Source organism: Sphingopyxis sp. MWB1, from assembly GCF_000763945.1.
In the GTDB taxonomy this organism is placed as follows: Bacteria; Pseudomonadota; Alphaproteobacteria; order Sphingomonadales; family Sphingomonadaceae; genus Sphingopyxis.
Genome location: NZ_JQFJ01000005.1, coordinates 1 through 112050, shown reverse-complemented (window position 1 = coordinate 112050; position 112050 = coordinate 1). Strand labels below are relative to the sequence as shown.

Genomic DNA, 112050 nt, shown 5'->3' with positions numbered 1-112050 from the left:
AGAAGCTTTTGTTGAACAGCGCGGTCATGGGCGTGCCCTGTCCTGCAGTCCCGACGCGCGGGCTTTCCCATTCTTGCCGGACAATAGCTGTTTCGATCCGCCCACCCCCATTTATGGCCGTGCGCCCGATGCCAAGCCGATGGCGGCGCGATGAGCGCAGCGATTGAGTTGACAGAGGCGCGTGTCGCCGACCTCAATGACGTGATGCAAGTCATGGATGCCGCTTTTGACCCGCTTTACGGTGAGGCATGGAGCGCGGCCCAGCTGTTGACTTTATTTGCCTTGCCATCGGCGCATATTATGCTGGCTCGTGAGGGGGGACAGCCTTGCGGATTTTACGCGGCCCGCATTGCTGGCCCAGAAAGCGAATTACTATTGTTGGCGGTCGACCCGTGCTTTCGGCGGCGCGGGATAGGCCAGCTCTTGCTGGATGATTGGCAGCAGTGGGCGAGCGCACGCGGGGCAGACGAATATTTCCTTGAAATGCGCGCGGATAATGAAGCCATATATCTTTATAAGCAGGCAGGTTTTTCTGAAGCAGGACGGCGTCCGTCCTATTATCGCGGCAAAGATGCTGTGTTGCGCGACGCCATTACCATGCGGCGTTGACCCATTTTGAATTAAGATTGATAAAACAAGCGTTGCGAAATTGCTACCAAAATGGCATCGACCAGCGCGGGGGCTATCTCCCACAACGATAATCAAACCAAAGCCGGTCTCAAAATAAAGGATAGGTCGTATGTCGGAACAGGCCGATAGCAATGAAATGCTGGTCACGCTGACGGCGGACATTGTCGCCGCCCATGTCAGCAACAATAGTGTCGCGATCTCTGATCTCGCGCTCGTCATCAATAATGTTCATTCAGCGCTCGCGGCGCTTGGAAGTGAACCCGTAGAAGAAGAAAAGCCCGTACCAGCGGTTTCCATCCGCGCCTCGGTCAAACCCGACCATATTATCTGTCTCGAAGATGGCAAGAAGCTTAAGATGCTGCGTCGCCACTTGATGACGCATTATGGTATGACGCCCGATGACTATCGCGCCAAATGGGGACTTCCGGCCGACTATCCGATGGTCGCGCCCAATTATGCCGAAAAGCGCCGCGAACTGGCCAAGCAGATCGGTTTGGGCACAAAGGGCCGCGGGGGCGGCCGCAAGCGCAAGGGCGCCTAAGGTTTTTCAGCCTTGAAAAGATCGGGGGCGGCACGGGGGTGCCGCCCTTGTTCTATGCGTCCCCCCATCCTATAGAATGAGACAAGATTACGACACGACTGCACAGGCAGGAAAGGCCCCCATGTCCGGTACCATCGATCTTGAAGCTCTGTGCCAGGAAAAGGGGCTTCGCATCACCGAACAGCGGCGCGTCATCGCGCGTGTCATTTCGGAATCGCAGGACCATCCCGATGTCGAAACGCTGTATGAGCGCGCCTCGGCCATCGATAGCGGCATTTCGATCGCGACCGTTTATCGCACCGTGCGCCTGTTCGAAGAAGCGGGCATTTTGGACCGCCATGATTTCGGCGATGGCCGTTCACGCTATGAAGCGGCGCCCGAGGCGCATCATGATCATCTGATCGATGTCGAAACCGGCAAGGTGATCGAATTTGTCGATCCCGAACTGGAGGCGCTGCAAAAAGTGATTGCCGAACGGCTCGGCTATCGCCTCGTCGATCATCGCATGGAGCTTTATGGTGTCGCCATCGGCCGCGACAAGGGCTGAGGCTGCGCGCATAAGCTGGCGGCTGGTCGTCCGCCTGTTGCTGATGGCGCTGACGCTTCTCTTTCTGATCGTTCCCCACCTGTTGTACCGCGCCGTCGGGCGGCCATCGCCCATGGTGATGGCCTTTTTGAACGCGGCGGGATGGCTGGCGGGGCTGCGTATCCGCACCACGGGCACGCGGCTGCGGCGCGACGTCCTGTTCGTTTCCAACCATGTGAGCTGGCTCGACATATTGGCGCTGGGCGGCGCGGCGCGATCGGCCTTTGTGTCGAAGGCGGAAGTCGCCGATACGCCGTTGCTGGGATGGCTCGCCGACCAGAATCGCACCGTCTATGTCCAGCGCGAGGATCGCCGCGCCATCCATGACCAGACGAAGAGCCTGCGCGATGCGCTGGCCGACGGGCGTCCCGTCACGCTGTTTCCCGAAGGGACAACGGGGGCGGGGCAGGGGCTTCTGCCCTTTCGGCCCGCGCTGCTTCAGGCGGTAATCCCGACGCCGCCGGGGCTTCGGGTGCAGCCCGTTTTCCTCGATTATGGGCCGGAAAGTGCGGATGTTGCCTGGCTTAACCCGGAATCGGGGCTCGACAATTTCAAGCGGCTGCTCGCGCGAAGCCGCCCGATCGAGCTGGTTATCCATTATCTTGAGCCGCTGCCCGATGCGGCTGAGCGGGATCGCAAGGCGCTGGGGCAGGCCGCCCGCGCCGCCATCGCGCATCGGATGAGCGAAACCGCGCGCCCTTCCGCCGACGCCCCGCATCGCCTATAGCGCGCCGATGACTTCCGACTCCTCCAAGACTGACGCCCAAAAAGGTCCCAAAACCTTCCACGTCAAATCCTTCGGCTGCCAGATGAATGTCTATGACGGCGAACGAATGGCCGAGATGCTGGGATCGCAAGGCTATGTCCCCGCCGCCGACGGGGGCGAGGCCGATCTGGTCGTGCTCAACACCTGTCACATCCGCGAAAAGGCCGCCGAGAAAGTCTATTCGGACATTGGCCGACTGAAGCGCGCCGACGGCAGCCGCCCGACCATCGCCGTTGCAGGCTGTGTCGCGCAGGCCGAGGGCGCCGAAATTGCGCGCCGTGCGCCGAGTGTCGATGTGGTTGTCGGCCCGCAGGCCTATCACCGCCTGCCCGACCTTATCGCGCGCGCGGAATGCGGCGAAAAGGCGGTCGACCTCGACATGCCGCTTGAAAGCAAATTCGGCGCGCTGCCCAAGCGCGCGGGCGGACAACGCCCGACCGCTTTTCTGACCGTGCAGGAAGGGTGCGACAAATTCTGCACCTATTGCGTGGTTCCCTATACGCGCGGGGCCGAAATCAGCCGGCCTTTTGCTGACCTGATCGCTGAGGCGCGCGCGCTGGTCGAGGGCGGGGTGCGCGAGATCACCTTGCTCGGCCAGAATGTGAATGCATGGGACGGCGAGGATGACAAGGGGCGCGCCATCGGGCTCGATGGGTTGATCCGCGCGCTTGCGAAAGAGGATGGGTTGGAGCGCATTCGCTATACCACCAGCCACCCCAATGACATGATGACCGACGGGCTGATCGGCGCGCATGGCGAGGTCGAAAAGCTGATGCCCTTCCTTCACCTGCCGGTGCAGGCAGGCAGCGACCGCATCCTCGCCGCGATGAACCGCAGCCACAGCGTCGACAGCTATCTGAAGATTATCGAGCGCGTCCGCGCCGCGCGCCCCGACATCGCGATTTCGGGCGACTTCATCGTCGGCTTCCCCGGCGAAAGCGATGCGGATTTCGACGCGACGCTCGATATCGTCCGCGCGACCGAATATGCGATGGCGTACAGCTTCAAATATTCGCGCCGCCCCGGCACGCCGGCCGCGACGATGGACGACCAGGTCGAAGAGGCGGTGATGAACGAGCGGCTCCAGCGGCTGCAGGCGCTGCTGAACCAGCAGCAGCAGGCGTTCAACGAAGCCACCGTCGGGCGCACGACGCAGCTGCTGCTCGAACGCAAGGGCAAGCTGGAGGGGCAACTCATCGGCAAATCGCCGTGGCTCCAGTCGGTGCATGTCATCGCGCCTGGGCTCGCCATCGGCGACATGATCGACGTTCGCATCACCTCGGCGGGGCCGAACAGCCTTGGCGCCGAGCCGTTGATGGAAGCCGTCGCTTGATGCCGCTTTGGAAAGGCTGTGCTCCTGGTAAGGCTGGAGCCCATTTCCATCCGTCGCATTCTATAGCCACAGGTGATGGACTCCCGCCTTTGCGGGAGTACACAGCATATAATATCAGCTAGGAGCCCTGCCCACGTGCCCAAACGTTCGATGACCGCCGCTGCCCCCGCCGAACCCGGCGACCGCGTCCATCTGTCGGCCGAATTTGAACGAACACAATTGCTGGGAATATTGTTCGGCGAATTTGACCGCAATCTGGTGGCCATCGAAAATCGCCTTGGCGTCTATATTTCGGCGCGCGGCAACCGCGTCCAGATCGAGGGCGAGGCCGAAGCGGCAGCGCGGGCGCGCGATGTGCTCACCCAGCTTTATACGCGCATCGAGCGCGGTGAAGAGGCCGACGCGGGGCTGGTCGATGCGGTGATCGCCATGACCGCGCAGCCGACGCTCGACGGCATTATTCGCCACGAAAGCAATGAAGCACCGCCGGTGATGATCCGCACGCGCAAGAAAACGATCGTGCCGCGCGCGCCGTCGCAAATTCCCTATATGCAGGCGCTGGCGCGCGACGATGTGATTTTCGCGCTCGGCCCGGCGGGCACGGGCAAAACCTATCTCGCTGTCGCGCAGGCGGTGGCGCAGCTGATCACCGGCAGCGTCCAGCGGCTGATCCTGTCGCGTCCCGCGGTCGAAGCGGGCGAGAAGCTGGGCTTTCTTCCCGGCGACATGAAGGAAAAGGTCGATCCCTATTTGCGCCCGCTTTACGATGCGCTGCATGATTGCCTGCCCGCCGAGCAGGTCGAGCGGCGCATCGCGAGCGGGGAGATCGAGATTGCGCCACTTGCCTTCATGCGCGGGCGTACGCTGGCCGATGCTTTCATCATCCTCGACGAAGCGCAGAATACCACTATTCCCCAGATGAAGATGTTCCTCACCCGCTTTGGGATGAACAGCCGCATGGTCATCTGCGGCGACCCCAAGCAGGTCGACCTGCCGATGCCCGCCACCTCGGGCCTGGCCGATGCGGTCGCGCGGCTGGAAGGGCTCGAAGGCATCAACGTCAGCCGTTTCACCAGCGCCGATGTGGTGCGCCACCCGATCGTCGGGCGCATCGTCGAAGCCTATGAAGGTCCCGGTAGTTGAGCGACGCCGAAGCGCAGGAACAGGATAAGGAGGACAAGGCCGACCGCACCGACCTGGCCGAGGAACGCACCGCCTGGGCCGAAGACCGCACGCTGATGGCCAATGAGCGCACCTTCGCGGGCTGGATGCGGACGGGCATGGCGGCGGTCGGCATTGGCCTTGGCTTTAACGCCCTGTTCGGGCGGCTGGAGCCCGATTGGGTGCCGCGCGCCATTGCGACGCTCTTCATCCTGATGGGGGTGTTTATCTTCTGGGCGGCGCAGCGGCACGGATGCGCGACCCACGCGCGGCTGAGCGCGCATCAGGCCGAACCGCTGAAGGGCATGAAGTTGCGGCTGGTCGCGGTGATGTTTTCGCTGGGCGCGCTCGCACTGGTCGCCGCAATCTGGCTGCTCGACATCAGGGGTGGCTGAACGGGGTTGGGAAGGCCGGCGCCGCAAGATTAACGGAAATCACAGATAAAGATGAGAGAAGGCGCGCGTCGATTCTTGATCGTGAGCCAGCCATGCCTTTCCCTCATCAGATTCAGTCCGCGCTATTGTTCGAAACCCCGGTTGATATTCTCGACGCGGCGCTGCGCAATTTTATTCATATCGAGACGGCGCGAACCGGCGTCGGCTATCATATCATGGAATCGAAGCCAGGCGTCTTTTATCGGCTGGCTGGCCCCGGCGGTTTGATGATCACGCTGGAATATGTGGCGGGACCGGCCAAGCCGGAAATATTCCGGCCCGCCATGAGTTCGGCGGTCACGCGCCTTTATTGCTCCGACATCCCCGAAAGGCTGCTGCGTCACAAAAGCCATATTCTGGTCGGGGTGATGAATGGCGCCCGGCTTTCGTCGCCGGGCATCGATCAGTTTCTGTCCGAAATCGGCTATCAGGACCCCGGCGAGACATCGGCCCAATGGCTGCGGCGGATAGAGATATGCGCGACATTGGCGCGCGTCTTGATGGATGAGGCAGGGGCCAGCGCCGTCCACTGGACGCAAAGCGACCAGCTGCTTTCCGGCGACATGTTTGAAACTTTGGCATCGGGGGCATCGGCCAATGTGCCGGGGCCCCTTCACGTCCACCCCTTTCTCTATGGCGGGGGAGAAAATGCCGCGGGCAAGGCGCTGGCCGGGATACAGACTTATGGCGCGGCGCATTTTGTGGGGCGTGAAATTCGCATTGCCCCGACCGAACTGCCGTGGATGGCGAGTTATGCCGCGATACTGCGTTTCCTGAAGGTTGCGACCATGGCAGGTGGCTATGTCATTCCCGACAATGATATTTTCGGGCCCGACGACCATAGCGAGGCCTATCGGGTGCGCCATATCGAGGCGAGGGAGGAGGACGCGGCGTTTTATGAAATCGAGCCGCTGATGCACCGCGAATATGCTTTTCAGGCGGCGGACTATGTCCCGCGCGAACGGGTATTCGACGATCGCACCCTTCCCGATGAACTGATGCCTTCAAGTCCCGACGAGCGGCAGAAGCTGGCCGAGGAATGGCGGCAGAAACGCGGAATGGCCGAAGGGATCGGGGGGCAGTTCGAGGTTCGTGCGCGCGCACCGCGCAGCGGCCCTGATGCACCGCAGCTTCAGCGATTTGATGTGCGGCGCAGCTTCGGACGCAAGCGATAGAGTGTCGCGCTCCCTCCAAGGAGGCAACATGCGGCGGCGCTGATGCGTTGCTTTCCCATGTTCTATGACAATCTTTTCGGGCTGCTGCGCGTCGTGGTTATCTCGATCACAGCTTATACCGCACTCATCCTGATCCTGCGCGCGGCGGGAAAGCGCGCCTTGTCAAAGCTCAACGCCTTTGATCTGGTCGTGACGGTGGCGCTCGGCTCCACCCTTTCGACCGTGCTGCTGTCGGGCGATATCGCCTTTGCCGAAGGGGCGCTCGCCTTTGCTATGCTCGCGCTGCTGCAATGGCTCGTCGCGAAATTGTCGATCCACTCGGATTTTGTCCAGCAGATCACCCGCGCCAAACCCCGGCTGTTGATGCGCGACGGCGAAATCTGTGCCGACGCCCTGCGCGATGAGCGGGTGACGCGGGCCGAGGTCTATTCGGCGATCCGCGGACAGGGGATTGCGCGGACGGCGGAGGTGGCCGCGGTTGTGCTGGAAACCGATGGCTCGTTGAGCGTGATTGCGCGCCCCGCAGAGGGGCAGGTGGATGTTCTCGATTTTCTGAACTGAGCCCGGAAGCGCTGCCCGCAGATAGGGGGGCCGCTCGCGCTTCTCACTTTTGCGACATTATTAAGAATGATTCCTATTATCAAAAATCTTGACCCCTGATTTCGGTGCCCCTAAGGACACGCTATTGCGAATCAATCGCAATCTCAAAAAGGGGAAGAATATTGACCGGTCGCATTTCGTCCTTCGGCGCCGCTTCGGCCTCGCGGCTTGTCCTCGGTGCGCTGGCGCTTGGCGCGGGGGTCGCGGGGGAACAAAGGGCCTGGGCACAGGATAATGACGGCGCCTATTGGCTTGCGCGCAAAAACCAGATTGTCGTCACCGCCACCCGCACGCCGACGCGGGCCGAGGATCTGCCTGTCACCGTCTCGGTGATCAGCGCCGAACAAATGGCCGATGAGCTGGTGACCGATATTCGCGACCTCGTCCGTTTCGAGCCGGGGGTCAGCGTTCAGCGCCAGCCTGCGCGCTTTGGCGCCGCGCTGGGATCGACGGGCCGCGCGGGCAATGACAGTTTCAACATTCGCGGGATCGGCGGCAATCGCGTGCTGATCCAGGTCGATGGCGTGCGCGTCCCCGACGGCTTTGCCTTTGGCGCGCAGGCGGCGGGGCGGGGCGACTATGTCGATCTGGGCCTCATCAAATCGGTGGAGATTTTGCGCGGGCCATCCTCGGCGCTCTATGGCAGCGACGGGCTGGCGGGCGCGGTGAGCTTTATCACCGCCGATCCGGTCGATTTTCTGAAAGATGGGCGCAATGTCGGCGGGCTTGCCCGCGCCGCCTATGCCAGCGCCGACGAGGAAGTGGGCGGCACCGCCATATTGGCCGGGCAAAGCGGCGACTGGTCGGGGATGGCCGCCTATACGCACCGCGACTGGAAGGAGCTGGGCAATCAGGGGAGGGTTGGCGGCACCGGATCGGCGCGCACCCGGCCCAACCCTCAGGACGGTCATTCAAACGCCGCGCTGGCGCGTCTCGTCTATGATCCGGCCAATGGCCACAAGCTTCGCTTGACGGGCGAATATCTGGATACCGGTCTTTACACCAATGGCCTGACCGGCGTGGGGCCGGGCAGTTTCGGCGCCTCGGTCGACCGGCTCGAAGCCTGGGACAGCGGGGAGCGCAAGCGCGTGTCGCTCGACTGGAGCTGGGAAGGCGAGGGGGTGATCGATTTCGCCCGCGTCGCGCTTTACTGGCAGGATGGCGAGGATCGCCAATATACCGAAGAGGATCGCACGCCCTCCGCCGACCGCACCCGCCTCAACACATTTGAAAATCGCGTGTTCGGCCTGTCCGCCGATGCGCGCGCCGATTTTGCGGCCGGCGCCATCGCCCACCGGCTCGTCTTTGGCGGCGACATCAGCAAGACGCGCCAGCGCGGCCTGCGCGATGGTACCGTCCCGCCCTTTGGCGAAACCTTTCCGACGCGCGCCTTTCCCGAAACCGACTTCACGCGCGGCGGATTGTTCGCGGGCGATGAAATCAGTGCTGCGGGTGGCCGGCTGATCCTCCATCCCGCGCTGCGCTTCGATTTTTACGATCTGTCGCCGCAGGATGATCCGCTGCTGCCCGAATTTTCGGGCGCCAGCCAGGACGGATCGCGCGTGTCTCCCAAATTTGGCGCGCTGCTCAAGATCACCGACAGCGTGCGGATTTTCGCCAATTATGCGACCGGGTTCAAGGCGCCCGAGCCGGGGCAGGTGAACCAGTTTTTCGAAAATCTGGCCTTTGGCTATACTTCGCGTCCCAATCCCGACCTGAAGCCCGAACGCAGTGAAAGCCTTGAAGGGGGGCTGCGCTTTTCGGGCGACCATATCGGCCTTGACCTCACCGCCTTTTCGGCGCGCTACACGGATTTTATCAGCCAGGAAGTGGTGGACGGCAGCTTCACGCCCGCCGACCCTGCCGTCTATCAATTCATCAATCTCGACCGTGCCCGCGTCAAAGGCGCCGAAGCGCGGTTCGAGGGGCGAGCGTCGTCCGGCCTGTATACGACGCTCGCCCTTTCCTATGCCAAGGGCGACGAGATTTTGCCCGACGGGTCGCGCGTGCCGCTTTCGACCGTCGATCCGCTCAAGCTGGTCGTGGGCGTCGGCTATCGCGAGCCGCAAAGCGGGCGCTTCGGCGGGCAGATCATCATGACCCACAGCGCGCGCAAGGAAGCGTCACGCACCGAGGGGCTGTGCACCCCGGCCTGCTATCGCCCCGATGGTTTTACCATATTGGATGCCACCGCCTTTGTCCGGCTGGCCGAAGGGCTGAGCCTGCGCGCCGGTGTCTTCAATATTCTCGATACGAAATACAGCTGGTGGAGCGATGTCCGCGGCCTGTCCGCCGCCTCCACCATCACCGACGCTTTTACCCAGCCGGGCCGCAATGCGAGCGCGTCGCTGAGCTATCGTTTCTGAACCGACAAAGGACTGCCCTTATGGATTATGTGAAAAGCCTTGCCGCCGCGCTGTTCGTCTCCGCCGCGCTGCCCGTTGCCGCCAGCGCGCACCCACCCATTGCCGCCGAACAGGCTGCGGCCAATTTCGAGCAGGACCGCGCCGACATTCTGGCGATGGCGGGCAATTACAAGGTGCGGTTCGATATGCAGGAAACGACGCGCTGGGCAGGCGATTATACGCCGCTCGCCGCCAAGACATCGGGCGGGCATGAAGTGGTGCGGGTGATCGAGGATAGTGGCCGCAAGATTGTGCTGCAGCATCTGCTCGTCATCGAACATGAAGGAAAGACGCACATCATCAAACATTGGCGGCAGGATTGGGAATATGAGCCCGAACGCCTGCTCGTCTATGCCGACACCAATCGCTGGGAGTGGGAGGATGTGCCTGAACGGATGCGCACCGGCCGCTGGTCGCAGACGGTGTGGCAGGTTGACGACAGCCCCCGCTATGGCGGCTGGGGCCAGTTTGAAACGCAAGGCGGCATTCGCCGCTGGCGCTCCAATTGGACCTGGCGCCCGCTCGCCCGCCGCGATGCCGTGCGCAACCCGGTTTACGACCGCTATTATGCGATCAACCGCCACCAGAATGGCCCCGACGGCTGGATTCACTGGCAGGACAATATGAAAATGGCGTCGAAGGACGGAAAGCTCGTCCCCATCGTCCAGGAATATGTCCTCAACAGCTATACGCGCTTTGACGATTATGATGTGAAGGCCGCCGATGATTATTGGGCCGCGACAAAGGATTATTGGGCGGCGGTGCGCGCGGCCTGGGACCGGGTCGCGGCGACCAAGGGCGGCATTGCCATCGAGGAAAAGGCCGAAACCGGCACGGTGATCAGCGGGCGGCTGCTGACCATTGCTGATGAAATTCAGGATGGAAAGATGAGCACCGCCAAGGCGATTGCCGAGGCGACGAAGCTGATCGAGACCCATACGCGCGCGCTTTGATACAGCGCCGCGCGCTTCTCTTCACCTGCGTGAAGCCTGTAACTGGGCGGCCTTTCGAAAAGAGGCCGCCCTTTTCTTCAGGCCGCGGGCGGTGCGTCCTTATCGTCCTGCCACAGCGCGTCGATGCTCCAGATCCCGGCGCCGCGCGCGGCGATGAACAGGAAGATGAAGGCGTAAAGCGCGATGGTCTCCCCGCCATTCGCAATGGGGAAGGGGCTGGCCATGCCGTGCACCGTCCAATAGCCCACCGCCGACATGCCGCTGGCGATAAAGGCGGCAGGGCGGGTGAGCAGGCCGAGTGCAATCATCCCGCCGGCAACCAGTTCAATGGCGCCCGCGCCGACAAGCATGCTGGTGAGCGGATAAGGAAAATCGGCAGGAAAATCGCAGAATTTGTGAATGCCATGTGCCAGGAACAGCAATCCTGCGACGATGCGGAGCAACGCATAGCTTTGCTCCTGATAACGCGCGAAGAAATTCATCATAAGCCCCGTCCTCCCCGGTGAATGAGTAGAGCAAAGCTACTCCATTCCCGCGCCATAACGAAATATTTTGACGCTCATGTCACATCCGCCATCGCTGGCTCGTCATTGTCGCATCCCTTGCAGGAGAATGATGATGACCGAGAAGATGGACCCTTTCGCCGCCGCCCCCGCGCTGATGCAGCAATGGAAAGCGGCAGCCGATGCCGCCGAGCAGGGGCTCGAAAAGAGCCTCGCCGAACTGGTGAAGATCCGCGCGTCGCAAATCAATGGCTGCGCCAATTGCATCAACATGCACAGTATCGACGCGCACGCACATGGCGAAAGCGAACAGCGCCTCTATCTGCTCGCCGCGTGGCGCGAGGCGCCGGTCTTTACCCCGCGCGAGCGCGCGGCGCTCGCCTGGACCGATGCCTTGACCCGGCTGTCGCAAGGCCACACACAGAGCGCGGCAAAGGCCGACCTCGACGCCCATTTCACACCGCAGGAGCAGGTGGCGCTCACCATGTTGATCAATATCATCAACGGCTGGAACCGCCTCGTTGCGGCCTTTGGCCTTTGGTATGACATGCCCGCGGCCAAGGCGGCTTGATGATGGAGCGCGCGCGGGGGGATGGCGTTGATGCGGCGGACAGCTTCGATCCGCTGCGCCCGATGCTGACCCGCCTCGCCTATCGCATGCTGGGTTCGGTCGCCGATGCGGAGGATGTGGTGCAGGAGGCCTTTTTGCGCTGGCTGTCTGCCGACCGCGCGGCGGTCGATGTTCCCGCCGCCTATCTGCGGCGCACCGTCACCCGCCTGTGCCTTGACCAGCTGAAATCGGCGCGGGTGCGGCGCGAGACCTATATCGGTCCGTGGCTGCCCGACCCGATGGTCGAGGACGGGGCGGCGGTGGAGGAGGAAGCCGACGTCACCTTGCCACTGATGCTCGCGCTCGAACGGCTCTCCCCCCTGGAGCGCGCGGCCTTCCTCCTCCACGATGTGTTCGGGGTGGGTTTTGACGAAGTGGCGGCGACGATCGGGCGCGACGCGGCGGCAGCGCGGCAACTTGCGTCGCGCGCCCGCGCGCATGTCCGCGAAGCCCGCCCGCGCTACCGGCTCGAAAAGCAGCGGGGGCTGGATATCGCCCGCGCCTTTTTCGAGGCATCGCGCAGCGGCGATACCGAATTGCTGGGCGCGATGCTCGCCGATGATGTCGGCCTCTGGTCCGATGGTGGCGGCAAGCGTTCGGCGGCCGTGGTGCCCGTGCTGGGCAAGAAGCTGGTGCTGAAGGTGCAGCGCAGCATCGCCGTGCTGCTCCGCAAATATCCCTCGACCCTGCTGCATATGGGGCTGATCAACGGCTTGCCGGGCTTTGTCACCAGAGAGGCCGATGGCGAATTGCAGACCACCGCGCTCGATATAGAGGAAGGGCGGGTGGTCGCTATCTATGTGATGCGTAATCCCGACAAGCTGAAACATTTGCATTAGCGTGGCGCCGGGGCATGGGCCGCCCGCGCAAATAAAGCGGCCCGCCCCCGGTCCATGTCACGCCGGGGACGGGCCGGGGAGCCCGCCAACAGGGCGGAAAAGCCCCCTCGCGAACGGCAAGATCGCGCGCAAGGGGGCTATGGCGTCAGGCGAGATCGAAGCGGTCGGCGTCCATCACCTTGGTCCAGGCGCGGACGAAGGTGTCGACAAAGCGCTGTGCGCCGCTGCTTTCGGCAAAGACTTCGGAAATGGCGCGAAGCTGCGAATTGGCGCCAAAGACCAGGTCGGTGCGCGTGGCATGCCATTTCTTTTCGCCGGTCTTGCGGCAGGTGCCGAGAAATTCCTCATCGCCGCTTTCATCGACCACCTTCCATTCGGTGCCCATGTCGAGCAGGTTGACGAAGAAATCGTTCGACAATGTGCCCGGCCGGTCGGTCAGGACGCCATGATCCTTGTTCCCGGTGACCGCGCCCAGCACCCGCATCCCGCCCAGAAGCGCGGTCATTTCGGGGATGGTGAGGCCCAGCAGGTCGGCCCGGTCCACCAGCATTTCCTCGGTCTTCACCTGTGCCTTGGTCTTGAGGTAATTGCGGAAACCATCGGCAAAGGGTTCCAGCGGCTCAAAGCTTTCGGCGTCGGTATCGGCCTCGCTCGCGTCGCCGCGCCCGGTCGATATGGCGATGCTGACATCATAGCCGCCCGCCTTAGCCGCCTTTTCAATTGCCGCCGCCCCGGCAAGAACGATGGCGTCGGCCATCGACAGGTCCCCGCGCAGCGTATCGAGCTTGCCCAGCACCTTGGCGAGTTCAGCCGGATCATTGACCGCCCAGTCCTTTTGGGGCGCCAGCCGGACGCGCCCGCCATTGGCGCCGCCGCGATGGTCCGAATTGCGATAGGTGGAGGCCGAGGCCCAGGCTGCCTTGACCAGTTCCGCAACGGTGAGGCCGCTGTCGAGCACCTTCGCCTTGTAATCGGCGACCGCGCTGTCCGACGGCTTGCTTCCCGCGGGAACGGGGTCCTGCCAGATCATCACTTCATCGGGCACTTCGGGACCGAGGTAGCGGACCTTGGGTCCCATGTCGCGGTGGGTCAGCTTGAACCAGGCGCGGGCAAAGGCATCGTCGAGCGCCGCCTGATCGTCGCGGAAGCGTTCCGAAATCTTGCGATAATCGGGGTCCATCTTCAGCGCCATGTCGGCGGTGGTCATCATCGTCGGCACTTTTTTCGACGGATCGCGCGCGTCGGGGGCCATATCCTCGGGATCAGGATTGACGGGCTGCCACTGCTGCGCGCCCGCGGGGCTCTTCACCAGCTCATAGTCATATTTGAAGAGCAGGCGGAAATAGTCGCCGCCCCATTGGGTCGGATTGGGGGTCCAGCTTCCTTCCAGCCCCGATGTGGTGATATGGCCATGGCCGATCTCATCCTTGTCGGTCAGCCAGCCGAAACCCATCAGTTCCAGCGCCGACGCTTCGGGGCCGGAGCCGAAATTCTCCGCCGGCTTTGCGCCATGGCATTTGCCAAAGGCGTGGCCGCCCGCAGTCAAGGCGACGGTTTCCTCGTCATTCATCGCCATGCGCGCGAAGGTTTCCTTCATGTCGCGTGCCGATTGCAGCGGGTCGGGGTTGCCGCCCGGCCCTTCGGGATTGACATAGATCAGCCCCATCTGGATCGCGGCGAGCGGATTTTCGAGCGCCTTGCCCTCATCGGGAATGATGCGCGTTTCGACGCCCTGGTCGACCCACAGCTCCTCGGTGCCCCAATAGACGGTTTCGGGCTCATAAACGTCCTTGCGGCCGCCACCGAAACCCAGCACCGGGCCGCCCATCGATTCAATCGCGACATTGCCGGTCAGGATGAACAAATCGGCCCAGCTGATCTTGTCGCCATATTTCTGCTTGATCGGCCATAAAAGGCGCCGCGCCTTGTCGAGATTGCCATTGTCGGGCCATGAGTTCAGCGGCGCGAAACGCTGCTGTCCGCTCGACGAACCACCGCGCCCGTCGCCGGTGCGATAGGTGCCTGCTGCGTGCCATGCCATGCGGATGAAAAAGGGGCCATAATGCCCATAATCGGCAGGCCACCAATCCTGGCTGTCGGTCATCAGCGCCTTGATGTCAGCTTTCAGCGCGGCATAGTCCAGCGACTTGAAAGCCTGGGCATAGTCAAAATCGGCCCCCATCGGGTCGATCGAGCGGCTGCCGCTCTGCAAAACCGAAAGGTCGAGCGTGTCGGGCCACCAGTCGCGATTTTGCCGTCCCCAAAAGGAACGGACCTCGGTCCCTGAAAAGGGGCATTTGCTTTCGACGTTCATTCAGTCTCTCCCTTCGTCCGAAATGCTGGAAAGGATAAAGGAGCGGCGCGCGCTGCCAGAATTGGCGAGGGCAAAGGGCTCCATGAACGTCTGATATTGTCGCACGTCCATCCTTTCGTTGGTAGAGGCAGGTTAGACCCTTCGTTGAAATCGGCATAACCAATTATGCTGAAGTCAGTCATCGACTGGGGCGATTACTAAATGGCTGTCGCAAATGGCACACGCTCCGGCGCTAATGCCTCTCTGCTTAGGAAACATGCCGACCAGCCAAGGGGTTCCTCTTCTATCACGGTCCCCCCTTTCCGTGATGACAAGGAGAAGAGCAATGGCGAATAACCCCGAACAGAATTTCGACCAGAATCGCGAACGCCAGCCCAATGATGCGGCTGAAAATATGCAGCAGGAACAGCGCCAACGCAGCGAGAGCGACCGGGAGCGCGAAGAAGCCGAGCGTGACGAGCAGGACGAAGCGCGTCAGCAAGGCGCGAACGGCGAAGCGCGTGAGGATCGCGACGACCAAAGCTATCAGCGCTGACAAGCGATCTGATAAGGCGGCTTCATTGTCGCCGATAAGGAAGGGCTGCCCGGTTCTGGGTGGCCCTTTTCCTTTGTCTTGTGCTCCGGGCGCCGATCCAGAGCCGCCGAAACGACCCGCTTGCGACAAAGCGCGGCGGCAATGGATTGCGCGCGCGCGCCTCTGCTGGCAAAGGCGCAAGGTGATGACAAAGATGAACGAACTCATGGCGCGGGGAACTGAGCTTCTCGGCAGCGAATATGCCATATTGTGCGGGGCGATGAGCTGGGTTTCGGAGCGAAATCTGGTCAGTGCGATCAGCAATGCGGGCGGTTTCGGGGTGATTGCGTGCGGCGCGATGACACCTGAATTGCTGGATGCGGAGATTGCCGGGACCAAGGCGCTGACCAGCCGTCCTTTTGGCGTCAATCTAATCACCATGCACCCCCAGCTTTTCGATCTGATCGCCATTTGCGCCAAACATGGCGTCGGCCATGTCGTGCTCGCGGGTGGCTTGCCTCCCAAGGGGAGTCTCGAAGCGATCAAGCAATCGGGCGCCAAGGTCATTTGTTTCGCGCCCACGCTGGCGCTCGCCAAAAAACTGGTGCGCTCGGGCGTCGATGCGCTGGTGATCGAGGGCATGGAAGCGGGCGGTCATATCGGCCCCGTTTCGACCAGCGTATTGGCGCAGGAAATATTGCCGGTACTTGCCGGTGACGTCCCTGTTTTCGTAGCGGGCGGCATCGGCCGGGGTGAGGCCATTGCGGGCTATCTCGAAATGGGAGCCTCAGGGGTTCAACTGGGCACTCGTTTTGTTTGTGCGACCGAAAGCATCGCCCATCCCAATTTCAAAAGAGCCTTCATGCGGGCCTCGGCGCGCGAAGCGGTGGCGAGTGTCCAGATCGACCCGCGCCTGCCGGTCATTCCGGTGCGCGCGCTCAAAAATGCGGGCACCGAGGCTTTTACTGCCAAGCAGCGCGAAGTCGCCAATATGCTGGACAGCGGTCAAGTCGATATGGGCGAAGCGCAGCTTGAAATCGAACATTATTGGGCGGGCGCCCTGCGGCGCGCGGTGATCGACGGCGACGTCGAAAATGGCTCGTTAATGGCAGGGCAATCTGTCGGCATGGTAACGCAGGAAGAATCCGCTGCAGAGATCATCGCAACTTTGGTGCAACAGGCCGAAGCGGCGTTGCACGCACGAGGCTGAGGGCGCATGGTAAAGCGCTTGGGGAGAAGATCATGAATTTGTCGCGCAAAATCATCATTGCAGGCCTGCTGGCCACGGTCGCCGCCTGTGCGCCCAAGCCGCCGCCGCCGCCACCCCCGCCGCCGCCGGAGCCCGAGGTGATTCCGCCCCGGCCTCTGCCGCCCGGCAATGCCTCCTTAACGCAAATTCTGCCCGCGCGTGATGTCGAGGGTCGTTTTGTCACGGCCAACAGCAATGTGACGGGTGACCGCGCCTATTGGCAGCTCAAGATTGGCTTGAATGTCGCGGCCATCGGCTGTCGCGGCGTGGAAGAGCCAACGCTGGTCGCGGCCTATAATGATATTATCAAAAATCATGCAAAGACGATCCGCGCGACCGAAAAGGCGGTCATCAGCCAGTTGAGCAAGGAAACCGGCACCAATGGGGTGGCCGCGCGCGACCGTATGTCGACGCAATTGTTCAACTATTTCGCTCAGCCGCCGGCGCAGCGCGCCTTTTGTCCGCGCGCCAATGAGATCGCCCAGCTTGTCTCGACAACCCCGGCAGCGCAGATTGTGGAACAGGCGCCTGCCCTGCTGGCGCGGCTCGACGAGCCTTTCCACGATTTTTATGAAGCCTATGCCAAATATCAGGCCGATGTGGTCGCTTGGGACACCAAATATGGTGCGCTATATGGGCAATATGCGACACCTTCGACTGGCACCGCCCTGCCGGCGGGCATGGGGGCGACGCTGCCGACCGGTGCCGCGGGTCCGGTCGATCCTGCGGGCGCAAGCGCGGCAGCCGAAGGCACGGCTTCACCCAACGAAGGTTAAGGCGGGCGATCGACAGGGGAAGAATTTTGTGGCGGGAATAGCGTTGCTCCCTTGCATCTGTTAGCGGTTGCTGACGATGAGCAGCCCGCCACCTCCTCCCACCACTGCCGCCCAGTCGGCGCGCACCATTTTGACGCGCCTGCACGAGGTTATGGCTTCGCGCACCAATGCGCAGGGAAAGCTCAACCAGGTCGTCGGAATCATCGGCGAATGCCTCAATACCGAGGTCTGTTCCATCTATCTCCTTCGCGAAGGGGCGCTGGAGTTGTTCGCGACGCGCGGCCTCAATCAGGAGGCGGTGCACGTCACCCGGCTGGCGCTCGGCGAGGGGCTGGTCGGGACGATCGCCGACCAGATTGAAACGCTGAACCTCGATGAGGCCGCCGCCCACCCGGACTTTTCCTATCGCCCCGAAACCGGCGAGGACCTGTTCCACAGCTTTGCGGGGGTGCCGATCATCCGGCGCGAACGGGCGGTGGGGGTGCTCTGCGTCCAGCACACCGACCCGCGCCGCTATGACGATATCGAGATAGAAACCCTTCAGACGGTGGCGATGGTTCTCTCCGAACTCATTGCCAATGCCGATCTGGTGGACGATGCGGCGCGGCTCGATGCGGCGGCGGCGGACCAGTCGGCACAGCGGTTGAGCGGGCAGAAGCTGGTCGATGGCATGGGCGCGGGCATCGCTGTTTTTCATCAGCCGCGCATCACCATCGAACATACGGTCGCCGACGATGTCGAAGCCGAACGCCACCGCGTCTATGCCGCCTTTGACAAGATGCGCGAACAGATTGACCGCATGGCGAGCCAGGCCGAATTCGGCGTCGGCGGCGAGCATGAGGAGGTTCTCGAAACCTACAAGATGTTTGCCTATGACGAAGGCTGGTCGCGCCGCATCAACGAGGCGATCGACAGCGGCCTGACGGCAGAGGCAGCGATTGAGCGCGTACAGCAGCGCACCCGCATGCGGATGCGCCAGATTGACGATCCGCTGCTGCGCGACCGGATGCACGATCTGGAGGATTTGTCGAACCGGCTGATCCGCATCGTCTCGGGCCAGATGGGCACGGCGGCGCAAATGGGACTGCGGCAGGATTCGATCCTGATCGCCCGCAACCTCGGCCCCGCCGAACTGCTCGAATATGATCGGCGGCGCCTGAAAGGCGTGGTGCTGGAGGAAGGCTCGCTCACCGCCCATGTCATCATCGTCGCGCGCGCGATGGGCGTGCCGGTGCTGGGACGTGTCCGGTCGGTGCGCACCTCGATCCGCGAGGGCGATTTGCTGCTGCTCGACGCGTCGGCGGGCACGCTGCATGTTCGCCCGGCCCAGGCGGTGCAGGATGCGTTCGAGGCCAAGCATCAGGCCTCGCAAAAACGGCGCGCCAGCCTGGCCAGCTTGCGCGATTTGCCAGCGGTTACCCAGGACGGCATTCAGATCGAATTGATGATCAACGCCGGGCTGCGCGAGGATGTGTCGGCGCTCGACCTCACCGGCGCGCGCGGTATCGGCCTGTTCCGCACCGAATTTCAGTTTCTTGTGTCGGCGACGCTGCCGCAGCGCGAACGGCAGCAGCGGCTCTATCGCGACGTTCTCGACGCGGCGGGTGAGCGCCCCGTTATCTTTCGCACCGTCGATATCGGGGGGGACAAGGCGCTCCCCTATATGAAGGTGGAAAATGCCGAACACGAAGAAAACCCCGCCATGGGCTGGCGCGCGCTGCGTCTCGCTCTGGAACGCGAAGGACTGCTGAAGGTTCAGGCGCGCGCGCTGATGGAAGCGGCGGCGGGCCGCACGCTCAACGTCATGTTCCCCATGGTCTCCGAACCCTGGGAATATGAAGCCGCGCGCGCTCTGTTCGTGCGCCAGCGCGAATGGCTGCAACAGCATAATAAGAAATTGCCCATCGCGGTGCGCTATGGCGCAATGCTGGAGGTGCCGGGGCTGATCGAAACGCTCGACCTGATGCTGCCGCATCTCGACTTCCTTTCGATCGGCACCAATGATCTGACGCAATTTCTGTTTGCCGCCGACCGCGCTCATCCGCGCCTGGCCGAACGCTATGATTGGCTGTCGCCCATCGTGATGCGTTATATCGCGCGGGTGGTGAAGCTGGTGGCGGGCAGCCGGGTTCAGCTTGGCGTCTGCGGCGAAATGGGGGGGCGTCCGCTGGAGGCGATGGCGCTGCTCGGCGTCGGGATCGACCGGTTGTCGATCACCCCCGCCGGGGTCGGTCCGGTCAAGGCGATGATCCGCTCGCTTCACCTTGGCGAGTTGCGCGCGGCCATGCCTTCGATGCTGGCGCATCCGACCAGCGACCCGCGCGGTCAATATCAGGCCTGGGCCGAACGCAAGGGCGTCGATCTGGGCGACTGAAATATCTTACGTCCAAGGTAATTGCTTTTTGCTCGATGTTTCCATTATGTTCTCTTTCTAAGCAGGGAGAATGGTGATGAATGATTCGAGCGAGCGCGCCAGCGGCCAATGCCATTGTGGAAAAATCCGCTATTCCATGCCGGTGACGGTGGAACATCATGCGCTGTGCCATTGCACCGACTGTCGCCGCCATGCCGGCGCGCCGATGGTCGGCTGGGGCCTCGTCAGCCAGGATGTGCTTGAGGTAGAAGGGACGCCGCGCATTTATGAATCCTCCGCCGATGGCCGCCGCCATTTCTGCGGCGATTGCGGCACCGGGCTTTTCTATACCAATGACGTGATCTTCCCCGGCATGATCGACGTTCAAACGGCGACGCTCGACGATCCCGACCTGATCCCGGCAAGGGTACAGATACAGACCGCCGAGCGCATCGGCTGGATGGAAAAGCTGGGCGATATGCCCAGCTTCGAACGCTATCCGGCAGGCTGATTGGCGACGCCCGCATCGGCCTCGACCGCCGCGCGGACGAGGGCGGCGATGTCGAGCCGTTCTTTGCTATCATCATAGCCTTGCCGCACGACGATCAGGCGGCGCGAGGGGATGACGACCATATATTGGCCGCGATTGCCAAAGGCCCCGAACGCATCGGCGGGAATGCCGGGCGAAGCGTTAAGCAGCCAGAAACCGGCGCCATAGCCAAAGGGGCCATCGGGCTGCGGTCCGATGGGCGCCGTCACAAAATCGCGCCATCCGGGGGGCAGCAAGCGTTCACCCCGCCACAGCCCGTCATTCTGATAGAGGAGGCCGAGCCGCGCGAGATCGCGGGCGGTCGTCCATACCTGGCTCGACAGGATATAATCGCCCTGCGCGTCCGCCTCGACAAAGGTGCGCGTCATCCCCAGCCGGTCAAAAAAGGCTGCGGGGTCAAGGCGCTGACCAGCGCGCGCAAGCCCGGCCTTTAACGACAGGGTCGCGAGCAATGTGTCATTATTGGCATAGCGATACTCGCTGCCCGGCGGGTTCAGAAGCGGCCATTGCGTCGTCCATTGCCGCACCGATGCGCCGCCCATGTAAATGGCGTCGGTGCGGTTGCCCGCCGTATCGCTGGTAAGCCCGCTCGCCATACGCAGCAATTGCTCGGTGGTGATCGCGGCGCGCGGGTCGCCCGGCGCCTGCCACTCGGCAATCAGCGCGGGGGCCTTCACATCGAACTGACCGCGATCCACGGCATGGCCGACGAGCGTCGCGGCCATCGACTTGGCGACCGAGAAGGTACGCTGCGCCACATAGGGGCCATGGCCATTATAATAGCGCTCCAGCACGATCTTCCTGTCCTTGACGATCAAGAGCGAGCTGGTGCGTCCGCCAAAAGCTGCGACATCATCGCCAAGCAGGGCAAAGGGGGAATGGGGGCCCACCATGTCCGCGAACGCATCGGCATCGCCCATCGGCCAGCGATGCGTGTTGATCCGCGCGCGCGACACCGGCTTCGCCTCGATCGCCCGCGGATCGACGGCGTCGATGCTCGTCCCGATGGGGAAGGTGACGCAGCCTTCATCGCCGGTCCACTGCGCGATACGCGGCGGCATGTCGGCGCGATAGCGCACCGTCACCCGGTGCTTCGTCGCGTCAACCTCGGCCTTCAGCTCACGCATCGGCGCTTCGATTTCGGGATAGATATGCGTCAGCTCGTCGCGCTCGATGGCCGCGAGCGGCTTGCCCGCGCCATTCCAGAGCGAGGAGCAGGTGAAAGCGGCGCGATAGCCCGCCGCCCAGGCGCGCGCGAGGGCCGGATCAATCTCGGCGGCGGCCAGCGGCGGGGCGGGGGACAGGGCGAAAAGCAAGGCGGCTATGCCGCTGAGCTTTGCCAAACCGTGTGCGGCCTTGCGCCTGTTCGGTTCTTTCATGCGCTGCGCCATCTTCTCATCTCCCCCTGCTGGTTATCGCTCGCGTTCGGCGCGTCGTTCCTGCCGCCGTTCTTCCCACCAGGCGAGCCGTTCGGCGACCCTTTTTTCAAAGCCGCGATCGACCGGGCGGTAAAATTCCCGCGCGTCCATTTCCTCGGGCCAATAATCATCGCCCGAAAATCCGTCGGGCGCATCATGGTCATAGCGATAGCCCGCGCCATAACCCAAATCCTTCATCAGCCCGGTGGGCGCGTTCAATATATGGGCGGGGGGTGACAGCGATCCCGTTTCGCGCGCGGCCTTCCACGCCTCTTTCTGCGCGACATAGATGCCATTGGATTTGGGGGCGGTGGCGCAATAAAGACAGGCCTGCACAATCGCCAATTCGCCTTCGGGCGAGCCGAGAAATTGATAGGCATCCTTGGCGGCGAGGCATTGGACGAGCGCCTGCGGGTCGGCGAGGCCGATATCCTCGCTGGCGATCCGCACCAGACGGCGCACCAGATAAAGCGGGTCTTCCCCCGCCACCAGCATCCGCGCCAGCCAGTAAAGCGTCGCCTGCGGGTCCGATCCGCGCAGCGCCTTATGAAAAGCGGAGATCAGATTATAATGACCGTCGCGATCCTTGTCGTAAACGGGCATGCGCCGGTGGAGAAATTGCGCGAGCGCGGGGGCGTCGAGCGGTTCTTCTATGGCGGCGGCGAACAGTGTCTCGACCTGGTTGAGCAGAAAGCGGCCATCGCCATCGGCGCTGGCGACCAGCGCCTCGCGCGCCGCATCGGTGACGGGCAGGGGGCGGTCGACCTCGGCCTCGGCGCGCGCGACCAAAGTGGACAGCGCCTTCTCGCCCAACCGGTGGAGCACCAGCACCTGTGCGCGGCTGAGCAGCGCGGCGTTGAGCGCGAAGCTGGGATTTTCGGTGGTCGCCCCCACCAGCACCACGGTGCCGCGCTCGACATAGGGCAGAAAGCCATCCTGTTGCGCGCGATTGAAGCGGTGAATCTCGTCGACGAACAAGAGCGTGCGCTTGCCTGCGCTTGCCATTTTCTCCGCCTCGGCAAAGGCTTTCTTGAGGTCGGCGACGCCGGAGAAAACCGCCGACAGGGGCGCAAAGCGCATCCCCACCGCTTCGGCGAGCAGGCGTGCGATAGTGGTCTTTCCGGTGCCCGGCGGACCCCACAGGATCATCGAGGATAATTGCCCCGCCGCGACCATGCGCCCGATGGCGCCTTCATCGCCCGTCAGATGTTCCTGCCCGACCACATCGGCAAGGCGGCGCGGGCGCAGCCGCTCGGCGAGCGGCATGGCGCCATCGCCGGTTTCGGAGGCCGGCGGGACGGGATCGTCAGCGAACAGGTCGCCGGCCATGATCAGCCGCGCCGCTGTTTTTGCCGGATCAACCGCAAATAAGTGTCGGCAACCGCCTGGTTAATCGCATCCCATTGATAGGCGGCGCTTTCCTCGCGCGCCGCCGCGCCATGTTTGTGGCGCAGTGCGGTGTCGCGGCAATAAAGCTCCAGATCATCGGCAAAGGCGGAGATGGAACCCGGCTCGACCAGAAAGCCCGTCTGGCCATGTTTGACGATGCTCGCGCTGCCCGTCGCGCGCGCGGCGACGACCGGCAGGCCGCACGCCATGGCCTCCAGCGTGACATTGCCAAAGGTTTCGGTGACCGACGGGTTGAACAGCATGTCGCAGGAGGCGAGCGCGCGGGCGAGATTTTCGCCGCCCTGAAAGCCGACAAATTTGGCGCGGGGCAGGCGCGATTCGAACCAGTCGCCCGCCGGGCCTTCGCCGATGACGACCACATCATGGGGCACGCCGCGCCGTTCGAGCGCCTCGATGCTGTCGGCGAAAACGTCGAGCCCCTTTTCCATCACCAGCCGCCCCAGAAAGGCGATGACGGGGGTGTCGTCGGCGAGGCCCCAGCTACGCCGCCAGCTTGTGTCGCGCCGGTCGGGACGGAAAATGTCGCGCTCGACCCCGCGCGTCCAGATGCCGATGTCATAATTCATCCGCTGTTCGCGCAGCACCTGCGCAAAGCTTTCCGACGGCGCGATCAGCGCGTCGCAGCGGCGATAAAGACGCCGCAGCCAGGCGACGCACAGCGGCTCAAGGAAAGACAGATTATAATAGCGGAAATAGGTTTCAAAGCGCGTGTGCACCGAACAGGCGACCGGAACATGGCGCCGCCGCGCCCAGGCAGCGGCCTGCCGCGACACGCGGTCGGGGCTGGAAATATGCACAATATTGGGCGCAAAGCGCGCCAGATCCTCGCGTACTCGCGACGATAGCGACAGGGGAATGCGATATTCACTGCGCCCCGGAATGGCGACCGAGGGCACGCTCACCAGATCGCCCGTGGGTTCGAAATCGGGGTCGTCGACGGTGGGCGAATAGACGCGCACCGAAGCGCCCTTGGCCAGCAAATAGCCGACAAGGCGATTCAGCGCCTTGTTCGCGCCATCGACGGTCATATTATAATTGCCGCTGAACAGGGCGATGCGCAGATCGGTGATGTCCATTGAAGCCTCGCTAATCGCTTGGCCCAGCAAAGGCAATCGCGTCAAAAGCCCTCGGGGCGCTCGATCGGCGCTTCAGGATCGACCTCGACCGGCGGATGCAGGCGCAGATGGTGGACCCGCCGCTCATCGGCTTCGGTCACCTCGATGCGCCAGCCGCTTGGATGTTTCAGCCATTCGCCCACCTGCGGCACATGGCCCGCTAGCACGGCGGCGAGGCCGCCCAAGGTTTCGACATCTTCCTCCACCTCGGCCAGCCGCGCGTCGATGGCTTCGCCGATATCGTCGAGTTCGGCGCGTGCATCGGCTTCCCAGCAGCCATTGTCCATCGCGGTGAACAGCGCGGTTGGCTCATCATCATGCTCGTCTTCTACCTCGCCGACGATTTCCTCGACCAGATCCTCGAACGTCACCAGCCCTTCGGTGCCCGAATATTCGTCGATGACGATGGCCAGATGCGTGCGTTTCGCTCGCATTTCAGCGAGCAGGTCGAGCACGCCCATCGATTCGGGAACGTAAAGCGGCTGACGCAACAGGTCGAGAAGCGGCGGGGGCTCGCGCCCCTCGGTTAGCACCGCGAACACATCCTTGACGTGGATCATGCCGATTACTTCGTCCAGCGTCTCGCGATAGACGGGAAAGCGGCTATGGCCGGCCTCGACAAACAGGGCGGCGATTTCGGCAAAGCTGGCGGTTTCCGGCACGGCGATAATCTCGCCGCGCGGCACCGCAACATCATCAACCGTTTGCTCGCCAAAGTGCAGAAGGTTGCGAACCATCTTGCGTTCGATGGGGGACAGGTCGCCGACCAGATTGTTTTTGCGCCGGGGTGTGCTTTCTTCATCCTCGGCTTCGTCGATGACGTCCTCAATCTGCTCGCGCAGCGAGGGTTCGCCATTGGTGCGGAACAGCAGTGTTTTCAGGCTGGCGAAAAGGCCGCTTCTACTACTGTCCTCTTCCGATCGGTTCGAAGACCCTTGGTCGTCGGGCATGATGCTATGGTTTCCTTGATCAATCCAGTCGCTCATATGGATTGGCGATGCCCAGCGATGCAAGTGCTTTCACTTCCAAAGCTTCCATCGCTGCCGCGCTGACTTCGTCCTGATGATCATAACCGACCAGATGCAGCGTGCCATGCACCATCAGATGCACGGCATGATCGACGAGACTTATGCCCTTTTCCTCTGCCTCGCGGGCGCAGGTCTCGCGCGCCAGCACGATATCGCCCAGCAATATCTCGCCATCGTCGCTGTTCGACAGGCTTTCGAGCAGATCATCCTGCACTTGCGGAAAAGACAGGACATTGGTGGGCTTGTCCTTGCCGCGAAAATTGCGGTTGAGCGCCTGCACCTCGGCATCATCGCTCAGCCGCACCGAAACTTCGACCAGCGGCGCAGCATGGGCGAGGTCGGCATAGGGGGTGAGGCCGAGCGCAACCGCCACCGCTTCGTCGGCGAGCGCGGTCCAGTCTTGGTCGGCAGGCCAGGGCTGTGCTTCATGGGCTTCGACGCTTAGCATGGCGCAGCCTTGGCAAAAGCATGAAGCGGCTCAGACAGGCGAAACGGCAGACAAGGCCGGAAAAGCAGAAGAGTCATCGCCGCCAAACTATCGCGGCGACGGACGAGAGAACAGCGAAATTTCACTCGTTCCGCGTCGCCGGGCCGGGGGTTACCGTCACGATCGGCGCGGGGGAGGGGTTGGGCGCGGGCGTTCCGCTTCCCGCGCCTCCCGCCCGCGCGGCCTGACCATCGACCGGCAGGCGCAGGTCGATCTGCGTCCCGCCAATCTCGGCGCGTAGCACCGCCTCGCCATCGCGTATGCCGATGCTGCTGTTGTCGCCGATGGGAATGTCGCTGACGTCCGGCACGTCGAGCGGCTGAACCGGACCGCGCGGATTGGCCGCGGGCTTGGGCGCGCTGGGCCGGGCCCGCCCGGACGCCTCGGTCATGAAATCGCGCCAGATGCGCGCGGGCAGGCCGCCGCCCGAAATGCCTTTCAGCGGGCTGTTATCGTCATTGCCGATCCACACGCCGACGACCAGCCCATTGGCATAGCCTACGAACAGGGCATCGCGATTATCCTGCGTCGTCCCCGTCTTGCCATAATTGGGCACCGACAGGCGCGCCGCGCGCCCCGTACCGCGATTGACGGCGGCGCGCAGCATGCGCTCCATCGCCTGATGCTCGCGGCGCCCAAAGCTGTCGGGGCCGGAAAAGACCCGCTCGAACCAGTTTTTACGCTCGGCTTCAAAGGCGCGCGGTTCGACCGGATAGGCATTGGCGGCGACGGCCGCATAGGCAGCGGTCAGCTCCATCAGCGTCATCGTCGATGTGCCCAGCGCCATACTCGGATCGCCCTTGGGCAGCTTTGATGTTACGCCCAGATCGCGCGCCGCGCGGATCACGGCTTCATCGCCGATATCGCGGAACAGGCGCACGGCGGCGACATTGCTCGACTGGGCAAAGGCATCTTCCATCGAGATCGACGGCGAATAGCGCCCGCCGGCATTTTTGGGGCGATAGCCGCCGACTTCAATCGTGCGATTGTCGATGCGGTCCTCGGGCTTCCACCCTTCGCGCAGCGCCGCGAGATAGACGAACAGCTTGAAGGTCGATCCCGGCTGGCGTTTCGCCTGCGTCGCGCGGTTGAAGGGCGATTTGGCATAATCGCGCCCGCCGATCATCGCCACCACTTCGCCATCGGGGCGCATGGCGACCAGCGCCACCTGCGCCTTGCCCAGCGGTGCGCGTGCGGTGACGCGCCGGGCAATGCCCTGCAACCGGCTGTCGAGCGTGGTGCGGATCGTCTGGCGCGAATAGCCGACATCGCTCAGCTTGCGTGCTTCGGGCAGCGCCCAGTCGGCAAAATAGGTGCCGGTGGGCAGGTCGCTGCGCCGCCGCACATCAATCGCCGGGGTGCGCGTCGCGCGCGCTTCGGCAGCGGTCATCGCGCCGGTCGCCACCATCGCGTTGAGCACCAGCTTCATCCGTTGCTCGGCTAGTTTGGGATTTTTGGTGGGCGCAAGGCGCGATGGCGCCTGCACCAGCCCGGCCAGCATCGCTGCCTGCGCGCGGGTCAGATTTTCGGGTTGGCGATAGAAATAATGCAGCGACGCCGCGCGCAGGCCATAAGTATTATCGCCGAAATAGGCGTTGGATAAATAGCGTTCGAGGATTTCGTCCTTGGTCAGCCACGCCTCGAGCCACAGCGCGATCATTGCCTCGCGCGCCTTGCGCCCCAATGTGCGTTTGGGGCTTAAAAAGGTGAATTTGGCGAGCTGCTGGGTGATGGTGCTGCCGCCCTGGGTCGGCCCGCCCGTCACATTGCTCCACAGCGCCCGCCCGATGCTGCGCGGGTCAATGCCCCAATGGCTGTAAAAGCGCCGATCCTCGATTGCCAGAAACGCCTGTTTGACATGGGGCGGCAGCTTGGCCTCCTCGACCGGCTTTTCGACAATCGCCCCTCGCCGAGCAATGGGGGTACCATCGGCGGCGAGCAGCGTGATCTGTGGCGGTGCGATCGGCTCCAGCGATTTGGACAACGGCGCGGTTACCGCCAGCCAGCCGATCAGCAAGATCAGCAATATTGCCAGCGCCGCAAAGCCGCGCCCGACCCAGCGCATCCGCTTGCGCCAGCGCGATTCGGCCGGTGGAATGGACGCACCGTCCATCCCGGCCTGGGCCAGCGGCACTTCCTCGGCTGGCGGCGGGGGATCGCGGAACAGGGGGTGGTCGGATGCGGTCATGCCTGAGGCCGTATTACACGAGCAATACAGGGCAGGCAAATGCGGCTCCCCCGGGGCGACGCCTGTCGGCTATCGCCCGTTACCGCTATGTCCTGATCCTCAGTCGGCGTCCAGCCCATAGGCAGTGTGGAGCACGCGCACCGCGAGTTCGGTTTCATCCTCGTCGATCAGGACGCTGACCTTGATCTCGCTCGTGGAAATCGCCTGAATATTGATGCCGCGATCGGCCAGCGCGCGGAACATGGTGCTCGCCACCCCGGCATGGCTCTTCATGCCGACGCCTACAACGCTAATCTTCGCGACCTTGTCGTCGCTGATTACGCGGTTGAACCCGATCTTTTCCTTTGCCGCTTCCAGCATGTCGATGGACCGGATCAGGTCGGCGGCGGGAACCGTAAAGGTCACGTCGGTCTCGCCCTTGTCGCGGCCGACATTCTGGATGATCATATCGACATTGATGCCGGCAGCGGCCAGTGGGCCAAAAATATTGGCAACGCCGCCCGGCCGGTCGGGCACACGGGTAACGATGATTTTCGCTTCATTCTTGTCATGAGCGATGCCGGTGATGAGCTGCCGTTCCATCTGATGTTCCTCAATTTCCTCGTCGCTGACGATCATCGTGCCTTTTTTCGGGGCTTCGTCGCCTTCGACAAAGCTGGAAAGCACCTGCACGCGCACGCCTTCCTTCATGGCCAGCCCGACCGAACGGGTCTGAAGTACCTTGGCCCCGACACTCGCCAGTTCGAGCATTTCTTCATAGGTGACATAATCGAGCTTTTGCGCGCGGGCGACGATGCGCGGGTCGGTGGTATAAACGCCATCGACATCGGTATAAATGTCGCAGCGGTCGGCTTTAACGGCTGCCGCAACGGCAACCGCGCTGGTGTCCGACCCGCCCCGGCCCAGCGTCGCGACCCGGCCATCGTCCATCAGCCCCTGAAAGCCGGGGATGACCGCCACCTCGCCCTTGGCCATTGCCGCCGACAGCGCACCCGTATCAATGTCGATGATGCGTGCGCGGGCGTGGGCCTCTTCGGTGCGGATCGGCAATTGCCAGCCGAGCCAACTGCGCGCGGGGACCCCCATCGCCTGCAAGGTCAGCGCGAGCAGCCCCGATGTTACCTGTTCGCCCGATGCGACGACCACATCATATTCGGCCGGGTCATAACGCGGATTGGCCTCGCGGCAGAAACCCACCAGCCGGTCGGTCTCGCCCGCCATGGCCGACACGACCACCGCCACCTCATTGCCGGCGGCGACTTCGCGCGCGACCAGTTTCGCCACGGTGCGAATCCGCTCGGTGCCCGCCATTGACGTGCCCCCGAATTTCATCACGATCCGTGCCATGCGCCCTGCCTCTTCAAACTGGTTTCCGCCGCAACTTTCCTTAGGATTCTGCGGCGATCGGCTGTTAGGGAAGGGCAAGGGGGTTGGCAAGCGCGCTGACGTATGCGGCGCAAATTTCTTGCGCGCCGGGGCCGGGAGTGGCACGGATTATGTTATGAATATCGCGACGATCAATCCGAATGAAGCCGCTCATTTTGGCGCGCTCGCTGCCGACTGGTGGGACCCGAAGGGCTCGTCGGCGATGCTGCATCGGCTGAATCCGGTGCGGCTTTCCTATATTCGCGAACAGATTGACGCCCATTGGCATATCGACGCGCGTGAACGTCATCCACTTGCGGGGAAAAGCGCGCTCGATGTCGGCTGCGGCGCCGGGCTGCTTACCGAGCCCTTGGCGCGTATGGGCGCGGCGGTCACCGGGGTCGATGCGGCGCCCGAAAATATCGGCGCGGCGCGCGCCCATGCCGCGGGGCAGGGGCTCGCCATCGACTATTTCGCAGGCGAATTGGCTGATCTCGATACAGAGGGGGGCGAAAGCGCGACCTTCGACCTCGTCACCTCGATGGAAGTGATCGAACATGTCGCCGATCCCGCGGCTTTTCTGGCGGGCCTCGCGGCGCGCCTCGGGCCGGACGGGCTGATGATCCTCTCGACCCCCAATCGCACGGCGGCGTCCAAAATCCTGCTTGTCGAGGCTGCTGAGCGCTTCGGCGCGGTGCCGCGCGGCACGCATGACTGGGACAAGTTCCTCCGCCCCGAAGAGTTGGAGGCGTTGATGGAGGAGGTCGGTCTGAGGGTCATCGACCGCACCGGCCTTGCGCCTTCGGCCAGCCGGGGTTTCAAACTCGGCGGCAGTCAGGCGCTCAACTATCTGATCGCCGCGCGCCACGGCTGAAGCTGCCAAGTCCCTGTCGCCGCCGCGAAGGCGGGGGATGACGCTTCGGAAAGTTTTACTTTCCGTGGCGCGTCAAAAATCCACATCTTCATAGTAGGAGGGCGGCGCGATCAATTCCATCCGCTCGCCGAGCAGGGGCCGGAAGCTGGGCCGCGACTTCAACCCGGAATACCAGCCCTTGGTCTGCTCATGCCCCGTCCAGTCGATCCCGCCCAGATAATCGGCGACCGAAATATGCGCGGCGGCGGCCAGATCCGCGAGGCTCATCGTCGCGCCCGCCAACCAAGTGCGGTGGTCGATCAGATAGTCGATATAGTCGAGATGCTGGTTCGCCGCGCGCATCGCCTCCCGCAGCGCGCCCGCGTCGGGGGGCTGACGGTGGACAATCCGCTTCTGCATCCGTTCGAACAGCAGCGGCCCGGTGACTTCATAATAAAATTCCTGGTCGAACCATGCGACCAGGCGGCGAATTTCGGCGCGCTGCACCGCCGTGCCGTTGATCATCGCCTTGGCATCGACCGTTTCTTCGAAATATTCGGCGATGGCATTGCTGTCGATCAGCACTTGCCCGCGCGTATCATCCACCATCACCGGCGTGCGGCCGGCGGGATTCAGCGCGATATATTCGTCGCGCCGTTCCCAGGGCGATTCGCGCAGCAGTTCGTAACCCACGCCCTTCTCGCCAAGAAGGAGCCGGATTTTGCGGGAAAAAGGACAGAGGGGGAATTGATAAAGCTGCCACATGGATTGGGCATAGGAGGCCCACCCCGCGCGCGCAACGCCTATAGCGGGGCTGCGCGGCGGAGCAGGGGATTCTTTCGTTACTCTGTTGGCTTAATCGCGCGGCGCGGCGGTCTGCCGGGCCATTTGTGCGATCATGTCGCTCGCCATCTCTTTCAAAATGGGAGCATAGGTCACCAGCGTTGCCGCAGCCTGTCCGGCCACACGGGCGCCTTGGCGCACCTGATCGGCGGTGCGTTCCGCATCATGCGCGTCGCGCCCGGCCATTTCGCCCAGCGTCGCATCGGCGGGCAGATAGGCGGCATCGGAATCGGGGTCGATTTTCGCGACCGCTTCGGCGAGCGGACCGATATTCACCTGCATCAATGCTCCGACCAATGTCCCCATCGCGTCGGCGATGCGGTCTTGCGTCGCGGGGTCGTTCAGCGTCTCTGCGGCGCGTTCAAGGCCGGGTTCGGCGGCCACAGCGGGAAGCGGCGCGGCAAGCGCAACCAGAGGCAGGGCAGCAAGCGTCCAACGGGGCATGAGCATCATCCTTCACTTCGCGACAGGCAAAGCGACTCGCGAGAGCGCGAATCGCACGGGTTCGGCGCGGTGTATTCGCCGAGGGGATAGGCGGCGGACGCTTTCGCTGCGCTGAACAGCCTCCCCCTTATGCCGGGCTTCACACCGCGACTTTGCGGCAACAGCGACCGGAAAATTCACTTTCCGCTACTTTTATAATTGCAAATCACTTGCATTAGCGTCGGCGCACGCATATCGCGCGCTCCACCGCAACAGGAAAGAATCGCCCGAATGAAGCCGCCTCTTCGCGCCCTTTTTACACTCGCACCGCTGGTTCCGTTTGGCGCCGCATGGGCTGCCGCACCCGCCCCCGTCGACATGGCCGCGCCTGCCATCCCGCATGATCTCAGCGTCTGGGGCATGTTCGCTCAGGCGGACTGGGTGGTAAAACTGGTGATGATCGGCCTGCTGATCGCGTCGATCATCACCTGGACCGTGCTGGTCGCCAAACATTTCGAACTGGCGCGCGCGCGCCGCGATGTGGAGGCGACCCGCGCCGCGCTCGAAGGGGCAGCGTCGCTTGATGATGTGGCTGCACCGCTTCGCTCCAGCCCGCTGCTGCGTGAGGCAGAGGCAGAGATTGCCCAGTCTGCCGATGCGCTGGGCGACCCCGAAGGGCTGAAGGAACGGCTCGTTTCGCGACTCGACCGTTATGAAGCGCGCTGGGCGCGCAAGGCGACGCAGGGCGTGACCATCCTCGCCACCATCGGCGCCACGGCACCCTTTGTCGGCCTGTTCGGGACCGTCTGGGGCATTATGAACAGCTTTATCGGCATTGCCGAAAAACAGACGACCAATCTTGCCGTCGTCGCACCGGGGATTGCAGAGGCGCTGCTCGCAACGGCGCTGGGCCTCGTCGCCGCCATTCCCGCCGTCGTCATCTATAATCACTTCGCGCGCCAGATTGCCGCCCACCGCGCTGTAGTGGCCGACAGCGCCGCCGCGCTGCTCCGCCTCGTCTCGCGTGATCTCAGCCGCGGCACGCTCGGCGCGGGAAAGGCGTAAATCATGGCGCTCCGGCTCGCCTCCGACAGCGAAGATCTGGCGGTCGCGCACGAGATTAACGTGACGCCGTTCATTGACGTCATGCTCGTGCTGCTGATCATCTTCATGGTCGCCGCCCCGCTGGCCACCGTTGATGTCAAGGTCGACTTGCCCGTTTCCAACGCCAGGCCGGCGGCCAAGCCCGACAATCCCGTCTATCTCTCGATCCAGGCCGATGGCCGGATTTTGGTGAATGAAGAGGAAGTGCGGCTCGACACGCTGGGCATGGAGGTGGTGCGCGCGACCGGGGAAGACCGCGAGCAGCGCATCTTCCTGCGCGCCGACAAGGTCACCAGCTATGACGAAGTGATGCAGGCGATGAATGCGCTGCGTGCGGCTGGCTATGTCCAGGTCGCGCTGGTCGGCGCGGAATCGGCGACCGGAGCAGAGGCGCCGCGCTGATGGCCATGGTGGCAGCGCCCCGTATCCCCGGCCATTGGCTTATGGGCGGCGCGGCGGCGCTGACAGGGCATGTGCTGGTGGGCGGCCTCATACTGGCGGCTCATTCCGATGCGCCCCCGCCGGTCGAACTGGAACCGGTCGTTCTGGTCGAACTGCCGCCGCTCGCTGCCCCCGCTGTGGCCCCCGCCGCGGCTCCGGCGACGCCCAGCCCCAGCCTGCCCACGCCGACCCCGCAAATGCTTCCCCGCGTCGAAGCGCCGCCGGTTGCGGCCCCCCTCCCGCGCGAAGTCGTCGCTGCCGCGCCGCGACCCGTGCCGATGCGCGCGCCGGTCCCGCTGGCGCCCCCGACGTTCGCTGCGGCTGCTGCCCCCGCGCCTTCCATTGCTGCGCCGCCCGCCCCCGCCGACAGGGTGGGGGATCCGTCCGCGACGCCCGGCAATGATCCCCGGGCGCGTAAGGAAGAAGCCGATTATTTCTCGCTCCTCAGCGGGCATCTTAACCGCAAGAAAACCTATCCGTCAGAGGCGAAGAAGGCGCGCCAGCAAGGCGTCGTCACGGTGCGCTTCACCGTCCACAGCGACGGGGCGATCAGCGGCGCGTCGATCAAGCGCAGCAGCGGCCATGCGCTGCTCGATCAGGCGACGCTCGACCTGCTTCAGCGGGTCGCGCCGCTCCCGCGTTTTCCCAAATCCATGAACAAGGACAGCGTCACCCTCTCGCTGCCCATCGACTACTCCCTCCGCACGAAATGAAACAACGAAAGGATAATTGATGAAGAAGCACGCAACAGGGGTCATTCGTCCGCTCAGCCTGCGGCAGTCGCGCTTTGCCGCCGCTGCCGGCGTCGCGGGCCTCGGCGTCGCGCTCGCGGCCATGCCCGCCCAGGCCCAGCAGGCGAGCGCGAGCGAGGAGGTCACACTCGACACGCTGACGATCGAGGATGCGACGGCGGACGTGAATCCCTATGTCCAGCCGGGCTCCCCCTATAAGGCGCGCATTTCGGGTGACATCCGCCGCGTAAAGCCCCTGTCGGAAACGCCGCAGACGATCCAGGTGATTACCCAAACCCAGATTGCGGAGCAGGGCGCGACCGATCTCAAGGATGTGCTCGACAATGTCCCCGGCGTCACCATCGGCACCGGCGAAAATGGCAATGCCTTTGGCGACCGCTATATCATTCGCGGCCATGAAGCGCGCAGCGACGTGTTCGTCGACGGGCTTCGTGATCCCGGCATGACGACCCGCGAAACATTTGCCGTCGACCAGATCGAAATCACCAAGGGCCCCAGCTCGACCTTTGCGGGGCGCGGATCGACCGGCGGCGCGGTCAACTCGATCACCAAAAAGGCCAGCACCGACTATATGTTCGGCCGCATCGACGCCGGGATCGGCACCGATGATTATTATCGCGTGACGCTCGACGGCAATGTGCCGCTGACGGACACGCTCGCGGTACGCGCCAATCTGCTCTATGGCTATAATGAAGCGCCGAACCGCAATTTCTCGGACCGCAAACGCTATGGCGCCGCGCTTTCCGCCGCCTTCAAGCCCAGCGACGTGATCGAAGTCGTCGTCGATTATTATCATCTGACGGCCAAGGACATGCCCGACCTTGGCGGCTATATGCCGCGCCCGACCGGCACCGGTCCCAATGATGTTGTCGTCCACAAGCCCTGGAACGATGTGCCCAACTATGCCCAGGAAGAAGATTTCCTCGACAGCAAGGTCGATGCCGTCACGGGCCGCATCTACATCACCCCGTTCGAGGGTTTCACGCTGGTCAATTCGACGCGCTATGGCACCACGTCGAACGGCTATGTCCTCACCGGTCTTCGCGGCGGCGCTTATGAACCCGCGACCGACACCTATGGCCCGCTGACGCTCAGCACGCATCAGGGCAATCAGGACGTCAAATATTTCGTCAACCAGTTCAACCTGATTGGCGAATTCACCGCGGGCGCCTTCACGCATAATGTGATCGTCGGCACCGAATATTCGAACCTGAAGGTTGCGAACGGCACCTATAATCTCGCCGCCAAAGGCGCGACCAACTGCGTCGTTGCCGGTCGTGGCGGCCCCGCGCCGGCCTATTGCATCACCGACGCCAACCGCAACCTGCTGTTCGGGCAGGACCAGATCCACAATCTGATCCAGCGCGAGATTACGCGCGGCCCCGTCGACAGCGACTGGAAGGTCGAAACCCTGTCGGTTTATGCGATGGACACCATCGACTTCACCGACTGGCTCTCGGTCCATGGCGGCGTGCGTATGGACGCCTTCAGCTACAGCAATATCATCCTCTCGGGCGGGACGCTGACCCCCTATCGCTACAGCGACACGCTGTGGAACGCCCATGGCGGCGTCGGGGTGAAGCCGATGGAGGAAGTCTATCTCTACTTCAACTATGGCACGGCCAAGGACATCAATGGCGGCGAATCCGACCTCGGGGGCAATTGCGGCTATGGCGGCGTTTGCGTCGGCGACGGCACCGACATTGGCGACGGCAGCCCGGAGGCGACTGAAAGCTATGAGCTGGGGCTGAAGGCCGATCTGTTTGACGACCGTTTCATGTTCACCGCGGCGGCGTTCCAGATCACCAAGGATGACGTGTTTGAATCGGCCGGCAGCGGCTATGAAACCGGCGGCTCGCTCAACACGGGCAAGAACCGCGTGCGCGGGATCGAGCTGGGCCTCGTCGGCAATATCACGCCGAAACTGCTCGCGCAGGCGGCTTTCACGCTGATGGATTCCGAAATCCTCGCCTCCAACGATCCCGCCAAGGTCGGCCGGCGGCTTAGCAATTTCGCCAATACCCAGTTCAGCGGCCAGCTTCGCTATCAGCTGACCGATGCTGTCGCCTTTGGCGGAACCGCGACCTACAAGGGGCAGACGTTCACCGGCCAGCCCGACGATGCGGCCTCCTATGACGACGCGCTTCAGGTCTATGCCTATCGCGTGCCCGATTATTGGACCTTCGATGCCTTCGCCAGCGTCGACATCAACCGCCACATCGGCGCGCGCGTCAATGTCACCAACATCGGCAACAAGGATTATTATGTTGCCGGTTACCGCAGCGGCCATTTCCTCTATAAGGGGGATGAGCGCCGGGCGACCCTGACCTTGACCGGCAAATTCTAAGCCCGATTGATGGCGCGGGGGGAGGGGGGCTTCCTCTCCTCCCGCCCCGTCCCGCAGACACAGGCCCGATGCGATGCTGATCATTTGCGAAGCCGTGCTCGATGAAGCGCAAATCGCCGAGTTTCGCACCGCGCTCGCCGGGGCCGACTGGCGCGATGGCGCGGCAAGCGCGGGCACACGCTCGGTCGCGGTAAAGCAGAATCTGCAGCTTGGCCGCAGCGATCCGGTGGCGCAAAAATTGGGCGCCATCATCCTTGGCCAGCTTGGCCGCCATGCCGAATTTGTCTCGGCATCGCTGGCAGAGAGAATCTGGCCGCCGGTTTTCAATCTCTATCAGGATGGCGGCCATTATGGCACCCATTCGGACGCCGCGCTGATGCGGCTCCCCGAGGCCGATCTGACGATCCGCTCGGACCTTTCCGCCACCCTCTTCCTCAGCGATCCGGACAGCTATGACGGTGGGGAACTGATCATCGAGCAACCCTATGGCGCGCAGGCGGTGAAGCTCGCGGCGGGCGATATGGTCCTCTACCCCTCGGGCAGCCTGCATCAGGTTGCGCCGGTGACACGGGGGCAACGCGTCTGTGCCATCAGCTGGATACAAAGCGCCATAGCCGACGCCTCGGCGCGCGCGCTTCTCTATGATCTCGATCAGTCGATCCGCGCGCTGGCGCCGGGCCGGGCAAAGGATGATCCGGAGATCGACCGACTGATCCACGTCTATCATAATCTGGTGCGGCGCTGGGCGCATCCATGAAGCCGCGGCAGCGCGTCCTCCTCTGGCTGCTGCTCGCTGTGCCTGCGGCCTTCATGCTGCGGGCCTGGTGGTCGGGCGCGGCGCTGGCGATGGAGCTTTATCACCCCAGCGGCGAAATGGCGGTGCGGCTGATGCTGCTCGCGCTTTTGCCGGGGCCGCTCAGCGCCTTTTTCGGCGTCAACCGCTTCTTCCGCGCGTGGCTTTCGATCCGGCGCAATCTTGGCGTCGCAGGCTTTGGCTATGCCTCGCTGCACCTGATTTTCTATATCGCCGACATGGGGGCGCTTGCGCCGATGCTGGATGAACTGGCGCTCCCCGGCATATGGACCGGCTGGCTCGCGCTGCTTCTGCTGCTCGTCCCCGCCGCGATCAGCTCGGACCGAGCGATGCGCGCCCTTGCCCGCCGGTGGAAGCAAATGCAGCGCCTCGTTTACCCCGCCTTTGCGCTAGCGATCATCCATTGGCTGCTGCTCGCTTGGGATTGGGTGCCGGCGCTTCTTTATCTCGCCCCGCTTCTTGCTGCCTGGGGCCTGCGCCTTTATGGGCGCACCACCAAAGGGAGGATGACATGACCCGCCTGATCACACCCCGCCGCCTTGCCTGTGTTGCCGCCGCGTTTGCGCTCGGCCTTTCGGCCCCGGCCCATGCCGACGGCAATGTGAAATGCGAAAGCGGCCCGCCCGCCAAATGGCAAAAGATCGACAAGCTCAAAAAGCAGGTCTGGCTCGAAGGCTGGAGCCTGCTCAAGATGCAGGTCGCGGGCGATTGCTATGAAGTCTATGCCCGCACCGACAATGGACAGGCGATTGAGGCCTTTTTTCACCCCGTGACGCTCAAAAAACTGGTGGTCTATCGCCGCGGGCAGGAAATCTACCGCGCGGACGGTTTCAAGGGCTGACCCATGCGGAATGCGCCCCGGCGACGACCGGGCGCAGCGATGCGACGACCGGCACGGGCGCGCTGGAACCTTGGGCATATCATGGGGTTGGGGTTCGAAAAGGACCAAATCCCATGAAAAATTCCTCTCCCAAAAAGCAGCCGCGCCCTTTGGCCATCCCGCCCTTGCCGCACCCGAGCTGGTCGCATGGCCATGCCCACCGCCGCGCGCCGCGCGCCTTGTCGGCTTCCGACTTCTGGAAACGGCTGGGACTTTAAACCCGGCTTTAGAATTTCCGGTGAAAGCTGAACAACGGCGCATCGCTGTCGCCATAACCCATAATCGCCCCGCGCAATATCTGCGCTGCCATCATCGAAAAGGTGATGCCATTGCCGCCATAACCCATGGCGGCATAGCAATGGGGCAGGCGCGGGATACGCCCGACGGTCGGCGTTCCCACCGGGCTGTTGCCGAAACTTCCCGCCCAGGCATAGGTGGGCGCGGCGTCAATCTGCGGCAACAGCGCCGCCAGCTTTTCCGACAGGCGCGCGGCCTTCTCGTCGATCAGCGCGTCGCGTCGCGCTTCATCGGCAAATTCCTCATCCTCGCCGCCACAGATGATCGTCCCGTGGGGGGTGGTGCGAATATAAAGATAGGGGTCCGACGCTTCCCAGATCAGCGCCGCGCCGGGCCATATCGCGCCGGGCTGCGGGCGCGTCGCAATCGACCAGCTTGAAATGATGCGGTTGCCCTTGCGCGGGATGGATTTCAGCCTCTCATAACCGGTGGCGACAATGACATGCCGCGCGCGGATATCTGGCCTGCCTCCGGTGGCCAGCGTTACACCGTGGGCATCGGGGCGAATATCGATAATGTCGACGGGCGCGAACAGCCGAGCACCGCGCTTTTGGGCGACCTGCAAAAAAGCCGCGGCCATCTGGCGCGGGTCCGCCGTATAATTGCCGTCGCCGAGGAGTGCATGGCGTCCCCTGATACCAAAGCGCGCTTCCACCTCGGCCGGGGGCAATAGCGCGACATCGAAACCTGCGCGGCGGCGCGCATCAGCCTCTTTGGCCAGCCCGCGCGCGTCCAATATCGTCCCGTCCAGATAAAGGGAGGGCCGGGTCGCCCCCTCGACCATATCGGCCAGCCCCAGTCGCTCGGTGCGTTCGCGCAGCGCATCGACGGCCAGCCGCGAGCGTTTCCATATCGCCTCGGCGCGGGCGCGCCCGATGCGCGCGCTCATCAGCGACAGCGGCGTGTCCAGCTCATATTGCAGCATGGCCGTGGAGGCGGCGGTCGATCCCTTCACCGGCCCGCGCCGGTCAACGATGGCAACGTCCAGCCCCGCATCGCTCATCTGCTCGGCGATCAGCGCGCCGGAAATGCCCGCGCCAATCACCAGCAATTCGCACGACAGCGCCTTGTCCAGCGTTTCGATCACCAGCGGAGGACGCCGCCGGTCAAGCCACAGTGAGCGCCCGGTGCGAAGGTCGCGGTGCTCGGTGGCAGAGGGGGTGGCTGTCATCCGCCCCAAACCCCCAGTCGCGGCGGAAGTTGCGCGTCACGCAAAAGATAAAATTGCGACGAACCGCGCAACTCCATCCGATGTCGTCGGTTGATCGGATAGAAATGATAAAGACGAAAGGAGAATGAAGATGAGTATCGAAGGAAAGATGAAAGAAGCTGCAGGCTATATGAAGGAAGAGTCCTATGAACATGGCGATTCCCCTGAAGCAAAGCGCAAGGCGCAGGAAGGCCGCGACTTTCGCAACGAAGGCCGGATCGAAGACGGCAAGCTTCCCAAGACGGGCGAGCCCGGCACGGAAAAATAACAATTGTTGAGGCTTAGCCCTTGGCTATCTGGCGCTGCATATCCGACTTTCTCTTAAAGTCGCGTAGCCGCCAGCGAAAAGGGGTCCGCATATGCGGGCCCCTTTTTTGCGTCGGTTAAACCACCGTCATGGCGAGCCCGGCAAAGCCGGGCGAAGCCATCTCCAGCCCGCGCTCTTACCGGACGCAGCGGCTTGCGGCCTATTCCGCCGCAACCACCTCGGCTTCGGCATCGCTCAGCGGATGCGCGATACGGCTCAGCATTTCCTTGGGGCAGATTTGCCAGAAACGCATCCGCCAGCGGTCCCAGTCGGCCAATATTTCGGCGGACCAGCGGCTGCCCGTCGCCTTGGCATGGTCGGCGACCAGCGTCTTCAGCACGCCTTCCCAATGGGCGCTGTCCAGCCGTTGCCAGACGATCGATTCGGGGTTGGCGTGGCGTTCAAAACTGTCGTCGCTGTCGAGGACGAAAGCCATGCCGCCCGTCATGCCCGCGCCAAAGTTGGACCCCACCGGACCCAATATCACCGCCGTTCCGCCGGTCATATATTCACAGCCATTGGCGCCGCATCCTTCGACGACGACATTGGCGCCCGAATTGCGGACCGCGAAGCGCTCGCCCGCCTGTCCAGCGGCGAGCAGCGTGCCCGCCGTCGCGCCATAGAGGACGGTGTTACCGACGATGCTGTTATGCTGGCTGACCAGCGGGCTCGACACGGTGGGGCGCACGATGATCCGCCCGCCTGACAGGCCCTTGCCGACATAGTCATTGGCGTCGCCGAACACTTCCAGCGTAATGCCCTGGCACAGAAAGGCGCCCAGCGACTGGCCCGCCGTCCCGCGCAGCCGCACCTGCACATGGTCGTCGGCCAGGCTCCGCATCCCGAAGCGCTGGGTCACTTCCGCCGACAGGCGGGTGCCGACCGCACGGTGGGTGTTGCGAACATTATAGGTCAGCTGCATCCGCTCGCCGCGCTCGAACAGCGGCTTGGCATCGACCAAAATCTGTGCGTCCAGGCTGTCGGGCACCGGATTGCGGAAATGAGGTCCTTGCGAACGGCGCTGATCGTCGGGTGCATCGACCTTGGCGAGCAGCGGGTTGAGGTCGAGATCGTCGAGATGCTCGGCCCCGCGGCTGACCTGCCGCAGCAATTCGGTGCGGCCGATCACTTCATCAAGGCTGCGGTATCCCAGCTTGGCGAGAATTTCGCGCACCTCCTCGGCGATGAAGGTCATCAGATTGACGACCTTTTCAGGCGATCCGGTGAATTTGGCGCGCAGCTTCTCATCCTGCGTGCACACGCCCACGGGGCAGGTGTTCGAATGGCATTGGCGCACCATGATGCAGCCCATGGCCACCAGGCTCAGCGTGCCGATGCCGAACTCCTCGGCCCCCAAAATCGCGGCGATGACGATATCGCGCCCGGTCTTCAGCCCGCCGTCGGTGCGCAGCCGCACGCGGTGGCGCAGGCGGTTGAGGGTCAGCACCTGATTGACCTCGGACAATCCCATTTCCCACGGGGTGCCCGCATATTTGATGCTCGTCTGCGGGCTGGCGCCGGTGCCGCCCGTATTGCCCGCCACCAGAATGACGTCGGCGTGCGCCTTGGCGACCCCGGCGGCGACGGTGCCGATGCCGGCTGAACTGACCAGCTTCACGCACACCCGCGCCTTGGGGTTGATCTGCTTCAGGTCATAGATCAACTGCGCCAGATCCTCGATCGAGTAGATATCATGGTGCGGCGGCGGGCTGATCAGCGTCACCCCCGGCGTCGAATGGCGCAGCCGCGCGATAAACTCGGTGACCTTGAAACCGGGAAGCTGCCCGCCTTCGCCGGGCTTGGCGCCTTGGGCCACCTTGATCTCAATCTCGTCGCACGCGCCCAGATATTCGGCGGTCACGCCAAAGCGTCCCGAGGCGACCTGCTTGATATTGCTGTTGGCATTATCGCCATTGGCATAGGGCTGATAGCGCGCGCTGTCCTCGCCGCCTTCGCCCGACACCGCCTTGGCGCCGATGCGGTTCATCGCAATCGCCAGCGTTTCATGCGCTTCGGGCGACAGCGCGCCCAGCGACATGCCGGGGGTGACAAAGCGCTTGCGGATCTCGGTAATCGCCTCGACGCTTTCCAGCGGCACGCCTTGCTGGGGATAGTTGAACTCCATCAGATCGCGCAGATAAACGGGCGGCAGGTCGGCGACCCCGCGCGAAAATTGCAAATAGGTCGAATAGCTGTCGGTCGCGACCGCTGTCTGGAGCAGGTGCATCAGCTGCGCCGAATAGGCATGCGCCTCGCCGCCCGCGCGCTGGCGATAGAAACCGCCGATGGGGAGGGTGGTGACCCGGCTGTCAAAGGCCGCGCTATGCTTGTCGGTCGCATTGATGAACAGCGACTGATAGCCTTCGCCCGAAATTTTCGCGGGCATTCCGGGGAACAGGTCGTTGACCAGCGCGCGGCTCAGCCCCACCGCCTCGAAATTATAGCCGCCGCGATAGCTGGAGATGACGGCGATCCCCATCTTCGCAAGGATTTTGAGAAGGCCGTCGTCAATCGCCTTGCGGAAACGCTGGCGGCATTCGATCAGCGGCAATTCGCGGCCGAACAGGCCGCGCGCATGGCGGTCGGCGATGGCGGCTTCGGCCAGATAGGCGTGAACCGTCGTCGCGCCGACCCCGACCAGCACCGCAAAACCGTGGGTGTCGAGCACTTCGGCCGACCGCACATTGATCGAGGCATAGCTGCGTAGCCCCTTGCGCACGAGGTGGGTGTGCACCGCCGCAGCGGCCAGCACCATCGCCATGCCGACGCGGTCCTTGCCGATCTTCTCGTCGCTCAGGAACAGCTCGCTGCGTCCCGCGCGCACCGCATCCTCGGCCTCCCGGCGGATGCGGGTGATGGCTTCGCGCAGCGCGGCAGGGTCGCTTCCCGCAGGGAAAGTGCAGTCGATATCGGCGACCGCATCGCCGAAATAAGCGCGCAGCCGGTCCCAGTCATCGCCCACGAGCACGGGCGAATCGATCACCAGAACATGTTCGCTCTGCCCCTGTTCGTCGAGGATGTTGGCGAGGTTGGAAAAGCGCGTTTTCAGGCTCATCACATGCCGCTCGCGCAAGCTGTCGATCGGTGGATTGGTGACCTGGCTGAAATTCTGCCGGAAAAATTGCGCGACATGGCGCGGCTTGTCCGAAATCACTGCGAGCGGCGTATCATCGCCCATCGAGCCAATGGCTTCCTTGGCATCCTCGACCATGGGGGACAGGATCAGCTCCATATCCTCCATCGTCAGCCCGGCGGCGACCTGGCGGCGCAGCAATTCGTCGCGGTCCCAGTCGCCAACGCTGGTTTTCCCGGCGGCGGGCAGGTCGGCCATGGTGCGAAAGCCCTTGACCCGCGCGCCATAATCCTGCCGCCCGGCAACTTCGTCCTTGATCTCGCGATCCTCGTAAACCCGGCCATTTTCCAGGTCGACCGCAATCATCTGGCCCGGCCCCAGCCGGCCCTTTTTGCGCAGGCTCGCCTCGGGCAGCAGCACCATGCCGCTTTCCGATCCGACGACGAGCAGATTGTCGGCGGTCAACGAATAGCGCAGCGGGCGCAGCGCATTGCGGTCCATCCCGGCGACGGCCCAGCGGCCATCGGTCATCGCCAGCGCGGCGGGGCCGTCCCATGGCTCCATCACGCTCGCCAGAAAACTGTACATCGCCCGGTGGCTTTCGGGCAGGTCGCTGTCGCCGCCCCAGGCTTCGGGAACCAGGATCAGCTTGGCGGTTGGCGCGTCGCGCCCCGCGCGGCATAGCGCCTCGAACACGGCATCGAGCGCAGCGGTGTCCGAGGCGCCCGCCGGGATCACCGGCTTGATATCTTCCGAATGCTCACCAAAGGCGAGGCTCGCCATCTTGATCTCGTGGCTTTTCATCCAGTTCTTGTTACCGCGAACCGTATTCACCTCGCCATTATGGGCGAGGCAACGGAACGGCTGGGCCAGCCACCATTGCGGAAATGTATTGGTTGAATAGCGCTGGTGGAAAATCGCGACCCGGCTTTCAAACGCCTTGTTGGTAAGGTCCGGATAGAAATCGGCGAGGCTTTCGGCGAGGAACAGCCCCTTGTAGATGATCGAGCGCGCCGACAGGCTGCAGATATAAAAATCATGGATCTGCGCTGCGACCACCTTTTTCTCGATCCGGCGGCGGACGAGGTAAAGCTGCTTTTCAAATTCGTCGATCGACTGGTCCTCGGGCAAGGGGCCGGCGATCATGATCTGCTCGATCTCGGGGCGCGTGCGCTGCGCCTTGTCGCCGATCACCGACACATCGACCGGCACCTGCCGCCAGCCATAGATGGTAAAGCCCGCGTCGATGATTTCGGATTCGACGATGGTGCGGCATTCCTCCTGCGCGTTCAAGTCAGTGCGCGGCAGAAAGATCATGCCGACCGCCAGCCGGTTGGGGCGCACCACATGCCCCGATGCGGCAATGGCATCGTCGAAAAAGCGGATCGGCAAATCGACGTGAATGCCCGCGCCATCCCCGGTCATGCCATCCGCATCGACCGCCCCGCGGTGCCATACTGCGCGCAGCGCCTCGATCGCCGCCTCGACCACCCGGCGCGAAGCCTTGCCATCGGTCGCCGCGACCATGCCGACGCCGCAGGCATCGGATTCCATGTCGGGGCGATACATGCCGGTTTCGGCAAGGCGGGCATGATCGGGGGTGGGATAATGGGTCATTCTATTTTCCTGATGCGAAAGGGCAGGGCCTATTCGGTGGTTTCTTCGGCGGAATCCGTCGGCGCGCCTTTTGATTTCAGCGCATTGGCAATGGCCTTTTGCTCGGCCTCATAAGCGGCCTGTTCCAGCGCTTCGACCTCGGCGAGGTCCGCCTCGGACCAGTTTGCGCGGTCATAGGCGTCCAGCATCGCTTCGCCGTCCTCGCCCAGCGGCGCGTCCAGCGTATCGCGATAGGTCGTCAGCCTTTTCACATCGACCTTCAGCAATTTGGCGAGCCGCTTCATCTCGGCCTTGTCGAGATCGGCGAGGGTGCGCGGCGTTGGAATATCCTTGAATTCGGCTTCCAGCGTGGGCGCCCGGTCGATGAACTTGTTCAGCATCGGTGGCAGCCCGCGCACCATGGCGAGGATCAGTTCGGGGTCGGATTGCAGCACCATCGTTTCGCCCGCAAAGCTGCGGCCCGTGGGGGTGGCGAAAAAGGCGTTGATGTCCTCAAGCTGCGCGGCCGAATATTCGCGGGCATAGGCGCGGGCGAGCCCGGCGCGCATCGGCGCTTCCATGTCGGACAGCGCCTCGCTCAGCAACGGACGCAGCACCGCCAGAATCTTCTCTTCGCGCTCCTTGCGCCTCGGATCGAACATCTGGGCAATCTGGGCCTGCGTCGCCTCGTCCAACTCGGCGATCTGCTCGCTTTCGATCCCGGTTTTTGCCGACAGCGTTGCGGCAGAGGGCTTGTCCATCTCCGCCATCGCCATGTCGATGATCGGGCCATAAAGCCGGTCGACCATTTTCTCCAGACTGCCCGGCGGGATCAGCGCTGCCGTCGTCGTCTCGGCCAGCGCCAGCCGCGCGGGCTCGACCGGAGGCAATTTGCTCATGTCGAACAGCTTTTCGAGAAAGGCGATCGCCTCGTCCATCTGCTGTTGCAGCTTGGCCTTCGCCAGGTCGAGGGCCGCCGCCTCGCCCGGCTCCTCATCTTTCGCGATCGTCCATTCCTCGGGCGCATCGGCCACAAGGGCGGCGGCGGGCAGCGGCGCGGCGACCAGCGCGGCGGCGGCTGTGGCCGCGAGCAGGGGGGGGCGAGTCCAGATCCTGGTCATGGTCATCCGCTCCTATTTCGACCCGCTCGCCGCGCCCGCGGCTTGCAGCTCCTCGCGAAAGCGTTGCAGCTCGGCGGGCAGGCGTTCCATCGACTTGGCGACCGATTGCGCCTGCCACGCGGCCACATCGGGGTCGTTCATCACCTGCACCGATTCAACGGCATATTTCTGCCCGGTGGGGGTAGCGAAAAAGGCCTCGACCTCGCCCATTTCCGCGACGGTAAAGCGCCGCGCATAGGCACGCGCCATGGCATCGAACAGGCCGGGAAGCTGCTGTTTCACATCGGCGACCGCCAATTGCTGCTGCCGCGCGATAAAGCGGTCGAACACTGCCTTGACCTTGGGGTTTTTCAGCGCCTCCTGCAATCCCGGCTGCTGGTTGAAACCGCCCATGATGTTGGACATGGTCGCACCGACAATCTGCCCCATCATCGCCTCGCGCTGCGAAGGCGGCATCATCACTTCCAGCAGCTTTGTCGCCGCCGCCACCCGCTCGGGTGCCGGCGCGTCGACGGCGGGCGCGGCGGCGGGAGCCGGGGCGGCCTGTGCATAGGCAGGCGCCGCACAAAGCGCACCCAAAAAGATGAAGGCAGAACGGATCGACATGAAGAAATTCCTTTTCCTGATGGTCAGGCGGCCTTTCTCTCCGCCTTTTGCCGCTGCTTCAACCATTTCGACATTTGTTCGCTGACATCGCGGCCGTCGCGAATGCCCCAGACGACCAGGCTGGCGCCGCGCACAATGTCCCCGGCGGCAAAAACGCCGGGCAGGCTGGTCATCATCGTCTGATGATCAACGCGCAGCGTGCCCCAGCGGGTGACGCTCAGATCGGGCGATCCGAACAATTGCGGCAGATCCTCGGCATCAAAGCCCAGCGCCTTGATCACCATGTCGGCGGGCACGTCGAATTTGCGGCTCGGGTCGGGCTCGGGGCTGCGGCGACCGCTGGCATCGGGCGCGCCCAGCCGCATTCCCGCGACCGCCACTTCTTTCACGGCCTTGTCGGCGGTGAAGCTTTCGGGGGCCGACAGCCAGACGAACTCGACGCCTTCTTCCTCGGCATTGGCAACTTCGCGCTGCGATCCCGGCATATTCTCCCGGTCGCGGCGATAGAGGCATTTCACCGATTTCGCGCCCTGACGCACGGCGGTGCGGACACAGTCCATCGCCGTGTCGCCGCCGCCGATGACGACGACATGCTTGCCCTTGGCATCGAGCCGCCCGTCGTCAAAAGCGGGAACATCGTCGCCAAAGCTCTTGCGGTTGGACGCAATCAGATAGTCGAGCGCGCGGATCACCCCTTGGGCGTCATTGCCCGCGACATTAATCTCGCGCGGCTTGTAAACACCGGTCGCGACCAGAATCGCGTCATGCTTGCGGCGCAATTCATCCAGCGTCGCATCGCCGCCAACCTCAAAGCCCAGATGGAAGTGGATGCCGCCCGCTTCCAGCCGCTCGATACGGCGCATCACCACGGGCTTTTCCAGCTTGAAACCCGGAATGCCATAGGTCAGCAGCCCGCCCGCGCGGTCGTGCCGGTCGTAAACATGCACCTCATGCCCTTCGGCGCGCAAATATTCAGCCGCGGTCAGCCCGGCAGGCCCCGCGCCGATGATGCCGACCGATTGCCCCGTCGCGGGCCCGGCCTGCAGCGGCTCGACCCAGCCTTCGGCCCAGGCCGTGTCGGTGATATATTTTTCGACGCTGCCGATGGTCACCGCGCCATGGCCCGAAAATTCGATCACGCAATTGCCTTCGCACAGGCGATCCTGCGGACAGATGCGACCGCATATTTCGGGCATGGTCGATGTCGCGTTCGACAATTCATAGGCTTCACGCAGCCGCCCTTCGGCGGTCAGGCGCAGCCAGTCGGGAATATGATTGTGCAGCGGGCAGTGGACCGAGCAATAGGGCACGCCGCATTGCGAACAGCGCGCTGCCTGTGCATCGGCCTCCGGCGGAGCATAGCGTTCGGCGATTTCCTGAAAATCGCGCGCGCGCTCCTCGGCGGACCTCTTGTCCGGATAATTTTGTTCGCGCTCGACAAATTTGAGCATCTTATCGGCAGCCATCGGTGCAATCCCCTTTGTTGAAGGGGGAAATGCAGCCTGCTCACCGGCTTGTCATCAGTGAATTGCTATTCAGGGCAGTATAACTGACCTAAATTCCTTGCCATTTTACCGCTCGAAAGCGCCCCTGTAATTATCTTACATTATTTAGGGCGGCTTCGGACCTAACTCATGGCAAGCCAGATCAGGGCGATGCTGCCGATCACGATCCGATACCAGGCAAAGGGCGCAAAACCATAGCGGCCCACCACGGCGACAAAGGCCTTCACCACGACCAGCGCGACCAGAAAGGCGGTCACCAGCCCGATGGCAATCGCGCTCACATCGTCAAAGGTCAGGATCGCGCGGTCCTTCCACAGCGAATAGACGGTCGCCCCCATCATCGTCGGCACGGCCAGGAAAAAGCTGAACTCGGCCGCGGTCTTGCGTTCGACCCCCATCAACAGCGCGCCCATGATCGATGCGCCTGACCGGCTGACGCCGGGGATCATCGCGATGCACTGGACGATGCCGATGCCGATGGCGGTGCGGACGGGCATGGTCTCGACGCTTTCGACCTTCACCGTCTTGACCATGCGTTCGATCAGCAGGATCGCGATGCCGCCCAGCACCAGCGCCACCGCCACCGTCGTCGGCGACTGCAGCAGGACGCGAATCCCTTCATAGGCGACCGCGCCGATCAGCATCGCGGGCAGAAAGCCGATCAGGATGTTGCGGGTAAAGGCGATGGCGGGCGCTTCGCGGCGCAGCAGTCCCTGGCTGACCGCCCAGAAGCGCGCGCGATAAGCCACCAGCACCGCCAGAATCGCGCCCAGCTGGATGGCGATCTTGAACGCCGCCGATCCTTCGCCCTTGAATCCCAGCAATTCGCTCGCAAGGATCAAATGCCCGGTCGAGGACACGGGCAGAAATTCGGTCAGCCCCTCGATAATGCCCAGCAGGACGGCGGTCAGCCACATGCTCATGCCGCGCCCCCATTTTGGCCGTGGTCGTCGGGGTGGGGAAGGGCACTTGGCATAGGGATCCCGTTTCTGTGGCTGCGATGGCAAAGGGTGACAAGAAAAGAGCGCCCGACCACCGCCGGACGCCCCTTGTCCTTGATTGATGCCTAGGCAGAAGCGCCGCTTTTTTCCAGTCGCATTTGCAACCCAAAGCGTCGCCAGCCCTTATTGCGCGGCACTTTCGACCGCATCGGTAATTTCGGCAAAGCGCCCGTTGCGCTTATATTGCACCAGCCAGCCGTCGGCGACTGCGGGCAGCGACGTCGCGCCAATCCCCAGCGCGTGCAATCCTTCGGCGCCCTCGACCACGACATTGTCCCGCTGCAGCATCAGCCACTGGTCGCGGGTGATCGGTGCGCCCGGCGCCCAGCCCAGCCCTGTCGCCAGCGCCGATGCCACCGCATCGGGCAGCTCGACGAACAGCCGCTTGCGTCCCGTCGCCTCGGCGATCCAGCGCAGCAGCGCCGCCATCGTCATCTGCTGCGGCCCGCCCAGTTCGAACAGCTTGCCCGCTGCCTGGGGCTCCAGCGACGCCACCACGGCATCGGCAACATCGCCGACATAGACGGGCTGCAACCTCGTATTCGGGGCGACGACCGGCACGACGGGCGCGATACGGATCATCCCGGCGAAACGATTGATGAACTGGTCCTCGCGCCCGAAAATGATCGAGGGGCGCAGGATAACGGCGCCCGGAAAGGCTGCGCGCACCGCGGCTTCGCCATCGCCCTTGCTGCGACCATAGCGCGAGGGGCTCTCGCTGTCGGCGCCAATGGCCGACAAATGCACCAGTGCGCGCACGCCCGCCGCCGCCGCGGCTTCGGCGACATGCTTGGCGCCTTCGGCCTGCACCGCGATCATATCGTCAAAGCTGCCCGCCAGGTTGATGACGGCATCGCTACCCGCCACCGCGCGCGCGACGCTGGCTGCATCGCGCACATCGACAGCGACGAACTGCGTCTGGCCCAGCCCGCCGAGCGGCTTCAGAAAAGTGGCCTGCCGCGGCTGGCGCTGGGCAACCCGCACCCGCGCGCCGCGGCTCAAAAGGCGCTGCACGACATAGCGGCCGACAAAGCCGCCGCCGCCTATCACGGTGATCAATTGCCCATCGAGTCTCTGCATTGCGTCCGCCTGTATCCGGTTGATCGATTCTCTCATGCAGCCAAAGCGAGGCCGCGCCCCGCCCCCATGCCGCGAAGCGCCCGCCGGGGCAAGGGGCATGGGGCCGCGCGGGGCGCAAATGCGTGGGCGCCGCAATAAATTTCGCCTCGATGGCGCCACCACAGTTGACAAGCCGCGCACCCCCCCGCTAAGCGCCCGCACCTACCCCGTGCCCAGATGGCGGAATTGGTAGACGCACCAGCTTCAGGTGCTGGCGATCGCAAGGTCGTGGAGGTTCGAGTCCTCTTCTGGGCACCATTACCTTCTAAGCTCTTGAAAAAGCTAGAAGTAACTGGAAATCCTCGCGTTTTTCTCACCTGCCTGTTACATGTGTAACAATGGAAAACGCTATGCGAGAGTACGAAACCAAGGTCGGGGCAACCTATTATTTCCGCCGTGTCGTCCCGCCCGATTTGATCGGCCATTTCCGCACCGCGACCGGCAAACCTCGCATAGAGTGGAAATATTCTCTCAAAACTAAAGACCGCCGGGAGGCCGCCCCGAAGATTCGGAAGTGGGCCGAGGTCACAGACAAGCTTATCGACGCCGCGCGCCGGGGCGGTGCTGTCCTCAGAGCTGACCCGCCTGTGGCGGCAGGCGTCGAAGCCATGCGGCGATCGCAGGCTGTCATAGACGACATGGAGTTAGCCTCCGTCGAAGCTGCCGAGCTTGCTCGGGCGCACTGGGATGATGTTGAGGCCCGGGCCGAGGCTGACCCTGCCTTCGCTGCCCAGCAAGCTCTGCGGGCCGCCGCAACTCGCCTTGATAGGGAGCGGCAGGATATTGAGTTTGCCCGCGAGTTGGCGCGAGAGGAACGGGACGCGCGCAAGGTAGCCCTCATGGACCTGTTTGAGCGGTATGCGTCCGTGCCCGGCAGGAACGCCAAGACGATTGCCCAATGGCGTCCGTATGTCCAAAAGCTGATCGCCTTCACCGGGATTGATGATGCCACCCGGTTGACCACGCGGCACCTTATCGACTGGCGCAACCATCTTCGCGATGTGGAAACCTATCGGGGCAAGCGCCTGTCCGCCAAGACGATCAACGGCAGCTATTTGGCTGCGGTCAATGTCGTGCTGGGTTGGGCTGTTGATGACGGGCTGTTGGACAGCAACCCCGCGCGCGATGTGAAGCCCGTGCAGTTGCCCAAACAGCCGCAGACCCGGAGCCGGTCGCTGTCCGATGACGAGGCCCGCAAGGTGCTCCTTGCAACCCGGAAGGGCCGGGAAGGGAAAGAGGGTGATGACTTTGTGAACGCCAAGCGGTGGGTGCCGTGGCTCCTCTGCTACACCGGGGCGCGGGTGACCGAGATTACCCAGCTTCGCAAGGCTGACGTGGTGAAGCTGGGCGAGGTCCACGCTATTCGCATCACCCCGGACGCGGGCAGCGTCAAAAACAAGTTGGCCCGTGTCGTGCCGCTGCACCCGGACCTGATTGCACAGGGCTTCCTAACTTTCGTCGCGAAGCGCCGGGCCGGGCCACTGTTCTTCAGCCCCGACAAGCGGCGGAGTGAGAGCGCGATCAATCGGCAAGCGAACCGGCTGGGGTCCAAGCTGGCAGAATGGGTGCGGTCGCTGGGTGTGGGTGCCCCGCAACCCAATCACGCATGGCGGCACAGGTTCGTCACGCTGGGCGAACGATACGGACTATCCGAGCGCGCCGTGGACGCGATGACCGGGCACTCGTCGGGTAAGATGAACCGACGATACGGCGAAAACGAAATCGACGTGGTCTATCGTGAACTTGGGAAAATCCCGGCATTTAGGCTGTAGCCCCCTGAGGGCGATTTTCAGCACCGCAGGGACACGCGGAGGGCGGGCAGGGTGTTTTCTCTCCCGCCCCCGTTTCGGCGCTGTAGCACTAGTCTGCGAAGTCTTTCGGCGCGGTGGCGGTGGCGCTTTCACCGGGTTCCTTGTGGTTGCGCGGGCGTGTCGCCTCGCGTCGGTTGCTTGGATTTCGGTCGTGAAGTGCGCTGGGCGCACCGGATCACAGGTCGTCGAGTTCGAGGATGTCGCAGCCCAGCTCGTCGGCCTTGGCTTGCAATGCTGCCGTCCGTTCGTCTGCGGCAGATTGCTTGGCGAGACGGTCAGCCTTCAATGACCTCACCTTGTCGGACAGGCTGGGGGCCAGTTCCCCGGGAGACAAAGTGGGATTATTGTGGGAGTTGGTCCCCGGGGTTGGCGGAATGTCGGCCAACGGGTCTGGCTCGTCGCTGGGGGCCAGTTCCCCCGTATATTGTAATATAGTAGGGAGGGGGCCTTCCCTGGCTTCACCCTGTGGCAATCCAGCAAGAAGCTCCTGCACAAAGTCGAGGTATATGCGCTGCCGTGCCCCGCCTGTGGAAACCCGGACGCACTCGCGGCCCTTGTGCGTTTCAATGGCGAACGTCCGTTGCCCGATTGTCAGAGCCTTCGCGGTGCGGGTGCCAATACCGGCGAAGGGCTTGCCTTCCGGCGCGGCCTTGGCTTTGGCGGAGCGCACGGCCTGCCGCACCTGTGAGAGGCTCTTGGCCTTCGCGGTGTCGAGATGTTTACCCCGCCGCTCGAACTCACCAGCGATCGCCTGTAGGAGCGACGGAGACAGCGGGCGGCTTAGGAAGCGATCGGGGTCGAAGGTTGCCCCCAGCTTGGCGTTGAGCCGCCTTACGTCATCGCGATTGCTCGCTGCCAAGGCGACATTGCTGTCGAACCAGAGGCCGACCATCGCCATGATTGCGGCCTTGTATCCAGCGGGCTTAGGGGCGTAGGCGCGCGGCTCGCTGTCAACGCGGATGTCGGCAGCCTCCGGCCATCGGGCTTTGTAAGCCTTCACTCCGTCGAGACCCTGCCACTTGGCGATACCGCGAAGTTCCTGGGTGTGGTGTTTCCGGCGTTCCGGGGCCGTCATCCCTGACAGGTCTGGGTCGTGGCCAATGCCCTCCGGTACAAGCCCGGTGTCGGTCGTCATGGAGGGCAATAGCCCCAAGGGAGATTCTCCATCGGATGATCGGCGCGGAAGCGCGCCAGCATGGCCCGGTGCTCTGAGGCTGGGCCGGTGATGTTCCAGTCTCCCCAGCGGGGCGACTTGTCGAGCGTTAGATCGAGCTTGGCGGCGACCGCTACCAAAGCGGCGGCGTCTGCGGCTGGGTCTGTGTCAACGGGCATGGGGGTTGTCCGCACGGAAGGCGGCGACCATCGCCTTGTGCTGGGCTGCGCGCCCGCTGGCGTCCCGTCGCGCCCAATCGGGGTAGGGAATACCGAGCAGGTCGAGCATGGCGCGACAGGCTGCGATGCGGTTGCCATTGCGAGTGAAATAGTCGGCGAGGTCGGTGTTGTTCCGCAAGGCGTCAAATCCAGCGGATGAAATGGGCAATGTGCCCGGGTTGGTCATCGGGTTCCTTTCGAGTTTATGAAGTGACAATCACACGAGACAGGTAAGGGGCAGGGACGTGCAGCCTTGGTCAACCCAGCACGGACAGCGCAGGTGAAGCGGCCCCCGCCAGTTCGCACCCGAGGACAACAAAAACCGGTGCGTGAAAAGGCGAGGGCCGACAGACCGAGGGGGAAGCAACCCCGCAAGGAAATCCCGGCGCGATCAACGGAAAAGCCGCGCATGGGGACTATGGAAATAGGTCGGGGAGTGCCTAGGCTACGCAGGGCGCGCCGGAAGGTCACTCGAACTGGGGCTGTTAGGGCGGTCCCAAATCACCCGACCGATGAACGGCACTCGTAAGCCTCCACGTCTATCATCTTGATGCGCCACAGCTTGCCGCCCAGCTTGAAGCCCGGAAGCTCTCCCGAGTTGAGCAGGTCGTATATCAGCGTCGTATTGACCTCCCAGCGTTCGGCGAGGCGGGCCGGGGTGGTCAAGGAGGGGTGATCGGTCATCGGAAACTCCTGCGCGCGAGGCCTGAGGCGGAGGCCCCTCCCACCCGAATGTCGGGCCGCAGAACTGTAGGCGTTGCACGGCGACCTGTGAAGAATCACCGGTTACGGCGCACCGGTGCTCTAGCTGGCAGCGCAGTAGCGCTTAACAGTCGCGGTGCTGACGCCAAAGTGGCGGGCGGTGTCGGCGATGCTGGCGTTGTTGGCTCTGCGCCAAGCGGCGATCTTATCGGGGGTTCCGATGGCCTTCTCATTGGCAAGGTAGACGGGCTTCCGACCGAGGCCATGCTTGCCCTTGTGCGTTCTACCGGTAGCAGCCAACGAGGCGCGCGCCGCCTCTCGGCCAGCGTTGCACCGTTCGGTTATCCGGTTGCGTTCCATTTCTGCGACCTGTGCCAGCACCGCCAATATCAGCTTGCCGATGTCGCCCTCAATCTTTCCCAGCCCGTGAACGTCCACAATGACGCCGCGATCAATCAGGGTCTGCACTGTACCTTGTACGTCCAGAGCATCGCGCCCCAGCCGGTCCACGGCATAGACACAGAGCGTATCGCCCTTGCGGATGGCCTGTAGCAACTTAGCGAAGCCGGGGCGGTCGGCGGCTAGCGTCCCGCCGCTTACCCCTGTGTCGCTGAACTCTTGATCGAAGCTGCCGCCCATTGCGGCGCGCTGGGCTTCAATGTTTTGGTCCCCGGTCGATACTCGGTAATATGCAACGCGATGGCTCATGGTGCCTCCTTGGCTCAAAAGATATGCCTTTCTCGGAGGTGGCTCATATGGTGGCTCATTGGGGACGTCAACATATGTTGTGAGCCTAGCGCGTAGCTTATAACCTATGATCCTATCCGGGATGGCAGGGCTGGACAGGGTGCCGGGCGATCATCCGGCGCGCGCTGTGTAGAGCCGGGCACCCCCCACGGGGGGAAGCCGCAGCGTGTGAGGTCAGATTTGGCCCCTCGCACGGCTATGCTATTTTTTGATTACGGACGTTTTTGGTCCTTCAAGTCGTATAGTGGGCAGGCAAATGGTTTCGATTTCAGCAACCGCCTCGTTGATAACAGCCGTCACAGCGTTAACGCTGCCATGCGGTGCCACATCATAAATCGCGGCTTTCACTTCGCGAGTATAATCTGGATCGGCTCCGCGATCATCCATGTGAGCTTCGAGCATGATGTTAACGTCGATGAACTGGCGAGCGAGCTTTTCCACAGCATCTTCCAGATCAGGGCCAAATAGCGCCCGCGCTGCCGGAAGAACCTCATTCAGCTCGCTCCATTCGTCAGCCGTTTTTATGAGGCGGTTTTGTAATGCTCGAACAGTCTTAAGGCGCTGCTGATTTTCGCCTGCCCGATTTTCCCAATCTGCCCCGTGATTATCTTTAAAATGCTCTTCTGCCGCCGCAAGCTCCCAGCCATCAACTAATGGCGACCGCACATATTTCAGGGCGCGGCGCGCTTTGTATGCTGCCGTAAGTATTCTCTCTGCTTGTTCAATGTGGCGCTCTGTGACCTTTTGCCGACGCCATGCCTCGAATGTGTCGGCTCCCATCTTTGCGGCTCCCAGAACTGCGATTGCCCCGACTAGCGTTGCGACCCCTTGGACCATTGATCCCGTTGCCGCCCAGTCGAAAGGGGGGCCAAAAATATTAATCGACATCTACGCCCTTCCATTTGCCATTGGTCATTGCGGCCTTGTACCGGTAGATGGTTTCGCCTCACACCGTTAAGGAGGCAAATATGAAATATGACACGCGCTTTGCTTTGATTGATACTGACGGGGACTATCGATACCCCGACCGGATCAACGGAACGTATCAAGTAGGAAAGGAGCGCGAAGCTCTGCCTACGAACATAGCTGTATTTGCGCGCGCGATACTAGTGGACGGTAAATCTGGCAGGTTTGCGTGTAAGGACGGCAGGAAGCCGGGCGTCGTGGGCTACGGCAAGCGCGCCATCGTTGGTTATGATCTGCATCCCGATATAGCCGACATGATAGGCGTTCTGGCGTCGGGCTTCGTCGGCAAATAGACCGCAGCGGCGTTTGAGTTGCCTTTCGCTTAGCCGTCGCGGGCAGGAAGCGTATCAACGCCGCTTCCTGCTTGCGTCAGCTGTTACATGTGGATATACCAACTGTTACAGGTGTGGTCTGAAAAGCCATAGGTTTTCTACGGTTTTCAGGTGCTGGGGCGTTAGTCCTCTTCTGGCACCATTTTTTCCTGCACATATCAACGACCCACCGCTCCGGGCGGCCGGGGTCTGGTCGCGTCATAATGGTTGCGGAAGGGCGCCCGCGCGCGCCGCGGTTTTCCCGCCCAGCAACGCATGGGCTAGTCGGGCTGTTCTGCACAGGGGGATTTCAGGAAAATGGTGCCGCTTACAGGACTCGAACCTGTGACCCCATCATTACGAATGATGTGCTCTACCAACTGAGCTAAAGCGGCAATGGACGGCGCCTGTATCAGCGTGTCGGGGCGATGACAAGCATCGTTCGACAGATACAGCGCAAGGCTTCGCAAATGGAGCCGGACGGCCGCGCCAACCCCCTTGCGCCTGTCAGCGAAGGAAAATTCCGTAGCGAGTCGTCGATCCTTGCTCTTCGCTTCGCCGGCGCGGTGGCGGCTGTATCGGCATTGGAGGAAATTCAGGTGAGACTGGAGTGATCCAGCCGCGGTGCTGCCGCCGTTCGGGATTCCGGCGCCTGTCGGCCTGCCACCACGTCGATGTTGCCGAGGCCCCGGATGCCTGGGCGGGCTGGAAATTCCTCAAGGATCAATATCCCGTCCGCTCCGGATGCAACCTGCGTGGCCAATCCGCCGGGGAAGGCAAATAGTCCCTACCAATTCGCGTGGCATCCGCCCGCGAGCAGAAGAAGGGGCAGGATCATGAACAAAGGCCTTTTCCAGTCACGAAGCTTCGCGTTGCCCACGAAAGGGCGAGCGACGGCAGCTGCCTTCTGTGGACGACCGATTGGCCGGACGTCGCCCGCTCTCCGCGCCGCTTCGGGTGGGCTCGGTGCCCCATGCCGTGTTTCCCTAATCAACAGAGGAAATATTTATGCGCTATGACGTGGTCAATATTTCGGGTCGTCGGCCTGCTTTTTCCTATAGGCGGCCCGGGCGGTCTTTGGATCTTCTCATCCCCCAGATTCCGCTAGCCGAAATCAATGGAGGAATCGGCTGGGCAGACGTCTTTGATCCCACGAAAAGCGTGAAGGTCTTGGTCATTCCTTACCGACATGTGGTGGAGGGCGATCAGATCAGCCTTTTTTGGGGCGATCCCAACATGCCTGTGGCCCATTATACGGTCGATAATCTTGGCGTATCCATCTTCACTCTCGATGTTCCGGTATCGGCCATTGCATCCGAAGGCCTGACCAGGGTCTTTTACGAGGTAGTCTCTGCTTTTGGCGGGGCGCCGGAAAAGTCGCCCGAGGCGTGGGTCCTGGTCAAATTTTCCATCCCCGGCGGCCCGGACAGCGATCCTGCCACTCCCTATCAAAATGAAAATCTTGCCCCGCCTCAGATTCCCGATGAGGTGATCGACGAAGAGCAAGCGGAGAAGGGTGTCATTGTCACCATTCCGCCCTGGCTGAACATGACGGAAAGAGACCGGCTGACCCTTTCCTGGGGGACGCAGCGTCTGCGCGTTACCGATCCGTTGGTCGTTGGAGAGCCGGTCAAGCTGTTCATCGACCGCGATACGATCATCGCCGGCGGGGACGGCGACGCAATTGTCGTGCGCTATGAAATACGCGACGAGGTGAATAATTGGTCGCTCTGGTCGGTAAAATCCACGGTCGCTGTTGAGGCGGGCGGGGGCAGCCTGCCAGCGCCCCTTGTGGTCGATGCGCCTGGTGGGGTGATCGACCTTGATGCGCTGGATGGACGCGACGTATCGGTCCTCGTTCTTGCTTATCCGGAAATGGCAACGGGCGACCGCGTCCAGCTCGTCTGGGCGGGGGTGGCGTTTGACGGCAAGCCCGTTGACGATATTCAGGAAATGGAGGTGGCCCCGGGCACCTCTTTTCTGACCTTTTTCATTCGCAACAGCCTCGTGCGCGCCATCGCGCAGGGGCATGCCGTTGTGCGCTATCATGTCCATCCCGCGGCCGGGGGACCGGTACGCCCTTCGCGGCGCGTCTCGGTAGAGGTCAAGGGAGAGCTACAGCCTGTCCTCGCGCCGCCCACTGTTCGCGAAGCATCGGGCGGGGTGCTCGACCCTGCGGCCACGCAGGAAGGCGCGACGGTCGATATTCTTCCCTGGGACAGCATGTCGACGGGAGACGAGATTCTGTTGTGGTGGCAGGGAACGAGCGCCAGCGGCTCACCGACACTGTACCGCGCATCGGCTGTCGTTACCGGCAATAATCACGGTAAAATCATCAGCTTCATCGTTCCTTCGGCAGAGGTAAGCCTGCTCGCCGGTGGCTCGCTCGATCTTTATTATATGGTGCAGCCGGTCACGGGCAGTTTGATGGAATCGCCTCATTCCGCGCTGCAAATTCTGGGTGAAGCGAGCCTCAACGCACCCACGGTTGATTATGCCGATGGCGATTGGCTGAACCCCGATGCGGTTCCGCCCAGCGGCACGATTGTGCGCGTCCCTCCCTATTTGGGCATGGCTGCTGGTGACCGTATCGATCTTTATTGGGACGGCCGCGATGCTCAAAGCAGCTATTCCGACCATTTTGTGATTGGCACAAGCTGGGGCCATCGCGAAGTGCCGTTTCCGCTCGATAAATATTATGTCACCGCCAATGATGGGCACAGCGTTCGCGCTTATTACACGGTGCTATCCGATGATACGCTTCGCTCGTCCCAACGTCTGCTGCTTAACATAGGATCGGTCCCGGCTGACCTTCCTGCGCCGAAAATCAATGAAGCGGATGGTGCGACACTCGATCCGCTGGCCGCCCAGGCCAGCCTCACCGCAATCATCACCTATTCGGATATGGGTGCAGGCGATCTCGTCAGCGTGACCTGGACTGGCCCTGCCGGCGCTCCGTGGGAGGCTTCCTACACCACGGCTCCCATTCCCGTCGGCGGAGGGCAGGCTTTGGCTGTCGCTCTTCCGACTTCCCTGACGGCCTTTGCCTTGGGGCAGGGCGTGACCGTGCATTATATGGTCAATCGCGACGGGGTAAGCCGCTCTTCGGACGAGCTTGATCTGGCCGTCGGAGAGTTGCCGGTCGAGGCGCTTCCTCGCCCGCGTATCCCCCAAGCGGTGGGCGATGATCTGCGGGTCTCCACGCTCACCGGCGACCCCGATGTGACAGTCGCCCCCTGGCCCTTGATTGCGGCGGGCCAGCGCGTCTGGATGCGTCTGCGCGGGATCAAGGCGGATGGCACCCCTTATCTGGACGAGTTGCTGCTCGATGCCCCGGTGGCTAGCGCCGAGGTAGGGACCGGTATTGCACGCCCGGCGTCGCTTTCGGATCTCAAGGGGCTGCGCGATGACAGCGATCTCGACATCGAGTTCAAGGTGGCGTTCGATAAAAGGTCCGACGAGGGCAGCGCGGTCCTGTTTCCGGAACGCTCCTACCATATCGATCTCGACTGGACGCCGAGCGCCATTGCCGAAGTTCGGGAGCGCGATGCCGACGGAAAGGTCGTTCCCAACGGTGGCCGCACCATGGTCTCGACTCTCTATATCCGCGGCACCGGCACGCCGGGAACGCAATATGTCATCTTTGCCAGCGGCAATCCGCCGCTTCGTGCAACCTGCGATGCCAACGGCATCTGGGCGCGGATCATGGCCGCACAAGGGGGAGGGCTGCACCGCTACCAGGTGCAGGATGTCGCGGGACTGGAGCCGCGGTCCAATGAATATCGCGTCTCGATCATCTGATCGTCGCGCGGCGTATCCCCCATTTTTTTCAGAAATTTCAACATGCTGAATGAAGGGAATGACAATGTCTAAATTTTCCAAGGAAACCGGCCCCCGCGGTCATGGTGCCGACAAGAACAAGGGAGGCGCCAGGGCAGACGCATTGCCTCCCTGCGGCCCCGACGAAGGCGATGAGCATGGGGGGGAGGAGGAAGAAGACGAGGAAATTTTGTATGAGGCTCCGGGATCGGAACTGCTTCATGGTCGCGATTTCTTCGAAGCTCTTGATGAGGGGCTTGTAAAAAACGCGCCCGCTTTCCTCTATATCCACAAATATAATGTCGATGGCGACGAGCTTGTGCTGCGCCACCATGATACGGATCAGACCTTTACCGATCTGGTGGTGGCCGAAAATCAGAAAGGGCGCCGTATCCTTAGCGCCAATCTGGTCACCGACCCTGATTATAATATTCTGGCGGTCGTCTGGTTCTATAAAACCAACGGACGGCATGAAGCCTATTTCGCCCGCGTCGAGGAAGGGAAGAAAGGGGTTACAATTTCCGACCCCCTGCCAATCTCCTTCCCCAATGTCATCGCCCCCTTGATGGTGCGACTGGTTCCGTCGGGCGATCATTTCTACTTCGCCTGTGTCGATGCCCGAAGCGACCTTCCGTGGAGCTTCTGTCTCGCCACGCTGGATATCAACAGCCTCGAGCCCACATCGCGGGTAACCGAGATGGATGTAAAGGTTTCGGCCTCTTACAGCACGCCCGAGGAGCGGCAGTTCGCGCGCAACCTGACGCTCGTTCCCGACTATGCGGGGGGTGCCTTCCTCCAGCTGGTCAACGATATGGGGCATATCGAAACCTATCGGCTGAGCCCTCCGGAACAGGGGGGCGCCGTGGGCTATCAACGGCTTTATTCGGTCGCGCATGACGATATCGGCTATCATGCCACCCTTTATGATCCGGTCCGTTCGCGGCTGGTGACCTGTTTCTCGGTCTATTCGGTCCGCGATGGGCAACAGCCTGTTCTGGGCTATTCGCAGCCCATTTTCACCGGAAATGCCGCCGAAGAAGATGCCGTTTCCTTTGCCTTTCCGGCATTGCCTCAATTTGTGCAGCTGAATGTGCGGCCAGGGAAATATTATCGCCCCGAAATTTCCCACATCCCTTCGGATGCGGGCGGGGAGGGGACCTATCTTGTTTCCTGGGAAGGGGAAACAAGTGTGCGCTTTGCCGAATTTACGCCCAATTTCGAACCGACCAGCACGGAATATTCCGTCGATAGCCTGTCTTTTCCGGGAAATCACCGCACTGTTGCCACGCCTAAAGCCTATGGAGTTTGCTACCAAAATCAATGTGTCGAGCCGCGTTTCGCGGGGCTGAGCTTCGAGAGCCAGCTCATCGAGCGACAGGCTGTCGTGGCGGACGTGCAGTCGGGAAATACCTATTGGTTGCCCGGGCTGAATATCCTCTTCGATGACACCTACCGCAATTTGCTGAAACATTGCGACAAAACCAGCGCAAACCAACATTTGGTTGGTGTGTATCAATCGATTGAAGGGAGCAACCGACGCATTTATGGACGAGTGCACAGCGCGACCGGGCTCACCCTGCCGCCCACCGTATTGACCCCCCAGGCTCCAGGGATCGACAAGGATTTCCAACCCGCTCCCATACCGGAGAGCAATGACTTTGCCGGCATTTGGTCGAGCAATCAGCAGGGGGGCAATTACCGCATTTATGTCCGAAAATATATGGTGGATGGACGCCAAGGCATCCAATATTTCAATTCCGAGCAACAGCTTAGTGGATCAGATAATCATTATATCTGCCCGCGCATTATCTATAATGAAGAGGCGCAGCTTTTCTTTGCCTGCTGGATCAGCATAAAGGAAAAGACCTTGCAGGGAATATGGATGTCCCTGAATGGCAACACATTTTCTGCTGCGAGCTACCCGGTCACTATCACTTCGGCGCTTTATACGAATTTCCTGAATTACACGGCCGAAATTGATGAAAATGTGACGCAGCGCATCGTCCTGATGAACCATGGCGATGGCGTCATCGTCGCCCTTCAGGAAGCCGCCTCGAAGATCAATTTCTTCCGCGTCGGGCGGCCTGTGATGGGCGGATCGGCGGTTAACCTCATGCTTTCCTATTCACATGCTTCAATGGGGCGTTTTGCGGCTGTTTACGATCCTCTGAGCAGCCATATCATGCTGGTATTCATTGCCCCGACAGGAGGCGTGAACGGCGTATTGGGAATGCGGCTGCGCGTGTTTAATCGACGGGGTCGATGGTATGCGCGCCCCAGTCGGGGAAGAGGGGGGCATATTCTCGCTCCCGTGCAATTGAACATGCACGCCAAAAATATGCGGACCCCGAACATCATTATTCTTTCCGAAAAAAATGGAGAGCATGAATTTCTGGTGTCCTGGTGCGAAGTCCCCCCGACTCCAGTCCCCGGTCCCCGGGTGGACCCTGTGTACTTCTCAAAATTTGATATGTTTTTCAATCGCTTGGGTCGAGAGAAGGAGGTGAATCGCGGCGCGGTGTGCGGGCCCGGTGAGTTGGCGGCGAGCGAAAACCAGATCGCCTTCATGTTTCATTCGACCCATATCGACGGCGTCACGCTGCGCAGCGAGGGCGTGCTGTCCAACGTGGCATCGGTCAACGTCTTTTTCGAGCGAACGGTCGAGGATGATGGTGCGACCGCCCCAGCGAACGATTGACCTGGAAGGGGCGGCGCCACAGCCGCCCCTCCTTGGAGGACTGACTTTTCTATCGCCCTTCAGCCAGGGAGTATTTCATGAACAGTAATTGGGGCCGCGGGCTCGACATTTTTTACGACGGGACGGGGCATGAAACCTTTGGTACGGCGATCAGTACCGAGTTAAGCGCCCATCTTGTCGGCTTTTTCTCTTCGGCAGCTGCACCTCATACCCGCATGATTTTGGGCCGGTTGCGTACGGGCAAGGGGGTGCGTTTTCCGATGGACCGCATGACGGTCTATTCGGAAAGGATTCAAAAGGATGTGTCAGCGACCACCGTAAAAGGTACCGATGAATTTATAGCGACCTGGGCAAGCGAATATCCTTCGGGGCAAAACCGCATCTATGCCCGTGAATATGATGTGACCCAGCGCGGCATCGCCGCCTGCTACCCCGAAATTCAGGTCAGCCAGTCCGACGGTGAATATGTCTGTCCCCGCATCATCCATAACCCGGAAAAGGACCTGATTTTTGCCTGCTGGATCAGTCAGGCGGACAAGCAGTTGCAGGGGCTGTGGTTTCGGCGTCATGGTTTCGCAACCGCTTCCTATCCGATCATGGTCACGGATCGGCTGCACGGCACATTTCTGAAAGCCTATGGAGCCGTGGAAGCCAATTTGGCGACCGACGTGAATATCGTCCTGATGAACCATGGCGATGGCGTCATCGTCGCGCTTCAGGAAGCGGCGTCGAAGATAAACTTTTATCGGATAGGGGCGCCGCAGGCAGGCAATTCAACCGTGACCTTGCTCACCAGCTATTCCGACAGCAGCCTCAAGAAATTTCACACGGCTTTCGATCCGGTGAATAACCGTATCATGCTCGTTTTCGTTGGTGCGAGCGATTATATCTATGGCGAAAAGCTGCAACTATTCCGGTCGGGAGAAAGCTGGAAAGCGCAGCCCGTTACTGGACCAGAGGGAGAAATATTGGCGCCGATCCGGTTGAATGAGGCTTTGAACAGCTGTTCTTTTCCTTTTGTCTGCGCTGTGGCCCCGGACGAGGGGCCGGCGGAATTTCTGCTGTGCTGGAGCGCGGCGGCCAAGGGGATTTTCGTCAACCGCTTCAATTCCGATTTCTATTCGCTGAAAGAAGAGCAGGCGATCAATGTCGGCAATGCCGGAAACCAGTATCCGCGCATCGTGATGAGCGACAATCAGGGGGCGGTGCTGTTCAAATCCACCCTGACCGGGGACGCGGTGCAGATTTATGTCGATGATCTTGCCACCATGCCCAATCCCCTGACGCTGGACGACGCGGACCCGGATCCGGATCCGGACTAAAGGCTGGCGGCCAGCGCAAGCAATACGCCGGTCGCCACCAGCGCCAACCCCTGAGCTTCGTGCCAGCGGACAGGCTGGCGCAGATAGAAATGGGCAAAAGCGATGGTGAAGATCACCTCGACCTGCCCGACGATCCGCACCAGCGCGGCGGGGGCAGCGGCAAACCCGACATACCAGCAGGCCGAGCCAAGCGCCGACAAGAGGCCGATTTCTGCCGAGGGGCGATATTGACGCAGCACCGCGATCAATGTTGCACGGTCACGCGCCGCCGCCCAGCCGATGTGCAGCGCGCTTTGCATCGCCATCACCACGACCAGCGTGACCAGCGCTGATCCGACCAGATCGACCCCCGAAAGCTGTGCGGTCGCAAATTTGATGGCGATGGCGGCGAAGGCAAACATGGCGCCCGCACCCAGCCCATAGAGGGCGGCGGGCTGGCGCATCGCCGGCCAGATGTGACGCGCCTTCATCCCCTGTCCTCCCAAGGCGAGGGTCAGCACCCCCAGGACCCCCAGCCCGATGCCCGTCCAGACCAGGAGTGAAAAATTCTGCCGGAAGAAAAGTGCCGTAAAAAGGGCGGCCTGAATCGCCTCGGTCTTGGAAAAGGCAGTGCCGACCACGAAGCCGCGATGCGAAAAGGCAAGGATCAGGCAGAGGGTGCCGATCATCTGGCAGAGGCCCCCGGCCGCCGCCAGCGCGAGGAAGGCGGCGGTCAACGCCGGAAGCGGCGTCGCGTGCCATCCGAGCCACAGACCCGCGAACAGCAGGGCAAAGGGCAGGCCATAGAGATAGCGCACCAGCCCCGCGCCGCTGACGCTCATCGTGCCGCGCAGCCGTTCCTGACTTGCGGTGCGCCACGCCTGAAACAGCCCGCCCATCAGCGCGGCGGGCAGCCAGATAAGGTTCATGCCTGCTCGCTCGCATATGCTGTCAAGGAAATGAGGGGCGGCGCTTGTCTCGCCATCCCCTGCCCGGCCGGGCGATCAAAAGCGGTGATTTCCAAAAATTGGCCTTTCTCCCCCATTGCCCCATGATCGGGCTTGCTCTATGTAATTAGCATACTAAGTATTAAAGCGGCAATGGAGAAGGGGGAGAGATATGGGCGGGGCGAAGCGGCTCCATGGGATGCCATGAACGATTTTGACCATAAGCTCGCTGCCCTGATGACACGCCTTGCGGGGCCGGGGGAGGTGGCCGGTCTGGCGCGGCTGTCGGGCGGCGCCAATATGGAAAGCTGGTCCTTTGACTGGGCAGGCGGGGGCTTTGTGCTGCGCCGCGCGCCCTCGGCCAAATATATGGCGGACCGCCCCTTTGGCCATGAAACAGAGGCCGCGCTGGTCCGCACCGCGCGTGCAGGCGGGGTGATGGCGCCGGAGGTGGTCGGCGTGCTGGAAGAGGGCGACGGGCTGGGCACCGGCTATGTCATGCGGCGGATCATGGGCGAGGTCGCGCCTGCAAAGATATTGGCCGATCCGCCGCCGACTTTGCTTGCCGATATGGGCCGCGAACTGGCGCGGATCCATGCCCTGCCGGCGTCCGCCCTTCCCGATGCCATTCCGGTGATGGACTATGGCGATGCGTTGGCGGCGCTGAAGGCACAATTTGAAAGCTATGGCGGCGACCGGCCGATCATTGCGCTTGCAATCCGCTGGTGCGAGGCGCATCGGCCCGCGCCGGTCGATCCGGTGCTGGTCCATGGTGATTATCGCATGGGTAATATGATGGTCGGGCCGGAAGGGCTGCGCGCGGTGCTCGACTGGGAACTGGCGCATCGCGGCGACCGTCATGAGGATCTGGCCTTTGGATGCATGACCGTCTGGCGCTTTGGTATGCTCGACCGGCCCGCGCTGGGGCTTGGCAGTCTTGATGACTATTTTGCCGCTTATGAAGCAGCGGGCGGCGCCCCGGTCGATCGCGACCGTTTCCATTACTGGCTCGTTTATCGCACGCTCTGGTGGGCGCTGGGCTGCCTGCAAATGGGGCAGATGTGGCGCAGCGGCGCCGATCGCACCGTCGAGCGTGTCGTGATCGGGCGCCGCACCGCCGAACAGGAGCTGGACCTGCTTGCGCTGCTGGAAAATGACGCTCCGGATGCAGAGAAAATGCAGCCCCTGCCGCCCTCGCTATCTCCCTCCGGATCACCCGCGGGGGAGCCGACCAATGGCGAAATTCTGTCAGCGGTACGCGACTGGCTCGATCAGTCGATCAAGCGCGACGCCGAAGGCCATGCGAAATTCGAGGTGGTCGTCGCAATGAATGCGCTCGGTATCGTCATGCGCGACCTCGACGCTGCCGTCCGCGCCGAGGATCGTGCGCTGGCCGATGATCTGCTCAGCGGCGCGCGCAGCCTCGCCGAGCCGGGGTTGCTGGGTCGCCTCCGCCGCGCCGCGCTCGACAAATGTGCGGTCGACAGCCCCAAATATGCCGCGCTCGCTCGTGCCCGCGCACAGTGGGCCCGCGCGCAATGGGAAAGATAAGAGGGGGATTTATGGACTTCAGCATTCCCGCCGAGCTTCAGGCCTATCTTGAGGAACTCGACACCTTTATCGAGACCGAGATCAAGCCGCTTGAGGCCGCGGATGACAATATCCGCTTTTTCGACCATCGGCGCGAGCATAGCCGGACCGACTGGGACAATCAGGGTCTGCCGCGCGAGGAGTGGGAGGCGCTGCTGCGCGAGGCGACGCGCCGGGCCGATGCGGCGGGCCACTGGCGCTTTTCCGCACCTGAAAAATATGGCGGGCGCGGCGGCAGCAATTTGTGGATGGCGGTCATCCGCGAGCATTTTGCCGCCAAGGGGCTGGGCCTGCATAATGATCTGCAAAATGAGCACAGCATTGTCGGCAATTTCCCCTTTGTCGAAATGTTCGAACAATTTGGCATCAGCGACGCGCAAAAGGCCGAGTTCATCCTCGGCGGCTTTGAAGGCACGCGCCGCACCGCCTTTGGCCTGACCGAACCCGAGCATGGATCGGACGCCACCCATATGAAAACCCGCGCGGTGCCCGAGACGCGCGATGGCGTGCCGGGCTGGCGCATCGATGGCGAGAAAATGTGGACGACGGGGATGCACGCCGCCACCCATTGCGCGACCTTTTGCCGCACCAGCGGCGCAGATGGCGAGGCGAAGGGCATTAGCTGCCTGCTCGTCCCCAATCCTTCTCCGGGGCTCAAAATCGAGGAATATCTGTGGACTTTCAACATGCCCACCGATCATCCGCGCGTCAGCTTTACCGGGGTCTGGGTGCCCGACAGCGCGCGGCTGGGACCGGAAGGCGGCGGGCTGTCGATCGCGCAAAGCTTCGTCCACCAGAACCGCATCCGCCAGGCGGCCTCGTCGCTGGGCGCGGCGGTTTACTGCATCGAGGAAAGCGTGCGCTATGCCCGGACGCGCAAGCCCTTTGGCGAAGCGCTGGCCAAAAATCAGGCGATCCAGTTTCCGCTGGTTGAACTTGCCACACAGGCCGAAATGCTGCGCCTGCTCATCCGCAAGACGGCGTGGGACATGGACCAGATACCGCACCGGGAGATCGAACATCGCCTGTCAGACAAGGTGAGCATGTGCAATTACTGGGCGAACCGCCTCGTCTGCAAGGCCGCCGACCGCGCGATGCAGGTGCATGGCGGCATCGGCTATTCGCGGCACAAGCCCTTTGAGCATATCTATCGCCACCATCGCCGCTATCGCATTACCGAAGGGGCGGAAGAGATACAGATGCGAAAGGTCGCCGCCTATCTTTTCGGATATTTGGGGCCACGCCGCGAAACGCTGGGACGCCTCTAGGATCAGCGCCCCCAAGGAGTGGGGCTGGGAGATTGGCGGGGCAGGGGCAGGGACAAAGGCCTTGCCCTATACCTTCGGCTCTCCCTATAAGTTAGCATTCTAAGCATATTGGGAAGCGGAGCCGCAGGCGGGATGACGAGAGCCGATCCGAAAACATTATACGACCGGATATGGGAGGCGCATGCCGTTGCCGAGGATGATGGCGAGACTCTGCTCTATATCGACCTGCATCTGCTTCACGAAGTCACCTCGCCGCAGGCTTTTGCGGGCTTGCGGGCGGCGGGGCGCGCGGTGCTCCGTCCCGAACGCGCGCTTGCGCTTTCGGACCATAATGTTCCGACGCGCGGGCAGGCGAAAGGAACCGCGGGGGTCGCCGACGATCAGGCGCGCGCGCAGCTTCAAACCCTCGCCGACAATGTACGCCGCTTTGGCATAGAGGCTTATCCGATGGGCGATCCGCGCGGCGGCATCGTCCATGTCGTCGGCCCCGAACAGGGACGATCACAGCCGGGCATGACCATCGTTTGCGGCGACAGCCACACCTCAACCCATGGCGCTTTTGGCGCGCTCGCCTTTGGCATTGGCACGTCGGAAGTGGAGCATGTCCTTGCCACCCAGACGATCCGTCAGCGCAAGTCGCGCAATATGCGGATATGGGTCGATGGCCAGTTGCCGCCGCATGTCCATGCCAAGGATCTGGCGCTGCACCTGCTGGCGACGATTGGCGTCGATGGCGCCACGGGCCATGTCATCGAATATGCCGGGCCGGCTGTCGCCGCGCTGTCGATGGAAGGGCGGATGACGCTTTGCAATCTCAGCATCGAAATGGGCGCGCGCGCGGGGCTGGTTGCGCCTGATGAGCGGACCTTTGCCTATTTGCGTGGGCGTCCTGCCAGCCCGTCAGGCGCCGCCTGGGACGCGGCGCTGGCACGCTGGCGCGCCCTTGCCAGCGACCCCGACGCCCGGTTCGACCGCGCGGTGCGGATCGACGCCGCCGATGTGGCGCCGATGGTGAGCTGGGGCACCAATCCGTCACAGGTGGTGGGGGTGGATGGCCGCATTCCCGATCCTGCGAGTTTTGCCGACCCCCATGCCCGCGCCGTGGCCGAGCGCGCGCTGGCCTATATGGATCTGGCGCCGGGTGCGCCGATTGCGGGGCTGCGGCTCGACCGCATTTTCATCGGCAGTTGTACCAACAGCCGGATCGAGGATTTGCGGGTTGCCGCCGATATCGTGCGCGGGCGCCGGGTGGCGGATCATGTCCGCGCCATGGTCGTGCCGGGGTCAGGGCTGGTCAAGCGGCAGGCCGAGGAGGAGGGCGTCGCCGACACGCTGATCGCCGCCGGATTCGACTGGCGTGAACCCGGTTGTTCGATGTGCGTGGGCATGAACCCCGACCGGCTCGTGCCCGGTGAACGCTGCGCGGCGACGTCGAACCGTAATTTCGAAAACCGGCAGGGACGGGGCGGGCGCACCCATTTGATGAGCCCCGCGCTTGCCGCCGCCAGCGCCCTTGCGGGCTGTATCGCGGCTCCGGCGGATATGGGCTGAGACTGGCCCGCCGGTCAGGAAAGCGCGGCTTCAAAGGCCGCAATTGCCCCGGCATAGCGCAGGGTGCGCGCAATATCGTCCAACCCCTCCATCAGCACGCGGCGATCATGCGGGTCGACCGAAAAGCCGATTTTCTCGCCTGAGGAGAGGCTGATCTGCCTCTCGGCCAGATCGACGGTCATCGGCGCAAATTGCGTCCGGGCCGCTTCCCCGCGCAGCCGCGCGCAGGTCTCCGCAGGCAGGCGGATAAGCAGCAGGCCGTTCTTGCGCGCATTATTGGCGAATATATCGCCGAAGCTCGGCGCGATGATGCAGCGGATCCCGAAATCGGCAAGCGCCCACACCGCATGTTCGCGCGATGAGCCGCAGCCGAAATTGCGCTCGCCGATCAGGATGGTGGCGTCGCGGCAGGGTGGGCGGTTGAGGATGAACTCCGCCCGCTCGCAGCCATCCTCGGCATAGCGCAGCGCCTGAAACAGATGCTTGCCTAATCCTTCGCGGGTCAGGGCCTTCATATAGGTAGCGGGGATGATCATGTCGGTGTCGATATTGGCGAGCGCGAGGGGCGCGGCCACGCCCGTCAACCGGATAAACTTCTGCATGTCACCCCTTTGCTGAAAGATAGTATTCTAAGTATATCATTGCTGCCTGTTGTGCAACGATAGCGAGCTGGAGTATCTGTCATGGATATTGCCGCTTGATCCCTAGGGCTCTAAGGTTCGCGGAAAGGGGAACATCATTGGCCAGCAAGACGCAAAGCTTTCGCCATTCGGCGGAATATTACACGCATCCGGAAAACAGCATCGGCTATCTCGCGCGGATCGTCTTTCGTTCCTTCTCGCGGCTGCTCGAACGCAAGACGCTCACCCATGATGTGTCGGCGGGACAATGGCGCTTCCTGCGCCAGCTCTGGCGCGAGGACGGCATCACCCAGCGCGAGCTGAGCGAAAGGGTGGGAATGCGCGAACCGACCACCGTGGTCGCGCTCAAGGGTCTGGAAAAAGCGGGCTTCATCACCCGCAAGAAGACCGAGGAGGATCGACGCAAAACCTATATTTATCTCACCCCGCACGCCAGGAAGCTCGAGCTTATCCTCGCGCCGATGAATGCCGAAGTGCATGAAGTGGCGACGCGCGGCATGACGGACAAGGAAGTGGAGACGCTTCAGGCGCTGATGCGGCGGGTGATCGACAATCTGGCGGAGGAAACCGCCAATCTGGCGGTTCTTTCGGACGTCAAGGCATAGGATTTCTCACCTGGGTAATTTCTTGCGCCCGGGCAATTGACGCCCGCCTCTCCGACCAATAGGTTAGTATTCTAACTATATGGGCCGGGAGGGATTTGTGACCAACATTGCCGTTATCGTGGGAAGTACGCGCGAAGGTTCCTTTAACCGTCTGCTCGGCAATGCCGCGATAGCTGCGCTCAAGGAAGCCGGGGCGAATGTCACCGATGTCGACCTCGCGACATTTGATCTGCCGCTTTATTCGGCGGCGATTGAGGCCAATGCTTTTCCCGCGGATGCCCAGCGGCTGAAGAGCCTCTTCGCCGCGCAGGACGGGCTGCTCTTCGTCTCGCCCGAATATAATGGATCGGTGCCCCCGCTCCTGAAAAATGCCATCGACTGGGCGTCGCGCCCGACGGGTGAGGAATCGCTGATCGCGCTTTCGGCCTATCGCGGCAAGGCGAGCGCAGTGATGTCGGCGTCGATTAGCCCCTTTGGCGGGCTGCGCGGGCTGCTTCATCTGCGGCAGATACTCTCGACCATCCAGACTCTGGTGATCCCTGAACAAGTGCTCGTGCCCAACGCGCATCAGGCATTTGATGCAGCGGGGAATTTGACCGAGGCGCTTCCCGCCTCGCTCGTCCAGATGACCGCAAACCGCCTCGTCGCCGTCGCGGGTGCGCTCGCAGCCTGACTCTTTTACCGCTCGATATTGTCGCCCCAATCGGCTTCGAGCGTTTCGAGCAGCGCATCGAAACGATCCTGTCCCAGCCGCTCGGCAAGCTGCGCGGTCAGCGTATCCATCGCGCGCTGCGCGTCGCGGCGCATCCGTGCGCCCGTCTCGGTCAGCGATACAATCATATGGCGGCGGTCCTTTGGATCGGGCGCCATATCGACAATCCTCAGCGCCGCCATCTGTGCGATGGTCTTGTGGATCGCCTGCCGGCTGACCCCCAGATTGCGGGCGATATCCGACGGGCGCACGATTCCGCTGACGATATTGGTCATCACCATGGATTGCGACCGGCTGACGTCGGGCCAGCCGCGCGCGTGCAGGCGCGCCTGCAAGCCTTCGTCGAGCCAGCAAAAGCGCTGAAACAGCGCGATGATCAATTGATTGGTGCGCATAAAGGCCGGGCATCTTCCTGAATCCGGCCATGTGCCGGGGACAGCAGGCTAGAAGAGGGCTAAGGGTGAGGCAAGCAACAGGGATATTGCTAACCCAAAATACTTAGTATACTATCTTTCTAATGAGTGAGAGTTGAGATGCAAAACAAGGTTGAATCCCCCATGCATGGCCTGATGCAAAATGTCCCGCTGACGGTCGATCGCATCCTCGATCATGCCGCGGCCTGGCATGGGGGGCGGGAGATTGTGTCGCGCGATGGCGAGGGCCGCGTCACCCGGTCGAGCTATGCCGCCGTCCATGCCGACGCAAAGCGCGTGTCGAACGCGCTTGCTGCTGAAGGCATAAAGCCCGGCGACCGGGTCGCCACCATGGCCTGGAATGGCGCGCGCCATTTGGCCGCCTGGTATGGCGCCGCGGGCATGGGGGCGGTGCTCCACACGCTCAACCCCCGGCTGTTCCTCGAACAAATTGCCTATATCGCCAACCATGCCGGGGACCGGCTGTTGATTGCCGATCCCGCGGTGGCGGACCTTGTTGCCGAATTGCTGCCGCAAGTGCCGTCGATCGAGAAAGTCATCTTCTTTTGCGAGGCCGCCTCGCTGCCCGAAACCGCTTATCCGGCGGTGGCGTTCGACGACTGGATCGCGGGGCATTCGAGCGAATTTGACTGGGGCGATTTTGACGAGAATCTCGCCTGCGGCCTCTGCTACACCAGCGGGACGACGGGCAATCCCAAGGGCGTGCTCTATTCGCACCGCTCCAACTATATCCATGCGCTGATGACCTTGCAGCGCGACGCGCTCGCCCTGTCGGCGCGCGATACGGTGCTGCTCGTTGTGCCCATGTATCATGCCAATGCCTGGGGCGTCGTCTATTCGGCGCCGGCGGTGGGGGCAAAGCTGGTGCTGCCGGGGCAGAGGATGGACGGCGAATCCATCTATAATCTGATCGAGGAAGAAGGGGTTACCTATTCGGCGGCGGTGCCGACCGTATGGCAGATGCTGCTTCAATATATGCAGGATAATGGCAAGCGCTTCACGACGCTGGAGCGGGTGACCATCGGCGGCTCGGCTTGTCCTGAATCGCTGATCCGCATTTTCCGCGACGATTATGGCGTCGATGTCGTCCAAGGCTGGGGCATGACCGAAACCTCGCCGCTTGGCACCGTATCGGTGCCCAATGCCGCGGTCGCCGCCCAGCCGGAAGCGGCGCAAATGGCCTATAAGCTCAAACAGGGTCGGCTGCTCTGCGGGCTGGAGATGAAGCTGGTTGATGATGCCGGGCAGCGCTTGCCGCATGACGGAAAAACGCCGGGCCGCCTGATGATCAAGGGGCCGACCATCGCCAGCGCCTATTTTGGCGGCGAAGGCGGCGATGTGCTCGACGAAGAGGGTTTTTTCGATACGGGCGACGTCAGCACCATCGACGATCAGGGCTATATGCAGATTACCGACCGGGCCAAGGATGTGGTCAAGTCGGGCGGCGAGTGGATCAGCTCGATCGAGATTGAGAATATCGCCGGCGGCCATGACGCCGTCGCCATCGCGGCGGTGGTCGGCATTGCCCATCCCAAATGGGACGAGCGCCCGATTTTGCTGTGCCAGCTCAAGCCTGGAAAGACTGCCGACGCCGCCGATATTCGCGCCTATCTCGACGGCCGAATTGCCAAATGGTGGATGCCCGACGACATCATCTTCGTCGACGAAATCCCCCTCGGCGCGACCGGCAAGGTCGACAAGAAAAACATCCGCGCAGGGCTGGAGGGCTATGAACTGCCTTTCGAGGTCAGCCGATAAGATGTGCTCCACACTCGTCATCCCGGACTTGATCCGAGATCCATTCAACTCCGGTCGAGATAATGGACCCCGGATCAAGTCCGGGGTGACGAGTGTGGCGCTACAATTTTACAATCAGGAGAGAGGATGATGATGGACCCGAACGGGATTGACGGGCTGGACGCGCAATTTATCGGCCGCGCGTCGCCCACCGCGCCGCGTATTCAGGCAGGCGGCCATCCCTGTCAGGGCATTTACTGGACGGCGGCGGGCAAGCGGCCCAAGGTCGCGATCATCGCCACCCATTATAATGTCGATTTCTCCGAACATTATATCGCCCCTTATTTTGCGCGGCAGGGTTTCGGCTTCCTTGGCTGGAACACCCGCTATCGCGGGATGGAGGATCAATTTCTTCTGGAACATGCGATCGTCGATATCGGCGTCGGCATGAAATGGCTGCAAGAGGAAGCGGGGGTGGAGGCCATCGTCATCCTCGGCAATTCGGGCGGCGGTTCGCTGATGGGCGCCTATCAGGCCGAAGCGATTGCGCCGACGCTGACCGACCGGCTGCCTGCCGCCGGGCAGGATGCGCTTGCGACCCTTGTGAAGGGCGATCTTTATATCAGCTTCAACGCCCATCAGGGGCGGCCCGAGGTACTCACCGACTGGATGGATGCGTCGGTCATCGACGAAAATGACCCGGTCGCGACCGACCCCGAACTCGACCCTTTCAACCCCGACAATGGCCCGCCCTATTCGGACGACTTCATCGCAAAATATCGCGCCGCCCAGCGCGCACGCAACCAGCGCATCACCGATTGGGCGAAAGCCGAGCTTGAGCGGCTGAATGACGCGGGTATCCCCGACCGCATCTTCCCGATGTTCCGCTGCTGGGGCGACCTGCGCTGCGTTGATCCTGCCATTGACCCCTCGGACCGCAAGCCCAACTGGTGCTATCGCGGCGATCCCGCCATCGCCAATCGCTCGCCCAGCATCGGCCGCGCCAACAGCATTAAGACCTGGCTCAACATGTGGAGCCTCGAAACCTCGCCCTGTCAGGGCAAGCCGCATCTCGCCAAGCATGACACGCCCGCACTGGTCGTTCAGGGCACCGCCGACACCGGCGTTTTCCCCAGCGACGCGCGCAAGATTTTCGACTTTCTGGGCAGCGAGGACAAGCGCCTCGAACTCATCACCGGCGCCCATTATTTCGAGGATTCGATTGAGGAACGCCAGAATGCCGCCGATCTGGTCGGAGCATGGATCCGGGAGAAGCTGTAAGTGGCTGATGGGGGCACGGCTATTGTCGACGATCTGGGCCGCGCCGGTCTGGCGGTGGCGGACGGGGCGGCGCCTGTTCCGCTCACCGGCGGCGTTTCCTGCGATGTGTGGAAGGTGGAGGGCGTGGACGGCCCGCTGGTCGTCAAACGCCCGCTCGAACAACTCCGCGTCGCCGCCGAATGGCATGCCCCCGTCGAACGCGGCGCGAGCGAGGTGCGCTGGCTGAGGCGCGCGCGCGGCGTTGACCCGCGCATCGCACCCGAAGTGCTCGCCGAACTGCCCGGCTATGGCTTTGCGATGCGTTTCCTCGCTGACGCACCGGTGTGGAAAGAGGAACTGATCGCCGGACGCATCGATACGGATTTCGCCGCCGCGGTGGGCGCGCGCATCGCCGCCGTTCATGCCGCCACGGCGAACAACCCTGCCGACCACGATGCCTTTTCGACGCAGGCCATGTTTCGCGCGCTGCGGATCGACCCTTTTCTTCTCTATGTCGCGGATCGCGATGCCGAATGCGCGCCTGCACTGCGCGCGCTTGCCGAGGATCTGGCGCAGCGCCAGACGGCGCTTGTCCATGGCGACGTCAGCCCCAAGAATATTCTGGTGACTGCCGACGGCCCGCTGTTCCTTGACGCCGAATGCGCCGTCTATGGCGACCCCGCCTTTGACCTCGCTTTTTGCACCACCCATTTGCTGCTCAAAGCCGTGTGGTTCGACGACGTCCGGCTGAACGAAGCGGCGGCGGGGATGGTCGCGGCCTATTGCGCCGTCATCGACTGGGAAGCGCCCGAGGCGCTGCTGGGGCGGGCGGGCGCACTCACTGCCGCGCTGCTTTTGGCGCGGGTCGAGGGCAAGTCGCCCGCGCCTTATCTAACCGACCCCGATCATCGGCGCATTGTGCGCGATCAGGCCCGCGCGTGCCTGTTGGCGCCCGCGCCGCTCGATGCGCTCGTCGCCCAGTGGAAAAGGACAAATATATGAGTTCGCGTATCGCCGCCGTCACCGGGCGCCAGCTTTGGGATTCGCGTGGGCGCCCGACGGTCGAAGCCGAAGTGACGCTGGAATCGGGCGCGGTTGGGCGCGCGATCGCCCCGGCGGGCGCGTCGCGGGGCGCGCATGAGGCGATCGACCTGCGCGACGGTGGCAGCGCCTATGGCGGCTTTGGCGTCAATCGCGCGGTCGCGGGGATTGGCGCCGAAATCGCGGGCGCGCTCATCGGGGCCGATGCCCGTGATCAGGCGGCGGTGGACCGCATCCTGTGCGACCTCGATGGCACGGCTAACAAGGCGCGGCTGGGTGCCAATGCCGTGGTTGCCGTGTCGATGGCGGTGCTTCATGCCGCTGCGGCCGATGCAGGCGCGCCGCTGTGGCGCTATCTTGCCGATGGGCGGAAGGTTCGCATTCCGCTCCCCGAAATCCAGATTTTCGGCGGCGGCGCTCATGCCGGGCGGCGCACCGATGTCCAGGATTTCATGGTCATGTGCCCCAATGCAGGCAGCTTTCGCCGCGCGCTCGAAATCACCGATGATGTCTATCGGGCGGCCGGCCGGTTGATGGAAGAAAAGGGACCGCTCTCGGGCGTCGCCGACGAGGGCGGCTGGTGGCCCAATTTTTCGTCCAACGAGGATGCGCTGGACACGCTGACCAAGGCCATCGAGGCGAGTGGCCACCGCGCGGGCGAGGATGTGTTCATTTCGCTCGACATTGCCGCCAATGAATTTGGCGATGCGTCGGGCTATGCGCTGGCGCTCGACGACCGGCGCCTCTCGGGCGCGGAAATGGCGGCGCGTATCATCGATTGGGCAGGCCGCTATCCGATCCTGTCGATTGAGGATCCGGCCGGGCAGGATGACTGGACCACCATGGCCGCTATCACCGCTCGCATCGGCGACCGCGTGCAAATCATCGGCGACGATGTGCTCGTGACCAATGCCGGGCGGGTGGCGCGCGCGGCCGAAGCGGCGGTGTGCAATGCCGCGCTGATCAAGGTCAATCAGGTCGGCACCGTGACTGAGGCCAGGGCAGCGCTCGACGCGGCGCTCGATCGCGGCTGGGGGGCGATCGTCTCGGCGCGGTCGGGCGAAAGCGAGGATGTCACTATCGCGCATCTCGCAACCGGCTGGAACGCCGGGCAGCTCAAGGTCGGCAGCTTCACGCGCTCCGAACGCATGGCCAAATGGAATGAAATGCTGCGGATAGAAGAAGCGATAGGAAGCCACGCCGAATGGGCGGGCTTCACCGCCTTTGCCGATCCCATCGGGCGGGTGGCGGCATGATCGTCCTCCACGCGCGCCCCAGCCCCGGTTTTCGCGAAGCCGTCGATGCCATCTTTGGTCCCGGCGTGGTCGTCCATGTCGATGAAGCTGCGGCGCTTGATGGTGTGGCGGGGGATATTACCGTTCTGCTTCACGTGCTGACGCCGGTGACGGCGGAGTTTATCGCCGCTGCCCCGAAATTGAAACTGATCCAGAAGCTGGGGGTGGGGGTGAACACCATTGCGCTCGACGCCGCCCGTGATCATGGGGTCGCGGTGTGCAATATGCCCGGTACCAACAGCCAGGCGGTTGCCGAAATGGCGCTCTCGCTGATGATGGCGGTGCTGCGCCGGACCTGTTTTTTTGACGCGCGCACGCGCGCGGGCGAGGGGTGGAGCGCTGATCCGTCCGAACTGGATTCGGTCGGTGAAATCGCGGGGCGCACTGTCGGACTCGTCGGCTTTGGCCATTCGGCGCAGCGGCTCGCGCCAGTGCTCGAAGCGCTGGGTGCGCGGGTCGTCTATACGGCGCGCAGCGAAAAGCCGGTCGCCTATGATTATATACCGCTCGACCGGCTGATCGCCCAAAGCGATATTGTATCGCTCCACATGCCGCTGACCGAGGAAACGCGCGGCTCTATCGACCCCTTTGCGATGAAAAAGGGCGCGCTGCTCGTCAATTGCGCGCGCGGCGAACTGGTCGATGAGGCGCGACTGGTCGACGCGCTGGCGTCGGGCCATTTGCTCGGGGCGGGGCTGGATGTTTTTGCACAGGAGCCGCTGCCGCAGGATCATCCGCTGCTCGGCCTCTCCAATGCCGTGCTCGCCCCGCATATCGCCTGGCTGACCCCGGAAACGCTCGTGCGCAGCCTGACGGTGGCAGAGGAGAATTGCCGCCGGCTGGCTGCGGGCGAGGCGCTGCTGCACCAAGTCGTATGAAACATCCCGTCGCTGCGGGCCGAACGAAGCAATCCACGACGGTTTACCCGGTCTCTGGATTGCCGCGTCGCCCTCGGCGCCTCGCCATGACGATATTTCAGGATTGAACCCATGACCCTTCCCATCGTCCTCATCACCGGCCAGCTTTTAACCGAAGCGGTGTGGCAGCCGCTGCGCGCGGCCTGGCCTGACCGGGAGATGATCGTCGCCGATAATCGGAGCGACGACAGCATCGAGGATTTTGCCCGGCGCCTGCTGGACAAAGCGCCGCCGCGTTTCATCCTGATCGCCCACGCCATGGGCGGGTTCATCGCTTTTGAAGTGATGCGGCGCGCGCCGGAACGGGTGGCGAAGCTCGTGCTGATCTCGACGCTCGCCTCCGCCGACGGCCCCGCGCAGACGGCCCGCAGGCAGGGCTATATCGACCTCGTCGAAAGCGGAAAATTCGATCAGGTGGTGGAGGAACGCATCCCCATATTGTTCCCCGAAGAAAAGCGCGACGATCCGCATCTTGTCGGTATCGCGCGGCAAATGGCGGCCGATACCGGCGCCGAAACCTTCCTCGCGCAGCAACGCGCGATCATGGCGCGCATCGACAGCCGCCCGCGTCTGGGCGAGATCAAGGTGCCGACGCTGCTGATCTGGGGGGAAAAGGACGGCATCACCAGCCGCGCCCATCATGAGGAAATTGCGGGCGCCATCCCCGGGGCCCGGCTGGAAACCATTCCCGACACCGGTCATCTGCCGACGCTGGAAGCCAGCGAGCGGGTCGCCGATCTAGTTGCGAAGTTTATCGACGGATAGAGGGGCGCCGCCTAGGGCTGCGGCGGTATGGGCAGCGGCTCGGCGTCCACGTCGGCCTCTTCGCGGATCGGGGAGGGGGCTTCGCCATTGGCCTGCCGCTCCAATTCGGCGGCGGCGCGGCGGCGCTCTTCCATCGCCTTTTCCTCGGCGACTACGGCGGCTTCGACCTCTTCGGCGGCAGCGTCGATCCCGGCAAGGCGCTTGGCGCGTTCTTCGGCGATCATCGCCTGCCAGTCGGTCTTGTCGGCGGCCTTGCGCTCGGCGCGCGCGCCGGCGATCAGATCCTGGGTGCAGCCGGTAAAGCCGCCGAGGCCCACGGGCGAACAGCTATCGGTGCCGAAACGGCCCACGCGCTCCAGCGCGACGACGCGATTGGCCCAGGCTTCGTTGCGCGGATCGAGCGGATTGCCGCGCAGCATCGGCGGCACACGATAACGGTCGGATTCGGGCAGGCGGCTGCACACGACGATTTCATCGGCGCTCGACGGTTCGCACTTGTCATCACCATAGACGATGACCTGATTGATCTTGTCGCTTTCGCCAGCCGCCGGACCCTGGTTTTGCTGAGCATTGGCGGGCAGGGCGGCGGCGCTGCCGAGCAGTAGCAGGGACAGGAAGGGCAGGCGGGTCATCTTCAATTCCTTCGTCATTTCATCCTGCGTGACAGGGCGAAGCTGCATCGACGCTGAACGCCGAAGTGGTGCCAGTATCAAATACGCTTGGACAAAGCGATGGCTGCGCGGCAACCGGCCCGGATGGCCAGGCTCAACAGCGGATAGCCCGGCGCATTTTCGGCTCCGGCGGCCATGGCGGCTTCCTTATGCTCCAGCTCTTCGGCGCGAAAATCGGCGACCGCTTCGCTGAGTTCGGGATCGCTGTCGCCCAGCGCTTCGAGTTGTTCCTGATAATGGCGGTCGATCTCGGTCTCGACCGCAGCGGTGCAGGCCATGGCAGCGCGCGGGCCCATTGCGGCCGTCACTGCGCCCAGCGCAAAGCCCGCGACATTCCAAAAAGGTTGGAGCGCGGTGGGGCGCACCCCGCGCCGCACGATCATATCGTCGAAAAATTTGCGGTGCCGCTCTTCCTGTTCCGCCATATGGGCGATTTCGCGCGCCATCGGGTGGCGGTCGCCCATGACGGCGAGCTGCCCCGCATAGATGCGCGTCGCCCCATATTCGCCCGCCTGATCGACCCGGATCATCGAGGCGGCGGCGCGGTCGGCCTTGGCCGGAGGGGCGGAAGGGGCGGGGGAAGGACGGGTCATAGCCCCGATGTGCGCCCGCGCCGCCGCAAAATCAAGACAAGCGCCGCCGCGCCGAGCGAGAAGATGGCGTTGAACCCGGCCAGCGAAATACCGCCCAGCGTCCATTGCGCGGCGTCACAGCGCACCAGCGGCGCGCCCATGATGCTGTCGAGCGATACGGGGCCGCTCGCCCCGCTGCTGCATGTGGTGATGCCTTCCCAGAAACCATATTCGACCCCGGCGTGATAGACGCCGATCAGCGCGCTGATCGCAATCGCCAGCGCCGCGAGCAGGGTCAGCATATCCATTGCCCGCGCGTTGCGGCGCATCAGCAGCGCGAGCGCGGCGAGGATCATCGCCGCCTGATGCGGCCAGCGCTGCCAATAGCACATTTCGCACGGGTGAAGGCCAAAGCCATATTGTGACACCAGCGCCCCGCCATAGAGGAGCATCGGCGCGAGCAGCGCGAGGACGGGCGCTGCAAAGCGCGAGGACAGGGCCATGATGCTATCCCTCAGTTGCGCCGGGCGGCCTTGGCCGCGGCTCGCTTTTCGGCCATCTGTACCGTCGGCTTGATCCGGCCAATGGCTTCGAGCGCATAATAAAGCTGATAATCGTCGATGCCCTTGGCCTTCAGCTCTTCGGCGGTGGCCGAAAAGCGCGGATCGGGCTTTTCATCCTTTTCAATCAGCGCATTGTCGACGCGCTTTTCATTGACCAGATGGCGGCGCAAATCGCTTTCGCGGAATTTGGGGCGCGAGGCATAATCGGGGTCGCTGAGCTGCGGCACGCGAATATCGGGCTCGATCCCGCCTTCCTGCACGCTGCGGCCCGACGGCGTATAATAGCGCGCCGTCGTCAGACGCAGCGCGGTCGTATCGGTGAGCGGCAGGACGGTCTGCACCGATCCCTTGCCAAAGCTGCGCTCGCCCATCACCACCGCGCGATGCTGGTCCTGCAAGGCGCCCGCGACAATTTCGGAGGCCGAGGCGGAACCCGAATCGATCAGCACGATGACCGGCGCGCCATGGGCGGCATCGCCGGGTTCAGCGAAATAGCGTTCGATATCGCCCTTTTTCCGGCCGCGCTGCGACACGATTTCGCCGCGCTCAAGGAACAGGTCGCTGATGCCAACCGCCTCATCCAGCAGCCCGCCGGGGTTGGAGCGCAGGTCGAGCACCCAGCCGCGCGGGCGCGTGCCCAGCGCCTTTTCCGCTGCCAGCATCGCCGCTTTCATGTCGCGGGTGGCATCGGCGGAAAAGCTCGACACGGTGATGACACCGACATCGCCGCTCAATTCCCATTTGACGGGCTTCAAATCGATGATTTCGCGGGTGAGCGTCAGCTCGATGGGCTTGTCCTGCCCTTCGCGGACGATGGTGATATCGATCTGTGTGCCGGGGCGCCCGCGCATTTGCTCAACGGCCTCATCAAGGGTCAGGCCGAAAATCAGTTCCTTGTTGAGATGGGTGATATAATCGCCCGCCTTGATGCCCGCACGGTCGGCGGGGGTGTCCGCGGTCGGTGCGATCACCTTGACGACGCCATCCTCCATGGTGACCGACAGGCCCAGCCCGCCATATTCGCCATCGGTTTGCGTCCGCAGGTTCGAAAAGGCGCGCGAATCGAGATAGCCCGAATGCGGATCAAGGCTGGCGAGCATCCCGTTGATCGCGCCTTCGATCAGCTTGTCGTCGGCGACGGGCTCGACATAATTGGACTTCACTTCCAGAAACACGTCCATGAAACGCGAGATTTCCTCGGTTGTCGAGGCATCGACCGTCGCCATGGCCCCCGTCGCCAGCGGTACAAGCGCCAGCGTGCTGAGCGCGGCGGCGCCTTGCCACAAGGCAAAGCGGCGTTTGGAGGAAAGGCGGTTGGTCGGCGTTGCTTTGGTCATGCGAGTCTTTCGGTCACGCGGATCTTCAATCTGCCTTATAATCGGCGAAAGCTTAACCTCCAATCTCTTTACGCGCGGGTCAAGCAGTGTCGCGGAAGACAGAAGGATGCCAGGGGATGCAGAAAAAGCGGCGTTCGCCCAGCCGTCGGGAGCGGAACCCTAACCCAGCATCGCGCCAATATCGACCGGCGTTCCGGCTCGCCGCAGTTCAACGGTGACCCGGCTTTGCTGCGATCCGGCGCGTCCCAGCGGCGTTCCGGCCTCGACCTGATCGCCCACGCTGGTGGACAGGCCGATGAGGCCGGTGATCAGGCTGGTCCAGCCGCCGCCATGGTCGATGATGACGATCTTTCCATAGCCGCGATAATCGCCCGCAAAGCTGATCCGTCCCGGCGCGGGCGCGACAATTTGGCCGCCGGGCTGCGCCTCGATGGTGATGCCGCGCGAACGCACGCCGCTGTCATTGACCTCGCCCAGCCCCGTCACGATGCGCCCGACGGCGGGCAGGCGATAGGCGTTGGCAGCAATTCCCTGTTCGGTCACGGGCGGAGGGGCGGCGGCGGCCACCGCCTTGGTGGGGTCGGCCGGGCGGGGGATGGGGCCGGGCAGCCGTGCCAGTTCGGCGCGCACCGCGCTGTCGGTTTCCAGCTGGTCCATCAACTCGACAATATCGCGCGCCTTTTCGCCGAGGCCGAGCGCGCGGTCCGCTTCCAGTCGCGCGCTGCTCATCAGTTCGCGCGAGCGCAGCCGCCCTTCATTTTCCAGTCTGACGAGTTCGGTCCGGCGCTCGGCCAGCTGTGCCTTGCTGGCGCTGAGCGCCTGCAGGGCTATGGCCTGTTGGCGATGGACGTTACGCAGTTTTTCAAGGCTATGCCGGACATCGGCGCTGCGCCGTTCCACTTCGGGCATGATCGCGTCGAGCACGGCGCGCGCATGGACCATGTCGGTCAGCGATCCGGGCTGGGCGAGCACGCTGACCGGGGGCTGACGACTTAATTGCTGCAAGACCGCCGTTAACTCGATCAGCGGCTGCTGTCGCTTGGCCAGCCGCTGTTTCTGATCCTCCAGCCGCCGGGTGACGAGCGTGACGCGCGCCTCGGCAGCATTGATATCGGCTTCGGCCGACTGAATGCGCGCGGCGAGGGCGGCGCTGCGCTTTTTCAGGCGTTCGGCCTCGCTGGCGGCGGATCTGGCTTCGGCTTCCAGCCGTGCGCTGCGCGCCATGGCCTGCGCCGACTGGCGCTTCGCGGCGACGAGCTGCGCGCGCTCCTCTTGGGCCAGCGCGTTGGGGTCGAAGGTGTCGCTCTGTGCGACGGCGGCGCCCTGAAAATGAAGCCAGCCGGCAGCCGTCAGTGCTGCAGTCATCAGGGCGAGTGCGACTGCCTTCCCCCTCATTGCCGTCCCTCGCGGTGATAGGGATGGCCCGCGATAATGCTGGTCGCGCGCCACAATTGCTCGGCGAGCATCGCCCGCGCCATCAAGTGGGGCCATGTCGCGCGGCCAAAGGCGATGACCTTGTCTGCACCTTTGCGTTCCTCGGGGGTAAAGCCGTCGGCGGCGCCGAGGCAAAAGCGCGCCTCACGCACGCCTGAATCGCGCCATTTTTCCAGCAGCCGGGCAAATTCGAGCGAGGACATCTGCTCGCCGCCCTCGTCCAGCAAGATCGTGCGGCTGTTATCGATCGCCGCAGGCATTCGCCCGCCCGTATCGGGAAGTTCGGAAATTTTCTGCGCCCAACTGACGCGCTTCATATAGCGCGTGACCAGTTCGGCTTCGGGGCTGCGTCCGATCCGCCCGCGCGCGATGATGTGCAGCAACATGGATCGTTCCATCGCTTCCGGTCAAAAGAGGAGGAAGGGCCTTCGCCTTCCGCCCTCAGGGATTGACCTTAGTCCGACCGGGCGAGAAACGTCAATTTGCCGCCGTAACCGGGGGCGCGTCGCCGAAGGACCACATGCGCTCCAGATTGTAGAAGCTGCGAACCTCGGGCCGGAACAGGTGGATGATCACATCGCCCGCGTCGATCAGCACCCAATCGGCATTGGACAGACCTTCGATGCGGACGGGGTTGCCTGCCTCCTGCTTGATCCGCTGTGCCAGCTTTTCGGCGATCGCCGATACATGGCGCGTCGAACGACCGCTTGCGATCACCATATGGTCGGCGATGCTGCTTTTGCCGGCAAGGGGGATGGAAATGACTTCCTGGGCCTGATCTTCGTCCAGCTGGTGAAGGATCAGCGCGTGGAGCGCGTCCACGCTGTCGTTTGCGGGTGCGGCGCCGGGCGCGGCATCCTGGGTGGCGGAGATCAAATGCGTCCTTTCCTAAACGATGGTGCCAGCCGCGAATGCGTCAGCGGGTCGCGCAGTGCGCGGCCTGCATAGCGTTCGAACCAGCGGGGGTTGGCCTGCCGTATGGCGGTTGCGGATCGCACATCGGGCGAAAAACGCAAAAACACGAGGGCAGGCGGTCTCCAGTCTGTCCATTGACCTTTCTGGTCCGCGGGCCGGACAAAGCGCCGCAGCCAGCCCATGGCCTCTGCGGCATGGGTGCGGCCATTATAGCCCGGACGGGCGATAACCGCAATCGGCATCAATCGCGCGATTTCCCGCCAATCGCGCCAGCGGGGCAGTTGAACCAGATTGTCGGCGCCCATGATCCAGATAAAGCGCCGATTCGGATAACGGCGCACCAGCCGCCGCAGCGTATCGACGGTATAGCGCGTCCCCAGCTCGGCCTCGATCGCGGTTGCGCGTATAGGGGAGCGGCGCGCCATGCGGTGCGCCGACGCCAGCCGCGCGGGCAGCGGCGCCATTCCCGCCCTGGGCTTCAGCGGGTTGCCGGGGGATACCAGCCACCAGAGCTCGTCGAGCTCCAGCGCCTTGATCGCATCAAGGCTGATCGCGCGATGTCCGCCATGCGCGGGATTAAAGCTGCCGCCAAGAAGGCCGGTGGGGATCACAGCAGCGACTGCCAGTCGCTGCGATTGTGTACGAGGCGAATGACCATAAGCCTGCCATCTGCCATTTCATATAAAAGGACAAAGGGGTGGTTCTTGATCAGCAGTTTGCGGGTGCCACCGTGGATCGGTGACCCCGCAGCAGGAAATTCGCTCAGATTGGCGAGTTGATCGCGGATCGCCTTGATGGATTTGGTGGCCTCCTGTGGCTCCCGATATCGGGTGAGCCAGTCGTTGAGCGCAACCAGATCGGCCACGGCCTTTTCGGACCAGATTACTGAGGGCATCGGGCCTCATGGCCAGCAATCATATCGTCCATCATTTTCAGCACATCCGCATGATCGACGACCCGGCCCGCAGCGATATCGTCGCGGCCCTCCTGGATGAACGCGGCAAAACGGGCTTCCTGTTCCGCGGCGTGCCGAACGGCCTGCGCAACAAACCACGCGCGGCTGCGCCCCTGCTCGGCAACAATCTTGTCAACCAGTTCAAGCGTCTCCGCGTCGATGCGCGCAGAAATAACGGAATGCTTCGTCATTCCCTGCATGTATCATTTGTATACAAATGATTCAAGTGCGCGTCTGGCCACTTCCGCGCACCAGCCATTTATAGGTGGTGAGCCCTTCCAGCGCGACCGGTCCGCGCGCGTGCAGCCGTCCGGTGGCGATGCCGATTTCGGCGCCCAAGCCGAATTCGCCGCCGTCGGCAAATTGGGTGGAGGCATTGTGCATGACGATGGCGCTGTCGACTTCGCTCAGGAACCGGGCGGCGACCGTGACATCTTCGGTGACGATGGCGTCCGTATGGCGGCTGGAGTGGCGGTCGATATGGGCCAGCGCCCCGTCCACCCCGTTGACCATGGCGATGGACACAATGGCGTCGAGATATTCGCTGTCCCAGTCGCTCGCATCGGCGGGGGAGACATGCGGGCTCAGCGCCGCAATCGCCGCATCGCCGCGCACTTCGCATCCTGCGGTGATCAGTGCGTCGATGATGGCCGCGGGTTCCGGATAGGCGCGGTCGATCAGAATCGTCTCGGTAGCCCCGCAAATGCCGGTGCGCCGCATCTTGGCATTGACCGCCAGCTCGACCGCCGTGTCCGGTTCCGCCGCCCCGTCGATATAGGTGTGGCAAATGCCGTCGAGATGAGCGAGCACGGGCACCCGCGCTTCATCCTGCACCCGTGCGACCAGCCCCTTGCCGCCACGCGGGATGATAATATCGACCAGCCCCTGCGCGCGCAGCAGCGCGCCGACTGCGGCGCGGTCCTGCGTGGGGACAAGCTGGACGGCATCGGCGGGCAGTCCGCTTTCGGCCATCCCCGCGGCAAGCGCGGCGTGAATGGCGCGGTTCGAATGCACCGCCTCGCTGCCCCCGCGCAGGATGACGGCATTGCCCGACATGATGCCCAGCGCGGCAGCGTCAGCGGTCACATTGGGGCGGCTTTCATAGATGATGCCGATCACCCCCAGCGGCACGCGCACCCGGCTGAGCGCCAGCCCGTTGGGACGTCCGCTGCGGTCGATTTCGGCGCCGACCGGGTCGGGCAGGGCGGCGACCGCCTCAACCGCATCGGCAATAGCGCCCAGTCGCGCTTCGTCGAGCCGCAGCCGGTCGAGCATTGCGGGGGTCAGTCCGCCGCTTTCGCCTGCCGTCATGTCGCGCCCATTGGCCGCCAATATATCCGCGCTCCGCGTCCGAAGCTGGCGTGCAGCGGCGCGCAGCGCGGCGGCCTTTTCCTCGGTCGATGTGACGGCCAGCCGCTTGGCGGATGCGCGTGCCCGCGCGCCCATCTCAGCGATCAGGGCGTCGGCATCAAGGGGCATGGGGTTCGGGTGGTCGGCGTTCATGGCTGCGCCCTATCATGCTTTGCCCGCGCGGTGAAAGTCCCGTTGCGCGGTCCTTCCGACAGGATTAGGCAAGGCACATGAACGGGGATATCGAAGCAGTGGGGGCGGCGGTGACCGCGGGCCTTGCGGGCCGGGCGGTCGAGGCCGGACATGGGGAGGGCCGCGCGCGGCCGGGCGGACGCTGCCTCAATTGCGGGACATTGCTTACCGGTCCGCATTGCCATTATTGCGGGCAAAAGGCCGATCTTCATCGCAGCTTCAGCGCCATCGGCCATGATCTCGTTCACGCCATTTTCCATTTCGAAGGAAAAATCTGGAACACGCTCCCGCTGCTTGCATGGCGACCGGGGGATTTGACGCGCCGTTATATTCATGGCGAGCGCGCGCGGTTTATTTCGCCGCTGGCTCTGTTTCTGTTCGCGGTCTTCCTCACCTATATCGTCCTCGCGATGGTTGGCCCGGGGGGCGGCATCGGCGAACAGATCGCGCGCGCGGCGGCGGAACAGACACGCAGCAATGCCCTGACGTCCAGTTTTGAGGAAGCGATTGACCGCATCGACAAACGGCTCGCCGCGACCGGCGTGCCACCGGCGGAGCGCGATGCGCTGGTCGAACGACGCGCCACCCTTCATAAAAGCGCGGACTATCTGGGCATGGTCCCCTCGATGAGCGACGAGGAACGCGACAAGGGGCCGCCGGTGCTCGACGATCCCACCGCCCAGATTTTAACCGGCGCGGAATTCCTGTCCCGGACCAAGGTGGATACCGGAATCCCCTTTATCGACAAAAGCCTCAAAAAGGGCGTCGCGAACCCCGGACTGGTCATTTATAAACTTCAGGCGAATGCGTATAAATTCGCGTGGGCGCTGATCCCGCTCTCGCTGCCCTTCATGTGGATGCTTTATCCGTTCAGCCGCCGCTTCCACACTTATGATCATTTTGTCTTTGTGACCTATTCGATCAGTTTCGTGCTGCTGCTGTTCGTCGCCGTCCGCCTCGTCAATCTGACGATTTTTGGGCAGGCGGCGACTGCGCTGGCGATTATGTACATCCCCTTTCACATGTATCGGCAACTTCGCGGCGCCTATCGTTCGTCGCGTTTCGGCGCCTTTGTGCGGATGAATTTGCTGCTTTATTTCAGTCTCTTCGCTGCAATCACCTTTTTGCTGATCCTGCTGGGCATGGGGGTGGCGGCGTAGCGCAAAAGCGTAACAAAGTGGGGGCATGTGCCTCGCGAAACAGCAAAGGGAATCGCGATGCATCAGCTTTGGAACCAGATCGACCGCCGCCTCTTGATTCAATTGGGGACCGGGGGCCTAGCGGCTTTGTCGCTTCCCGGCGCCGCGCGCGCGATGATGGCGGGCGGCTTTACCCATGGCGTGGCGAGCGGCGAACCAGGGACAGACAGCGTCCTTTTGTGGACGCGCTATGCCGCGTCATCCGATGCCCTGCTTGATGTCGAGCTTTCCGACACACCCGATTTTGCGAAGATCCTCGCCGGGGGACAGGTGACCGCGGCGCGCGCGCGCGACCATATTGCCAAGATCGTCGTGGACGGCCTTTCGCCGGGGCGCTGGTATTTTTACCGTTTCATCGCGCCGGATGGGACGAAATCGGTCACGGGGCGCACCCGCACCCTGCCAGCGGGCCGGGTGGATCATTTCACCCTCGCGCTTTTCTCCTGCTCGAACCTGCCTTTTGGCTGGTTCAACGCCTATGGCCATGCCGCCGCGCGGCAGGATATCGACCTTGCGGTCCATGTCGGCGATTATCTTTATGAATATCCCGTAGGCAATTATCCCTCCGCGGCGCAGGCGCTTCCCGGCCGGCTGATCCAGCCGAGCCACGAGATTGTCGCGCTCGCCGATTACCGCTTGCGCTATGCCGCCTATCGCAGCGATCCCGATCTGCAGCGGCTGCACCAGCTTTTCCCGGTCATTTCGCAATGGGATGACCATGAATTCACCAATGATGCGTGGACCGACGGCGCGCAAAATCACAATGAGGGGGAGGGCGAATGGGCCGACCGCCGCGCGGTGGCCGAACGCGCCTATCGCGAATGGATGCCCGTGTCGGATCAGCGCTGGCGTCAGTATCAACTGGGTGACCTGGCCACCATCTTCCTTCCCGAAACGCGCATTTCGGGGCGCGCCAAGCCCTTTGAACTCGGCGACATATTAAAGGACAAGGGCGATGTCGCCGCGACGCTGCGCGCCTTTGCCGACAGCGAATATCGCGACCCCGCCCGCCAGCTTTTGGGGCAGCAACAGGAAAAATGGCTGCTCGATGCGCTCGCCGCCTCGGTCCAATCGGGGACCCGCTGGCAGATTTGCGCGCAGCAGGTATTGATGGGGTCGCTGTTCAGCCCGCCCGAATCGCGCAACTGGTTCGGCGCTGATCAGCCCGACTATGTCCGCCGCCGTATCGAAGTGTCACAGCTTGCGGCGAAAGCCGGGCTGCCGCTCAACATGGATAGCTGGGACGGCTATCCTGCGGCGCGCGAGCGGCTGCTCGGCGCGGCGCAGAGCGCAGGCGCCAATTTCGTCTCGCTCGCGGGCGACAGCCACAATGCCTGGGCGTTCAACCTGCAGCATGATGGCCGCCCGGCGGGCGTCGAGGTCGGCGGACACAGCGTTACCTCGCCCGGCTTTGATGCCTATACGCCCGACATTTCGGACAGCGTCCGCACCAGCGCGCTCCGCGCTTCCTCGCCGCAGTTGCAATGGGCGAACACACAGGATCGCGGATATGTCACGGTCAAGCTGACGCGCGACCGGATGACAGCAAGCTGGCACAATGTCGCCACCATCCGCACGCATGACCCCGCGCTCTCGGGCTCGCACAGCATGAGCGTTGCCCATGGTGCCCGCGCCTATGAGGTGACTTGACTCATTCATAACTAAATAGTTATGCGTCAATTCATAGCCCGGAGGTTATGAATTGACGCAAGCTGCTCCCGACCTGCTTTTCAAGGCGCTGTCCGATCCGACCCGGCGCGCGCTGTTCGAGCGGCTGTGCGAGGAGGGCGCGGCGAGCGTGGGCGCGCTGACCGATCAGGCGGGCATATCGCAGCCCGCCGTTTCCAAGCATCTCGCCATTCTCAAAATGGCGGGGCTGGTCGTGCCGCGCGTCGAGGGGCGCCAGACCCATTATACCGCGCAGCGCGAGGCGCTGGCCCCGCTCACCGATTGGACGCGGCGGATGGAGGCTTTTTGGGAAAGCCGTTTCGACGGGCTGGATGATCTCCTGAACCGGATGGATCAATGAGCGGCGCGGTCCCTGAACAGCGGCGGGTCGTCGTCGAACGGCAGTTTCCGCATCCGCCCGAGAAATTGTGGCGCGCGCTGACGCAGCCGCATCTGGTCGCCGAATGGCTGATGGCGGGCGATGTCGCTGCGACACCGGGGCACCGTTTCAGCTTTGGTGCCGATTGGGGCCATGTCGATTGCGAGGTGCTGGAGGCCGATCCCCCGCACCGGCTTTGCTATAGCTGGGCGGGTAAGGGACTCGACAGCATCGTCACCTGGACGCTGACGCCGACCGAAGGCGGAACCCATCTGAGAATGGAACAGACAGGATTCGCGCCCGAAAACCAGCTTGCCTATCATGGCGCAAAGGCTGGCTGGCCCCGTTTCCTGAAGGCGTTGGGCGGCTTGCTGACGCGCATCGACTGATTGCTTAGGGAAAGGAAAGAGGACGAATGAAAATCTCGCACGGGATTCGCCAGTTTCACCGCTGGCTGTCGATGGCCTTCACCTTGCTGGTGATCATGCTTTTTGCGGTGCAGGGCTTTGGCATTAAGCCGCCGCAATGGTTGTTTCTTGTTCCTCTCGCACCGCTTTTCCTGCTCATGGCCAGCGGCCTTTACCTTTTCTTTCAGCCCTATGCGATGCGCCGTCGGCGCGCGGCGGAGTGAGCCATGAGCAAGACACCGACATTGCTTTCGGGCGGCAATCCCCAAATCCCGAAGGGCGAGGGGGATGGCCCGGTGCAGGCCTATATTGCCGCCATGCCGGGCTGGAAAAGCCCCATTGGCGCACTGATTGACGCGATCATCGCGCGCGAAATTCCGGGGGTGGCCAAGGCGGTGAAATGGAATTCGCCCTTCTATGGCCGCGAAGGCGAAGGTTGGTTCCTCAGCTATCATTGCTTCGACAAATATATAAAGATCACTTTCTTTCGCGGCCAGTCGCTAAAGCCCATCCCGCCCGTTTCCTCGAAAAGCGGCGACACGCGCTATTATCATATCCATGAAGATGATTTCGACGCGGAGCAGTTCGCCGACTGGGTCCGGCAGGCAAGCGCGCTTCCGGGCGAAAAATTATGAGCGGCGCCGATGATCCCGTCACCGACCATATCGCTGCAAAAGGCGGCTGGCGCGGCGGGATGCTGGCTGAGGCGCGCGCCCTGATCCGCGCGGCGGAGCCCGAGGTTGCGGAGGCGATCAAATGGCGCAAGCCCAGCAATCCGCTGGGCGTCATCGCCTGGGACTATCGCGGCCTGCTCTGCACCGGCGAAACTTATAAGGACAAGGTGAAATTCACCTTTGCCCATGGCGCCGCGCTCGACGATCCGGCGGGGTTGTTCAATGCCGGCTTCGGCGGCAACACCCGCCGCGCCATCGACCTGTTTGAAGGGGATGCGCTGGATGCAAAGGCCTTCACCGCCCTGATCCGCGCCGCCGCGGCGCATAATGCGGCGAGGAAGGCGGGCCAATAACCCCGTCACCCCGGACTTGATCCGGGGGCCCGCTGATTTGCGCATGAGCGCAAGAAAAAACGGGCTTCCGGGTCAAGCCCGGAATGACGACGGGGTGAGGCACGGTTGGCTGTCGGCTCCCAACAATCTCGCCCTAGCTATACGGCGGCGCTTCTTCAAACTCCCCGAACCACGGATAATCCTCCGCCACGCTGGCGGTGAAATTCGGCGGGCGCTTTTCCAGAAAGCTGGTCACCCCTTCGGCCGCATCGGGGCTGCGTCCGCGCGCGAAGATGGCGCGGCTGTCCCAGCGGTGCGCGCTCATCGGATGGGCCGCGCCCAGCATGCGCCACAGCATATGGCGGGTCAGCGCCACCGACACCGGCGCGCTATGCTCGGTCATCTCGCGCGCCTTGGCGATGGCGGCGTCGATCAGCGTGCCGGGGGCGTGAACCGATTGCACCAGCCCCTTTTTGCGCGCTTCCTCCGCGCCGATCAGCCGTCCCGAATAGCAAAGATCGACCGCATGGCTGATCCCGACAAGGCGCGGCAGGAACCAGCTTGACGCCGCTTCGGGCACAATGCCGCGCCGCGCAAAGACAAAGCCGTAACGCGCCGTCTCGCTCCCCAGCCGGGCATCCATCGGCAGCGTCATCGTCGCGCCAATGCCGACCGCCGCTCCGTTGATTGCCCCCAGCACCGGCTTTTTCGCCTCGAAAATCCGCATCGATACCCGCCCGCCTGAATCGCGGATCAGCGGGTGCGACCAATCGATGCTGCCATCCGCGCGCACCGGGCTTGGCGCCGTGCCTTCGGGCAAGATCGCCGCCTTGTCGCTGCGCTTGTCATAGTCAAAGGTCGCTGCGCCCCCGCCCAGATCGGCCCCGGCGCAAAAGGCGCGGTCGCCCGCGCCGGTAAAGATTACCGCGCGCACCGCATCATCGGCGTCGCACTCATCGAGCGCTGCGACAATTTCGAGCATCATCTGCGTGGTAAAGGCGTTCATCCGGTCGGGACGGTTGAGCGTGAGCAGCGCGACCCCTTCCTGCTTGTCGAGGCTGATCTGGTCAAAGCGCATCGGTCTCTCCTTTGGTTTGGCGCAGCGTTGCAAGCAGGCGGGCGCATTGCAAGCCCTTTACGTAAACGTAAGCCTTGTCTGCCCGTTCGTTGTTGCGAGGAGCGAAGCGACGAAGCCATCCCAAGCCATCGTCAATGACCGTGGCAATCAAGGGGAAAGTGGCGCCTTCACCCCTCGCGCCACGTCGATGATGACGCGGCGCGGCTTTGGCGCTATAGGGCGCCATCGCCCCGGCACCGCGCCTCTTGCCTGAGTCGCATGCGCCGGGGCCATTCATTTCGTTCCGACAGAAAGTTGCTGCCCATGGCCCGCCGCCGCCAGATTTACGAAGGCAAAGCCAAGATCCTTTACGAAGGCCCCGAACCTGGCACGCTGATCCAATATTTCAAGGATGACGCGACCGCCTTCAATGCGCAGAAACGCGGGACGATCAATGGCAAGGGCGTGCTCAACAACCGTATTTCGGAGCATGTCTTCACCCTGCTCGGCAATATCGGCGTGCCGCATCACTTCGTCCGCCGCCTCAACATGCGTGAACAATTGATCCGTCAGGTCGAAATCGTCCCGATCGAAGTCATTGTTCGCAATGTTGCCGCGGGTTCGCTCACCAAACGGCTGGGTATCGAAGAGGGGACGCAACTGCCCCGCACGCTCATCGAATATTGCTACAAGGATGACGCGCTCGGTGACCCGCTGGTGGCCGAGGAGCATATCGCCTGCTTCAACTGGTGCAGCCAGGATGAATTGCACGATATTCAGGACATGGCGATCCGCATCAATGATTTCATGTCGGGCATGTTCGCCGCCATCGGCATCCGCCTTGTCGATTTCAAACTCGAATTCGGCCGGCTCTATGATGGCGATTTCAGCCGTATCATCCTCGCCGATGAAATCAGCCCCGATGGTTGTCGTCTGTGGGACATGAGCTCGGGTGAAAAGCTCGACAAGGACCGTTTCCGCCGTGACCTCGGCGGTGAGGTTGAAGCCTATCAGGAAGTCGCCCGCCGCCTGGGCCTGATGCCCGAAGGCGGCGATACCGCGGTTCTTGACCTCGAAAGCCACCGCAAGAAAAAGGGCTGAGGGTTCCACCAGCTAACCGGTGGCCCCAAAAGCCTAACATCGTCATCCCGGACGTGATCCGGGATCCAGCCTAGGGAGCGTAAATGGACCCCGGATCAAGTCCGGGGTGACGATCCGGCCGGGGGCAAGCCAGCTGACCGCCTGTCGAAATTCGACCCCAGCTTCTCCCACGCGCCTTGACGCTGGCGAATTCATCCCCAGAACGGACGGATGACCCGGATATTTTTCCGGCGCTTCGCCACTGCGCTGTCGCCGCTCGCCCTTCTCGCCGTTACATCCGTCCCTGTCGCTGCCAAGGAATCGGGCCAGCCAGCGCCGTCTGCCACCAATCCGCAGGACGCGGCGGCCAAGGCGTGGAATTTTGCAGGCAGCGACATCGCGCCCGACCCGGCGGTGCGCTTCGGCGTCCTTCCCAACGGGATGAAATATGCCGTGCGCGCCAACAAGCGCCCCCTCAACAGCGCCGCCATCCGTCTGCGCTTTGCCGTCGGCAGTTTTGACGAGGCGGAGGATCAGCGCGGGCTTGCCCATTTTCTTGAACATATGGCCTTCAACGGCTCAACGCATGTTCCCGAAGGCGAGATGGTGAGGCTGCTCGAGCGCAAGGGTCTGTCCTTTGGCGCCGACACCAATGCCTCGACGGGTTTTGACGAAACCATCTACAAGCTCAACCTGCCCGGCACTTCGGACGATCTCGTCGACACCGGGCTGATGCTGATGCGCGAAACCGCGAGCGAACTGACGATTGCGCCGGATGCGGTGGACCGGGAACGCGGCGTTATCCTGTCCGAACGGCGCGCGCGCGATACCTATCAGCTTCGCAATCTCGTCGACCGGCTGGCCTTCCAGATGGAGGGGATGATCGTCGCCGACCGGTTGCCCATCGGCACTGAAGAGGTGATCCGCACTGCCCCGGCGGAGCGGCTGCGCGACCTTTACCAGCGTTATTACCGGCCCGAACGTGCGACGCTTGTCGTGGTCGGCGACTTCGACGCGGCCAAGGTCGAGGAAAAGATCAAGGCGCGCTTTTCCGACTGGCACGGGCAGGGCGAAGCGGGGGCGGACCCCGATATTGGCGACGTCGACTATGACCGCCCGGCCGCCGCCGACAGCTTTGTCGATCCTGCCATTCAGGACAGCGTGTCGATCACCGCCTTTCGCCCCTGGACTGATGAAGCCGACAGCCGCGCGCGCCGCTATCGCCGCACAGCCGAAAATATCGGCGAGGCGATCATCAACCGCCGTCTCGCCAAACGCGCGATGGAAGAAGATTCGCCGATCCTGAGCGGTAGCTTCGGCGATGCGTCGGGATGGCAGACGTTCGAACAGGTGACAATCAGCGCCGCCGCCAAGGAGGGGGCGTGGCGCGAGGCGCTGGAATTGATCGAACAGGAATGGCGCCGCGCGATCCTCTATGGCTTTACCGAGGCTGAGGTCGCCGAACAGCTTGCCACCCAGCGCACCGCGCTTCGCAACAGCGCCGCCGGAGCCGAAACCCGGCGCAGCGAATCGCTCGCGGACCAGTTGATCCGCGCTGCCGACGGCGAATTTGTCGTCAGCCATCCCGACACCGCATTGGCCTTGTTCGAGGAAGCAGCCCCGACGCTGGATGCCGCGTCGATTACTCACGCCTTTCGCGCCCGCATGACGGGGCTTAGCGCGCCGCTGCTGCGCGTTACCGCCAAGAAGCCGATCGCGGGGGGCGATGCGGTGATCCTCGACGCGTGGGGCGCCGCACAGCAAATCGCCGTCGCGCGTCCTCAGGAAACGGAGGCGCAGGATTTCGCCTATCAAAATTTCGGCGCGCCCGGAAAGATTGTCGGGGATAGCCGGGTTAAGGATCTCGGCATCCGCCGCATCCGCTTTGCCAATCATGTGATGCTCAACATCAAAAAGACGATTTTTCAAAAGGATCGTGTCTATTTGTCGGTGCGCGTCGATGGCGGCAATCTGCTCGCGACGCGCGATGATCCGACAAAGGTCGCGCTCGCGCGCTATCTGTCGCTCGGCGGGTTGGAGGCGCATAGCAGCGATGATCTGCGCTCGATCCTCGCGGGCCGCGCGGTCAGCCCGGTTTTCGGCAGCGATACCGATGCCTTTGGCGGCAGCGTCGTCACCACGCCGGAGGATTTTGCCCTTCAGGCCAAGCTGATGGCGGCCTTCCTGCGCTATCCCGGCTATCGCGCCGACGGGCTCGCCCTCATTCGCCGCAGCCTGCCGCAGCGCTATGCGGCGATGGACGCAACGCCGGGGGCGGTGATGGGACGCGACGCAGGCGCTATTCTCGCCGACGGCGACCCCCGCGCGCAAATCCCGCCGCTCGAAACCGCCATGGCGCTCGATTGGGAGGGGCTGAAACCCGCCATCGCCGACAGTCTCGCCCATGGCGCCATCGAGATCGGCGTCGTCGGCGACATCGACGAACAGGCGGTGATCGACGCCATCGCCGCCAGCTTTGGCGCGCTACCGCCACGCCGCGCGGCCTTCGATCCGCGAACCGAAGCGCGCGAACGCCATTTTGCGCGCGACCGGCAGGACCGCACCCTGATTCACAAGGGGCCAGCCGATCAGGCGGAACTGCGCGTTTACTGGCCCGCGCGCGACGACAGCGACTTGGGCGAAGCGATGCGCCTCACCCTGCTCGCGCGCGTCATGCGGCTCAAGCTGACCGAGGAATTGCGCGAACGGCTGGGCGAAAGCTACAGCCCCGGCGCGGGCGTCAGCCTGTCGAGCGAATTTCCGGGCTATGGCTATCTTTACGCCGCCAGCAATGTCGATGCGGGCCATCTCGCGACCACGCGCGCCGCGATTTTTGCCATCGCGCGGGATCTTCGCGATGCGCCGGTCAGCGCCGACCTGCTCGACCGCGCGCGGCGACCGATGGTCGAGGCGATGGCCAAGGCGCGCGGCGAGAATAGCTATTGGCTGAATTATGTTGCCGAGGCGTCTTCGCACCCCGAACGGCTCGACCGCAGCCGCAACGCTATCGCCGCAGTGAAGGCGGCGACTCCGGCGGAGCTTCAGGCGCTCGCCCGCCGCTATTTGCAGGATGACGAAGCGTTGGTGATCCGCGCGGTCAGCGACAAGCTGGCGTCGGAAAACGGCGCAGCCGCATCCGCGCCCGCCCCGGCGGAGTAAGTTGACGCCCCGTTAACCAATATTCGGCATAGCATCGCGATCATTTCATGGGGGCCCAGATGAAATATGATCCGATCCATTCGAGTGAGCCGGTGCTCGACCAGTCGGTCGCCAGCGATTGCGGCGAACTGGCGGTCGGATGCAGCGAGGCGGCGGGGCAGATAAAAAGGGCTACCGACCAGATGGACCGGCAGGTTGAGGAACTGGGCCGGCTTGAAGATTTCGTCGTCAGCCTGGAGGCCGACCAGCGCCAGATTGCCGATTCGACCGACGAAGCCAAGCTCTTGTCGGCGCGCGCCTGCGAACAGCTCGACCGGGGGGCAGAGCGGGTTCATAACGCCGTCGCCGAATTCCGCTCGGTCATCGGGCTGGTCGCGCGGCTGGGCACCCATGTCACAAACTTCGCCTCGGTGATGGAACAGGTGCAGCAGGTCAGCAAATCCATCGAATCCATCGCCAAAACGACCAATATGCTCGCGCTCAATGCCGCGATCGAGGCTGAACGCGCGGGCGATGCCGGGCGCACCTTCGCCGTCGTCGCGGCCGAGGTGAAAAAGCTCGCGCAAAATACGCGCGGCGCGACCGACGAAATTCGCCGCACCATCGGCAGCCTTGCCGCCGAAGCGGGCGGGCTGGTCGCCGAAATCCAGACCGGCGTCGAACAGTCGAGCCGCGCCGAGGCGCAGTTCGAAACGATCACCGACGCGCTGCACGATGCCACGCATCTCGTCGCCATGCTCGACGATCAAAGCGACCGCATCGCGCAAAGCTCCGCCATGGTCCATGCCAATGGCGCCAAGGTGCGCGGCGCGCTCGACCATGTGGTGCAATCGGTGCGCGAGAATGGCGCGACCCTGAACGCGACCCGCGATTCGATCCTGTCGATGGAACATGTTTCGAACCGCATGTTTAACACGGTGATCTCCGCCGGGGTCAGCCCCGCCGATTCCGCGGTGGTCGAACTGGCGGGGCAGGTGCGCGACGAATTTGTGTCGCTCGCCGAACGCGCCATCGAGCGCGGCGAACTGACGATGGAGCAATTGTTCGATACCGATTATCGTCTGGTGCCCGGGTCCAACCCGCCCCTGTACCGCACCAGCCTCAGCGACTGGGCCGACGCCAATTGGCGCCCGCTTTTCGACCGCATCGTCGCCAGCCATGATCAGGTCAAAATGTCTTCGGCGGCGGATATGAACGGCTTTCTGCCTACCCATGTCACCGAATGTTCGCGCGCGCCGACGGGCGACCTCGAACATGACACCGCCCATTGCCGCAATGGCCGCATTTTATTCGACGCCACCGATGCCGCCGCGAAACGCAGCAATGCGGCTTTCTTCATGGCGGTCTATCGGCAGGAAGGCGACGGGCGCAATTATGTGACCGTCCGCAACGTCTATGTGCCCGCAATCATCAACGGCCGCCGTTGGGGCGATGTCGAGGTGGCTTACCGGCTATAGGGGCCTCTCAGCGCGTCTCCGCTTCGACCCACGCCGCATAAGCTTCGGAAGCGGCCACGCTTGCTACCAATATTTCGGGCAGCTCATAGGGATGGAGCGCCGCTACCCGCGCCACCAGCGCCTCGGCGCGCTCGTTTATGGTCTTCATCTCCAGCCGTATCTCGCTGTCGGCTGCGACCGCGCCCTGCCAGCGATAGCGGCTCGAGATCGGCCAGCTTTGCACACAGGCGGCGAGGCGCTCGGCGATCACCGCGTCTGCGATGCGCTCCGCTGCTTCGGCGCTGCCGACCGTCGTGGTGATGACGATACAGCGCCCCCCGTTCATCTCAGCCGCCCTGATCAGCCGCCTTGGCGCCGCGCCATAAAGGCGAGCTTTTCGAACAGCATCACATCCTGCTCATTTTTGAGCAGTGCGCCGTGCAACGGCGGGATGGCCTTGCCGACATCGCGGTTCTGCAGCACTTCGAGCGGCATATCCTCGGCCAAGAGCAGCTTCAGCCAGTCGATCAGCTCGCTGGTCGAGGGCTTTTTCTTGAGCCCCGGCACTTCGCGCACATCATAGAAAATATCCATGGCCCGGCTCACCAGCGTCTTCTGGATGCCAGGGAAATGCACCTCGACAATCTCGGCCATCGTGTCGCGGTCAGGGAATTTGATATAGTGAAAGAAACAGCGGCGCAGAAATGCGTCGGGCAATTCCTTTTCATTGTTCGACGTGATGACGACGATCGGGCGTTCCTTCGCCGTGATCGTCTCGTCGGTCTCATAGACATGAAAGGCCATGCGATCGAGTTCCTGAAGCAGGTCGTTCGGAAATTCGATATCGGCCTTGTCGATCTCGTCGATCAGCAGGACGGGGAGTTTCGGGCTGGTAAAAGCCTCCCACAGCTTGCCCTTCCTGATATAGTTGCGAATGTCGTGGACCCGCTCTTCGCCAAGCTGTCCGTCGCGCAGCCGCGCCACCGCGTCATATTCATACAGGCCCTGCTGCGCCTTGGTCGTCGATTTGATGTTCCAGGTGATCAGCGGCGCGTCAAATGCCTGGGCAATTTGTTCGGCCAGCACCGTCTTGCCGGTTCCCGGTTCGCCCTTGACCAGCAGGGGACGGCGCAGCATCGTCGCGGCATTGACGGCGACCTTCAGATCGTCGGTGGCAATATAGGCGCTGGTTCCTTCAAAGCGCATGGGCGTGCTGCCTTTCCCTTAACGTGAACGTAAATCGTCACCGGCATAGCGATGGCGGCGGGGGCGCGCAAGCATGGCCCGCGCGCCGGTGCGCTGTTTCGTTTCGTTCAAAGAGGGAAAGCGGGCGCGGCCCGCTGGCTCAAATGGTCCCGCGCGCCTTGGCGCGTGCCATCATCAAATCCCACAGGCCCTGATGCTGAAGCAGCAACTGTTTGGCGCCAAACAGCATGGCGCGCTGAATGGGTGGGGATGCACCCAGCCGGGCGGCGAGCGCCGCCGTTGCGCGAAGGTCGGGCAAGTGGCTGGGATTGGCCGCAAGGTCGAGCCGGGCGGCGCTGATGTCGAGCAGGACGCGGATCGTGCACCAATCGAGCGTCAGGGCAAGGGCGGCCCCCACCGCGCAGCCATGGCGGTCGGATTGCGCCAACATGTCGAGTGCGCGGCGCTGAGCCGCGACGGTCGCTTCGCTCTGCGCCTGTCCCGGCGTGCTGGGTACGGGGCCGACGGCGGCAGCAATGTGCGACAAAAAGGCGCGTTCGTCGGCAAAGGCCTCGACGGCCTCTTCCAGCCACGCGCGTGCTTCGGGGTCGACATTTTTCAGTGCGGCGCTGTCCACCACGCCGGGGTGACGCCCGTGGAGCAGGCACAGGAAATGAACGGCGTCGGCCAGATTGCGCATCGCTTCGGGGGCTTCGGACAGGGCGCCCGACCGAACATAAGGATGGGCGCCCGTTCCCTTGCCACCGACCAATTCGTCCAGCAGCTGGGCGGTATCGGGGGGCTGGGGCAGGGGGGAGATTATCTGGCTCAACTCTTGTTCCTCATTGGGGGCGCAGGATTGGGGGCGCAGGCCCATCCGCGACGTCGTGCATCAAAGGATGACCATAGGCCTCTGTCGTAAACGTCGCGTATATGACCGCCCCGAAATGGGGAGAAAGCTGTGCCAGTGAGGGACGAAAAAAGGGGGTTTCGCGCGAACCCCCCTTTTTTGTCGAAAAAGCCTTAATTTCGGAGCAAAGCCCCTGCCGTGATGTTCAGGCAGCTATGGCGACCTTTGCTTCGTCCGCCGCGACCGGGGCCGCGGCTTGCCTCTCTGCTTCCACCTCGATCAGCGCGGGCAGCGCCGTCTTGCGCGGTGGAAAGATCAGCCGCGATGCGAGCACCACCAGCCCCAGGCCGAAATAGCCGAGGACGGTTTGTACGGGGAAGAAAAAGAGCGGCATGACGAAGGCCAGACGCAACCACAGCGGGTTGAAACCGAAATCCTGGCCGATGCCTTCGCAAATGCCGAAAAAAGTGTCGCGGCGACGAAAAAGATTGGGGGAGTCCTGATCCATTTTATCGTCTTTCTCTGTGGCGTGGGGATGATCCCCGCCTTCGCCCTGTGCTTCGCAAACCTTGTGCCAAATGGCCCGAATGACCGGAAAATGCGGCTAACGACCATTTTATGAGCCTTGGCGGCTCGGTGGCTTAAGAAAAAATTCCCGACAGTCGGTAATTTTCACCATATTATTTGGCTGCCGCAAAAGGCAGGAGGGGAGAGCGCCACCTTTTGGTGGTCGCACCCTAAATAGCGGCGCGTTCAAAAAAACAGGCGTCCGGTTAGACCAGACGCCTGCATATTTCGACGAAAGGCGGGGCCGCGCGGGCGCGGCGTGCGCTTATTGATCGAGAAAGCTGCGCATCTTGCGGCTGCGCGACGGGTGCTTGAGCTTGCGCAGCGCCTTGGCCTCGATCTGGCGGATACGTTCGCGCGTCACGCTGAACTGTTGGCCGACTTCCTCCAGCGTGTGATCGGTGTTCATCCCGATGCCAAAGCGCATGCGCAGCACGCGCTCCTCACGCGGCGTCAGCGAGGCTAGGACGCGCGTGACCGTCTCTTTCAGGTTCGACTGCACGGCGGCGTCGACCGGGATGACGGCATTCTTGTCCTCGATGAAATCGCCGAGGTGGCTGTCTTCCTCGTCGCCGATCGGCGTTTCGAGGCTGATCGGTTCCTTGGCGATCTTCATCACCTTGCGAACCTTTTCGAGCGGCATCGACAGGCGCTCGGCCATTTCCTCCGGCGTCGGCTCGCGGCCGCTTTCATGCAGGAACTGGCGGCTGCACCGCACCAGCTTGTTGATCGTCTCGATCATATGGACCGGGATCCGGATCGTGCGCGCCTGGTCGGCGATCGAGCGAGTGATCGCCTGCCGGATCCACCAAGTCGCATAGGTGCTGAACTTGTAGCCGCGGCGATATTCGAACTTGTCGACCGCTTTCATCAGGCCGATATTGCCTTCCTGGATCAGGTCGAGGAACTGCAGCCCGCGGTTCGTATATTTCTTGGCGATCGAGATGACGAGGCGCAGGTTCGCCTCGACCATTTCCTTCTTCGCGATACGCGCTTCGCGCTCACCCTTTTGCACCATGTTCACGACGCGGCGAAACTCGACCAGGCTCATGCCAGCCGCTTGCGCGATTTCGCTGATTTCGGTGCGGATGCGGTCCACCGCTTCGGCTTCATTTTCCGCGAAAGCCGCCCATTTCTTGTCGAGCTTGGCGACATCTTCCAGCCAGGTTTCTTCCAGCTCGCGGCCGATATAATGATCGAGGAAGGATTTGCGCGGCACCTTGTGGCGTTCGGCCAAGCGCAGCATTTGGCCGCCCAGCGCGGTCAGGCGGCGGTTGTAGCTGTAAAGCTGGTCGACCAGATATTCGATCTTGGTCCCGTGGAACTGCACGCTTTCGACCTGCGCGGTCAGCTCTTCGCGCAGCTTGTGATATTTCTTCTCTGACGCAGCGGGAAAATCCTCGCCCGCCGACAGCGATTCCAGCCGCGCGTCCTGCAGTTTCTGGAACGCCTTGAAGCTTTTGGTGATGGCAGCAAATTTTTCCAGCGCGTCGGGGGTAAGCAATTCCTCCATCGCGGCGAGGCTCAGCGTGTTGTCCTCATCATCATCGTCAAAGCCTTCGCGCTTCTTTGCGCCGCCTTCGCCCTCTTCGCCATCGGCGTCGGCTTCTTCCTCTTCGACGTCATCTTCTTCCTTGAAGGAAACGCCGGCATTTTTCTCGCTGATCTCGCCGTCGGCGCCTTCGCCCTCTTCTTCCAGATTTTCGGGCGCCGGGTCCTTGGACAGCATCGCTTCCAGATCGACGATCTCGCGCAGCTGCATATCGCCATTGTTGAGCGCATTCGACCATTCGATGATGGCGTTAAAGGTCAGCGGGCTTTCGCACAGGCCGAGGATCATCGTGTCGCGCCCGGCCTCGATGCGCTTGGCAATGGCAATTTCGCCCTCGCGGCTCAGCAGCTCGACCGCGCCCATTTCGCGCAGGTACATGCGAACGGGATCGTCGGTGCGATCGACCGTTTCCTTCTTCTTTTCGACCGCAGGCGCGGCGACCGCGCCGGTTCCGGCGGCGACATCGACTTCCTCGTCGGCTTCCTGCTCGGCCTCTTCCTGCACATCCTCGTCGCTTTCGACGATATTGATGCCCATGTCGGAAATGGCCGACATGACGTCCTCAATCTGCTCGGATGACATCTGGTCCTGCGGCAACGCCTCATTGAGCTCGTCATAGGTCAGATATCCGCGCTTTTTGCCGCGGGCGATCAGCTTTTTGACATCGGCTTCGTTGAGGTCGATCAGCGGAGCATCGGTTTCGGCTTTGCTTTTGGTGGCCATATTCTTCCTGCCTAAAGGGCATTATCCATTGTCAAAACTGGCTGCTGTTTTCGCTCAGCGCCGCCAGTCGACGGGTCAAATCCTCGTCCAGCGCGCGCAGTGTCTGCTGTCGCGCCAGTCCTTCCTCGTCCATCGTGCGTTGGAATTCCGCTGTTGCCTCGGCCAGCCGGGCACGGATTTCCGGCTGGGTTACCAGCACGCCGATATATTCATCCAGGTCACGAAGCGCGGTTTCCCGTGCCGCTTCGGCCTCGTCGCTATCTTCCAGCCGCCGGGTGAAGGAAAAGTGCATTCCATCGGCTCGGAGCAGCGTCGTCGCCCTATTATACACTTTCATTGGCTCCAATATGGCAAGCAACCCCTCGCAATCAAGCCCTTCGTGGGCAATTGCGCTGTCAAGCATGACGGCCAGCAGTTCGGCGTCGGCAGAATCGGGGATAAACAGCCGTGACAATTCCTCCTCATGGCGCGCCAATGCTGACGGATGACGCAGCAATCCGGCGAGCAGCGCGGCGATATACGGCGCGGAAATTCCTGCCTCGCCGATGATACGCGTTTCGGCGCCCGGAGGTTGCAGGCGGGGGTCGGGCTGGAAGCGCCGCCCGCCGCCCCAGCCGCCACGCGCGCCGGCGCCGCCGGTCCAGGGCTGACGCGCGCTCCGCTCGGGACGCGCGCGGGCGAACAGCACATCGAGCCGCTCGCGAAACGCTTCGCGATAATGATGGCGCACATCGGCATCCTCGATCCCATCGGCATGGGCGAGAAGGCGCGATTTCAGCGCCGCGCGCTCCTCAGGCGTCGTCAGCGGCCCAGCGGCGACCTCATGCGCCCACAGGCGCTCTACCAGCGGCTCGGCGCTTTCCAATATCGCCTCAAAGCCCTCGGCCCCCTTGGCGCGCACCAGATCATCGGGGTCCTGCCCCGGGGGCAGCGTGGCAAAAGCGAGGCTGAAACCGGGGCGCAGCAGCGGCAGCGCGCGCGCCGCCGCGCGCATCGCCGCCTTTTGCCCCGCCGCATCGCCATCGAAACAAAGGACGGGTACCGGCATCATCCGCCAGAGCAGGCCAAGCTGATTTTCGGTGAGCGCGGTGCCCAGCGGCGCCACCGCATCGGCAATCCCCGCTTCAGCGAGCGCGATGACGTCCATATAGCCTTCGACGACGATCACCCGGTTGGTGCGCCGCGACGCGGGCGAAGCCTTGTCGAGATTGTAAAGAACCCGCCCCTTGTCGAACAAGGGCGTGTCGGGGGAGTTGAGATATTTGGGTTCGCCATCCCCCAAAATTCGGCCGCCAAAGGCAATCACCCGGCCGCGCGCATCGCGAATGGGGATCATCAACCGGCCGCGAAACCGGTCATAAGGCTCCTTGCCATCGACCGCGATCAGCATCCCCGCCTCGACCAGCATTTGCGTCGGAAATTTCTTCAGCGCCTCTTTCAGCGAGCCCCGGCTGTCGGGTGCGAGCCCAAAACCAAAGGCCTCGCGGGTCGCATCCGAAATGCCGCGCCGTTTCAGATAGTCGCGCGCCGGGGCGCCATTGCTGCTCGCCAATTGCTGCGCGAACCAGTCGGCGGCGGCCTGCGTCACATCGCGCAGGCTCGCCTGCGCCTCGGCCTTTTTGGCGGCGCGCGGATCGGGGGCGGGGACATCCATCCCGGCCTCGACGGCGAGCTCCTTCACCGCATCCATAAACCCCAGCCCGCGCTGCTCGGTCATCCAGCGGATCGCATCGCCATGCGCGCCGCAGCCGAAACAATGATAAAAACCCTTTTCATCATTGATGGTGAAACTGGGCGTCTTTTCATTATGAAAGGGACAGCAGGCCTTATACTCGCGCCCCGCGCGTATAATCTTCACCGTCCGCCCGATCAGCGTCGACAAGGTGATGCGCGACCGCAGCTCATCCAGCCATTGCGGCGTGAGGGTCACTGGTTCCCCTCCCGCTTGCGGGAGGGGGCAGGGGTGGGCAGAAGGGCCAGACTGCGCGCGATCTCTCTCACCACGCCTTCGATATTGGCCAGCACCTCGTCGTTGGTGAAGCGCAGAATGTGATAGCCATTGGCCGCGAGCCAGCTATCGCGATGACGGTCGTAGCCTTGGCGCATGTCGTGCGAATATCCATCCAGTTCGACGATCAACCGGGCTTCCCTGCAAAGAAAATCGGCAAAATATTGCCCCACGGGCATTTGACGGCTGAATTTCCACCCGCCGATTTTTCGGCCGGAAAGATGGCGCCACAGCCTCCGTTCCGCTGGGGTTGCGGCATTTCGGAGCGCCTTAGCGCGCGGCGTGTTACGGGGCTGAAACTGTCCGTCCATCACAGGGCGGTATGCCCACCCCCGACCCCTCCCGCAAGCGGGAGGGGAGGTGATACGTCGCGGTTTGATTATCCCCCTCCCGCTTGCGGGGGGGCGGGGGTGGGCAGCGCCGCCAGCGGGTTTAACCCAGCGCCGCCTTCACCCAGCCGCTGGCCTTGCTCATGTCGAGCTGGCTGCCATGGCGCTCCTTCACCGCGGCCATTACCCGGCCCATATCCTTGACGCTCGACGCGCCCAGTTCGGTAACAATCGCCGCAATCGCCGCTTTCGCTTCTTCTTCGCTCATCTGCGCGGGCAGGAATTCTTCGATCACCGCCACTTCGGCGGCTTCGGCGTCGGCCAGTTCCTGGCGGCCGCCCTGTTCATACATGGTGATCGATTCGCGGCGCTGTTTCACCATTTTCTGCAAAACATCGGTGACCAGCGCATCGTCGTCATCGGGCGCCTTGCTCGTGCGCAATTCGATGTCCCGGTCCTTGATCTTGGCCAATATCAACCGGATCGTGCCCAGCCGCGCCTTGTCGCCGGCCTTCATCGCGGCAACCTGCGCAGCCTTGATGTCATCGCGAATCATGCGTTGTCCCCATGCGCTGCCATTGCGGAAAAAAGTCTCTTTAACGACAAGATTCATAATCCGATAGATTGTGAATCATTTTTTTGCGCCCTAATTGGTCGGCCGTTTAGCCCCCCGACCGGAGCATGTTGAATGGCACCAGCCACACCCACTGCCGCGCCTACCGTCGCGCCCGCAGCCCAGACCCCCGCCCAGGCAAAGCCCGAGGGGGCAACGGGCGTCCTCGTCCTGGCCGATGGCACCCTGCTATGGGGCATTGGTTATGGCGCAACCGGCGCCGGGGTCGGCGAAATCTGCTTCAACACGTCGATGACGGGCTATCAGGAGATATTGACTGACCCCAGCTATGCGGCGCAGATCATCACCTTCACCTTTCCGCACATCGGCAATGTGGGCGCGAACCCAGAGGACATCGAGCGCGACAAGCGCGCCGCGGTGGGCGCGATCACGCGCGAGCTGCCGACCGCCCCCAGCAATTTCCGCAGTGTGCAGACGCTTCCCGAATGGATGGCCGAACAGGGGCTGATCGGCCTGGCGGGCATCGACACGCGCGCGCTGACCCGCCGCATCCGCGACGCGGGCGCGCCGAACGGCGTCGTTGCGCACAGCCCAAATGGCCAGTTCGACATCGACGAACTGCTTGCGATGGCGCGCAGCTGGCCGGGGCTGGAAGGCATGGACCTCGCGAAAGAGGTCAGCCGCGGCGACACCGGCGGCTGGGACGCCGGCGTGTGGGCGCTGGGCAAGGGCTATGAATCCCCCTCCCGCTTGCGGGAGGGGCTAGGGGAGGGCATGTCGACCTCCGCCTCGACCGAAACAGGCCCTCCCCCGACCCCTCCCGCAAGCGGGAGGGGGGAAGATCGCCCCCATGTCGTCGCGATCGATTATGGCGCGAAGGACAATATCTTCCGCAACTTGGTGAAAGCCGGCGCGCGCGTCACCGTGGTGCCGGCGACCGTGACGCTGGATGAGGTGCTCGCGCTCGAGCCCGCGGGCGTGTTCCTGTCGAACGGCCCCGGCGACCCGGCGGCGACGGGCGAATATGCGGTGCCGGTGATCCAGGGGCTGCTGGCACGCGACATTCCGATCTTTGGCATCTGCCTTGGCCACCAGCTGCTCGCGCTCGCGGCGGGGGCGAAGACGATCAAGATGCACCAGGGCCACCGCGGCGCGAACCATCCGGTGCAGCGCATCGGCGGCGATTTTGCGGACGGCGTGGTCGAGATCACGAGCATGAACCACGGCTTCGCGGTCGACGCCGCGACTCTGCCCGCGGGTGTGGTAGAAACGCACAAGAGCCTGTTCGACGGATCGAACTGCGGCATCGCGATCACGGGGAAAAAGGCGTTCAGCGTGCAATATCACCCCGAGGCGAGCCCGGGGCCGCAGGACAGCTTCTATCTGTTCGAGAAGTTTGTGGGCGGGTTGGAGACGAGCAGGTGAGCAATGTTGAGGAGGCTGAACAGGCATTCCTATTTGCGTTGCTTATGGAGTATGAAGTCGATCCATCAACGTATGTTCGGCTCTCTGCCCTTCACGAAAAGTACGATCTGGCTTTCCCTGAAAGCTGGCTAGATTCGCTTGTCAGTGAGTGGGAAGATTTTGGTTGGGTCGATGTGAGCCGCACCCATGATGGAACTTCAGCATTAATCAAACGAACTCGTTACAGCGCAGTACTTAAGCACGTTTTGGCATCGTTGGGTGCAACATCGTTGACCATTGACGCCCGAAAGGAAGAGATCCTCTCCGACGTATCTCCGAGAGAAACAACTCCCATTCCAAATGGTTGGAAGTGGTTGACCTTTGAAACTGAAAAGCCAAATCGAGATTTCAAAAATACCATGGAATCTCAGGAAATTAAGCTAAAAATAGTTGCGCTGGATGCGAAAAGCAAAGAGTTTGATCAAGTCCGAGCCGGTTTAGATGGGCTGATCGAACAAGTGCGAGGAGCGAACGATCTCGAAGATCGAGACAGAATCCTTGCTAGCCTAACGGCAGCTCAGACCCTGTGGTCATCTGCTAGTTTGCGCCTAGTCCAGATAAAGGTAGGCGTGCTGCTGGCAATCGACGACGCGGCGGCTGCTCTTGGTACACTGGCGAAGGGCGTACGCGCGGGACTGCTCGTCGACCTAGTGAAATCGATTGTGAAGAACAAAACCGGCCTAGATCTGGATAATATATAATGCCCAAAAGAACTGACATAAAATCCATCCTCGTCATCGGCGCTGGCCCGATTGTTATCGGTCAGGCGTGCGAGTTCGACTATTCGGGGACGCAGGCGATCAAGGCGCTGAAGGAGGAGGGCTATCGCATCGTCCTCGTCAACTCCAACCCCGCGACGATCATGACCGATCCCGAGCTGGCCGACGCGACCTATGTCGAGCCGATCACGCCCGAGATTGTCGCCAAGATCATCGAAAAGGAGCGCCCCGATGCGGTGCTGCCGACGATGGGCGGGCAGACCGCGCTCAACACCGCGCTTGCGCTGTTCAACGACGGCACGCTCGAAAAATATGGCGTCGAGATGATCGGCGCCGATGCCGAGGCGATCGACAAGGCCGAGGATCGGCTGAAATTCCGCGACGCGATGGACAAGATCGGCCTTGAAAGCGCGCGCAGCGGCATCGCCCATTCGATGGAAGAAGCCTTTGCCGTGCTCGAACGCACCGGGCTGCCCTCGATCATCCGTCCGTCCTTCACGCTCGGCGGCACCGGCGGCGGCATCGCCTATAACCGCGAGGAGTTCGAGCATATCGTCCGCGGCGGCCTGATCGCCTCGCCGACCACCGAAGTCCTGATCGAGGAATCGCTCCTCGGTTGGAAGGAATATGAGATGGAGGTGGTGCGCGACCGCAAGGACAATTGCATCATCATCTGTTCGATCGAGAATGTCGATCCGATGGGCGTGCACACCGGCGACAGCATCACTGTCGCGCCTGCGCTGACGCTGACCGACAAGGAATATCAGATCATGCGCAACGCGAGCATCGCGGTGCTGCGCGAGATCGGTGTCGAAACGGGCGGGTCGAACGTCCAGTTCGCGGTCAATCCCAAGGACGGCCGCCTGATCGTGATCGAGATGAACCCGCGCGTTTCGCGCTCGTCGGCGCTCGCGTCGAAGGCGACGGGCTTCCCGATCGCCAAGGTCGCGGCGAAGCTGGCGGTTGGATACACGCTCGACGAGATCATGAACGACATCACCGGCGTCACCCCGGCGTCGTTCGAGCCGACGATCGACTATGTCGTCACCAAGATCCCGCGCTTTGCCTTTGAAAAATTCAAGGGCGCCGAACCCCTGTTGTCGACCGCGATGAAATCGGTGGGCGAGGTAATGGCGATCGGCCGTACCATCCATGAATCGATGCAGAAGGCGCTGCGCGGGCTGGAAACCGGCCTGTCGGGCTTTGACGAGGTCAAGCGGCTGGAGGGCGCAAGCCATGACCAGCTTCGCAGCGAACTCGCCCGCCGCACCCCCGACCGGCTGCTCAACGCCGCGCAGGCGATCCGCGAAGGCCTGTCGCTGGAGGAAATCAACCGCGTCGCGGGCTATGACATGTGGTTCCTGGAGCGCATGGCCGAAATCATCGCGGCGGAGCAGACCGTGGCAAAAGACGGCCTGCCGCAGGATGCCGCCGCGCTGCGGCGCCTGAAATCCATGGGCTTTTCCGACCAGCGGCTCGCCGCGCTGGCGGGCGGCAATATGCGCGAAACCGATGTGCGCGCGCTGCGCCATCAGCAGGGTGTGCGCCCGGTGTTCAAGACCATCGACACCTGCGCCGCCGAATTTGCCGCGCAAACCCCCTATCTTTATTCGACCTATGAAGCGCCAACCTTTGGCGCGCCCGAATGCGAAGCGAACCCCAGCGAGCGCAACAAGGTCGTCATCCTCGGCGGCGGCCCCAACCGCATCGGGCAGGGGATCGAGTTCGACTATTGCTGTTGCCACGCCTGTTTCGCGCTCGAAGACGCGGGCTTTGAAACCATCATGGTCAATTGCAATCCCGAAACCGTCTCGACCGATTATGACACGTCGGACCGCCTGTATTTCGAGCCGCTGACGGCGGAAGATGTGCTCGAAATATTGCAGGTCGAAATGTCAAAGGGGACGCTGGCGGGTGTGATCGTCCAGTTCGGCGGCCAGACCCCGCTGAAACTCGCGCAGGCGCTTGAGGACGCGGGCATTCCCATCCTCGGCACCTCGCCCGACGCCATCGACCTTGCCGAAGACCGCGAACGTTTCGCGGCGCTCGTCACCAAGCTCGGCCTCAAACAGCCCGACAATGGCATTGCGCGCAGCCGCGAGGAAGCCGTCGCGGTCGCCGCCCGCATCGGCTATCCGGTGCTCACCCGTCCCAGCTATGTCCTGGGCGGGCGCGCGATGGAAATTGTCGATGATCAGGCGCAGCTTGAAAATTACATCGAAACCGCGGTGCAGGTGTCGGGCGACAGCCCCGTTCTCATCGACCAATATCTGCGCGATGCAATCGAGGTCGATGTCGATGCGATTTGCGACGGTGACGATGTCGTGGTCGCGGGCGTGCTTCAACATATCGAGGAAGCCGGGGTCCATTCAGGCGACAGCGCCTGCTCGATCCCGCCCTACAGCCTGCCCGCCGATGTTATCGCCGAAATCGAGCGGCAGACCGATGCGCTGGCGCGCGCGCTTGGCGTGCGCGGGCTGATGAACGTCCAATATGCGGTCAAGGACAAGGACGTCTATCTGATCGAGGTCAATCCGCGCGCCAGTCGCACCGTGCCATTCGTGGCCAAGGCGGTGGGTTCGCCCATCGCCAAAATCGCGGCGCGGGTGATGGCGGGCGAAAAGCTCGCCAACCTTCCCAAAATTAACCGCGACATCGACCATGTCGCGGTGAAGGAAGCGGTTTTCCCCTTCGCGCGCTTCCCCGGCACCGACCCGGTGCTCAGCCCGGAAATGAAATCGACGGGCGAAGTCATGGGGATCGACGGCGACTTCAACCTCGCCTTTGCCAAGGCGCAGCTTGGCGCGGGCGACCGGCTGCCGACCGATGGCCGCGTCTTTGTATCGGTGAAGGACAGCGACAAGCCCCGCATCGTCGGCGCGGTGCGCCAGCTGGCCGATTGGGGCTGGCAGGTCGTCGCCACGGGCGGCACTGCCTCCTATCTGGAAGGGCAGGGCATCACGGTCGAGCGGGTGAACAAGGTTGCCGAAGGGCGCCCGCATATCGTCGACCGGATCAAGGATGGCGACATCCAGCTGATCTTCAACACCACCGAAGGGTGGCAGAGCCTCGAAGATTCGCAGTCGATCCGCGCTTCGGCGCTGGGCGCGGACCTTGCCTATTACACCACGGCCGCCGGCAGCGATGCCGCGACCGCGGCGATCGGGGCGCTTCGCGCACGCTCTCTTGAAGTAAAGCCCCTTCAGGACTATTATTGAAAAACCGCTTCATCCCCCGACATTGACGGAAGCAGCGGCTCAGCCGCCCGGCGAAGGTTTCGCCGGCGGTGAATTATTGACGAAGGACGAAAGAAACATGGCAAGCGTTGAAAAGGTGCCGATGCTGGCGGAAGGCTATGAAAAGCTCAGCGCGCAGCTCGCTGCGCTGAAGGCCGAGCGCCCGCTGATCGTCGATGCGATCGAGGAAGCGCGCGCGCATGGCGATCTTTCGGAAAATGCCGAATATCACGCCGCCAAGGAACGCCAGGGCCAGGTCGAGGCGACCATCGGCGATCTGGAAGATAAATTGTCGCGCGCGCAAGTGATCGACCCGACCAGCCTGTCGGGTGACCGCATCGTGTTCGGCGCGACGGTCACCTTGTCGGACGAAGATGACAAGCCGGTGAAATATCAGATTGTCGGCCAGGCCGAAGCCGATGCAAAGGTCGGCAAGATCAGCTATAATTCGCCGCTCGGCCGCGCGCTCATCGGGCGCAAGGTGGACGATGAAATCGAAGTCACCGTGCCTTCGGGCGACAAATATTATCTGGTGACCAAGATCGAATTCATCTGATCCCGCGATGATCAGGCAGCAGGAAGCCCCGCTGGTCACGGTCTATGCGCTGGCTTGTGTGGCGCTTCACCTGCTGCTTTTGATCACGGGCCTGCACCTCGACGCCATCGTCCGCGCTGGGTTCATCCCGGCGCGCTTCAACGCTGATCTCATCCTGCCGCCCGGCTTTTTCATGCCCTTTGTGCTGACGCCCTTGTCGTCGGCTTTTCTGCATGGCGGCTGGCTCCATCTGGCGCTCAACATCGTCATCCTGCTGTTTATCGGCCGTCAGCTCGAGGCGCCGCTCGGCAGCAAGGCGATGACGATCCTGCTCATCGCGGGCGCCTATGCGGGCGCGTTGGCGCAAGGCCTTGCCGACCCCGCCTCCCAAGTGCCGATGATCGGCGCGAGTGGCGCCATTTCGGCGCTCATCGCCGTTTATGCGCTGATCTTCGGGCGCAGTCAGGCCCCCGCCATCGGCCCCATCCCCAGCCACTGGGTACGCGCCCTCTGGCTTGCCGCCGCGTGGATCGGCCTGCAACTCGCGCTGGGCCTTGCCGCGGGCGCCGGCTTTGGCGCGGTCGCCATCTGGGCGCATGTCGGCGGGTTTCTGGCCGGCCTCCTCCTCGCCCGCCCCCTGCTGCGCTGGCGGTTCGGCGTACGCTGAGCCCTCATCATGCGCCTTCGGGCTATCCGCTTCCCCTCATTCGTCATGCCGGACTTGATCCGGCATCCACGCCCCGGCGCGCAGGAAAAGAATCCGATTCGCACAGAAGCGCAGAGAACGCAGAGGGAGAAGAGATAGCATTCCCGCGGAGACGCGGAGAAAAGAGAGGAACGGCAA

The 112050-nt window shown here is 62.9% G+C and carries 109 protein-coding genes and 2 tRNA genes (1 of these 111 only partly in view); 61 read left to right on the top strand and 50 right to left on the bottom strand.

Translation table 11 applies throughout. The features are described 5' to 3' along the window. The 12 genes from tsaB to JV18_RS0113635 all read left to right on the top strand — a co-directional run. A protein-coding gene (gene tsaB, locus JV18_RS0113690) for a tRNA (adenosine(37)-N6)-threonylcarbamoyltransferase complex dimerization subunit type 1 TsaB (RefSeq protein WP_033075516.1) crosses the window boundary here: on the top strand, positions 1-154 show its 3' portion. The gene continues 464 nt to the left of window position 1, outside the view; 154 of the gene's 618 nt are visible here — the last part of the coding sequence; its start codon lies off the left edge, out of view; its stop codon occupies positions 152-154. Beyond that, positions 151-609, top strand: a complete 459-nt coding sequence (locus JV18_RS0113685) for a GNAT family N-acetyltransferase (RefSeq protein ID WP_052072279.1) — start codon at positions 151-153, stop codon at positions 607-609. Before tsaB ends, JV18_RS0113685 begins: the two co-directional genes overlap by 4 nt. 130 nt (positions 610-739) lie before the next feature. Beyond that, on the top strand, positions 740-1171 hold the full coding sequence (locus JV18_RS0113680) for a MucR family transcriptional regulator (RefSeq protein WP_033075515.1): 432 nt from the start codon (positions 740-742) through the stop codon (positions 1169-1171). A 121-nt stretch (positions 1172-1292) separates the two neighbouring features. Further along, complete coding sequence (locus JV18_RS0113675; protein WP_033075514.1) at positions 1293-1718, top strand: Fur family transcriptional regulator; 426 nt, start codon at positions 1293-1295, stop codon at positions 1716-1718. Further along, on the top strand, positions 1687-2484 hold the full coding sequence (locus JV18_RS0113670) for a lysophospholipid acyltransferase family protein (RefSeq protein ID WP_235303496.1): 798 nt from the start codon (positions 1687-1689) through the stop codon (positions 2482-2484). Before JV18_RS0113675 ends, JV18_RS0113670 begins: the two co-directional genes overlap by 32 nt. A 7-nt stretch (positions 2485-2491) precedes the next feature. After that, positions 2492-3856, top strand: a complete 1365-nt coding sequence (gene miaB, locus JV18_RS0113665) for a tRNA (N6-isopentenyl adenosine(37)-C2)-methylthiotransferase MiaB (RefSeq protein ID WP_052072276.1) — start codon at positions 2492-2494, stop codon at positions 3854-3856. Between the two features lie 150 nt (positions 3857-4006). Further along, a complete protein-coding gene (locus tag JV18_RS0113660; RefSeq protein ID WP_052072321.1) occupies positions 4007-4999 on the top strand; it encodes a PhoH family protein in 993 nt (330 codons plus the stop codon). Further along, complete coding sequence (locus tag JV18_RS0113655) at positions 4996-5412, top strand: YidH family protein (RefSeq protein ID WP_033075512.1); 417 nt, start codon at positions 4996-4998, stop codon at positions 5410-5412. Before JV18_RS0113660 ends, JV18_RS0113655 begins: the two co-directional genes overlap by 4 nt. Positions 5413-5504: 92 nt before the next feature. Then, positions 5505-6626 carry a hypothetical protein gene (locus JV18_RS0113650; RefSeq protein ID WP_033075511.1) on the top strand — a complete coding sequence of 374 codons (1122 nt, stop codon included), beginning with the start codon at positions 5505-5507 and terminating at the stop codon, positions 6624-6626. Between the two features lie 57 nt (positions 6627-6683). Beyond that, positions 6684-7187 (top strand): DUF421 domain-containing protein, encoded by a 504-nt coding sequence (locus tag JV18_RS0113645; protein WP_033075510.1) that lies wholly within the window; start codon positions 6684-6686, stop codon positions 7185-7187. 161 nt (positions 7188-7348) lie between these two features. Next, positions 7349-9592: a TonB-dependent hemoglobin/transferrin/lactoferrin family receptor gene (locus JV18_RS0113640; protein ID WP_235303494.1), complete on the top strand. Its 2244-nt coding sequence runs from the start codon at positions 7349-7351 to the stop codon at positions 9590-9592. Positions 9593-9612: 20 nt separating this feature from the next. Continuing rightward, positions 9613-10584 (top strand): DUF6607 family protein, encoded by a 972-nt coding sequence (locus JV18_RS0113635; protein ID WP_033075509.1) that lies wholly within the window; start codon positions 9613-9615, stop codon positions 10582-10584. Positions 10585-10661: 77 nt separating this feature from the next. Here the strand turns inward: JV18_RS0113635 and JV18_RS0113630 are convergent, their stop codons facing one another. After that, on the bottom strand, positions 10662-11069 hold the full coding sequence (locus tag JV18_RS0113630) for a DoxX family protein (protein ID WP_052072275.1): 408 nt from the start codon (positions 11067-11069) through the stop codon (positions 10662-10664). 133 nt (positions 11070-11202) lie between these two features. Here JV18_RS0113630 and JV18_RS0113625 point away from each other — a divergent pair, with 133 nt between their 5' ends. Then, positions 11203-11658 (top strand): carboxymuconolactone decarboxylase family protein, encoded by a 456-nt coding sequence (locus JV18_RS0113625; RefSeq protein ID WP_033075649.1) that lies wholly within the window; start codon positions 11203-11205, stop codon positions 11656-11658. After that, the gene (locus tag JV18_RS0113620) at positions 11658-12536 is read left to right on the top strand and encodes a sigma-70 family RNA polymerase sigma factor (protein WP_081944861.1); all 879 of its coding nucleotides are present in this window, start codon (positions 11658-11660) and stop codon (positions 12534-12536) included. Before JV18_RS0113625 ends, JV18_RS0113620 begins: the two co-directional genes overlap by 1 nt. Positions 12537-12681: 145 nt before the next feature. Here JV18_RS0113620 and katG read toward each other — a convergent pair whose 3' ends face one another. Further along, positions 12682-14850, bottom strand: coding sequence for a catalase/peroxidase HPI (gene katG / locus JV18_RS0113615; protein ID WP_033075507.1), 2169 nt, complete (start codon positions 14848-14850; stop codon positions 12682-12684). A gap of 325 nt (positions 14851-15175) precedes the next feature. Here katG and JV18_RS0113610 point away from each other — a divergent pair, with 325 nt between their 5' ends. From JV18_RS0113610 to JV18_RS0113590, 5 genes are all read left to right on the top strand, one after another. After that, positions 15176-15385 carry a hypothetical protein gene (locus JV18_RS0113610; protein ID WP_033075506.1) on the top strand — a complete coding sequence of 70 codons (210 nt, stop codon included), beginning with the start codon at positions 15176-15178 and terminating at the stop codon, positions 15383-15385. Between the two features lie 184 nt (positions 15386-15569). Next, on the top strand, positions 15570-16574 hold the full coding sequence (locus JV18_RS0113605) for an NAD(P)H-dependent flavin oxidoreductase (protein WP_033075505.1): 1005 nt from the start codon (positions 15570-15572) through the stop codon (positions 16572-16574). A gap of 32 nt (positions 16575-16606) precedes the next feature. Continuing rightward, entirely contained in the window at positions 16607-17389 is a 783-nt protein-coding gene (locus tag JV18_RS0113600; RefSeq protein WP_235303492.1) for a hypothetical protein, read from the top strand. Between the two features lie 76 nt (positions 17390-17465). Continuing rightward, positions 17466-19763 carry a phosphoenolpyruvate--protein phosphotransferase gene (ptsP, locus tag JV18_RS0113595; protein ID WP_033075647.1) on the top strand — a complete coding sequence of 766 codons (2298 nt, stop codon included), beginning with the start codon at positions 17466-17468 and terminating at the stop codon, positions 19761-19763. 76 nt (positions 19764-19839) lie between these two features. Beyond that, entirely contained in the window at positions 19840-20253 is a 414-nt protein-coding gene (locus tag JV18_RS0113590) for a GFA family protein (protein WP_033075504.1), read from the top strand. Here JV18_RS0113590 and JV18_RS0113585 read toward each other — a convergent pair. The 7 genes from JV18_RS0113585 to JV18_RS0113555 form a co-directional block, all read right to left on the bottom strand. Next, the gene (locus tag JV18_RS0113585; protein ID WP_081944878.1) at positions 20238-21671 is read right to left on the bottom strand and encodes a serine hydrolase domain-containing protein; all 1434 of its coding nucleotides are present in this window, start codon (positions 21669-21671) and stop codon (positions 20238-20240) included. The two genes, JV18_RS0113590 and JV18_RS0113585, sit on opposite strands and share 16 nt — an antisense overlap. Before the next feature lie 33 nt (positions 21672-21704). Next, positions 21705-23039, bottom strand: coding sequence for a replication-associated recombination protein A (locus JV18_RS0113580; RefSeq protein ID WP_033075503.1), 1335 nt, complete (start codon positions 23037-23039; stop codon positions 21705-21707). A 2-nt stretch (positions 23040-23041) separates the two neighbouring features. After that, complete coding sequence (locus JV18_RS0113575) at positions 23042-24196, bottom strand: glycosyltransferase family 4 protein (RefSeq protein ID WP_033075502.1); 1155 nt, start codon at positions 24194-24196, stop codon at positions 23042-23044. A 41-nt stretch (positions 24197-24237) separates the two neighbouring features. Then, positions 24238-25221: a hemolysin family protein gene (locus JV18_RS0113570; RefSeq protein WP_443027804.1), complete on the bottom strand. Its 984-nt coding sequence runs from the start codon at positions 25219-25221 to the stop codon at positions 24238-24240. Then, positions 25205-25711: an rRNA maturation RNase YbeY gene (gene ybeY / locus JV18_RS0113565; RefSeq protein WP_033075501.1), complete on the bottom strand. Its 507-nt coding sequence runs from the start codon at positions 25709-25711 to the stop codon at positions 25205-25207. Before ybeY ends, JV18_RS0113570 begins: the two co-directional genes overlap by 17 nt. 121 nt (positions 25712-25832) lie before the next feature. Beyond that, positions 25833-27938: a transglycosylase domain-containing protein gene (locus JV18_RS0113560; RefSeq protein WP_081944860.1), complete on the bottom strand. Its 2106-nt coding sequence runs from the start codon at positions 27936-27938 to the stop codon at positions 25833-25835. Positions 27939-28037: 99 nt separating this feature from the next. After that, positions 28038-29285, bottom strand: coding sequence for an aspartate kinase (locus JV18_RS0113555; protein ID WP_033075500.1), 1248 nt, complete (start codon positions 29283-29285; stop codon positions 28038-28040). Between the two features lie 154 nt (positions 29286-29439). On the opposite strand from JV18_RS0113555, the gene ubiG reads away from it, so the two are divergent. Continuing rightward, positions 29440-30177, top strand: a complete 738-nt coding sequence (ubiG, locus tag JV18_RS0113550) for a bifunctional 2-polyprenyl-6-hydroxyphenol methylase/3-demethylubiquinol 3-O-methyltransferase UbiG (protein WP_033075499.1) — start codon at positions 29440-29442, stop codon at positions 30175-30177. 72 nt (positions 30178-30249) lie between these two features. Here the strand turns inward: ubiG and JV18_RS0113545 are convergent, their stop codons facing one another. Both JV18_RS0113545 and JV18_RS0113540 read right to left on the bottom strand, forming a co-directional pair. Next, a complete protein-coding gene (locus JV18_RS0113545) occupies positions 30250-30921 on the bottom strand; it encodes a glutathione S-transferase family protein (RefSeq protein WP_033075498.1) in 672 nt (223 codons plus the stop codon). A gap of 90 nt (positions 30922-31011) precedes the next feature. Beyond that, on the bottom strand, positions 31012-31443 hold the full coding sequence (locus JV18_RS0113540) for a hypothetical protein (RefSeq protein ID WP_033075643.1): 432 nt from the start codon (positions 31441-31443) through the stop codon (positions 31012-31014). A 270-nt stretch (positions 31444-31713) separates the two neighbouring features. Between JV18_RS0113540 and exbB the strand changes: the two genes are divergently transcribed. From exbB to JV18_RS0113505, 7 genes are all read left to right on the top strand, one after another. Beyond that, positions 31714-32487: a tonB-system energizer ExbB gene (gene exbB, locus JV18_RS0113535; protein WP_052072273.1), complete on the top strand. Its 774-nt coding sequence runs from the start codon at positions 31714-31716 to the stop codon at positions 32485-32487. A gap of 3 nt (positions 32488-32490) precedes the next feature. Continuing rightward, a complete protein-coding gene (gene exbD, locus JV18_RS0113530) occupies positions 32491-32928 on the top strand; it encodes a TonB system transport protein ExbD (RefSeq protein WP_033075497.1) in 438 nt (145 codons plus the stop codon). Beyond that, on the top strand, positions 32928-33680 hold the full coding sequence (locus tag JV18_RS14770) for an energy transducer TonB (protein WP_144243983.1): 753 nt from the start codon (positions 32928-32930) through the stop codon (positions 33678-33680). Before exbD ends, JV18_RS14770 begins: the two co-directional genes overlap by 1 nt. Positions 33681-33699: 19 nt before the next feature. After that, positions 33700-36066 (top strand): TonB-dependent receptor, encoded by a 2367-nt coding sequence (locus tag JV18_RS0113520; RefSeq protein WP_033075496.1) that lies wholly within the window; start codon positions 33700-33702, stop codon positions 36064-36066. A 73-nt stretch (positions 36067-36139) separates the two neighbouring features. Beyond that, positions 36140-36823: a Fe2+-dependent dioxygenase gene (locus JV18_RS0113515; protein ID WP_033075495.1), complete on the top strand. Its 684-nt coding sequence runs from the start codon at positions 36140-36142 to the stop codon at positions 36821-36823. Beyond that, on the top strand, positions 36820-37395 hold the full coding sequence (locus JV18_RS0113510) for a ferric reductase-like transmembrane domain-containing protein (RefSeq protein ID WP_033075494.1): 576 nt from the start codon (positions 36820-36822) through the stop codon (positions 37393-37395). Before JV18_RS0113515 ends, JV18_RS0113510 begins: the two co-directional genes overlap by 4 nt. Next, the gene (locus tag JV18_RS0113505) at positions 37392-37721 is read left to right on the top strand and encodes a PepSY domain-containing protein (protein ID WP_052072270.1); all 330 of its coding nucleotides are present in this window, start codon (positions 37392-37394) and stop codon (positions 37719-37721) included. The genes JV18_RS0113510 and JV18_RS0113505 overlap by 4 nt, the downstream gene beginning before the upstream one ends. Positions 37722-37986: 265 nt before the next feature. Here the strand turns inward: JV18_RS0113505 and JV18_RS0113500 are convergent, their stop codons facing one another. Beyond that, positions 37987-39228, bottom strand: coding sequence for an NAD(P)/FAD-dependent oxidoreductase (locus JV18_RS0113500; protein ID WP_033075493.1), 1242 nt, complete (start codon positions 39226-39228; stop codon positions 37987-37989). 130 nt (positions 39229-39358) lie between these two features. Between JV18_RS0113500 and JV18_RS15520 the strand changes: the two genes are divergently transcribed. Further along, the gene (locus tag JV18_RS15520; protein ID WP_200879121.1) at positions 39359-39535 is read left to right on the top strand and encodes a hypothetical protein; all 177 of its coding nucleotides are present in this window, start codon (positions 39359-39361) and stop codon (positions 39533-39535) included. A 199-nt stretch (positions 39536-39734) separates the two neighbouring features. Here JV18_RS15520 and gltB read toward each other — a convergent pair whose 3' ends face one another. The 6 genes from gltB to JV18_RS0113465 all read right to left on the bottom strand — a co-directional run bounded on the left by gltB (position 39735) and on the right by JV18_RS0113465 (position 49556). After that, positions 39735-44264 carry a glutamate synthase large subunit gene (gltB, locus tag JV18_RS0113490; RefSeq protein WP_033075491.1) on the bottom strand — a complete coding sequence of 1510 codons (4530 nt, stop codon included), beginning with the start codon at positions 44262-44264 and terminating at the stop codon, positions 39735-39737. 29 nt (positions 44265-44293) lie between these two features. Next, positions 44294-45364: a DUF2059 domain-containing protein gene (locus tag JV18_RS0113485; protein ID WP_033075639.1), complete on the bottom strand. Its 1071-nt coding sequence runs from the start codon at positions 45362-45364 to the stop codon at positions 44294-44296. Between the two features lie 12 nt (positions 45365-45376). Continuing rightward, a complete protein-coding gene (locus JV18_RS0113480) occupies positions 45377-45970 on the bottom strand; it encodes a DUF2059 domain-containing protein (protein WP_033075490.1) in 594 nt (197 codons plus the stop codon). 23 nt (positions 45971-45993) lie between these two features. Further along, positions 45994-47436, bottom strand: coding sequence for an NAD(P)-dependent oxidoreductase (locus tag JV18_RS0113475; RefSeq protein WP_033075489.1), 1443 nt, complete (start codon positions 47434-47436; stop codon positions 45994-45996). Positions 47437-47597: 161 nt separating this feature from the next. Further along, complete coding sequence (locus JV18_RS0113470) at positions 47598-48398, bottom strand: undecaprenyl-diphosphate phosphatase (RefSeq protein WP_033075488.1); 801 nt, start codon at positions 48396-48398, stop codon at positions 47598-47600. Positions 48399-48599: 201 nt separating this feature from the next. Then, positions 48600-49556, bottom strand: a complete 957-nt coding sequence (locus JV18_RS0113465; protein WP_033075487.1) for a complex I NDUFA9 subunit family protein — start codon at positions 49554-49556, stop codon at positions 48600-48602. A 210-nt stretch (positions 49557-49766) separates the two neighbouring features. On the opposite strand from JV18_RS0113465, the gene JV18_RS0113460 reads away from it, so the two are divergent. Beyond that, a tRNA-Leu gene (locus JV18_RS0113460) sits at positions 49767-49853 on the top strand. 92 nt (positions 49854-49945) lie between these two features. Continuing rightward, on the top strand, positions 49946-51367 hold the full coding sequence (locus JV18_RS14765) for a DUF6538 domain-containing protein (RefSeq protein WP_052072265.1): 1422 nt from the start codon (positions 49946-49948) through the stop codon (positions 51365-51367). A 214-nt stretch (positions 51368-51581) separates the two neighbouring features. On the opposite strand, the gene JV18_RS0113450 is transcribed toward JV18_RS14765, so the two are convergent. From JV18_RS0113450 to JV18_RS15280, 6 genes are all read right to left on the bottom strand, one after another. Then, on the bottom strand, positions 51582-52541 hold the full coding sequence (locus JV18_RS0113450; RefSeq protein ID WP_033075486.1) for a hypothetical protein: 960 nt from the start codon (positions 52539-52541) through the stop codon (positions 51582-51584). Continuing rightward, complete coding sequence (locus tag JV18_RS0113445) at positions 52538-52738, bottom strand: hypothetical protein (RefSeq protein ID WP_033075485.1); 201 nt, start codon at positions 52736-52738, stop codon at positions 52538-52540. The genes JV18_RS0113450 and JV18_RS0113445 overlap by 4 nt, the downstream gene beginning before the upstream one ends. Beyond that, positions 52728-52964 (bottom strand): hypothetical protein, encoded by a 237-nt coding sequence (locus JV18_RS0113440; RefSeq protein WP_033075484.1) that lies wholly within the window; start codon positions 52962-52964, stop codon positions 52728-52730. The genes JV18_RS0113445 and JV18_RS0113440 overlap by 11 nt, the downstream gene beginning before the upstream one ends. Before the next feature lie 314 nt (positions 52965-53278). After that, positions 53279-53461 (bottom strand): helix-turn-helix domain-containing protein, encoded by a 183-nt coding sequence (locus tag JV18_RS0113435; RefSeq protein WP_033075483.1) that lies wholly within the window; start codon positions 53459-53461, stop codon positions 53279-53281. A gap of 120 nt (positions 53462-53581) precedes the next feature. After that, positions 53582-54187 carry a recombinase family protein gene (locus tag JV18_RS0113430; RefSeq protein WP_033075482.1) on the bottom strand — a complete coding sequence of 202 codons (606 nt, stop codon included), beginning with the start codon at positions 54185-54187 and terminating at the stop codon, positions 53582-53584. A 240-nt stretch (positions 54188-54427) separates the two neighbouring features. Beyond that, positions 54428-55114, bottom strand: a complete 687-nt coding sequence (locus tag JV18_RS15280) for a hypothetical protein (RefSeq protein WP_144243982.1) — start codon at positions 55112-55114, stop codon at positions 54428-54430. An 80-nt stretch (positions 55115-55194) separates the two neighbouring features. Here JV18_RS15280 and JV18_RS0113420 point away from each other — a divergent pair, with 80 nt between their 5' ends. Next, on the top strand, positions 55195-55485 hold the full coding sequence (locus tag JV18_RS0113420; RefSeq protein WP_033075480.1) for a hypothetical protein: 291 nt from the start codon (positions 55195-55197) through the stop codon (positions 55483-55485). 337 nt (positions 55486-55822) lie between these two features. On the opposite strand, the gene JV18_RS0113415 is transcribed toward JV18_RS0113420, so the two are convergent. Further along, positions 55823-55898 (bottom strand) — tRNA-Thr (locus JV18_RS0113415). 75 nt (positions 55899-55973) lie between these two features. Here JV18_RS0113415 and JV18_RS15450 point away from each other — a divergent pair. Both JV18_RS15450 and JV18_RS0113405 read left to right on the top strand, forming a co-directional pair. Then, positions 55974-56117, top strand: coding sequence for a hypothetical protein (locus JV18_RS15450; protein WP_235303490.1), 144 nt, complete (start codon positions 55974-55976; stop codon positions 56115-56117). Between the two features lie 547 nt (positions 56118-56664). Further along, a complete protein-coding gene (locus JV18_RS0113405; RefSeq protein ID WP_144243981.1) occupies positions 56665-59304 on the top strand; it encodes a hypothetical protein in 2640 nt (879 codons plus the stop codon). Between the two features lie 37 nt (positions 59305-59341). Here JV18_RS0113405 and JV18_RS15275 read toward each other — a convergent pair whose 3' ends face one another. Then, positions 59342-59917 carry a hypothetical protein gene (locus JV18_RS15275; protein WP_144243980.1) on the bottom strand — a complete coding sequence of 192 codons (576 nt, stop codon included), beginning with the start codon at positions 59915-59917 and terminating at the stop codon, positions 59342-59344. On the opposite strand from JV18_RS15275, the gene JV18_RS0113400 reads away from it, so the two are divergent. Beyond that, positions 59888-62020: a hypothetical protein gene (locus tag JV18_RS0113400; protein WP_144243979.1), complete on the top strand. Its 2133-nt coding sequence runs from the start codon at positions 59888-59890 to the stop codon at positions 62018-62020. The genes JV18_RS15275 and JV18_RS0113400 overlap by 30 nt on opposite strands. A 77-nt stretch (positions 62021-62097) precedes the next feature. Next, positions 62098-63342 (top strand): hypothetical protein, encoded by a 1245-nt coding sequence (locus JV18_RS0113395; RefSeq protein WP_033075476.1) that lies wholly within the window; start codon positions 62098-62100, stop codon positions 63340-63342. Here JV18_RS0113395 and JV18_RS0113390 read toward each other — a convergent pair. Continuing rightward, a complete protein-coding gene (locus tag JV18_RS0113390) occupies positions 63339-64250 on the bottom strand; it encodes an EamA family transporter (RefSeq protein WP_033075475.1) in 912 nt (303 codons plus the stop codon). The two genes, JV18_RS0113395 and JV18_RS0113390, sit on opposite strands and share 4 nt — an antisense overlap. Before the next feature lie 222 nt (positions 64251-64472). Here JV18_RS0113390 and JV18_RS0113385 point away from each other — a divergent pair, with 222 nt between their 5' ends. The 3 genes from JV18_RS0113385 to leuC all read left to right on the top strand — a co-directional run bounded on the left by JV18_RS0113385 (position 64473) and on the right by leuC (position 68677). Next, a complete protein-coding gene (locus JV18_RS0113385) occupies positions 64473-65819 on the top strand; it encodes a phosphotransferase family protein (RefSeq protein WP_033075474.1) in 1347 nt (448 codons plus the stop codon). Between the two features lie 11 nt (positions 65820-65830). Beyond that, a complete protein-coding gene (locus tag JV18_RS0113380; RefSeq protein ID WP_033075473.1) occupies positions 65831-67126 on the top strand; it encodes an acyl-CoA dehydrogenase family protein in 1296 nt (431 codons plus the stop codon). Positions 67127-67258: 132 nt separating this feature from the next. Further along, on the top strand, positions 67259-68677 hold the full coding sequence (gene leuC / locus JV18_RS0113375) for a 3-isopropylmalate dehydratase large subunit (protein WP_033075472.1): 1419 nt from the start codon (positions 67259-67261) through the stop codon (positions 68675-68677). Positions 68678-68691: 14 nt separating this feature from the next. Here leuC and leuD read toward each other — a convergent pair whose 3' ends face one another. Continuing rightward, positions 68692-69279 carry a 3-isopropylmalate dehydratase small subunit gene (gene leuD / locus JV18_RS0113370; RefSeq protein ID WP_033075471.1) on the bottom strand — a complete coding sequence of 196 codons (588 nt, stop codon included), beginning with the start codon at positions 69277-69279 and terminating at the stop codon, positions 68692-68694. A 137-nt stretch (positions 69280-69416) separates the two neighbouring features. Between leuD and JV18_RS0113365 the strand changes: the two genes are divergently transcribed. Next, complete coding sequence (locus JV18_RS0113365; RefSeq protein WP_033075470.1) at positions 69417-69923, top strand: MarR family winged helix-turn-helix transcriptional regulator; 507 nt, start codon at positions 69417-69419, stop codon at positions 69921-69923. 97 nt (positions 69924-70020) lie between these two features. Continuing rightward, a complete protein-coding gene (locus JV18_RS0113360; RefSeq protein WP_033075637.1) occupies positions 70021-70596 on the top strand; it encodes an NADPH-dependent FMN reductase in 576 nt (191 codons plus the stop codon). A gap of 5 nt (positions 70597-70601) precedes the next feature. On the opposite strand, the gene JV18_RS0113355 is transcribed toward JV18_RS0113360, so the two are convergent. Continuing rightward, positions 70602-71030 (bottom strand): MarR family winged helix-turn-helix transcriptional regulator, encoded by a 429-nt coding sequence (locus JV18_RS0113355; RefSeq protein WP_033075469.1) that lies wholly within the window; start codon positions 71028-71030, stop codon positions 70602-70604. A 174-nt stretch (positions 71031-71204) separates the two neighbouring features. Between JV18_RS0113355 and JV18_RS0113350 the strand changes: the two genes are divergently transcribed. The 6 genes from JV18_RS0113350 to JV18_RS0113325 all read left to right on the top strand — a co-directional run bounded on the left by JV18_RS0113350 (position 71205) and on the right by JV18_RS0113325 (position 78084). Next, positions 71205-72827 carry a long-chain-fatty-acid--CoA ligase gene (locus JV18_RS0113350; RefSeq protein WP_235303488.1) on the top strand — a complete coding sequence of 541 codons (1623 nt, stop codon included), beginning with the start codon at positions 71205-71207 and terminating at the stop codon, positions 72825-72827. A gap of 126 nt (positions 72828-72953) precedes the next feature. Then, positions 72954-74087, top strand: a complete 1134-nt coding sequence (locus JV18_RS0113345; RefSeq protein WP_235303474.1) for an alpha/beta hydrolase — start codon at positions 72954-72956, stop codon at positions 74085-74087. Next, a complete protein-coding gene (locus JV18_RS0113340) occupies positions 74088-75068 on the top strand; it encodes a phosphotransferase family protein (RefSeq protein WP_081944858.1) in 981 nt (326 codons plus the stop codon). Further along, complete coding sequence (gene eno, locus JV18_RS0113335) at positions 75065-76363, top strand: phosphopyruvate hydratase (RefSeq protein ID WP_033075467.1); 1299 nt, start codon at positions 75065-75067, stop codon at positions 76361-76363. The genes JV18_RS0113340 and eno overlap by 4 nt, the downstream gene beginning before the upstream one ends. Next, the gene (locus tag JV18_RS0113330; RefSeq protein WP_033075466.1) at positions 76360-77280 is read left to right on the top strand and encodes a 2-hydroxyacid dehydrogenase; all 921 of its coding nucleotides are present in this window, start codon (positions 76360-76362) and stop codon (positions 77278-77280) included. The genes eno and JV18_RS0113330 overlap by 4 nt, the downstream gene beginning before the upstream one ends. 111 nt (positions 77281-77391) lie before the next feature. After that, complete coding sequence (locus tag JV18_RS0113325) at positions 77392-78084, top strand: alpha/beta fold hydrolase (RefSeq protein WP_033075465.1); 693 nt, start codon at positions 77392-77394, stop codon at positions 78082-78084. 11 nt (positions 78085-78095) lie between these two features. On the opposite strand, the gene JV18_RS0113320 is transcribed toward JV18_RS0113325, so the two are convergent. From JV18_RS0113320 to JV18_RS0113270, 11 genes are all read right to left on the bottom strand, one after another. Then, positions 78096-78716 (bottom strand): hypothetical protein, encoded by a 621-nt coding sequence (locus tag JV18_RS0113320; protein WP_033075634.1) that lies wholly within the window; start codon positions 78714-78716, stop codon positions 78096-78098. A gap of 77 nt (positions 78717-78793) precedes the next feature. Continuing rightward, positions 78794-79348 (bottom strand): demethoxyubiquinone hydroxylase family protein, encoded by a 555-nt coding sequence (locus tag JV18_RS0113315; RefSeq protein WP_052072260.1) that lies wholly within the window; start codon positions 79346-79348, stop codon positions 78794-78796. Then, a complete protein-coding gene (locus JV18_RS0113310; RefSeq protein WP_033075464.1) occupies positions 79345-79830 on the bottom strand; it encodes a disulfide bond formation protein B in 486 nt (161 codons plus the stop codon). Before JV18_RS0113310 ends, JV18_RS0113315 begins: the two co-directional genes overlap by 4 nt. A gap of 11 nt (positions 79831-79841) precedes the next feature. Continuing rightward, complete coding sequence (locus JV18_RS0113305; RefSeq protein ID WP_052072258.1) at positions 79842-81227, bottom strand: S41 family peptidase; 1386 nt, start codon at positions 81225-81227, stop codon at positions 79842-79844. A gap of 159 nt (positions 81228-81386) precedes the next feature. After that, on the bottom strand, positions 81387-82592 hold the full coding sequence (locus tag JV18_RS0113300; protein WP_235303472.1) for a murein hydrolase activator EnvC family protein: 1206 nt from the start codon (positions 82590-82592) through the stop codon (positions 81387-81389). 26 nt (positions 82593-82618) lie between these two features. After that, positions 82619-83047: a 23S rRNA (pseudouridine(1915)-N(3))-methyltransferase RlmH gene (locus JV18_RS0113295; RefSeq protein ID WP_033075462.1), complete on the bottom strand. Its 429-nt coding sequence runs from the start codon at positions 83045-83047 to the stop codon at positions 82619-82621. Between the two features lie 91 nt (positions 83048-83138). Next, the gene (rsfS, locus tag JV18_RS0113290) at positions 83139-83537 is read right to left on the bottom strand and encodes a ribosome silencing factor (RefSeq protein ID WP_052072256.1); all 399 of its coding nucleotides are present in this window, start codon (positions 83535-83537) and stop codon (positions 83139-83141) included. Next, the gene (locus tag JV18_RS0113285) at positions 83534-84187 is read right to left on the bottom strand and encodes a nicotinate-nucleotide adenylyltransferase (RefSeq protein WP_033075461.1); all 654 of its coding nucleotides are present in this window, start codon (positions 84185-84187) and stop codon (positions 83534-83536) included. The genes rsfS and JV18_RS0113285 overlap by 4 nt, the downstream gene beginning before the upstream one ends. Then, a complete protein-coding gene (locus tag JV18_RS0113280; RefSeq protein WP_033075460.1) occupies positions 84184-84471 on the bottom strand; it encodes a type II toxin-antitoxin system RelE/ParE family toxin in 288 nt (95 codons plus the stop codon). The genes JV18_RS0113285 and JV18_RS0113280 overlap by 4 nt, the downstream gene beginning before the upstream one ends. Beyond that, on the bottom strand, positions 84459-84722 hold the full coding sequence (locus JV18_RS15085) for a CopG family ribbon-helix-helix protein (protein ID WP_160174199.1): 264 nt from the start codon (positions 84720-84722) through the stop codon (positions 84459-84461). The genes JV18_RS0113280 and JV18_RS15085 overlap by 13 nt, the downstream gene beginning before the upstream one ends. A 31-nt stretch (positions 84723-84753) precedes the next feature. Continuing rightward, positions 84754-86034, bottom strand: a complete 1281-nt coding sequence (locus JV18_RS0113270; protein ID WP_033075458.1) for a glutamate-5-semialdehyde dehydrogenase — start codon at positions 86032-86034, stop codon at positions 84754-84756. 77 nt (positions 86035-86111) lie between these two features. Here JV18_RS0113270 and JV18_RS0113265 point away from each other — a divergent pair, with 77 nt between their 5' ends. The 7 genes from JV18_RS0113265 to JV18_RS0113235 are packed head-to-tail and all read left to right on the top strand — an operon-like array spanning position 86112 to position 90753. Next, positions 86112-87233: a DUF3667 domain-containing protein gene (locus JV18_RS0113265; protein ID WP_033075457.1), complete on the top strand. Its 1122-nt coding sequence runs from the start codon at positions 86112-86114 to the stop codon at positions 87231-87233. 57 nt (positions 87234-87290) lie between these two features. Beyond that, the gene (locus tag JV18_RS0113260) at positions 87291-88922 is read left to right on the top strand and encodes an alkaline phosphatase D family protein (protein ID WP_033075456.1); all 1632 of its coding nucleotides are present in this window, start codon (positions 87291-87293) and stop codon (positions 88920-88922) included. A gap of 52 nt (positions 88923-88974) precedes the next feature. Next, on the top strand, positions 88975-89301 hold the full coding sequence (locus JV18_RS0113255; protein WP_033075455.1) for an ArsR/SmtB family transcription factor: 327 nt from the start codon (positions 88975-88977) through the stop codon (positions 89299-89301). Continuing rightward, the gene (locus JV18_RS0113250) at positions 89298-89708 is read left to right on the top strand and encodes an SRPBCC family protein (RefSeq protein ID WP_033075454.1); all 411 of its coding nucleotides are present in this window, start codon (positions 89298-89300) and stop codon (positions 89706-89708) included. The genes JV18_RS0113255 and JV18_RS0113250 overlap by 4 nt, the downstream gene beginning before the upstream one ends. A gap of 26 nt (positions 89709-89734) precedes the next feature. Continuing rightward, entirely contained in the window at positions 89735-89950 is a 216-nt protein-coding gene (locus JV18_RS0113245) for a hypothetical protein (protein ID WP_033075453.1), read from the top strand. Between the two features lie 3 nt (positions 89951-89953). Then, positions 89954-90361 (top strand): DUF1801 domain-containing protein, encoded by a 408-nt coding sequence (locus tag JV18_RS0113240; protein WP_033075452.1) that lies wholly within the window; start codon positions 89954-89956, stop codon positions 90359-90361. Then, entirely contained in the window at positions 90358-90753 is a 396-nt protein-coding gene (locus JV18_RS0113235) for a DUF1801 domain-containing protein (protein WP_033075451.1), read from the top strand. The genes JV18_RS0113240 and JV18_RS0113235 overlap by 4 nt, the downstream gene beginning before the upstream one ends. 133 nt (positions 90754-90886) lie before the next feature. Here JV18_RS0113235 and JV18_RS0113230 read toward each other — a convergent pair whose 3' ends face one another. Further along, positions 90887-91810, bottom strand: a complete 924-nt coding sequence (locus JV18_RS0113230) for a crotonase/enoyl-CoA hydratase family protein (protein WP_033075450.1) — start codon at positions 91808-91810, stop codon at positions 90887-90889. After that, on the bottom strand, positions 91800-92036 hold the full coding sequence (locus JV18_RS15690; protein WP_033075449.1) for a hypothetical protein: 237 nt from the start codon (positions 92034-92036) through the stop codon (positions 91800-91802). Before JV18_RS15690 ends, JV18_RS0113230 begins: the two co-directional genes overlap by 11 nt. A 77-nt stretch (positions 92037-92113) precedes the next feature. Between JV18_RS15690 and purC the strand changes: the two genes are divergently transcribed. The 3 genes from purC (at position 92114) to JV18_RS0113210 (ending at position 97485) form a co-directional block, all read left to right on the top strand. Next, positions 92114-92890, top strand: coding sequence for a phosphoribosylaminoimidazolesuccinocarboxamide synthase (purC, locus tag JV18_RS0113220; RefSeq protein WP_033075448.1), 777 nt, complete (start codon positions 92114-92116; stop codon positions 92888-92890). Positions 92891-93100: 210 nt separating this feature from the next. Then, positions 93101-96028, top strand: a complete 2928-nt coding sequence (locus tag JV18_RS0113215; RefSeq protein ID WP_052072254.1) for a M16 family metallopeptidase — start codon at positions 93101-93103, stop codon at positions 96026-96028. Between the two features lie 59 nt (positions 96029-96087). Further along, positions 96088-97485 (top strand): methyl-accepting chemotaxis protein, encoded by a 1398-nt coding sequence (locus tag JV18_RS0113210; RefSeq protein ID WP_033075629.1) that lies wholly within the window; start codon positions 96088-96090, stop codon positions 97483-97485. Positions 97486-97492: 7 nt separating this feature from the next. Here JV18_RS0113210 and cutA read toward each other — a convergent pair whose 3' ends face one another. From cutA to JV18_RS0113170, 8 genes are all read right to left on the bottom strand, one after another. Further along, positions 97493-97810 carry a divalent-cation tolerance protein CutA gene (gene cutA, locus JV18_RS0113205; RefSeq protein ID WP_033075447.1) on the bottom strand — a complete coding sequence of 106 codons (318 nt, stop codon included), beginning with the start codon at positions 97808-97810 and terminating at the stop codon, positions 97493-97495. 14 nt (positions 97811-97824) lie between these two features. Further along, positions 97825-98670, bottom strand: a complete 846-nt coding sequence (locus JV18_RS0113200) for an AAA family ATPase (protein ID WP_033075446.1) — start codon at positions 98668-98670, stop codon at positions 97825-97827. A 139-nt stretch (positions 98671-98809) separates the two neighbouring features. Further along, positions 98810-99481: a DUF6975 family protein gene (locus JV18_RS0113195; protein WP_033075628.1), complete on the bottom strand. Its 672-nt coding sequence runs from the start codon at positions 99479-99481 to the stop codon at positions 98810-98812. A gap of 223 nt (positions 99482-99704) precedes the next feature. After that, positions 99705-100007, bottom strand: a complete 303-nt coding sequence (locus JV18_RS0113190; RefSeq protein ID WP_033075445.1) for a PspC domain-containing protein — start codon at positions 100005-100007, stop codon at positions 99705-99707. Between the two features lie 324 nt (positions 100008-100331). Beyond that, the gene (rpoD, locus tag JV18_RS0113185) at positions 100332-102341 is read right to left on the bottom strand and encodes an RNA polymerase sigma factor RpoD (protein ID WP_033075444.1); all 2010 of its coding nucleotides are present in this window, start codon (positions 102339-102341) and stop codon (positions 100332-100334) included. Between the two features lie 31 nt (positions 102342-102372). Continuing rightward, on the bottom strand, positions 102373-104271 hold the full coding sequence (gene dnaG / locus JV18_RS0113180; protein WP_033075443.1) for a DNA primase: 1899 nt from the start codon (positions 104269-104271) through the stop codon (positions 102373-102375). Continuing rightward, positions 104268-104660, bottom strand: a complete 393-nt coding sequence (locus JV18_RS0113175; protein ID WP_033075442.1) for an endonuclease domain-containing protein — start codon at positions 104658-104660, stop codon at positions 104268-104270. Before JV18_RS0113175 ends, dnaG begins: the two co-directional genes overlap by 4 nt. 121 nt (positions 104661-104781) lie before the next feature. Next, positions 104782-105234 (bottom strand): GatB/YqeY domain-containing protein, encoded by a 453-nt coding sequence (locus tag JV18_RS0113170; RefSeq protein WP_033075627.1) that lies wholly within the window; start codon positions 105232-105234, stop codon positions 104782-104784. Positions 105235-105366: 132 nt separating this feature from the next. On the opposite strand from JV18_RS0113170, the gene carA reads away from it, so the two are divergent. The 5 genes from carA to JV18_RS0113145 all read left to right on the top strand — a co-directional run bounded on the left by carA (position 105367) and on the right by JV18_RS0113145 (position 111873). After that, the gene (gene carA / locus JV18_RS0113165; protein WP_033075441.1) at positions 105367-106677 is read left to right on the top strand and encodes a glutamine-hydrolyzing carbamoyl-phosphate synthase small subunit; all 1311 of its coding nucleotides are present in this window, start codon (positions 105367-105369) and stop codon (positions 106675-106677) included. Continuing rightward, on the top strand, positions 106674-107417 hold the full coding sequence (locus JV18_RS15270) for a hypothetical protein (protein WP_144243978.1): 744 nt from the start codon (positions 106674-106676) through the stop codon (positions 107415-107417). The genes carA and JV18_RS15270 overlap by 4 nt, the downstream gene beginning before the upstream one ends. Next, positions 107417-110653: a carbamoyl-phosphate synthase large subunit gene (gene carB, locus JV18_RS0113155; RefSeq protein ID WP_033075439.1), complete on the top strand. Its 3237-nt coding sequence runs from the start codon at positions 107417-107419 to the stop codon at positions 110651-110653. The genes JV18_RS15270 and carB overlap by 1 nt, the downstream gene beginning before the upstream one ends. A 97-nt stretch (positions 110654-110750) precedes the next feature. After that, positions 110751-111227 (top strand): transcription elongation factor GreA, encoded by a 477-nt coding sequence (gene greA, locus JV18_RS0113150; RefSeq protein WP_033075626.1) that lies wholly within the window; start codon positions 110751-110753, stop codon positions 111225-111227. Between the two features lie 7 nt (positions 111228-111234). Next, positions 111235-111873, top strand: coding sequence for a rhomboid family intramembrane serine protease (locus JV18_RS0113145; RefSeq protein ID WP_052072253.1), 639 nt, complete (start codon positions 111235-111237; stop codon positions 111871-111873). Positions 111874-112050 lie beyond the last annotated feature (177 nt).

What these genes read in the sequence shown, in the direction of transcription:
- JV18_RS0113625 (WP_033075649.1), top strand. Translation starts at nt 11,203, where the DNA reads ATGACCGAGAAGATGGACCCTTTCGCCGCCGCCCCCGCGCTGATGCAG.
- JV18_RS0113310 (WP_033075464.1), bottom strand. Translation starts at nt 79,830, where the DNA reads ATGGCCCTGTCCTCGCGCTTTGCAGCGCCCGTCCTCGCGCTGCTCGCG.
- JV18_RS0113435 (WP_033075483.1), bottom strand. Translation starts at nt 53,461, where the DNA reads ATGACCGATCACCCCTCCTTGACCACCCCGGCCCGCCTCGCCGAACGC.
- JV18_RS0113450 (WP_033075486.1), bottom strand. Translation starts at nt 52,541, where the DNA reads ATGACGACCGACACCGGGCTTGTACCGGAGGGCATTGGCCACGACCCA.
- JV18_RS0113600 (WP_235303492.1), top strand. Translation starts at nt 16,607, where the DNA reads ATGAATTTGTCGCGCAAAATCATCATTGCAGGCCTGCTGGCCACGGTC.
- JV18_RS15690 (WP_033075449.1), bottom strand. Translation starts at nt 92,036, where the DNA reads ATGGCGCCCTATAGCGCCAAAGCCGCGCCGCGTCATCATCGACGTGGC.
- JV18_RS0113390 (WP_033075475.1), bottom strand. Translation starts at nt 64,250, where the DNA reads ATGAACCTTATCTGGCTGCCCGCCGCGCTGATGGGCGGGCTGTTTCAG.
- carB (WP_033075439.1), top strand. Translation starts at nt 107,417, where the DNA reads ATGCCCAAAAGAACTGACATAAAATCCATCCTCGTCATCGGCGCTGGC.
- JV18_RS0113345 (WP_235303474.1), top strand. Translation starts at nt 72,954, where the DNA reads ATGATGATGGACCCGAACGGGATTGACGGGCTGGACGCGCAATTTATC.
- JV18_RS14770 (WP_144243983.1), top strand. Translation starts at nt 32,928, where the DNA reads ATGGCCATGGTGGCAGCGCCCCGTATCCCCGGCCATTGGCTTATGGGC.
- JV18_RS0113630 (WP_052072275.1), bottom strand. Translation starts at nt 11,069, where the DNA reads ATGATGAATTTCTTCGCGCGTTATCAGGAGCAAAGCTATGCGTTGCTC.
- purC (WP_033075448.1), top strand. Translation starts at nt 92,114, where the DNA reads ATGGCCCGCCGCCGCCAGATTTACGAAGGCAAAGCCAAGATCCTTTAC.
- JV18_RS0113430 (WP_033075482.1), bottom strand. Translation starts at nt 54,187, where the DNA reads ATGAGCCATCGCGTTGCATATTACCGAGTATCGACCGGGGACCAAAAC.
- JV18_RS0113445 (WP_033075485.1), bottom strand. Translation starts at nt 52,738, where the DNA reads ATGCCCGTTGACACAGACCCAGCCGCAGACGCCGCCGCTTTGGTAGCG.
- JV18_RS0113325 (WP_033075465.1), top strand. Translation starts at nt 77,392, where the DNA reads ATGACCCTTCCCATCGTCCTCATCACCGGCCAGCTTTTAACCGAAGCG.
- JV18_RS0113240 (WP_033075452.1), top strand. Translation starts at nt 89,954, where the DNA reads ATGAGCAAGACACCGACATTGCTTTCGGGCGGCAATCCCCAAATCCCG.
- JV18_RS0113385 (WP_033075474.1), top strand. Translation starts at nt 64,473, where the DNA reads ATGAACGATTTTGACCATAAGCTCGCTGCCCTGATGACACGCCTTGCG.
- gltB (WP_033075491.1), bottom strand. Translation starts at nt 44,264, where the DNA reads ATGACCCATTATCCCACCCCCGATCATGCCCGCCTTGCCGAAACCGGC.
- JV18_RS0113215 (WP_052072254.1), top strand. Translation starts at nt 93,101, where the DNA reads ATGACCCGGATATTTTTCCGGCGCTTCGCCACTGCGCTGTCGCCGCTC.
- JV18_RS0113685 (WP_052072279.1), top strand. Translation starts at nt 151, where the DNA reads ATGAGCGCAGCGATTGAGTTGACAGAGGCGCGTGTCGCCGACCTCAAT.
- JV18_RS0113250 (WP_033075454.1), top strand. Translation starts at nt 89,298, where the DNA reads ATGAGCGGCGCGGTCCCTGAACAGCGGCGGGTCGTCGTCGAACGGCAG.
- JV18_RS0113440 (WP_033075484.1), bottom strand. Translation starts at nt 52,964, where the DNA reads ATGACCAACCCGGGCACATTGCCCATTTCATCCGCTGGATTTGACGCC.
- JV18_RS0113675 (WP_033075514.1), top strand. Translation starts at nt 1,293, where the DNA reads ATGTCCGGTACCATCGATCTTGAAGCTCTGTGCCAGGAAAAGGGGCTT.
- JV18_RS0113210 (WP_033075629.1), top strand. Translation starts at nt 96,088, where the DNA reads ATGAAATATGATCCGATCCATTCGAGTGAGCCGGTGCTCGACCAGTCG.
- JV18_RS0113315 (WP_052072260.1), bottom strand. Translation starts at nt 79,348, where the DNA reads ATGACCCGTCCTTCCCCCGCCCCTTCCGCCCCTCCGGCCAAGGCCGAC.
- exbB (WP_052072273.1), top strand. Translation starts at nt 31,714, where the DNA reads ATGAAGCCGCCTCTTCGCGCCCTTTTTACACTCGCACCGCTGGTTCCG.
- JV18_RS0113560 (WP_081944860.1), bottom strand. Translation starts at nt 27,938, where the DNA reads ATGACCGCATCCGACCACCCCCTGTTCCGCGATCCCCCGCCGCCAGCC.
- JV18_RS0113175 (WP_033075442.1), bottom strand. Translation starts at nt 104,660, where the DNA reads ATGGACGGACAGTTTCAGCCCCGTAACACGCCGCGCGCTAAGGCGCTC.
- JV18_RS0113300 (WP_235303472.1), bottom strand. Translation starts at nt 82,592, where the DNA reads ATGACTGCAGCACTGACGGCTGCCGGCTGGCTTCATTTTCAGGGCGCC.
- JV18_RS0113260 (WP_033075456.1), top strand. Translation starts at nt 87,291, where the DNA reads ATGCATCAGCTTTGGAACCAGATCGACCGCCGCCTCTTGATTCAATTG.
- JV18_RS0113520 (WP_033075496.1), top strand. Translation starts at nt 33,700, where the DNA reads ATGAAGAAGCACGCAACAGGGGTCATTCGTCCGCTCAGCCTGCGGCAG.
- JV18_RS0113475 (WP_033075489.1), bottom strand. Translation starts at nt 47,436, where the DNA reads ATGGCTGCCGATAAGATGCTCAAATTTGTCGAGCGCGAACAAAATTAT.
- JV18_RS15085 (WP_160174199.1), bottom strand. Translation starts at nt 84,722, where the DNA reads ATGACGAAGCATTCCGTTATTTCTGCGCGCATCGACGCGGAGACGCTT.
- JV18_RS0113540 (WP_033075643.1), bottom strand. Translation starts at nt 31,443, where the DNA reads ATGCCCCGTTGGACGCTTGCTGCCCTGCCTCTGGTTGCGCTTGCCGCG.
- JV18_RS0113635 (WP_033075509.1), top strand. Translation starts at nt 9,613, where the DNA reads ATGGATTATGTGAAAAGCCTTGCCGCCGCGCTGTTCGTCTCCGCCGCG.
- JV18_RS0113500 (WP_033075493.1), bottom strand. Translation starts at nt 39,228, where the DNA reads ATGACAGCCACCCCCTCTGCCACCGAGCACCGCGACCTTCGCACCGGG.
- JV18_RS0113545 (WP_033075498.1), bottom strand. Translation starts at nt 30,921, where the DNA reads ATGTGGCAGCTTTATCAATTCCCCCTCTGTCCTTTTTCCCGCAAAATC.
- JV18_RS0113610 (WP_033075506.1), top strand. Translation starts at nt 15,176, where the DNA reads ATGGCGAATAACCCCGAACAGAATTTCGACCAGAATCGCGAACGCCAG.
- JV18_RS0113515 (WP_033075495.1), top strand. Translation starts at nt 36,140, where the DNA reads ATGCTGATCATTTGCGAAGCCGTGCTCGATGAAGCGCAAATCGCCGAG.
- ubiG (WP_033075499.1), top strand. Translation starts at nt 29,440, where the DNA reads ATGAATATCGCGACGATCAATCCGAATGAAGCCGCTCATTTTGGCGCG.
- JV18_RS0113265 (WP_033075457.1), top strand. Translation starts at nt 86,112, where the DNA reads ATGAACGGGGATATCGAAGCAGTGGGGGCGGCGGTGACCGCGGGCCTT.
- JV18_RS0113480 (WP_033075490.1), bottom strand. Translation starts at nt 45,970, where the DNA reads ATGTCGATCCGTTCTGCCTTCATCTTTTTGGGTGCGCTTTGTGCGGCG.
- katG (WP_033075507.1), bottom strand. Translation starts at nt 14,850, where the DNA reads ATGAACGTCGAAAGCAAATGCCCCTTTTCAGGGACCGAGGTCCGTTCC.
- JV18_RS0113620 (WP_081944861.1), top strand. Translation starts at nt 11,658, where the DNA reads ATGATGGAGCGCGCGCGGGGGGATGGCGTTGATGCGGCGGACAGCTTC.
- JV18_RS15520 (WP_200879121.1), top strand. Translation starts at nt 39,359, where the DNA reads ATGAGTATCGAAGGAAAGATGAAAGAAGCTGCAGGCTATATGAAGGAA.
- JV18_RS0113295 (WP_033075462.1), bottom strand. Translation starts at nt 83,047, where the DNA reads ATGTTGCTGCACATCATCGCGCGCGGGCGGATCGGACGCAGCCCCGAA.
- JV18_RS15280 (WP_144243982.1), bottom strand. Translation starts at nt 55,114, where the DNA reads ATGTCGATTAATATTTTTGGCCCCCCTTTCGACTGGGCGGCAACGGGA.
- JV18_RS0113420 (WP_033075480.1), top strand. Translation starts at nt 55,195, where the DNA reads ATGAAATATGACACGCGCTTTGCTTTGATTGATACTGACGGGGACTAT.
- JV18_RS0113200 (WP_033075446.1), bottom strand. Translation starts at nt 98,670, where the DNA reads ATGCGCTTTGAAGGAACCAGCGCCTATATTGCCACCGACGATCTGAAG.
- ptsP (WP_033075647.1), top strand. Translation starts at nt 17,466, where the DNA reads ATGAGCAGCCCGCCACCTCCTCCCACCACTGCCGCCCAGTCGGCGCGC.
- JV18_RS0113355 (WP_033075469.1), bottom strand. Translation starts at nt 71,030, where the DNA reads ATGCGCACCAATCAATTGATCATCGCGCTGTTTCAGCGCTTTTGCTGG.
- JV18_RS0113510 (WP_033075494.1), top strand. Translation starts at nt 36,820, where the DNA reads ATGAAGCCGCGGCAGCGCGTCCTCCTCTGGCTGCTGCTCGCTGTGCCT.
- JV18_RS0113235 (WP_033075451.1), top strand. Translation starts at nt 90,358, where the DNA reads ATGAGCGGCGCCGATGATCCCGTCACCGACCATATCGCTGCAAAAGGC.
- JV18_RS0113350 (WP_235303488.1), top strand. Translation starts at nt 71,205, where the DNA reads ATGCAAAATGTCCCGCTGACGGTCGATCGCATCCTCGATCATGCCGCG.
- JV18_RS0113280 (WP_033075460.1), bottom strand. Translation starts at nt 84,471, where the DNA reads ATGCCCTCAGTAATCTGGTCCGAAAAGGCCGTGGCCGATCTGGTTGCG.
- JV18_RS0113670 (WP_235303496.1), top strand. Translation starts at nt 1,687, where the DNA reads ATGGTGTCGCCATCGGCCGCGACAAGGGCTGAGGCTGCGCGCATAAGC.
- JV18_RS0113505 (WP_052072270.1), top strand. Translation starts at nt 37,392, where the DNA reads ATGACCCGCCTGATCACACCCCGCCGCCTTGCCTGTGTTGCCGCCGCG.
- JV18_RS0113580 (WP_033075503.1), bottom strand. Translation starts at nt 23,039, where the DNA reads ATGGCCGGCGACCTGTTCGCTGACGATCCCGTCCCGCCGGCCTCCGAA.
- JV18_RS0113230 (WP_033075450.1), bottom strand. Translation starts at nt 91,810, where the DNA reads ATGCGCTTTGACCAGATCAGCCTCGACAAGCAGGAAGGGGTCGCGCTG.
- carA (WP_033075441.1), top strand. Translation starts at nt 105,367, where the DNA reads ATGGCACCAGCCACACCCACTGCCGCGCCTACCGTCGCGCCCGCAGCC.
- JV18_RS0113330 (WP_033075466.1), top strand. Translation starts at nt 76,360, where the DNA reads ATGATCGTCCTCCACGCGCGCCCCAGCCCCGGTTTTCGCGAAGCCGTC.
- JV18_RS0113485 (WP_033075639.1), bottom strand. Translation starts at nt 45,364, where the DNA reads ATGACCAGGATCTGGACTCGCCCCCCCCTGCTCGCGGCCACAGCCGCC.
- JV18_RS0113555 (WP_033075500.1), bottom strand. Translation starts at nt 29,285, where the DNA reads ATGGCACGGATCGTGATGAAATTCGGGGGCACGTCAATGGCGGGCACC.
- JV18_RS0113190 (WP_033075445.1), bottom strand. Translation starts at nt 100,007, where the DNA reads ATGGATCAGGACTCCCCCAATCTTTTTCGTCGCCGCGACACTTTTTTC.
- leuC (WP_033075472.1), top strand. Translation starts at nt 67,259, where the DNA reads ATGACGAGAGCCGATCCGAAAACATTATACGACCGGATATGGGAGGCG.
- JV18_RS0113645 (WP_033075510.1), top strand. Translation starts at nt 6,684, where the DNA reads ATGTTCTATGACAATCTTTTCGGGCTGCTGCGCGTCGTGGTTATCTCG.
- JV18_RS0113270 (WP_033075458.1), bottom strand. Translation starts at nt 86,034, where the DNA reads ATGAACGCCGACCACCCGAACCCCATGCCCCTTGATGCCGACGCCCTG.
- leuD (WP_033075471.1), bottom strand. Translation starts at nt 69,279, where the DNA reads ATGCAGAAGTTTATCCGGTTGACGGGCGTGGCCGCGCCCCTCGCGCTC.
- rpoD (WP_033075444.1), bottom strand. Translation starts at nt 102,341, where the DNA reads ATGGCCACCAAAAGCAAAGCCGAAACCGATGCTCCGCTGATCGACCTC.
- JV18_RS0113650 (WP_033075511.1), top strand. Translation starts at nt 5,505, where the DNA reads ATGCCTTTCCCTCATCAGATTCAGTCCGCGCTATTGTTCGAAACCCCG.
- JV18_RS0113680 (WP_033075515.1), top strand. Translation starts at nt 740, where the DNA reads ATGTCGGAACAGGCCGATAGCAATGAAATGCTGGTCACGCTGACGGCG.
- JV18_RS0113245 (WP_033075453.1), top strand. Translation starts at nt 89,735, where the DNA reads ATGAAAATCTCGCACGGGATTCGCCAGTTTCACCGCTGGCTGTCGATG.
- miaB (WP_052072276.1), top strand. Translation starts at nt 2,492, where the DNA reads ATGACTTCCGACTCCTCCAAGACTGACGCCCAAAAAGGTCCCAAAACC.
- JV18_RS0113395 (WP_033075476.1), top strand. Translation starts at nt 62,098, where the DNA reads ATGAACAGTAATTGGGGCCGCGGGCTCGACATTTTTTACGACGGGACG.
- JV18_RS0113585 (WP_081944878.1), bottom strand. Translation starts at nt 21,671, where the DNA reads ATGAAAGAACCGAACAGGCGCAAGGCCGCACACGGTTTGGCAAAGCTC.
- JV18_RS0113320 (WP_033075634.1), bottom strand. Translation starts at nt 78,716, where the DNA reads ATGACCCGCCTGCCCTTCCTGTCCCTGCTACTGCTCGGCAGCGCCGCC.
- JV18_RS0113590 (WP_033075504.1), top strand. Translation starts at nt 19,840, where the DNA reads ATGAATGATTCGAGCGAGCGCGCCAGCGGCCAATGCCATTGTGGAAAA.
- JV18_RS14765 (WP_052072265.1), top strand. Translation starts at nt 49,946, where the DNA reads ATGCGAGAGTACGAAACCAAGGTCGGGGCAACCTATTATTTCCGCCGT.
- JV18_RS0113570 (WP_443027804.1), bottom strand. Translation starts at nt 25,221, where the DNA reads ATGAGCGACTGGATTGATCAAGGAAACCATAGCATCATGCCCGACGAC.
- greA (WP_033075626.1), top strand. Translation starts at nt 110,751, where the DNA reads ATGGCAAGCGTTGAAAAGGTGCCGATGCTGGCGGAAGGCTATGAAAAG.
- JV18_RS0113465 (WP_033075487.1), bottom strand. Translation starts at nt 49,556, where the DNA reads ATGCAGAGACTCGATGGGCAATTGATCACCGTGATAGGCGGCGGCGGC.
- cutA (WP_033075447.1), bottom strand. Translation starts at nt 97,810, where the DNA reads ATGAACGGGGGGCGCTGTATCGTCATCACCACGACGGTCGGCAGCGCC.
- JV18_RS0113400 (WP_144243979.1), top strand. Translation starts at nt 59,888, where the DNA reads ATGGTGCGACTGGTTCCGTCGGGCGATCATTTCTACTTCGCCTGTGTC.
- JV18_RS0113380 (WP_033075473.1), top strand. Translation starts at nt 65,831, where the DNA reads ATGGACTTCAGCATTCCCGCCGAGCTTCAGGCCTATCTTGAGGAACTC.
- JV18_RS0113305 (WP_052072258.1), bottom strand. Translation starts at nt 81,227, where the DNA reads ATGACCAAAGCAACGCCGACCAACCGCCTTTCCTCCAAACGCCGCTTT.
- JV18_RS0113660 (WP_052072321.1), top strand. Translation starts at nt 4,007, where the DNA reads ATGACCGCCGCTGCCCCCGCCGAACCCGGCGACCGCGTCCATCTGTCG.
- JV18_RS15450 (WP_235303490.1), top strand. Translation starts at nt 55,974, where the DNA reads ATGGAGCCGGACGGCCGCGCCAACCCCCTTGCGCCTGTCAGCGAAGGA.
- JV18_RS0113170 (WP_033075627.1), bottom strand. Translation starts at nt 105,234, where the DNA reads ATGATTCGCGATGACATCAAGGCTGCGCAGGTTGCCGCGATGAAGGCC.
- JV18_RS15275 (WP_144243980.1), bottom strand. Translation starts at nt 59,917, where the DNA reads ATGATCGCCCGACGGAACCAGTCGCACCATCAAGGGGGCGATGACATT.
- exbD (WP_033075497.1), top strand. Translation starts at nt 32,491, where the DNA reads ATGGCGCTCCGGCTCGCCTCCGACAGCGAAGATCTGGCGGTCGCGCAC.
- JV18_RS0113575 (WP_033075502.1), bottom strand. Translation starts at nt 24,196, where the DNA reads ATGGACATCACCGATCTGCGCATCGCCCTGTTCAGCGGCAATTATAAT.
- JV18_RS0113605 (WP_033075505.1), top strand. Translation starts at nt 15,570, where the DNA reads ATGACAAAGATGAACGAACTCATGGCGCGGGGAACTGAGCTTCTCGGC.
- ybeY (WP_033075501.1), bottom strand. Translation starts at nt 25,711, where the DNA reads ATGCTAAGCGTCGAAGCCCATGAAGCACAGCCCTGGCCTGCCGACCAA.
- JV18_RS0113470 (WP_033075488.1), bottom strand. Translation starts at nt 48,398, where the DNA reads ATGAGCATGTGGCTGACCGCCGTCCTGCTGGGCATTATCGAGGGGCTG.
- JV18_RS0113145 (WP_052072253.1), top strand. Translation starts at nt 111,235, where the DNA reads ATGATCAGGCAGCAGGAAGCCCCGCTGGTCACGGTCTATGCGCTGGCT.
- eno (WP_033075467.1), top strand. Translation starts at nt 75,065, where the DNA reads ATGAGTTCGCGTATCGCCGCCGTCACCGGGCGCCAGCTTTGGGATTCG.